The sequence below is a fragment of the Streptomyces sp. UC4497 genome (assembly GCF_054871485.1).
The window spans coordinates 173,015-288,049 of the sequence record NZ_JBTYHB010000006.1; the positions used below are offsets into that span (position 1 = coordinate 173,015).

Here is a 115,035-nt window from a genome sequence, read left to right on the forward strand (position 1 = left end):
GACGCTCGCGCCGTCCCTGAGCAGGGTCATCACCGAGTTGAGGAGGTTGCCCGAGTCGTACTCGCCGAGCTGCTTGTCGAAGACCTCCCAGCGGTCGATGAAGAGGACGATGTGCGGCGGGCGTTCGGCCTCCGGCAGGGCGCGGCGGAGCTCCGGGAGGTCGGCACTGCCGCGTGCGGCGAGCATCTCCTGGCGGCGGGTCAGCTCCTTGGTGAGGCGGGCCAGCAGCCGGGCGACGCGGTCGGGCTGGGTGCGCTGGGTGATGGCGCCGCAGTGCGGCAGGCCCTCGATGGGCAGCAGCGCGCCGTTGCCGCAGTCGATGCCGTACATGTGCAGCTTGTCGGCGGAGTGGGCGAGCGCCATGGCGCCGGCGATGGTGCGCAGCGTCTGCGACCTGCCCTGGCGGGGCGAGCCGACGATGTGCAGGTGGCCGAGGGTCGCCGGGTCGATCACCAGGGGCTGCCGGGCCTGTTGCGCGGGCAGGTCCACGACGCCGTAGGCAACCGGCTGGAGGTCGTATCCCGTGGGCGCGGGGGCCGGGAGGTCGCGGGTGACGAGGGCCTCGGGCAGCGGCGGGAGCCAGGGGCTGTGCTGCCGGGGGATGCCCATCTCCCGGTCGGCCTCGCGGATCGCCGTGACGAGGCCGGTGAGGTCGGTCTCGACCTCGGCGGGCGCGGCGGCGGCGCGGGGGCGCGCCGGGAGCGGCTCGCCGAGGTGTTCCCAGCCGACCGCTACCGCCCAGGGGGCGGGCAGGGTGCTCGCGGTGGCGCCGGGGCGACGGCCTCCGACGCGTCCGGACTGGAACGGGACAAGGGAGTTCTGGCCGAGGCGGACGTACGCGCGGCCCGGGTTGCTCTGCGAAATCCCGGCCGCTTCACCGGAGTTGATGACGTCCTGGCTCTCGCCGGAGTCCGTCACGCGCAGGGCGATGCGCAGGTTGGTGTTGGCGCGGATCTCGGAGGAGACGACGCCGCTCGGGCGCTGTGTCGCGAGGATCAGGTGGATGCCCAGCGAACGGCCCCGCTGGGCGATGTTGACCAGGCCCTTCACGAAGTCGGGCAGGTCGCGGACCATCGAGGCGAACTCGTCGATGACGATGAGGAGTCGGGGCATCGGATCGCGGCCCGACCCGGGCTCGCGCTCCAAGAGGTCGACGTAGTCCTCGATGTCCTTGGCGCCCGCCGCGGCGAGGATGTGCTCGCGGCGGGTGAGTTCGGCGGTCAGGGACACCAGGGCGCGCTCCACGAGGTGCGCGTCGAGGTCGGTGACCATGCCGACGGTGTGCGGCAGGTCGACGCAGTCCTTGAACGCGGAGCCTCCCTTGTAGTCGACCAGTACGAAGGTCATCGCGTCGGGGCGGTTGGCCACGGCGAGGGAGGCGACGATGGTCTGGAGGAGTTCGGACTTGCCGGAACCCGTGGTGCCCGCGACGAGGCCGTGCGGGCCGTCGCGCTTCAGGTCCAGGTGGAACGGGCCGTCGAGGGAGACGCCGACCGCCGCGCGGGTCGAGCGGCCCCCGGCGAGCCAGCGCCCCCGGATGCCGGAGGCCTGCGGCGGGTCGAGGGCAAGGACGTCGAGCAGCCGCGCGGAGGCGGGCAGCACGGCGGCCTCCTCGTCGCCGCCGCCCGGGTCGCGCAGCGGGCCCATCGCACGGGCCAGCGAGCGGCAGTAGTCGGCGGAGACCAGGTCGGGCCGGACGCCGGTGACGGTGCCGCGGCCGGAGCGGCCCACCCGGATGGTGCCGCCGGGCTCCTCGGCGACGACGGCGAGGCACTCCTCGGGCAGCAGCCGCTCCTCGGCGTCGAGGCAGACCGCGCGGACGCCGACGGCCGGGCCCTCGCGCAGGATCTGCGTCACGCCGGGCAGCGAGCGCAGCCTGCGGGCGCCGTCCAGGACGACGAGCACGTCGGGTCCCGCGGGCTTGCCGCGCCGTTCGGCCGCGGTCGCGGTGGCGCGTTCGGCGATCAGCGCGGTGAGTTCGGCGACGCGCAGGGCGCAGCTCTCGGTGCCGTAGCCGATGCTGGCCGGGGTGTCGCCCGACTTCTTGCGGACGTGCGGCAGCCAGCGCAGCCAGGACCAGCCGTCGCGGCCCTGTTCGCCGGTGGTCAGCAGGTGGATCTGGAGATCGCGCGGGCTGTGCAGGACGGCGGCCTGGGCGATGGCCCAGCGGGCCACGGAGCGCGCGCCGGGACCCTGGCCCGCGATGCCGAGGACGTGGTGCTCGCGCAGCGGCACCGTCACGGGGACGTCGTAGGCGGTCCACGGGTCCTGGCGGCGGTGCTCGTCCTTCGTCGGGTCGTGGAGCACCACGTCGGAGTCCATGTCGGCGGTGCCGACGCGCAGTTCGAGGAAGTCGGCGTCGGTGGCGCGGCGCTCCCAGAGGCGGCGCCGGGGGCCCACGGCGGTGAGGACGACCTCGGCCGGGTCGGGGAAGCCGCGGCGCCGGGCGGTGCGTTCGGCGGTCAGGGCCTCGTTCGCGTCGCCCTCGATGCGCGCCTTCTTCTCCTCGAACTCGGCGACGCTCTCGGAGTGCGACTGCTTGCCGGTGCGGCGGCTCATCACATAGTTGCCGACGATCACGACCGGGGACAGCAGCCCGAACAGCAGCATCGACATGCGGTTGAAGGCCAGCGCGCCCACGACCGCCATCACGATCGGGGCCGCGGCCGTGATCCACGGGAGCGGCCGGGCGGCGAGCGGGGCGGGCGGCGACGGGAGGGTGAAGCGGGTGGCGCGCTCGGCGGGGTGCAGCCGCGGCGGCCGGTTGTAGTCCCAGCCGGTGCCGTCCTCGGAGGGCTGCACGGCGGCGTCCGGCTTCTGCGGGAGCGCGAGCTCCAACAGGGTGCCGCCGACGAGGAGTTGGGCGCCGACCGGCCAGGCCACCGCCTCGGTGACCTCCACGCGGTCCAGCTGGAGGGTGCCGTCGCCCGGCACGGAGGCGTCGGGCGCGATCCGGCAGCGTCCGCCGGGGCCGACCGTGAGCACGGCGGAGGGGCGGTCGGGGACGGCGCGCAGCACCTGGGCGGAGCCGTCGCGGCCGAGGCCGATCCGGTACTCGCCCATGTCGATCCGGTGCACGGCGCCCGCTCCGGGACCGCCGACCGCACGGACCTCCACCAGGCCGTCCGGTTCGGTGGCCGCGGTGCCGGCCGGGCGGCCGAGGCCCACGATGGAGGCGTGCTGCAACGGCGCGTCCCGCAGCCGCAGGTCCCCGGGGAGCAGCCGATCGTCGGCGTACAGGCCGAGGCCCTCCGGGGGCCGGTGGACGCCTCCCGCCCCGGCCAGCGCCTCCGCGACAGCGCTCATGGGCGTGTCGGGGTCGGCGTCGAGGTGGACGTCGAACGCGTCACCACCCGCCTCGACCACGGTCAACATCAACGACACGAAAACGTCCTCCAGCCAGGGTGAATGAGGGCCTGGGCAGCCGCGGTCGACGGCTCCCGTACCACTGACGTGACTACGGGGCCGGTCTGCGGATGGTTCACGGACATCGCAGGTGAACCATCCGCCGACAGGACCCGTAGTGGCCATCGGGTGCACGGCGCAGCGACCGTGCCGATCCCGTTTTGTGACAAGGAGTCAGTGGATGATCTGGTACGTCCTGGCCGCGGTGCTGGGTCTTGCGCTGATCGCGGCGGTGACGATGCTGATCGTCACGGAGTTGCGGGGCAGACCGCCGAAGCCCGTTAAGGCCTCGGCCGCCGTCACGAGCCGCGCCGCCCTCGACGTGGTCGACGCGGGCCTGCGCCGGCTGACGGGCGAATGCCTGCGCTCCGGCCGGTCGCTGCCCGATCTGTACGCCGTCGTGTACTCGGAGCGGCGGCTCGGGCTGCTGCTCGCCGGCGCCCAGCAGGACGCGCCCGCGCCGTGGACGGCCGAGGAGGACGGCGAGCGCTGGACGATCTCGCCCGACGATCTGCACCGGCCGGGCCCCGACGGCGAGCCGGCCCTGCCGTACGCGCTGACGGTGACGGTGGGCCTCGACGGCCCCGACCGGGTGCTCGTCGACCTCTCCCGCGCGGCGGGCCCCATCTCGGTGACGGGCCCGGACGACGAGATGCACCGCATGGTGCGGGCCCTCGTCCTGGAGGCGCTCGCCGGTCCCGTGGGGGCGCTCGCCCAGGTCACGCTGGTGGGCTCGCTGGCCGACGGCCGGCTCCTCACCGGCGACGAGACGCGCAGCTCGCGGCTGCACAGCGCGGCCAGCCTGGAGGAGGCCTTCGCCAGTGCGGCGTCGGCGAACGCCGGTGTGCCGGCTGCCGGGTCGGCCGACGTCACGCAGGTGTTCCGGCTGATCGAGGGCAGCAGCCGGATCGCCGTGCAGGGCGAGGTGCCCCACCTGTTCGTCGTGGACGCCACTCAACTCCCGCGCCGGGAGGAGGTGTTCTCCGGCCTGCGCCGCGGGGACGCCCTCCTCGTGCTGGGCGAGGCGCCCACGGGGTGGCGCTGGCGCATCGGCGCGGACGGTTCGCTCGACACCGGTCCGCTCGGCCTGAAGATCACCGGCCATGCGGGACGGCTGGCCGTCTGAGTGTCACGCCGCCTCGCTGTCCACCGCGCCGTGCGCGTACAGCCCGCGCCTGTTCAGCGCCTCGCGCATGGCGCGCGCGGCGTAGTACGTGCGGGACTTGACGGTGCCGGGTGGCACGCCGAGCACCTTGGCCGTCTGGTTGACGGTGCGTCCGAGGTAGTGGACGTGCAGCAGGACCTCGCGCTGGGACGGCCGCAGGTCGCCCAGCGCCTCGACGAGGACCTGGGTGGTGAGGATGTGGTCCACGTTGTCGGACACCGGCAGGTGGGCGAGTTCGGGATCGCCGGTCTCCGGCGGTCTTGCCTGGCGGGCCCGGTGGCCGTCGATGACGAGGTTGCGCAGCGCGGTGAACAGCCAGGGCCGCGCCGAGTCCGCGGTCGGATCGAGTTCCGCGGCATGCCGCCAGGCGCGTATGGCGACTTCCTGAAGGATGTCCTCGGCGCGGTGCCAGTCGCCCTCCAGTCGCCGCGCGGCGAATTGCAGGAGCGCGGTTCCGTGGAATTCGTAGAGCGCTCTGAGGAACTCGTCGGGCTGGAGGTCCGCGGCATGGGGGCCGGGTATCCGGTCTTCGGGCGAAGCGCTGGCCGACAAGGGCCTTTCCTCTCCGGATCGTCTGTGGGGGAAGACGGGTTCCGCCGGGTGCGGGGAAATCCGACAGGCATCGCGCGGGCCGCCGTGCGCCCGTGTGGCGCGCGGCGGCCCGCGGCGGCGGTGACGTTCGGCGCGACGGCGCCGGTCAGCCCGGTTCGTGAGAGGAGAGCGTGCTCACCTCACGGGACGTCAACTCGCGGTCGTAGACATGCACGTCGGCGATGTCACCGCTCCAGTAGTCGGTGGCCTTTCCGCCGAACTTGCCGCGGCCGATCATCACGCTGCCCGTGGGCTTGACGCCGCTGGAAGCAACCCTGGTTCCAGCGAGCTTGCCGTCCACATAGATCCGCATCCGGTGGTCCTTCTGACTGTACGTGCCGGTCAGGTGGTACCAGCGGTCGGGCTTGGGCTCCTCCGACGACTCCGCGACGGTACGGGCGCCGGGGAAACTGAAGGCGAAGTTCTGGTCCTGGCCGGAGTACTGGAGGAAGAACGCGCTGTTCTTTTCGCCTTCCTGGGACAGCGCCGTGTGCATGCCCTTCAGGTTCTGCTCGGTGAGGCGAACGCGCGCGGCGACCGAGTAGTCCTTGCCCGCGGTGTCGAGGCGGGTGTTGGTGTCGGCGTATCCGCTGGTGCCGTTCAGCTGAAGGGCGCCGCCCTCGGGGCCTTCGGTCCACGCCACACCGTCGCCGAACACGGCGTCGTGCTCACCGACCTTCGCGGTGCCGGACCGGTGCAGCGGCCACCATCCGAGGCCGTCCAGCGATTCGGCGTCGCCGCTCGGACTGGACGACGCGGCCGGCTTCGCCTCTGCCTTCTCGCTTCCGGAGCCCTGGCCGCGCACCAGTTGGACGCCGACGAAGACCAACGCGGCGGTCAATACGGCGATCGTGCTGATAAGCGCCCATCTGCGCGTCATGAATTTCCTCAGAGGTGCGGCATAAACGTGTCACTGGTTGGCTACGCACCCCAGCCGAAAACGGTTCAGCATGCACGTAGTTCACACGCGGCAGTCACTTGATCCACACGCACCTCACAGGCGGCCCGCCCACGGTCCAGACGCTGGCACCGCGTGGCACACCGTGGCGCCACGTGATGCCACATGGCGCCACCCTGAGCCAAAGGACTTGCGCGTGGCGCCATAGTGGTGCCACTATGACGTCATGGACCTCACGCCCTACGTCGACACCCTGCACCGCGAGCTCGCGGTGGCCGCCGAAGCCGGTGGGGACGAAGCACGCGAGCTGGCCGAGCGGCTCACCGCTCCACTGGAGTCGGCGACCCGGCTCACGATGCTCAACGTGCTCTCCGCCGCCATGGACGAGATCACCCGCGACCTGGCGCCCGGTTCGGTCGACGTACGGCTGCGGGGGCTCGACCCCGAGTTCGTGGTGACACCGCAACCGCGCGACACCCCGGCAGCACCCGCCGAGCCCCTTCAGGCCCCCGCCGCACCGCCCGTGCCCGAGACCGACGAGGGCGGCACCGCCCGCGTCAACCTGCGCCTGCCCGCCCACCTCAAGGCCCGCGCCGAGGAGGCCGCGAGCCGCGAGGGCCTCTCGGTCAACGCGTGGCTGGTGCGCGCGGTGTCCGCCGCCGTCGACGGCGGCGCCGGGCCCCGTACGACAGAGAAGAGCCGCACCGTCGGACAGAGCTTCACGGGATGGGTGCGCTAGCCGCCCCCGCCCCACCCGCACCACAGCCAAGAACGGCACACCACGTCCCATCAGCGGGGACGCCCCAACGAGCCAGGAGGACGGGACAGCCATGCCTGCTTACGAGACCCCCGAGGCCATTTCGGTCAACGCCCACGTGGGCGCCGGTTCCATCCAGTTCACCGCGAGCGAGCGCCCCGACACCGTCGTCGAGGTGAAGCCCTCGAACCCGAAGCGGGGCAAGGACGTACGGGCCGCCGAGCAGACGGAGGTCACGTACGCGGGCGGCGTCCTCACCGTCAGGACGACGGAGCGCCGGATGATCGGCCCCAGCGGCGCCGTGCACGTGACGGTCGAGCTGCCCACCGGTTCGTCCGTCGAACTGACCGGCTCCTGGACCCAGGTGCTCGGCGAGGGCCGGCTCGGCAAGGTCCGGGTGAAGACCTCGGGCGGCGACGTCCGCCTCGACACCACCGGGCCGCTGCATCTGAAGGCGGCGCACGGTTCGGTCCGTGTGGACCGGGTCGAGGGCATGGCCGAGATCACCACCAGCTCCGGCAGCATGCGGGTCGGCCTCGTCGACGGCCACGCCGTCCTGAAGAACTCGCACGGCACCACCATCATCGACGCCGTGACCGGCGAGCTGCGGGTGAGTGGCGCCCACGGCGACGTCGAGATCGGGCGCGCCGAGGCCTCGGTCGCCGCCACCACCGCCCACGGCGCCCTGCGGGTGGCCGATGTCGCCCGCGGCACCGTGCAGTTGGAGACCAGCTACGGCGCCATCGAGGTCGGCATCCGCGAGGGCACCGCCGCCTGGCTCGACGCCAACGCCGACAACGGACAGGTCCGCAACACCCTCACCGCCTCCGAGGCGCCCGCGGAGTCCGAGGACTCCGTCAAGGTCCGCGCCCGCACCAAGTGGGGCAACATCGACATCCGCCGCGCCAAGCACTGAGCGACGCACGGACACAACTCCCTTACGCGCCACGGCACTTCAGCGGCACCAACGCCTTCACCGGCGGCACCTTCGCCGACACCCATCACCCCGCACCCTCACACCGGAGGGCCCCATGCCTTCATCTGTCATGTCCACATCCACCCACAACGAGACCGGACGGGTCCCGCTCGCCGTCTCCACCGTCGGACTGCGCAAGTCCTACGGCGACAAGACCGTGCTCGACGGCATCGACCTGAGCATCCCCGCCGGTTCGGTCTTCGCCCTGCTCGGGCCGAACGGGGCCGGGAAGACGACGACCGTGCGGATCCTGTCCACGCTCGTCGACGCGGACGGCGGGCAGGCGCAGGTCGCCGGGCACGACGTCGCCGGATCGCCGGACGGCGTCCGCGCCGCGATCGGTGTCACCGGACAGTTCGCCGCGCTCGACAACATGCTCACCGCCGAGGAGAACCTGCTCCTCATGGCCGACCTGCTGCGGCTCGGCAAGCGCGAGGGCAGGAAACGGGCGAAGGAGCTGCTCGAGCGGTTCGACATCGCCGATGTCGCAGGCAACCGCGCCGCCACCTTCTCCGGCGGCATGCGGCGCCGCCTCGACCTCGCCATGACCCTCGTCGGCGACCCGCAGGTGATCTTCCTCGACGAGCCGACGACCGGGCTCGACCCGCGCAGCCGCCGCACCATGTGGGACACCGTGCGCAACCTGGTCGCCGGCGGTGTCACCGTCTTCCTGACCACGCAATACCTGGAAGAGGCCGACCAGTTGGCCGACCGGATCGCCGTGCTCGACGGTGGCCGGATCGTCGCCGAGGGCACCGCCGACGAGCTCAAGGCGCAGATCCCCGGCAGCCACGTACGGCTGCGGTTCAACGACTGGGCGGAGTACGAGCGGGCGGCCGAGGCCTTCCCCGGTTCGGCCCGTGACGACCAGGAGCTCGCGCTGCGGATCGCGGGCGACGGCGACCTCGCCGCGCTGCGCGCCCTGTTCGACCGGCTGGACGCCACCGGCGTGCAGGCCGCCGACTTCTCCGTGCACACCCCCGACCTCGACGACGTGTTCCTCGCCCTGACCGGCGACGGCACCGACGCCAACCCGCTCCACGTCAAGGAGACCCTGCGATGAGCACCCTCACGTACGCCGTGCACGACTCGATGACGATGACGCGGCGCAACATCAAGCACGCCCTGCGCTATCCCATGGTCTCGCTCGGCGCGTCCATGATGCCGATCCTGATGCTGGTGCTCTTCGTGTTCGCCTTCGGGGACTCGATGTCGGGCGGCGCGGGGCGGGACGCGTATCTGGAGTACCTGACGCCCGGGATCGTGGTCATGGGGGTCGCCTCCGGGGCCATGTCGACCTCGATCGCGGTCTGCCAGGACATGACCGAGGGCATCATCAACCGCTTCCGCACCATGAACATCACGCGCTCGTCGTTCATGACGGGCCATGTCATCGGCAGCGTCCTCACGACGACCGTGAGCCTGGTGCTGGTCGTGGCCGTGGCCATCGCACTCGGCTTCCGGCCCGACGCGACCCCGGTCGAGTGGCTGGCCGCCGCGGGGCTGCTCGTCGCGATCACGTTCGCGATCACCTGGCTCGCGGCGGCGCTCGGCCTCAAGTCCAAGACGGTCGAGTCGGCGAGCAACAAGCCGCTGCTCATCCAGTTCCTGCCGTTCCTCGGCTCCGCGTTCGTGCCGGCCGAGTCGATGGCGCCGGGCCTGCGCTGGTTCGCCGAGAACCAGCCGTTCACGCCGATGATCGAGACGCTGCGCGGGCTGCTCACCGGTTCCGCGATCGGGAACGACGGGTGGATCTCGCTCGCCTGGTGCGCCGCGATCACCGTCGTCGGCTACGTCTGGTCGCGCAAGCTGTACAACGTCAACACCGAACGCTGATCGGACAGTTCACCGTGGGGGCTCCGCGACGGAGCCCCCACTGTTACGTCCCCACACTGTTTACGTCCCCGAGTCACCGCGCGCGAACGCCACCGTCAAGTCCCGTACCAGCGCGTTGCGTTCGTACTCGTCGAGCTCCACGAGGCCGCGCCCCGTAAGCCGTTCGAGCGTGTCCTCCACCGAGTCGACGACGCTGGTCAGCGCGCCCGCCCGCTGCCGCGCGTCGAGCGCCGCGATCCGGCGGCGGTGCATGGCGTCGGCGACCTCCGGCGCGTACTCGATGCGCGTCGGGCGCACCGCGAGCACCTCGACGCCGATCGCCGCGCACTCCTCGGACAGCACCTGGGCCAGTTCGGCGCCGACGGCCTCGGGGTCGCGCAGCGTCGGGGCGGACTCGTGGAAGGCCTCGGGCGGCAGCCGCGAGAAGACCCGGGCGAGCGCCACCTCGATCTGTCCGCGCAGATACGCGTCGTGGTCCTGCACGGCGAACAGGGCCCGCGCGGTGTCCCGCACCCGCCACACCACCAGGGTCTCGACGCGCAGCGCCATCCCGTCCGCGTCGACCGCGGGCAGTGGCTCACTGCGCCAGTGCCGCAGCCGTACGTCGATCCGGCGGCGCAGCACGAACGGGTTGACCCAGCGAAGGCCGGTGCGCCGCACGGTGCCGCGGTAGCGGCCGAAGAGGCTCAGCCCCAGCGCGTCGCCCGACCGGCACCGGGTCAGGCCGCCGAAGGCCAGTACGGCGAGCACCGCGCAGCCCGCGACGTACGCGCCCCGCGCTGCCCGGACGGCGTCGTCACCCCGCGCCGGGGCGCCCGGCCCGAGGAAGTCCGTGACCGTGTCCGGGATCCAGCCGAGCAGCCGGCACCCGTACATCGCGCCCGCGAGCGCCAGCACCCCGGCCGCCGCGCCCAGCCAGCCGGGCAACGACCACCCCGCCCGCTCGACGACCTCGTCCCGCTGCCCCATCGGCCCTCCCGAATCCCGTGAACACGACCTCGCCCCATTCACGTTATGCGGCAATAGGCAGAAAATGCCGGAATTCAGGGAGGGTGTGGAGTCACTCCAGCCGCGGCTCCCCGTACGTCGCCGCGGTCGCGGCCTCAGTCTCCGTAGAGCTCCTCGATCTCGCGCTCGTACGCGGCGAGGACGTCCGTCCGCTTGATCTTCAAAGAAGGCGTGAGGAGCCCGTTCTCCTCGCTGAACTCGCCCTCCACCAGCGTGAACCTACGGATCGACTCGGCGCGCGAGACGGCCTCGTTGGCGTAGTCGACGGCCTTCTGGACGTCCGCGACGATCCGGGGGTCGCGGATCACCTCGGACATCGGGGTGTCGGCGGGCATCTTGCGCACGCTCAGCCAGTGCGCGACGGACTCCGGCTCCAGGGTGATCACGGCGCCGATGTAGGAGCGGTTGTCGCCGACGACGATGCACTGGCCGATGGGCGAGCGGCTGCGCAGCCGGTCCTCCAGGACGGCGGGCGAGACGTTCTTGCCGCCGCTGGTGACGAGGATGTCCTTCTTGCGCCCGGTGATCCTCAGATAGCCGTCGTCGTCCAGCTCTCCTAGGTCGCCGGTCGCGAACCACCCGTCCCCGTCCAGGACTTGATCGGTCGCGGCCCGGTTGTTCCAGTAGGCGCCGAAGACGATGCCGCCCTTGATGAGCACCTCGCCGTCGTCCGCGATCCGGATGGTGCTGCCGGGCACGGGCAGGCCCACGGTGCCGGGGCGGGGCCGCAGCGGCGGGGTGATCGTGGCGGCGGCCGTGGTCTCGGTGAGACCGTAGCCCTCGTAGATCATGACCCCGGCGGCGTAGAAGAACAGGTTCAGATTGCGGTCCAGTGGCGAGCCGCCGCTGATCGCGTACCGGAGCCGGCCGCCGAGTTCCTTGCGCACGCGCCGGTAGACGAGCAGGTCGTAGAGGCCGTGGGCGATCCGGAGGCCGGGACCCGGCCCCTTCGCCCCGTTCAGGAACCGCTCCAGATACGCCTCGGCGTAGCGCACCGCGATCCGGTCGGCGCGGTCGAAGGACGAGCCGCGCCCGAGCTTCTCTGCCGTCGCGCGCCCGGTGTCGTGGATCTTCTCGAAGAGGTACGGCACGCCGACCACGAACGTCGGCCGGAACGAACGGAGTTCGGGCCGCAGCTCGTCGGGCTTGATGCTCGGGCAGTGCCCGAGCTCGATCCGGGCGAGCATGCACGCCACCTGGATCGTCCGGCCGAGGATGTGCGCGAGCGGCAGGAACAGCAGCGTCGACGCGGACTGCCCGGTGATCGCCTTGAAGATCGGGTGCAGCAGCTCGACGGTGTTCGCGGCCTCCGCGTACAGATTGCCGTGCGTGAGGACGCAGCCCTTGGGCCTGCCGGTGGTGCCGGAGGTGTAGCAGACGGTCGCGATGGTGTCGGGGGTGAGCGCGGCGCGACGCTTGACGACCTCCTCGTCGGCCACGGCGGCACCCAGGGCGGCGAGTTCGAGCACGGCGCCCGCATCGAGTTGCCGGATGCCGGGGCGGTCGGCCTCGGGTATGTCGGCGACGGCCTCGCCGGCCGCGACGGCGTTCTCCGGCGTCTCGACGATCAGCATCGTCGCGCCGGAGTCCCGCACGATCCACTCGATCTGCCCGGGCGAGGACGTCGCGTAGATCGGCACGGTCTGCCCGCCGGCGGCCCAGATCGCGAAGTCCAGCACCTGCCACTCGTAGCGGGTGCGCGACATCAGGGCGACGCGGCCGCCCGGTTCGAGCCCCGCCGCGATCAACCCCTTGGCGGTGGCGGTGACTTCACGGGCGAACGCGGCTGCGGTGACCGGCCGCCACTCCCCCGCCTCCTTGCGCCGTACGACGACGGCGTTCGGCTCGTCCTCGGCGTTCCGATACGGGATGTCGGCGGGCGTGGACCCGTCCTTCGGCGGCTCGGCGAGCGCCGCGACGCGCGCCTCGCGCACGGCCCCGTTCTCGCCCCTGACCAGTTCGACCTTGACGCGATCGGCCAGGTCGCGACGGGCGCCTGCCCGCTTCAGATCCTTACGTACGCCCATGACGGCTCCCGTGTGCGCGGCTGCCCGACTCGTACTTACTGGAGAGTCAACTTACCCATGCGTAAGAAAAATTCAATGGTCACGCACGAATCCGCGGCCACCGTCGACAATCCACCGACTTCGCCGACTTCGGGGACTACGGCGCCCAGACCTCGCCGTCCAGCACATCCCGCATCCCCACCCACACCATGTTCATCAGGCGCAGCGTGATGCCCTCCGGGGACTGGCCGGGGTGGCGCTCCATCCAGTCGGTGAGCGAGTCGGCGGCGCCCACGAGGGCGTGCGCGACGAAGTCGGCGTCCTCGTCGCCCAGTTGGGAGCCCCTGCCGCTGTCCGAGATGCCGTCCCTGATGAGCCCGGCCACCTCGGCCATGATCGCGCGCCGCGCGTCGGCGACGGCCGCGGCGATCGCCTCGCTCAGCTCGGAGGCCTGCCGGTGCAGCACGACCCAGCTGTCGCGGTGCTCGGCGACGAACGCGAAGAACGCCGAGAGCCCGGCGTGCAGCCGCAGTTCGGGCGCGGCTCCCGCACCCCGCGCGGCCTCCTGGAACGCGGCGACGAGCCGCTCGGCCTCACGCCGCAGACACGCGAGAAACAGCCCCTCCTTGGAATCCAGGTACAGATACACCATCGGCTTGGAGATCCCGGCGAGTTCGGCGATCTCGTCCACGGACGCCGCGTGGTAGCCACGCTTGGCGAAGACCCGCACGCCCACGTCGATGATCTGCTGCTCGCGCATCTGGCGCGGCATGCGCTTCCTGCGCGCCGCCGTACGCCCTTGAGCCGCTCCCGATGTGCCCGTCACTCTTGTCAGCCTATCTACGTCGCCGTAACCTTACCAATCAGTAAACTTACTAAGCGGTAAGGTCGCCGTAAGCAAGAAGGAGAGTGGGCCCATGAGCGGTGCCGAGGAGATCGCGGCGCTCGACTTCGCGAGCGTCACGCCCGAGGAGTTCGCGCGGATCGTGAAGGGGCTTTCCGCGAAGGAGATCAACCAGATCGCGCAGGACGAGGAGCTGCGCACCCGCGTCCTCAAGGAGGTCTTCGGGCGCATGGAGCGGCAGTTCAAGCCGGACGTCGCCGGGTCCCTCGAAGCCCTGATCCGCTGGAAGGTGACCGGCCAGGACGAAGTCCCGGAAGCGGTCTACGAAACCAGGATCTCGGGTGGCACCTGCACGGTCACCGAGGGCCGCTCGGACGCCGAGCCGCGCGTCACGCTGATCATGGGCGACGCCGACTTCCTCAAGCTGGTCTCGGGCAACTCCTCGCCCGTCACGATGTTCATGATGCGCAAGGTCAAGATCGCGGGCGACGTCGCACTCGCCTCCGGCCTGACCCGCTACTTCGACATCCCCAAGGCGTGAGGGAAAGGAGTCCGGACCGTCATGGCTTTCTCCCTTGAACTGGGCGAGGAACAGCGCGACCTGCGGGACTGGGTGCACGGCTTCGCCGCCGATGTCGTCCGCCCCGCGGCCGCCGAATGGGACGAGCGCGAGGAGACGCCCTGGCCGGTGATCCAGGAGGCGGCCAAGATCGGCCTCTACGGCTTCGAGTCCCTCGCCGAGATGTTCGGCGACCCGAGCGGCATTTCGTTGCAGATCGCCAACGAGGAGCTGTTCTGGGGCGACGCCGGCATCGGCATGGCCCTCTTCGGCACCTCGCTCGCGGTGGCCGGGATCTTCTCCTCCGGCACGCCCGACCAGCTCGCCGAGTGGGTGCCGCAGTGCTACGGCGACGAGGACGACCCGAAGGTCGCGGCGTTCTGCGTCTCGGAGCCGCAGGCGGGTTCGGACGTCGCGGCGATGCGCACGCGGGCCCGCTACGACGAGGCGAAGGACGAGTGGGTCCTGTCCGGCCAGAAGGCGTGGATCACCAACGGCGGCATCGCGAACGTGCACGTCGTCGTCGCCTCCGTCGACCCGGAGCTCGGCTCGCGCGGCCAGGCGGCGTTCATCGTGCCGCCGGGCACGCCGGGCCTCGAAGGCGCCAAGAAGATAAAGAAGTTGGGCCTGCGGGCCTCCCACACGGCCGACGTCTTCCTCGACGACGTCCGCGTCCCGGGCCACTGCCTGCTCGGCGGTCGCGACCGGCTGGACGCGCGGCTCGCGCGGGCCCGCGAGGGGACGTCGCGCTCCCGCGGCCAGGCCGCGATGTCCACCTTCGAGGTCAGCCGGCCGACGGTGGGCGCGCAGGCGCTCGGTATCGCGCGCGCCGCGTACGAGTACGCGCTCGACTACGCGGGCGAGCGCGAGGCGTTCGGCCGCCCCATCATCGAGAACCAGGCGATCGCGTTCGCCCTCGCCGATCTGCGCACGGAGATCGAGGCCTGCCGCCTCCTCATCTGGCAGGCGTCCTGGATGGCCCGCAACGACAAGGTCTTCGACGCGGGCCAGGGCTCCATGTCCAAGCTCCGCGCGGGTGAACTGGCCGTCGCGGCAAGCGAGAAGGCGATCCAGGTCCTCGGCGGGGCCGGCTACAGCCGGGAACACCCGGTGGAGCGGATGTACCGGGACGCGAAGATCTACACGATCTTCGAGGGCACGAGCGAGATCCAGCGCCTGGTGATCGCGCGAGCGATATCCGGGCGCCAGATCCGGTAGGCCACATCAGCCTCTATTGGCGGACGCCGAGCCGCACCGCCTCCCGGATCGCGTCGCGCAGCTTCCGCACGTCCGCGTCCTCGGTCGCCGGCACCAACTGCCCTACGTGATCGGAGAGTTCCGGCAGCGTGGGCGAGCCAGGGAACCGCCGGCCCTCGGCGCCGCCCAGCTGGTCGGCGAAGTAGCCGGCCACCGCGGCGACGCGCAGGCGGGGCGTGGTGTCGGACGACCACAGCTCACCGTCGAGGTCGGACACGGTCACCCGGCCGGAGGCCTCTCGCGGGGCCCGGGTCGCCGGGGCGAGCCAGCGCACGGTCGCCTCGGCGACCTCGCCCTCGGCGCCGTCGCGGAGCCTGACCGCGTAGAGGGCCGTCACCGTGTGACCGGGCCCGACCTCGCCGCCGTCGACGCTGTCCTCACGGAAGTCGTCGTCGGCGACGCGCCGGTTCTCGTAACCGAGGAGACGGTGCTCGGCGACCGTGTCCGCGTCGAACTCCACCTGCGCCTTCGCGTCCCGCGCCCTCAACTGTACGTGGGCCGGAAGCTGTTGGGTGAAGACCTTGCGGGCGTCCGCGGCGCTGGAGACGTACGTGGTGTGGCCGTCTCCCTTGTCGGCGAGGCGTTCCATCAGCGCGTCGCCGTAGTCGCTGCCCACACCCACGCCGAAGAGCGTGACGCCGTGCTCGCGGCGGGCGTCCGCGATGCGTTCGAGGATCGTGTCGGCCGAGGTGGCGCCGGTGTTGGCGAGGGCGTCGGAGAGCAGGACGACGCGGTTCGTGGCGCCGGCCCGCACCCCCTCGACGGCCGTGGCGTAGCCCGTCTCCACGCCCGCCTCCAGGTTCGTGGAGTCGGTGGGTTCGAGGGTGTCGACGGCGTCGCGGACCCGGTCGCGGGTCTCGCCGTCCCGTGGCCCCAGGCGGGTCATCGGGAGGACCGTCCGCGCCTCGTCGCTGAAGGTGACCAGCGCGATGGAGTCGTCCGCGCGCAACTGTCCGGTGAGCGTCGTCAGTGATTCCCGTACGAGGTCCAGACGGCCCGGTTCCGCCATGGAGCCGGAGATGTCGACGACGAACGTCAGGGCCGCCGGCGGGCGTTCGCCGTCGGCCGGGGGCGGCGCCGTAGCGAGGCCCACCCGCATCAGCCGCCAACCGTCCCCGCCGGTGCGGGCGCCGTCCACGGTCACCGAGAAGCCGTTGCCCTCGGGCCGCGGGTAGTCCTGACGGAAGCTGTTGACGAACTCCTCGGGCCGCACGGTCCCCGGCTCCGGCAGCCGTCCCTCGCCCAGGCTGCGGCGCGCGTACCCGTACGAGGCGGTGTCCACGTCCAGGGCGAACGTGGAGCGCCGGTCCTCCCCGGCCGTCCCTTCGGCCGTCCCTTCGGGCGCCACGACATCGGGGCCCGACGGCGCCGCCGGTTCGTCGGCCGAGCCGCGGCTCGACTTGTGGCCCGATTCGTCGGCCGAACCGCCAGAGCCCCCGCACCCCGTGAGCAGCAGCCCGCCGACGAGCAGCGCGGCACCGAGCCGCATCGCACCGGGCCGCACCCCATGAGGCCGCATCGCACCAGGCGGCTGATTTCCCTGCGTCAGTGTCATGTGACCTGTGACGCGCGAGGCGGCCGAGAGGAGCGCTCGAAAGTGTTGCGGCCCGGTCCCGAACCGGTCACGCGTACGGGAGCCGGTCGTTCCGCTACGGCGTACGTCTCACGACACCACGTCCTTGCGCGCGAACCCCCGGAACGCCAGCGCGAACAGCACCACCGCGTACGCCACCGAAACCGACGCCCCCTGGATCATCCCGCCCCATTCGGGCTGCGCCTGGATCGCGTCCGCCCAGGCGAACTGCCAGTGCGCGGGCAGGAAGTCGCGCCAGTCACCGAGCGCGGTGACCGCGTCCAGGACGTTGCCGACGATGGTCAGGAAGACCGCGCCGCCGACCGCGCCCAGCGGGTTGTCCGTCTTGGTCGACAGCCAGAACGCGAGCCCCGCCGTGACCAGTTGGGACACGAAGATGAACGCGACCACGGCCAGCAGGCGCTGCACCGCCGTGCCCGCCGGCAGCGCGCCGCCGGTCGGGATGTCCAGCGGTCCCCAGCCGTACGCCACCGCGCCGACGCCGAGCGCGACCAGCGGGAGCAGCAGCATCGCGGCGAGGCTGAGCCCGAACGCGACGGCCAGCTTGGACCACAGCAGGCGGGCCCGCGGCACCGGAGCGGCCAGCAGATAGCGCAGGCTCGACCAGCTCGCCTCGGACGCGACGGTGTCGCCGAAGAACAGCGCCACCGGGATGACCAGCAGGAACCCGGCGGACACGAACAGGCTCACCGCCGCGAAGTTCGCCGCGGACGCGGTGGCCGTGTCCATCAGGTTCACGCGCTGGCCGCCGTCGCCTCCGCCGCCGCCCGGCTCCCCGCCGATCGCGAACGCGGCGACGAGCACGAACGGGAGCAGCGCCATGACCGCGCCCATCACCAGCGTGCGCCGCCGCTTCACCTGGCGGACGAGCTCCACGCGCAGCGGGAGCGTGCGGCCCGGCCGGTAGCCGTGGGCGAGTTCGGGCACGTCGCGCGCCCCGGTCTCGACTCCGGTCGTCGTCATGCCGATGCCCCTCCGATCAGGGTCAGGAACGCGTCCTCGAGGCGGCGGTGCGGGCCGAGGGAGCGCACCGGTACGTCGAGCCGGACCAGCTCCGCGACCAGCCGGGCGGCCGGGTCGGATCCGGCGACCGGGTCCGGGTCGAGGTCGGGGTCCGGGACGAGGCGGACCAGCAGGCCGTCGTCGACCCGCACCACCGATTCCACGCCCGCGAGGCCGCCCACCTTTTCCACGAGCGCGTCGGAGACCTCGCCCGCGACGCCGACGAGCAGCGTGTCGCCGGAGCCGACGATGTCCGCGACGGGGCCCGCCTGGACGAGCCGGCCGCGGTCCATCACCACGAGGTGCGTGCAGGTCTGCTCGACCTCGGCGAGGAGGTGGCTGGAGACGATGACCGTGCGCCCTGCGCGGGCGTAGCGGATCATCACCTCGCGCATCTCGCGGATCTGCGGCGGGTCGAGCCCGTTCGTCGGCTCGTCGAGGATGAGCAGGTCCGGGAGGCCGAGCATGGCCTGGGCGATCGCGAGGCGCTGACGCATGCCCTGCGAGTACGTGCGCACCGCGCGGGCGAGGGCGTCGCCGAGGCCGGCGATCTCCAGGGCCTCGTCGAGGTGCGCGTCCGCGGCCGGGCGGCCGGTCGCCTTCCAGTACAGCTCCAGGTTCTCCCGGCCGGACAGGTGCGGCAGGAAGCCCGCCCCCTCGACGAAGGCACCGACGCGGGACAGGACCGGGGAGCCGGGCCTGATCGCGTGGCCGAAGACCCGGATCTCGCCCTCGTCGGGCCGGATGAGGCCCATGAGCATGCGCAGGGTCGTGGTCTTGCCCGCGCCGTTCGGCCCGAGGAGGCCGAGGACCTGGCCCTGTTCGACGCGGAAGGACAGGTCCCGCACCGCGTACCGGTCCGTGGAGCCCGCGTACTTCTTGCTGAGGTCCGTGATCTGGAGCGGGACCTCGGCGAGCGCCGGGTCGGGCGCGGGCGCCGACGTGCGCCGCCGGGCCGTGAACAGGATTCCGGCCGCGAGCACGAGCGCCCCGGCCGGCAGCCACCACACCCATGCGGGCAGCGGGGTGGGCGCCGTCTTCACGTCGGGGGCCGTGGGCACGCTCAGGCTGTCGCGCACGGAGACCTGGTACGTCGCGGGCTCGTTCGGCGACGCGAAGCCGAGGTCGGTCGCGGAGAGCACGAGCCGCAGCTTGTGGCCCTTCTGCACCTCGTGGTCGATGGCCGGAAGCGTGATCCTCACGTCCTTGCCCGCGCCGTCCGCTCCGGTCACCTTGACCGGCGTCACCAGCTGCGAGGGCAGCACCTGACGCGTCCCGTCGGGCCCGGAGTCGTACACCTTGGCGAACAGCACGGCCGTGCCGGTGGAGGACTTCACGTGGGCGGTGACCGTCGGGGAGCCGGTGACGCGCAGCGACTTCTTCAGCGGCGCCGAGTCGAAGCGCGAGAACTGGCCGGGGTACTCGAGGGAGAAGCCGGTGCCGAGCGACGTCGACAGGTTCGACACCTTGCCGAGGCCCGGCACGGAGGAGATCGACGGCGGTCCGCCGCCCGGCGGGTTCTGGAAGGTCTCGTTGGCCGCCTTCAGCGGCACCGACGTGCGCCGCTCGCCGCGCAGGCCCGGGTACAGATCGCCGCTCGCGCCGCGCAGCGTGGCCGCGCCGTCCGTGGAGTCGACGCCGCCGGTGCGGGTGACGCGGAACGCGGGGCCCGTGTCGACGTTCTCGTCCTTCAGGTAGCGGTCGAACCAGGACGTCACGCGCTCGTGCAGCCGGTCGACCTCCATGTCGCCGCCGTCGTGCCCGCCGTTCAGCCAGTCGACCTGGACCGGCGCGCCGTTCGCCTTGACGTGGCGCGCTATCTCGTCGGCCTGACCGAGGGGGAAGAGGGAGTCCGTCTGGCCCTGGGCGATGAACGTGGGGACCTTGATGCGGTCACCGACGGCGACGGGGCTGCGCTCCTCCAGGAGCTTGCGGGCCGCGGCGTCCGGCTTCCCGGCGACGGCGACGCGCTTGTACATGTCGCACAGCTTTTCCTCGAAGCGGCCGCAGGCCAGCCCGGCCTCACTGGTGCGCTTGCCGAGCGGCGCGGAACCGGAGGTGAAGAAGGCGCCCGCCCACAGCTTCTTGAAGACACCGTCGGGGAACAGCGCGTCCGCGAGGTTCCAGTACGTGATCTGCGGGGCGATCGCGTCGACCCGCTTGTCGTGGCCCGCCGCGAGCAGCGAGACCGCGCCGCCGTACGAGGCTCCGGTGACGCCGACGCGCGGGTCGCCCGGCTTGTCGAGCTCCACCTCGGGGCGCTTGGCCAGCCAGTCGATCAGGCGTGAGACGTCGGCCACCTCGTGCTTCGGGTCGTTCAGGCCGATCTTGCCGCCGGACCGGCCGAAGCCGCGGGACGACCAGGTCATGACCGCGTACCCGTGGGCGGCGAGCTTCTCCGCCTCCGCGCGGACGTCGGCCTTGCTGCCGCCGAAGCCGTGCGTGAGCAGCACCGCGGGCCGCTTGTGGGACGGATCACCCGCGGTGAAGTACGACGTGTCGATGCGCACCCCGCCGCCCATCGACATCATCCGGTCCTGCCGGTGCACGGCGGATGCCCCGCCGGAGCCCGAGTCGGCGGCCGCCGAGAGTCCCGTCCACGTACCCGCTCCCGCGAGCACGACAAGGGCCGCCGCGACGGCGATCCACCGTCGCGGCCACCCGCGTATCCGCTCGCGCCACACGCGCCGTCGAAAAACCATGGGTCAACGGTAGGCGCCACCACCGACAACCACCGCATCCGGTGGACTGAGGCAACCACCCTCCCCCAGACGTACGAGGCCCCTCCGGGGTACCGCGGGCGTGGTACGTGGCCGCGACGCCGAGAACCACGAATTCGACCGGTCGACCGGTCCCACGCCACGGGGCTCCGCCCCGGACCCCGCGCCTCAAACGCCGGCGGGGCTGGAATGCCGCAGTCGCCGACGAGGCTGGGGGTTGTCCCGGCATTCGAGGCTGGGGGTGTCCCGACATTCTGCGAGCGCTCGCAGAGTTCGTCAAGAGGTCGCGCAGCGGCGGGAGTTGGTGGGAATTTTCGCTTCCGGAAATCCTTGCGCAATCCATTGACCGGCCTGCGAGCGCATGCAAACGTCCTCCCTCGACAGCGCCCACCGCCGAGCCGCTCGTGGAGGCCCCCTATGGGCAGTGCCGCCCCCTCCCGTCGCACCACCCTGTCCGCCCTGCTCGCCTCCGGCCTCGGTGCCGCGCTCACCGCCTGCGGCGGACCCTCGCGGTCCGTCGGCGCCGGCGGCAGCGTGACGCTGCGGTACTTCTTCTGGGGCGACAGCGGCAGGGCCGACCTGATCAACAAGTGCATCGCGGTGTTCGAGCGAGAACATCCCAAGATCAAGGTGAAGTCGAGCTTCGCCGCCTTCGACTCGTTCTGGCCGAAGCTCAGCACCGCCGCCGCGGGCGGCAACCCGCCCGACGTGATGCACGTCGACTACGCCTGGATCCGCACCCTCGGCGAGCACGGCGTACTCGCCGACCTGAACGAACTCTCCGGCTCCGGCAAGGAGATCGACACCTCGACCGTGGTCGAATCCGTGCGCACGGCGGGCCTGGTGGACGACCGCCGCGTCGGCCTGCCGCTCTCCCACAACAGCGTCGCGCTGCACTACGACGCCGAGGTCTGGGCCAAGGCGGGGGCCCGCCCGCCGACGAAGCGGATGGACTGGGACACCTTCATGGAGCAGTCCCTGAAGGTGTCCAAGTACGGCAGATACAAGCAGTTCGGCATGGACAACCCCGGCCAGAACTATCTGGGCGTCGAGATCTGGATGCGTCAGCAGGGCCTCCAGATGTGGACGGAGAACGGCGAACTCGGCTTCTCCCCCGACGACATGCGCCGCTACTTCACCAAGGTCAACGAGTGGCGCAAGGAGGGCGCGCTCGGCGGGCCCGACGTCGTCCTGGAGTCGCTGCCCGGCTATCCCATCACCACCCGCCGCGTCGCCTCCAACCTGGAGTGGGACAACCAGGTCGGCGGCCGCAGCGACATGCGCGGCAGCAAGCTCAGCCTCGGCCAGGTGCCGAGCGACACCAGCAAATCCGGCATCTACTCCAAGCCGGGCATGTTCATGGGGGCCGCCGCGAAGAGCCCGTACCTCAGCGAGGCCGCGCAGTTCATCAACTTCATGATCAACGACCGGCGCGTGGGCAAGATCCTCGGCACCAACATCGGCATGCCGCCCACGACGAGCCAGGAGGGCGCCGCCGATCTCAGCGACCCGAAGGTGCGCCAGGTCCAGACGTACGAGAAGCAGGTCGAGAAGACGCTCTCGCCGACCCCGCCGCCCCCGGCCGACGGCGGCGCCTCGCTCAACGTCTATCTGATGCGCGTCGCCGAGAAGCTCTTCTACGACCGCATCTCCGTGGACCAGGCCGTTGACCTCTACTTCGACCAGTCCAAGGTCACCCTCGCCTGACGCACGGCCGCCTTCGCCTCCCCTCCCCGCAAACGTACGGAGCCCTCATGGCCTCTACGACGACGACCGACGCCGCGATACCCCGCGCACGCCGCGGCGACTCCCCCTCGACCAGCCCCGCCAAGCGCCGCCGCCGGGGCACGAACGACCGCTCCGCGTACGTCTTCCTCACCCCGTGGATGATCGGCGCGGCCCTGCTGACGCTCGGCCCGATGCTGTTCTCGCTCTACATGTCGTTCACGGACTACAACCTGTTCGACTCGCCGCGCTGGATCGGCCTCGACAACTACAAGCGCATCCTGTTCGACGACCCCGAGGTCCGGGACACCGTCGGCGTGACGCTGCTCTACGTAGTCGTCGCGACGCCGTTGAAACTGGCCGCCGCGCTCGGCGTCGCCCTGCTCCTCCACACCCGGCGCAAGGGCCGCAACTTCTACCGGGCCGCCTTCTACATGCCGTCCCTGATCGGGGCGAGCGTCGGCGCGGCCATCGTGTGGCGGCTGTTGTTCTCCACCGGCAGTGTCGTCGACCAGTTCCTCGGCACCTTCGGGATCCACACGGGCGGCTGGATCTCCAACCCCGACTGGTCACTGATGTCGCTGGTCGCGCTGTCGGTCTGGCAGTTCGGCGCACCGATGGTCATCTTCCTGGCGGCGCTGCAGCAGATTCCGACCGAGCTGTTCGAGGCGGCGGAGATCGACGGGGCGGGCCCCTGGCGCCGCTTCCTCTCGGTGACGGTCCCCATGCTGTCCCCGGTGATCTTCTTCAACCTGGTCCTCGAGATGGTGCACGCCTTCCAGATGTTCAACTCGGCGTTCGTGCTCTCCAACGGCACCGGCGGGCCCGCGGGCTCCACCCACGTCTACTCGATGTACCTGTACGAACTCGGCTTCAACGACTTCCGGATGGGCTACGCGGCGGCCCTGACCTGGGTGCTGCTCCTGGTCGTCGGCGTGATCACCGCGGTGCTCTTCAAGACTTCGGGCCGCTGGGTCCACTACGCGGGCGAGGAGAAGTGACGATGGCTACGACGACGCCGAATGCGGCCCTTCGGACACTGCGGACCCGCTCCCTGACCTGGCACGCGGGCGCGATCGCCCTGCTCCTGGTACTCCTCTATCCGGTGGTCTGGGTGTTCACGGCCTCCGTGAAGCCCGCCGACGAGATCATCTCCAGCTTCAACATTCTCCCGTCCGAGGTCAGTTGGAGCGGCTTCGGCACGGCCCTCGAAGGCATCGCCGAGGTCCCGGCGTGGCGCTTCTTCGCCAACTCCCTCGTCCTGGCCGTGGGTTCGGTGATCGGCAACGTACTGTCGTGCTCGATCGCGGCCTACGCCTTCGCGCGGCTGCGGTTCCGGGGACGCGGGGCGATGTTCGCGGTGATGATCGGCACGATCCTGCTGCCGACGCACCTGCTGCTCATTCCGCAGTACACGATGTTCCAGAAGGTCGGCCTGGTCGACACCTACGTCCCGCTGCTGCTCGGCAAGTTCCTCGCCACGGACGCGTTCTTCGTGTTCCTGATGGTGCAGTTCGTCCGCAACCTGCCGCGCAGCCTCGACGAGGCGGCGCTGATCGACGGCTGTGGCCACTTCCGCATCTTCGGCCACATCGTCCTTCCGCTGCTCAGGCCCGCACTGATCACCACGGCGATCTTCACCTTCATCTGGTCCTGGAACGACTTCTTCGCACCGCTCGTCTACCTCCAGTCGCCGGAGAAGTACCCGCTGCCGGTGGCGCTCCGCCTGTTCGTCGACTCGACGAGCAGCCAGGACTACGGGGCGATGCTCGGCATGTCGGTCCTCTCGCTCCTCCCGGTGATCGCCTTCTTCATCGCGTTCCAGCGGCTGCTGATCGAGGGCGCGGCGACGTCCGGAATGAAGGGATGAACGGCATGAGCGGCACTGTGGCGCGGCGCGACACCCCGTACGGCGAGCGGTTCACGCTCTTCGCTGAGGTGCTGTGGATCGGGCTGCTGGTGGCGGCGGGTTCCCTGCTGGTGGTCACGTGGCCGGCGGCGATGGCGGCGGGCTGCGCGGCGGTACGTCGCTGTGTGCCGGACGGCCCGTCGCCGGGGACGGCCCGCCGGTTCGCGGCGGACTGGCGGGCAGCGCTGCCGGGCGGCTGCGTGGTGGGGGCGGTGGGCCTCGCGGCCCTCGCCTTCCTCGGCGCGGACCTCCGCCTGGCCACGGCGGCTGGCGACCTGCCACTCTTCTGGCTGCTGGCACTGGCGATCGCCGGGTCGGCGGGCGCGGTGGTCGTGTACCAGGTCCGGATGGCATCCACCTGGTCCTCGACGGGCCACTGGACGCGCCCCGCGCGGGATCCACGGGGGTCGGCGATGCTCGGCGGGGCAGTACTGGTCTCGGCGGTCTGCGTCTGGCAGTTGACGATCCTGGCACCACTGGTAACGGGCGTACTGGCACTGGCGGCAGTGGCAGTGGACCGGCACCCCAGGGGCGCGGGGAACTGCGCAAACCACAGCGCGACAGCACCCGCCCACGAAACCGGACCACCCGTGGCGCACACGCGAAAACAACCACGTGAGGGGGACACGCCATGCGTAACAGCGACCGGCAAAGCGGCGCAGCCATAGGCGCTGAGGACGTCGCGGAGGCGGCCGGCGTCTCCCCCTCCACCGTCAGCCGCTGCTTCGCCTCCCCGCACCAGGTCCGGCCGGACACCCGCGCCCGGGTCCTCGCGGCAGCGGAACGCCTCGGCTACCGCCCCAGCCGCATCGCCCGCTCCCTCGCCGAAGGGCGAACCCGCACGCTCGGCCTCATCGTGCCCGACATCGCCAATCCGTTCTTCGCGGTGATCGTGAAGGCCGTGCAGGCCCGCGCCCGCCGCAAGGACTACGCCGTGTTCCTCGCGGACACCGACGAACACCCGGACGACGAGTACGAGTTGGCGTGCGCGTTGGCCCGTCAGGTGGACGGGCTGCTGCTCGTCGCCCCGAGGATGGACGGCGCCCGGCTCGGCGAGGTCGTCCGGCAGGTGCCGAGCGTCGCCGTGAATCGGAGCGTGTCCGGCGTGTCGTCCGTGGTCGCGCCCAGCGAGGACGGCCTGCGCCAGGCGGTGGCACATCTGCACGCGCTCGGCCACCGCCACCTCGCCCTGATCCTGGGGGCCCGCAACTCCTGGTCAAGCGAGCAGCGCGGCCACGCCGTCCGTTACGCGGCCGAGCAACTGGAGCTGAAGGTAACCGAGTTCGGCCCGCACGAGCCCAAGTTCCACACGGGCGCGCAGGTCGCCGACCTGGCCCTGGCGGCGGGCGCCACCGCCATCGTTGCGCACAACGACCTGATGGCGCTCGGCGTGCTCTCCCGCCTCGCCGACCGCGGGGTCCGCGTCCCGGACGACGTGAGCGTCGTCGGCGCCGACGACACCATCCTCGCCACCACGGCCACCCCCGCCCTCACCTCGGTCCGCATCCCGCTCGACGCACTCGGCGAACGCGCCGTCGACCTGATGCTGCGCCGCCTCGACGACCCGGGCCGCGTACCCGAACAGCTCACCTTGGACAGCGAGTTGATAGTCCGCCGCTCCACAGGCCCAGCCCCGCGAAAGGAATCCTGACCTCCATGAAGCGCGCCGCGATCATCGGTACCGGCCACCGCGCCCAGATGTACACCAAAGCCCTGGGCGCCCGCCCCCACTACGACGTAGCCCTCCTCGCGGACCCGAGCCCGACCCGTATCGCCCACCACAACCGGGTGCTCGCGGAGCTCGGCGCACCGGAGGCGGCGGCCTGCGACCCGAGCGACTTCGCGCAGGCCCTGCGCACGCACCGGATCGACGAGGTCCTCGTCACCACGGTCGACGCGACCCACCACACGTACATCAACACGGCACTCGAAGCGGGCTGCCGGGTGGTGACGGAGAAGCCGATGACGACGGACGCGGAGAAGTGCCGCTCGATCCTCGAAACGGTGGAGCGCACCGGCGGCGAGCTCTCCGTCGGCTTCAACTACCGCTACAACCCGGCCCACGAGAAGGTCTGGCAGCTCCTCCACGACGGCGCGATCGGCGAGATCCGCTCCGTCCACTTCGAATGGCTCCTCGACGTGCGCCACGGCGCCGACTACTTCCGCCGCTGGCACCGCGAGAAGCAGCACAGCGGCGGCCTCCTCGTCCACAAGTCGGGCCACCACTTCGACCTGGTCAACTGGTGGCTGGGCGCGGCCCCTTCACGCGTCTACGCGGAGGGCGGCCTCGTCTTCTACGGCCGCGACAACGGCGAGCGGACCGGCCTGCGCCGCGACTACGTCCGCGCCCACGGCTCGTCCGAGGCCACCGACGACCCGTACGCCATCCACCTCGCCGACGACCCGCACCTCAAGTCCCTTTACGTGGATGCGGAGGCGTCGGGCGACTCCGACTACGTCCGCGACCGGAACGTCTTCGGCGACGCCATCGACGTCGAGGACGACCTGTCGGTCCTGGTCCGCTACGACTCCGGGGCCACGATGACGTACCACTTGACGGCGTACTCCCCCTGGGAGGGCTACCGGGTGATGTTCAACGGCACGGCCGGACGCCTGGAGCTGGAGGTCGAGGAGAACACGTGGCAGCCGCCGAAGGTCGCCGCGGGTGGGGAGGGGGCGTCGCACGGCGGAGTGGTCATGGACCGCCCCGGCCGCACGTCGATCCTGCTGCGCCCGCTGTGGGAGGCACCGCGGGAGATCCCGTACGAGTGGTCGGCGGGCTCGCACGGGGGTGGGGACCTCCGCATGCTGAAGGAGTTGTTCGGGCCCCTGGGCGACGGCTCCGACGAGGGCGCGGCCCCGGCCGCGGGCAAGGGCGCCACGGCCCGCGACGGGGCGCTTGCCCTGGCGGTGGGCGTGGCCGGCAACTCGTCGTTGGCCACCGGCCTTCCCGTCGAGACCAGTCAGTTGTGGTGACGGCCCCAGGGCTCGGATCGAATCAATCAGTCGGAACCGACACCAACCACCGCGTCTCCTGCCTCGGCCTCAAGTAGAAGGCCCAGTACAGCGTCGCCACCGCCATGATGCCGCCCGTCCACAGCAGGTACTCGACCTCCTGCTCGACGAGGATGTAGAGCATCAGCGCGATCAGCACCACGGGGACCCCCGGCCACAGCGGCATCCGCCAGGCCGGCTGGTCCTTGTGGGCGGCGCGGCGGGCGAACAGGGCGGCCACCGCGACCAGCAGGTACATGCCGGTGACGGAGACGCCCGTCACGCCGTACAGGGTGTCGAGGTTGACGAAGCAGAGGGCCGCGCCGGGGACGCCGACGGCCAGGGTCGCGACCCACGGCGAGCCGAAGCGGCCGAGCCGGGACAGCGCGTTGTTGACCGGTCCCGGCCAGGCCTTGTCGCGGGCCGAGGCAAACAGGACGCGGGAGTTCTGGATGACCATGACGATGCCCGCGTTGATGATGGCGAGCGCGACGCAGAGCGAGACGAACGTGCCGACCGCCGAGTTCGACCAGGCCACGACCATGGTGCTGATGTCGCCCGAGGTGAGCGCCGAGAGGTCCTTCGCACCCATCGTGATCGCGACGACCGGGACGAGGATGACGACGGAGGAGATGGCGAGCGTGGCGAGGACCGTACGGGCCACAGACTTGCGCGGGTTCTCCAGTTCCTCGGAGAGGTAGACGGCCGTCGAGAAGCCCTGGGTGACGAAGAGGGCGATGGCGAGGCCGGAGACGACGAGCATGCCGGTCACCGCGTCCGTGTGGCCGTTCCCGCCCGCGACCTGCATCGATCCGAGCGAGTCGATGCCCCGCTCGGAGTGCGCGAAGCCGAGCACTGCGACGAGGGCCGCCGCGATGACCTCCAGGACGAGGAAGATGCCGGTGATCCACGCGTTGGCGCGCAGGTCGAGCAGGCCCGCGAGGGTGGACAGCAGCATCACGCCCGCGCCCGTCATCGCCGGGTCGAGGTGGATCAGCGGCTCCAGGTAGTCGGCCGTGCCCATCGCGATCACCGGCGGCACGATGAACACGACCAGCAGGGACAGGACGAAGACCAGCCAGCCCGCCAGGCGCCCGGCCAGCGTCGACACCATGGCGTACTCGCCGCCCGCGCTGGGGATGAGGGTGCCCAGCTCCGAGTAGAGGAAGGCGACGCCGATACAGATCAGCGAGCCGACGGCGATCGTGAGCGCGGTGGCGGTACCGAGGCTGCCGAACAGGTCGGGGACGACGACGAAGAGCGAGGAGGCCGGCGTCACGCAGGACAGCGTGAGCAGGGTGCCTCCGACGACGCCGATGGAACGCTTGAGCTTCTGCTCCTGGGGGGCCGCCTCTGGCGGGGACGGGGTGGCGGCTGGGCGAAGCGTGTCGGTCATGGAGCGGTTCCGATCGACTCGTGCGACAGGGCGGCGCCATGCAACCTCGCCGATATCCGAACGTCAACGCCTGTTTCCCTACGGAATCCGCACCACCGCTTCCGCCAACTGCACGCGATTCTTCAGGCGTTGGCAAAGTCGGCCGGGAGAGAAGAGAAAGACCCCGTAAATGACCTTGGTTACGAAGGTCATTCACGGGGCCCACTTACGCTGCCCGGTTCATCCCCTACGTACGGGAACCGCAGCCGGAGCGCTGAAGTTCACCGCGAACTGTCCGTACTCCGGACGGCGCGGGGACGGTGCACGGCCCTCAGTGGTTGCTGGGGAAGCCCAGGTCGACGCCGGCGGGGGCGTCCGCCGGGTCCGGCCAGCGGGTCGTGACGACCTTGCCGCGGGTGTAGAAGTGCGTGCCGTCGTTGCCGTAGATGTGGTGGTCGCCGAAGAGCGAGTCCTTCCAGCCACCGAAGGAGTGGTAGCCCACCGGCACCGGGATCGGCACGTTGACGCCGACCATGCCGGCCTCGATCTCCAGCTGGAAGCGGCGGGCGGCGCCACCGTCACGCGTGAAGATCGCGGTGCCGTTGCCGAACGGGGACGCGTTCATGAGGGCCACGCCCTCCTCGTACGTCTCCGTGCGCAGCACGCACAGCACCGGGCCGAAGATCTCGTCCTGGTACGCCTTGGCGCTCGTCGGGACGTTGTCGAGGAGCGACAGGCCCACCCAGTGGCCGTTCTCGAAGCCGGGGACCGTGTAGTCGCTGCCGTCGAGGACGACCTCGCAGCCCTCGGCCGCCGCGCCCTTCACGTAGGAGGCGACCTTGTCGCGGTGGGCGGCCGTGATGAGCGGGCCCATCTCGGAGGTCGGGTCGTTGCCGGGGCCGATCTTGATCTTCTCGGCGCGCTCCTTGATCTTCGCGACGAGCTCGTCGCCGATCGAGCCGACGGCGACGACGGCCGAGATCGCCATGCAGCGCTCGCCGGCCGAGCCGTACGCGGCGGAGACGGCGGCGTCGGCGGCCGCGTCCAGGTCGGCGTCGGGCAGCACCAGCATGTGGTTCTTGGCGCCGCCGAGGGCCTGCACACGCTTGCCGTTGGCGGAGGCCGTGGCGTGGATGTGGCGGGCGATCGGGGTCGAGCCGACGAAGGAGACGGCGGCGACGTCCGGGTGCTCCAGGAGGCGGTCGACGGCGACCTTGTCACCGTGCAGCACGTTGAAGACGCCGTCGGGCAGACCGGCCTCGGTGAGCAGCTCGGCGATCTTGATCGAGGCCGAGGGGTCCTTCTCGGACGGCTTCAGGACGAACGTGTTGCCGGTCGCGATGGCGATCGGGAACATCCACATCGGCACCATGGCCGGGAAGTTGAACGGCGTGATGCCCGCGACGACGCCGAGCGGCTGGCGGATCGAGGACACGTCCACGTTGCTGGCGACCTGCGTGGACAGCTCGCCCTTGAGCTGCACGTTGATGCCGCAGGCCAGGTCGACGATCTCCAGGCCGCGGGCGACCTCGCCGAGCGCGTCGGAGTGCACCTTGCCGTGCTCGGCGGTGATCAGCTCCGCGATCGCGTCACGGTTGGCGTCGAGCAGCGCGCGGAACCGGAAGAGGATCTCGGTGCGCTTGGCGAGCGAGGACCGGCCCCACGACTTGTACGCCTCCTTGGCGGTGGCGACGGCCGTGTCCACCTCCTCGACGCTCGCGAAGTCGACGTGCGTGGTGACGGCGCCGGTCGCCGGGTCGGTCACCGGGCCGTGATTGCCCGACGCGCCCTCGACGGTCTTGCCGCCGATCCAGTGGTGGACCAACTTCGTGTCAGACATACGGGCAACTCCTGTGACGGCTACGTACTTCTCAGAGGTGGCGGCGTCGACCGGCGGCGCGCCGGTCGTACTCCTCGCGGGCCTTGACCGCGGCGCTGCGCTCCGCCGTCTCGGCCACAGGAACATCCCACCACGCCTGCGCGGGAGGCGGGCCCGACACTGTGTCTGCCGTTTCGGTCTCCACGTAGACACATGTGGGGCGGGTCGCGGCACGCGCGGCGGCGAGCGCTTCGCGCAGGTCACGCACGGTCTTGGCGCGATGCACCGTCATCCCGAGGCTGGCCGCGTTGGCGGCGAGGTCGACGGGCAGCGGCGCGCCCGCGTACGCCCCCTGCTCCCCCGCGAACCGGTACTGCGTGGCGAAGCCCTCGGCCCCCACGGACGCGGAGAGACCGCCGATCGAGGCGTATCCGTGGTTCTGCAGAATGACCACCTTGACGGGAATGTCCTCCTGCACGGCGGTCACGATCTCCGTCGGCAGCATCAGATACGTGCCGTCGCCGACGAGCGCCCACACCGGCCGGCCGGGCGCGGCGAGCGCGACACCGAGCGAGGCGGGGATCTCGTATCCCATGCAGGAGTACCCGTACTCGACGTGGTACTGGTCGCGGGAGCGGGCCCGCCACAGCTTGTGCAGATCACCGGGAAGCGACCCGGCCGCATTGATGAGAATGTCGTCCCCGGTCGCCAACTCGTCGAGCGCGCCCAGGACTTGGGCCTGGGTCGGGCGTACGAGTTCGTCCTCGGCGGCGAAGCAGGCGTCGACGCGGTGCTCCCAGCGCTCCTTGTCCTCGGTGTACTCGGCGACGTACGCGGGCTCGGCCCGGTACGCCCCGCCGAGCGCCTCACGCAGCGCGGCGAGCCCGGCGCGGGCGTCGGCGACGAGCGGCTGGGCGGACAGCTTGTGGGCGTCGAAGGCCGCGACGTTCAGGTTCAGGAAGCGGACCTCGGGGTTCGCGAAGAGGGTGGCGGAGGCCGTCGTGAAGTCCGTGTACCGGGTGCCGACGCCGATCACCAGGTCGGCGGTGCGGGCGAGTTCGTTGGCGGTGGCGGTCCCGGTGTGCCCGATGCCGCCGACGTCGGCGGGGTGGTCGTGCAGCAGCGAGCCCTTGCCGGCCTGGGTGGAGGCGACGGGAATCCCGGTGGCGTCGACGAATTCCTTGAGGGCCTCCTCGGCGCCACTGTGGTGCACCCCACCACCGGCGACGACGAGCGGCCGCCGAGCCCGCTTCAACTCCCTTACAGCAGCTGCAAGTTCCTCGCTGTCCGCCGCAGGTCGACGCACGGCCCACACCCGCTCCCGGAAGAACTCCTCCGGCCAGTCGTACGCCTCCGCCTGCACGTCCTGCGGCAGCGCGAGCGTGACGGCGCCGGTCTCGACGGGATCGGTGAGCACACGCATGGCCTGCAAGGCGGCCGGAATCAGCTGCTCGGGCCGCTCGACCCGGTCGAAGTACTTCGACACGGGCCGCAGACAGTCATTGACCGACACATCACCCGCGTACGGGACTTCGAGTTGCTGAAGCACGGGATCGGCGGGCCGGGCCGCGAACACGTCACCGGGCAGCAGCAGTACGGGCAGGTGGTTGATGGTGGCGAGGGCGGCGCCGGTGACGAGGTTGGTGGCGCCGGGCCCGATGGAGGTGGTGACGGCGTGCGTGGACAGCCGGTCGCACTGCCTGGCGTAGCCGACGGCGGCGTGCACCATCGCCTGCTCGTTGCGGCCCTGGTGGAAGGGCATGACGGGGGGTGTGGGGGGTGTCCCCCCACTGGGCGCAGTGCCGTACTGGAGGAGCGCCTGCCCGAGCCCCGCCACGTTGCCGTGGCCGAAGATGCCCCAGGTGGCGCCGATCAGCCGCTGCCGGGCGCCGTCGCGCTCCGTGTACTGGTTCGTGAGGAAGCGGACGAGCGCCTGGGCGACGGTGAGGCGGACGGTGCTGGTCTTCATCGGTATCCCTCCGTCACGTGATCGGGATGGAAGCAGATCCGCCACTCCCGCTCGTCCCCGGGCCCCGCCATGACGTTCAGGTAGTACATGGCGTGCCCCGGCTGGGCGATCGAGGGCCCGTGCCACCCGTCGGGCACGAGCACGGTGTCGCCGGAGCGGACCTCGGCGAGGAGATCGGTGCCGCCGGGCCTGGACGGGGACACACGCTGATACCCGTATCCCTCGGGCCCGTCCTCAGCCCGGTCGATCTCGAAGTAGTAGATCTCCTCGAGCAGCGTCTCCTCGCCCGGCCGGTGCTCGTCGTGCTTGTGCGGCGGGTACGAGGACCAGTTCCCGCCGGGGGTGATCACCTCGACGGCGATGAGCTGGTCGCAGTCGAAGGCGTCGGCGGCGGCGAAGTTGCGCACCTGGCGTGCGCTTCGGCCACCGCCCCTGTCCTCGACGGAAACCTCCGGCGCGGGGCCGTAGCGGACGGGGAGTCGTCGACCGCATTTCGCTCCTGCCAGGGCGAACCGGCCTCCCGCACCGGAGGAGATCTCCACGCTGGTGTCGCGCGGTACGTAGGCGAAGTCACTCACTCCACTGAATACGCTGCCCCTGCCCACCAGTTCAATGTTCACCCCATCCGCACGAACTGAACATCCGCCGGAAAGCGGCAGCACGATCCACTCGCTCTCCCCGGTGTCGAAGGCGTGCGTCTGCCCGGCCCGGAGTTCGAGGATCCGCAGCCCGGCCCGGGCCCAGCCGACCTTGTCGGGGTCGACGGACAGGGCGTAGGACCCGTCGGCGGCGCTACCGCGTGGAAGGTGCGTCATGCCTCTACTCTCCTCCTAGGTGTCCGCGCGCGTGGTGTGCAGCAGGCCCACGGCCGTGTCGACGGCGGCCGCGACATCCCCGTCGGCCGGGTAGAGCAGCGAGCGCCCCACCACGAGCCCCTGAACCGTGGGCAGTTGCAGCGCGGCACGCCACTTCTCGTACGTGGCGTCCTGGTCGCCGTCCTTGATGTCGCCGCCGAGCAGCACGGCGGGCAGGGCGGAGGTCTCCATGACCCGGGCCATGTCGTCGGGGTCGTCGGTGACCGGGAGCTTCAGCCAGGTGTACGCGGAGGTGCCGCCGAGCCCCGAGGCGACGGCGATCGACGTGATGACGCTCTCGGCGCTCAAGTCGTTTCGCAGCAGCCCGGTTTCGGGATCGCGACGACTCAGGAACGGCTCGACGAACACGGGCAGCCGACGCGCGGCCATGGCATCGACGGCACGAGCGGCTGCCTCCAACGTCCGCACGGACCCGGACCCCGGATCCGCATAATCGACCCGCAGCAACAACTTCCCGGCATCGAAGCCCAACCGCTCCAGATCCTCGGCGCGATACCCGGTGAACCGGTCGTCCAGCTCGAAGGAGGCCCCGGCGAGCCCGCCCCGGTTCATGGACCCGATGACGACCTTGCCGTCCAACACCCCCAACAACAACAGATCTTCGACCACATCGGCGGAGGCCAGCACCCCGTCCACGCCCGGCCGGGCCAGGGCGACGCACAGCCGGCGCAGCAGATCGGCCCGGTCGGCCATGGCGAACGCCCGCTCCCCGACGCCGAGCGCGCCCCGGGCCGGATGGTCGGCGGCCACGATCATCAGCCGCCGCCCCGCGCCGAGCAGCGCCCGCCGCCTGCGCCGGCCGGCGGCCTCGGCGACAGCTCCGGGGTCCTCGGCCCGCACGCGGGCAAGCCACCGGAGGTCAACGCCCTCTGCCTCACTCAAGCCCGGCTCCATCCCCTTCGCCGCGACGCCCTGCACTCTCCGTCGCCCCGCCAGATCTAGCCCCACCCGAGCCCCCTGTCAACACTTTGTCCTGACATTCGGACTACGCCTTGACACCCCTCTCCGAACGGTTCAAGGCTTGATTCCATGACGACCACGCCCGCGCGCATCCGCATCGGTTCGGCCCCCGACTCCTGGGGCGTCTGGTTCCCCGACGACCCGCAGCAGGTCCCGTACCAGCGCTTTCTCGACGAGGTGGCCGAGGCCGGGTACGAGTGGATCGAGCTGGGCCCGTACGGCTATCTGCCGTCGGACCCGCGCGTACTCGCCGAGGAGACGGGCCGCCGCGGCCTGAAGGTGTCGGCGGGCACGGTGTTCACGGGCCTGCACCACGGCCCCGCGGTCTGGGAGAAGACCTGGGACCACGTGTCGTCCATCGCCGAACTCACCCGGGCGATGGGCGCCCAGCACCTCGTGGTCATCCCGTCCTTCTGGCGCGACGACAAGACGGGCGAGGTACTGGAGGACTCCACCCTCACCGCCGACCAGTGGCACAACCTGGCCACACAGACCGAGCGCCTGGCCCGCGAAATCGGCGACCGCTACGGCCTGAAACTGGTCTTCCACCCGCACGCCGACACCCACATCGACACAGAAGAGAACGTGACCCGCCTCCTCGACGCCACCGACCCGGACCTCGTGTCGCTGTGCCTGGACACGGGCCACTACGCGTACTGCGGCGGCGACAGCGTCAAGCTCATCGAGACGTACGGGGAGCGGATCGGCTATCTGCACCTGAAGCAGGTGGACCCGGCGGTCCTCGCCACGGTCCACGAACAGGGCACACCCTTCGGCCCGGCCGTGGCACAGGGCGTCATGACCGAACCCCCGCGCGGGGTACCGGAGTTGGAGCCGGTACTGGCCGCCGCGAGCAAACTCGACATCGACCTGTTCGCGATCGTCGAGCAGGACATGTACCCGTGCGAGCCGGACCGCCCGCTCCCGATCGCCGACCGCACGCGCCGCTACCTGCGCTCCTGCGGGGTCTGACGCCTCCCTTATCCACTTGCGCGCCGGAGCATGCGCCCACGGCACGCCCCCTTTGCATCATTCGCGTCACAAACGCCCCCATGGCGTCACACATGTCAGGCCTACGCGGGTTCTGCGTCACAGGGGTCCCACAGGCCCTCCCTTCACCCCGGTTCACCTCGTTCTCCGGGCACAGGCTGAGTTGATCACGCCGGCACCCCCGAGCCGCCGTGAGCACCGCCAGGGAGGAGCCACCGATGAGCGACCGCAGGCTCTGGTCGTACAAGGACATCGCCGCGCACATCCGCGTGCAGCCCGACACCGTCCGCTCGTACCGCAAGCACGGTCTGCTGCCCCCGCCCGACCACGTCGAGGCGGGCAAGCCCTACTGGTACGCCGACACGGTCCGCGCCTGGGTGGCCTCCCGCCCGAGCAACCGGGGCCGCAAGGACTGAACCGAGGGTGCCGGGCCGCCCGGCCCGGCACCCACACTGCGACACACGCGACCCCGCCATAAACTTCGGACAAATCACCCAAGGTGACCGTAAGTTACCGGCAAGCCGGAGGGATCGCAGTGACGCAGCCCCAGCCGCCCTACGGGGCACCCCAGGCCCGGATTCCCCAGCAGCCGCCCCCGCCGGGCCCGCAGATCCGCCCCGGCCTCTGGAAGCGCTGCCTGTGGGGCGGCCTCGCACTATGGGTGCTGACGGCGATCGTCACGTACGCGACCCAGAACACCACCCTGCTCCCCACCCTCATCCTGCTGGGCAGCTTCCTCACCCCGGCGGTCTTCGTGCTGTGGGCGTACGAGCGACACGGCCGCGACCTGGGCGTGAGCCTGATCCTGGGCTGCTTCCTGGTGGGCGGCATCCTGGGCGTGCTCGGCGCGTCGGTCATGGAGTACTACCTCGTACACCCCTCGGTGTGGATGTTCGTGGCCGTCGGCCTGATCGAGGAGGCGGCCAAGCTGCTCGCCCTCGTCTACGTACTGCACCGCCATCCGCGCATCAGCGGGCTGCGCGCGGGCCTGGTCCTGGGTGCCACGGTCGGCTTCGGCTTCGCGGCCTTCGAGAGCGCGGGCTACGCGTTCAACGCGGCGATCACCATGAAGGGCATCGACCTGCGCGCCCTCCTGGAAACAGAGGTCCTCCGCGGCCTGCTCGCCCCCTTCGGCCACGGCCTGTGGACAGCAATCTCAGCAGCGGTCCTCCTCTCCTTCCGCAAGCCGAACGGCCGCTACCGCTTCGCGACCCCCGTGATCCTCACCTACCTGGGCGTCTCGCTCCTGCACGCCCTCTGGGACTCCATGCACGGCATCGCGATCTGGCTGGTGGCCCGCCTCACCACCACGAACCTCGACCGCACCCTCTTCGCCGAGGGCTACATCCCCAAGCCGACCGACACGCAGCAGCACCTCTTCACGCTCTTCTCGGTCGGCGGACTGGCCATCATCACGCTCCTGGCACTCACCTGGGTGCGCTCACTCGCCCGCCGGGACCCTTCTTGGAAGAATACCCCCTAGGGGTATAGAGTCGATCGCATCAGGAGATACCCCTCACCACCAAGGAGTACGTCATGAGCGCCCACACCGAGCTCCCCCAGGCCGACACCGGTTCCTGCTGCGGCGGCGCCTGCCAAACCGACGCCGCGGCCACCGAGGGCGCCTTCACCACCGTGTACGAGGTCAAGGGCATGACGTGCGGCCACTGCGAGGGCGCGGTGTCCAGCGAGATCTCGGAGCTCGCCGACGTCACCTCGGTCCAGGCGAGCGCCGCCACCGGCCAGGTCACGGTCGTCTCCACCGCCCCGCTCGACGAGGAAGCGGTCCGCGCAGCGGTGGACGAGGCGGGCTACGAACTCGCCTGATCCGCACGGCCGGGGCCGGAACCCTCACGCGGCGCGGGAGGAATCAACAGCAGTCGAGCCGAACCGGCAGCCGCCGGCGCGAGGGAGGGGACGCGTCGGGGTGCCCCCGCAGGACTCCGCAGAAGCACCACTCGTGGAGTCGCAGTTCCCGGGGGCACCCACCCCGGTGGCCGAGGAGGTACCCCGGCGCGGCCCCGCACCCACGATCAAAAACGGGGCGCCCCGGCCGACCACCCGACACGGGTGCGCAGATTCACGCAGAGACCTGCCGAGATCTCTGGACCTCCACACAATCCACACGGCACAATTGCAGCACTCCCCCACAGAGGCCGATATCCACATATCGGACCTCTTGCGCACGCACGGGACATATGCAAGAGACGCAGATCACATTGGTCCGGACGTAACCCTTTGCAGCTCTCGTGAGTCTAAGGAGGCGATGCAGGAACGTCTTGGGGGACGTTTCCGCACCGGCGGGACCCGTCTTGGGGGACGGTCCCGACAGCGTTGGCCGGGGCACGTGCGCCGGGAAGCTTGAGCGGCCCGCCCGGCGGTACGTGTTCCGGCGGCCGACGCACCAAAGACCCCCAGGCCGGATCCCGTGGGGGGAATCCGACCCGGGTAAAGGAAAGCGCCCCGACTGTCGGCCCGTGGGGGGACCGACAGCGGGGCGCTTTCTGCTTGCCGCGATTAACCAGGTGGTGCGGGTGACCGGCACCTACCCAACGTTTCGGTTGGAGTGGTCACGGTTGCGGGGCTCTGCCCCGGACCCCGCTGCTCAATCGCCGCAGGGGCTTAATGGGCCGAACCGCCGCTACGGGAAGATCGACTAGCGCTGCTCGACCGGGATGAAGTCGCGCTCGACGACGCCCGTGTAGATCTGGCGCGGGCGGCCGATGCGCGACCCCGGCTCCTTGATCATCTCGTGCCACTGGGCGATCCAGCCCGGAAGGCGACCGAGGGCGAAGAGGACCGTGAACATCTCGGTCGGGAAGCCCATGGCCCGGTAGATCAGGCCGGTGTAGAAGTCGACGTTCGGGTAGAGCTTGCGCTCGACGAAGTACTCGTCGGCCAGCGCGTGCTCCTCCAGCTTCAGCGCGATGTCGAGCAGCTCGTCGGACTTGCCGAGCGCCGAGAGGACATCGTGCGCCGCCGCCTTGATGATCTTCGCCCGCGGGTCGAAGTTCTTGTAGACGCGGTGCCCGAAGCCCATGAGCTTCACGCCGTCTTCCTTGTTCTTCACCTTGCGGATGAACTCGTCGACGTCGCCGCCGGCGGCCTGGATGCCCTCGAGCATCTCCAGGACCGACTGGTTGGCGCCACCGTGCAGCGGACCCCACAGCGCGGAGATACCGGCGGAGATCGACGCGAACATGTTGGCCTGCGACGAGCCCACCAGGCGCACCGTGGACGTCGAGCAGTTCTGCTCGTGGTCCGCGTGCAGGATGAGCAGCTTGTCCAGCGCGGAGACGACGACCGGGTCCGGCACGTACTCCTGGGCCGGCACGGAGAACGTCATGCGCAGGAAGTTCTCGACGTAGCCGAGGTCGTTGCGCGGGTAGACGAACGGGTGGCCGATCGACTTCTTGTAGGCGTACGCCGCGATCGTCGGCAGCTTCGCCAGCAGGCGGATCGTCGAGAGGTGACGCTGCTGCTCGTCGAAGGGGTTGTGGCTGTCCTGGTAGAAGGTGGACAGCGCGGAGACCACGGAGGACAGCATGGCCATCGGGTGGGCGTCCCGCGGGAAGCCGTCGAAGAACCGCTTCACGTCCTCGTGCAGGAGCGTGTGCCCGGTGATCTCGTTCTTGAAGGTGGAGAGCTCGTCGACCGTCGGGAGCTCGCCGTTGATCAGCAGGTAGGCGACCTCGGTGAACGTCGAGTTCTCGGCCAGCTGCTCGATCGGGTAGCCGCGGTAACGCAGGATGCCCTGCTCACCGTCGAGATAGGTGATCGCGGATTTATAGGCGGCTGTGTTGCCATATCCGCTGTCGAGGGTCACCAGGCCCGTCTGGGCCCGCAGCTTCCCGATGTCGAAGCCCTGGTCGCCCACGGTGCTGTCGATCACCGGGTAGGTGTACTCGTCGTCGCCGTACTGGAGTACTACAGCCTTCTCGTTCTGCTCGCTCACGTCATCCCTCACCGACGTAGTGCCTCTTCTTCGAGGTGCCCTGACTGTCTCTACCTTCCCCCACTTGGCCCAGCAGAGTGCACTCGGGGTCGCCCATTGGGCTCACTGACGGCACTCAGTGCCGTCAACTTGCTCATCCTGCCCCCTTCGCCCTGGTTCCGGAAGTGCTTGTGACCTTCGTGACTCACTTGATCGATCAAATCTTTTGAGCAACGGCACCTGCCAGCCGGAAATTCAGGGCGGTACACCGCCTACCGGCCGAAATCGTACGCACCGCCTGGCCGATCGCTCTGCGCGAACCGACCAGAACGACGAGCTTCTTGGCGCGGGTGACCGCCGTATAGAGCAGGTTGCGCTGGAGCATCATCCAGGCCCCCGTCGTGACGGGGATCACCACGCACGGATACTCGCTGCCCTGGGAGCGGTGGATGGTCACAGCGTAGGCATGCGCCAGCTCGTCCAGCTCGTCGAAGTCATAGGGGACCTCCTCGTCCTCATCGGTGCGGACGGTGAGTTTCTGTTCCTCGACATCGAGGGAGGTGACGACGCCGACCGTGCCGTTGAAGACGCCGTTCGCCCCCTTCTCGTAGTTGTTGCGGATCTGGGTGACCTTGTCCCCCACCCGGAACACGCGCCCACCGAACCGCTTCTCGGGAAGCTCGGGCCGCCCCGGCGTGATCGCCTGCTGGAGCAGCCCGTTGAGATTCCCGGCGCCGGCGGGGCCGCGGTGCATGGGCGCGAGCACCTGGACGTCGCGCCGCGGGTCGAGGCCGAACTTGGCGGGGATCCGGCGGGCGGCGACGTCGACGGTGAGCCGCCCGGCCTCCTCGGTGTCGTCCTCCACGAACAGGAAGAAGTCCTTGAGCCCCGAAGTGACAGGATGCTGCCCGGAGTTGATCCGGTGCGCATTGGTGACGACGCCGGACTCCTGAGCCTGCCGGAAGATCCGCGTTAGCCGCACAGCGGGCACAGGACTTTTCTCCGCCAGCATGTCGCGCAGCACCTCACCGGCCCCCACACTCGGCAACTGATCCACATCCCCCACAAAAAGAAGATGCGCCCCGGGCGGCACGGCTTTCACGAGCTTGTTGGCGAGCAGCAGATCCAACATGGACGCCTCGTCCACCACCACAAGGTCGGCGTCCAGCGGCCGCTCCTTGTCGTACGCGGCGTCCCCGCCCGGCTTCAATTCGAGCAGCCGGTGAACAGTGGACGCCTCGGCCCCGGTCAGCTCGGCGAGCCGCTTGGCAGCGCGCCCCGTGGGCGCGGCGAGCACGACCTTGGCGCGCTTGGCCCGGGCCAGCTCCACGATCGACCGTACGGTGAAGGACTTTCCGCAGCCGGGGCCGCCGGTGAGCACGGCCACCTTCTTGCTGAGCGCGAGCTTGACCGCCTCCTCCTGCTCGGGAGCGAGCTGTGCCCCCGTGCGGTCGGCGAGCCACGCGAGCGCCTTGTCCCACGCGACGTCCTGGAAGGCGGGCATACGGTCGTCCTCCGTGCGCAGCAGTCTGAGCAGCTGGGCGGAGAGCGAGAGTTCGGCCCGGTGGAAGGGGACCAGGTAGATCGCGGTGACCGGCTCCCCGTCCTCGCCCGGCACCGTCTCGCGTACCACGCCGGGCTCGCCGGAATCCTCGTCGGGCAGGGCCAGTTCGGCGAGACACTCGATGACGAGGCCGGTGTCGACCTGGAGCAGCTTCACGGCGTCGGCGATGAGCCGCTGCTCGGGCAGGAAGCAGTGCCCCTGGTCGGTGGATTGCGAAAGGGCGTACTGGAGACCGGCCTTGACCCGCTCCGGGCTGTCGTGCGGAATGCCGACGGACTGGGCGATGCGGTCGGCCGTGAGGAATCCGATGCCCCAGACGTCGGAGGCGAGGCGGTACGGCTGGTTCTTCACGACGGAGATCGAGGCGTCGCCGAACTTCTTGTAGATGCGCACGGCGATGGAGGTGGAGACACCGACGCTCTGCAGGAAGACCATCACTTCCTTGATGGCCTTCTGTTCCTCCCACGCGTCGGCAATCTTCTTCGTCCGCTTGGGGCCGAGCCCCGGCACCTCGATCAGCCGCTTCGGCTCCTGCTCGATGATGTCGAGGGTGTCGAGCCCGAAGTGCTGCGTGATGCGGTCGGCGAAGACGGGTCCGATGCCCTTGACCAGGCCGGATCCGAGATAGCGGCGGATGCCCTGGATGGTGGCGGGCAACAGCGTCGTGTAGTTCTCGACCGTGAACTGCTTGCCGTACTGCGGGTGGGAGCCCCAACGGCCCTCCATCCGCAGCGACTCGCCCACCTGCGCCCCGAGCAGCGAGCCGACGACGGTCAGCAGGTCCCCGGCGCCCCTGCCGGTGTCGACCCGGCCGACCGTGTACCCGGTCTCCTCGTTGGCGTACGTGATCCGCTCGAGGACTCCCTCGAGCCGCGCCATCGGCCGCGCTCCGGCAGCCGCCTGCTGCATCGCCATGATCCGACGGTAGCGGGAGGGTGTGACAACGCGGGAGGGGTCACCCGGCCCCGGACCCACCCGCGGAGCGAGTGATCTGGATCACTTCAGGGCCGCGATGACTTCCGGGCCGTGGCCACGTCTTATCGACGACATCCTCGGCACCCCGCAGACAGGAGCGCGCCATGCCCGCCACCAAGGGACCCGCCGGCTACTTCCCCGCCATCGAGAAGAAGTACGGCGAGCCGGTCGCCCACTGGCAGGACCTCATCCGCTCCTCGCCGCTCACCAAGCACATGGAGCTGGTGAACTGGCTCAAGGCGGAGCACGGTCTGGGCCACGGGCACGCCAACGCCCTCGTGGCCCACACGCTGGCCGAGGGCCGCGGGGCGTAGGCCCCGACCCTCACACCCCGCCCATCGGCTCCGGATCCACGCGCATCGGCGTGCCCCACACGCGGACGACCTCGTAGTCCGTGAACTCGTGGACCAGGCGGTACGCCATCGCCGCGTCCGGGCGGCGGCGCTGGGCCGCCAGGTAGAGGTCCGCCTCGCGGCGGTCGTGGCGGGGGGTGCCGCAGAGCTGCCACACCTGCCCGTTCCACATCTCCGGGATCCAGCGCTGCTGGGGCTGGGGGCGGTCCTCGCGGGTGCCGTAGCGGGAGAGCACGGGGCCCTCCTCGGCGGAGCGCGCCGCCGGGCCGGGGGCGCCCGAGATCTGGGAGCGGCGGGCCTTGCGGCGGCGGGTCTCGCAGAACAGGCACAGGTCGGGGGCGGACTCCTCGACCGGGCCGTAGGGGTGCTCCTTGCAGCGGGTCGTGGGCTTCTCGCCGGACACGGCGTCGTCGAGCTGGTCGAGGGCGCGGGTCAGGTCGCCGCGGACCTCGTGCAGCACGTCGTCCGGGGTGTCGCCGGTGAGCTTCTCGCCGTGCTCGCCGAGCACGCGGAGGGCGCGGCCTAGTGCGGTGAGCTGCGCGTGGTTCACGTCCGTTGCTCCGTCTCCGTCATCCATGACTCATTGCTTCGCAATGAGTTCCACCTTCGCACGCGCCACCGACAATCCCGTCCGGCGACGGCGTTGCGCCCCGGGGCTCCGCCCCAGACCCCCGCGCCTCAAACGCCGGCGGGGCTTGATAGCCCCATCACGATCCCGTCACGACCACTCCCACCCCCTTGCCCCCACCTCATGTAATCGATTCCAATCCCTCATGCAGATCGATGTAATCGATTCCACGTAGCCACAAGGAGGTGGCCGGCGATGGCGAGTATCAAGGATGTGGCGGCCGCGGCCGGCGTTTCCGTCGCCACGGTTTCCCGGGTTCTGAACAGTCACCCGTCCGTCAGCCCGGACGCCCGCGCCCGCGTACTCGCCGCCGTGGAGTCGCTCGGCTACCGGCCCAACGCGGTGGCCCGTTCGCTGCGCACCGCGCAGACCCGCACGCTCGGCCTCGTCATCAGCGACGTGCTGAACCCGTACTTCGGCGAACTGGCCCGCTCCGTCGAGGACGAGGCCCGCGGGCTCGGCTACAGCGTGATCATCGGCAACGCCGACGAACGGCCGGAGCTCCAGGACCACCACGTACGCACCCTGCTCGACCGGCGCATCGACGGCCTGCTCGTCTCCCCCACCGACGGCGCCTCACCGCTGATGCTCGACGCGGCCCGCGCGGGCACGCCCATGGTCTTCGTCGACCGCTGGATCCCCGGCGTCGACGTGCCCGTGGTGCGCTCCGACGGACGCGCCGCCGTCCGGGACCTCGTCGCCCACCTGCACCGGCTCGGCCACCGCCGCCTCGCGATCATCGCGGGCCCGGCCGCCACCACGACCGGCAGCGAGCGCGTCGACGCGTTCCGGGAGGCCCTCGCCTCGTACGAGATCGAGCTGCCGGACGCCTACATCGGGCAGGGCGACTTCCAGGCGGACAGCGGGCGCCGGGTGACCGAGGCGTTCCTCGATCTGCCCGAGCCGCCCCAGGTCGTCTTCGCGGCGGACAACCTCATGGCGCTCGGCGCGCTCGACGCCATCCGCGCGCGCGGGATGCGCGTACCCGACGACATCGCGGTCGCCGCGTTCGACGACATCCCGTGGTTCGTGCACACCGATCCGCCCATCACGGCGATCGCCCAGCCCACCAAGGACCTCGGCCGGGCCGCCGTGCGCGCCCTGGTCGACCGCATCGAGGGGCGGGTGCCCGAGTCGGTCATCCTCCCCGCCCACCTCGTCGTACGACGCTCCTGCGGCGAGATCGGCGAAACCCCCCACCCGCCCCAAGCCCCCCACACGCCCACCTCAATGGAGAGGAGCAACGGATGAGCAGCTCCGAAGAGTTGCTGCGTATCGAAGGGATACGGAAGACCTTCCCCGGCGTGGTCGCGCTCGACAGCGTCGACTTCGACCTGCGCCGCGGGGAGGTGCACGTACTGCTCGGTGAGAACGGGGCCGGAAAGAGCACGCTGATCAAGATGCTCTCCGGTGCCTACACGCCCGACGAGGGCCGTATCACCGTCGGTGGCGAGCAGGTCCGCATCCATGGTGCGCAGGACGCCGAACGGCTCGGCATCGCGACGATCTATCAGGAGTTCAATCTCGTTCCTGATCTGACCGTCGCCGAGAACATCTTCCTGGGGCGCCAGCCGCGCCGCTTCGGTCTCATCGACCGGAAGAGGATGGAGGCGGACGCCGAGGAGCTCCTCGCGCGCGTGGGCGTGAATGTGTCGCCACGCGCGCGGGTGCGCGAACTGGGCATCGCCCGGCTCCAGATGGTGGAGATCGCGAAGGCGCTCAGCCTGAACGCGCGCGTGCTCATCATGGACGAGCCGACCGCCGTGCTCACCTCCGAAGAGGTCGAGAAGCTCTTCGCGATCGTCCGGCAGCTGCGCGAGGACGGCGTCGGCGTCGTCTTCATCACCCACCACCTGGAGGAGATCGCCGCGCTCGGCGACCGGGTGACCGTGATCCGGGACGGGCGGAGCGTCGGGCAGGTCCCGGCGTCCACGCCCGAGGACGAGCTCGTCCGCCTCATGGTGGGCCGCTCCATCGACCAGCAGTACCCGCGCGAACGCCCGGACACCGGGAGCGCGTTGCTGAAGGTCGAGGGCCTGACCCGGGACGGCGTCTTCCACGACGTCGGCTTCGAGGTGCGGGCCGGCGAGGTCGTCGGCATCGCGGGGCTCGTGGGCGCGGGACGCACCGAGGTCGTACGGGCCGTCTTCGGCGCCGACCCGTACGACTCCGGCTCCGTCGAGGTCGCGGGCAGCGCGCTCCCCCGGCACGACGTCATCGCCGCGATGGCCGCCGGGGTCGGGCTCGTCCCCGAGGACCGCAAGGGGCAGGGGCTCGTCCTCGACCAGTCGGTGGAGGAGAACCTGGGGCTCGTGACGATGCGCTCCGCGACCCGCGCCGGTTTCGTCGACCGGCAGGGGCAGCACACGGCCGCCGAGCGGATCGCGAAGCAACTGGGCGTCCGGATGGCGGGCCTCCACCAGCACGTGCGCACGCTGTCCGGCGGCAACCAGCAGAAGGTCGTCATCGGCAAGTGGCTGCTCGCGGACATCAAGGTGCTGATCCTCGACGAGCCGACGCGCGGCATCGACGTCGGCGCGAAGGTCGAGATCTACCAGCTCATCAACGAGCTGACCGCCGCAGGGCACGCCGTGCTCATGATCTCCAGCGATCTTCCCGAAGTGCTCGGCATGAGCGACCGGGTCCTTGTGATGGCGCAGGGACGCATCGCCGGTGAACTCGCCGCCGAGGACGCCACGCAGGACTCCGTGATGGCCCTCGCCGTCAGCAACCAGAACACCGACAACCAGCAGCACAACGCCTTCGAAGAGGAGGGCTCCCGTGACCACTGAGACACTGAACAAGCCACAGGCCAAGAACAACGGGAGCCTGCTGCGGCTGCTCCTCGACAACGGCGCGCTGACCGCGCTCGTCGTCCTGGTCATCGCCATGTCGCTGATGTCCGGCGACTTCCTGACCACGCAGAACCTGCTGAACGTCGGCGTGCAGGCGGCCGTCACCGCGATCCTCGCGTTCGGTGTCACCTTCGTCATCGTCTCGGCGGGCATCGACCTGTCGGTCGGCTCCGTGGCCGCGCTGTCGGCGACCGTCCTCGCGTGGGCGGCGACGAGCGAGGGCGTGCCGGTGGTGATAGCCGTGCTGCTCGCCGTCGTCACGGGTGTCGCCTGCGGTTTCGTCAACGGCCTGCTCATCTCGTACGGCAAGCTCCCGCCGTTCATCGCGACGCTGGCGATGCTGTCGGTCGGGCGCGGTCTGTCCCTGGTGATCTCGCAGGGTTCGCCGATCCCGTTCCCCGACTCGGTCTCCAAGCTCGGTGACACGCTCGGCGGCTGGCTGCCCGTGCCGGTCATCGTGATGATCGTGATGGGGCTCATCACGGCGGTCGTCCTCGCCCGTACGTTCATCGGCCGGTCCATGTACGCGATCGGCGGCAACGAGGAGGCGGCGCGCCTCTCCGGTCTGCGCGTGAAGCGGCAGAAGCTCGTCATCTACGGCCTGTCCGGCCTGTTCGCGGCCGTCGCCGGCATCGTGCTCGCCTCCCGTCTCGCCTCCGCGCAGCCGCAGGCAGCGAACGGCTACGAACTGGACGCCATCGCCGCCGTCGTCATCGGCGGCGCCTCGCTGGCCGGTGGTACGGGCAAGGCGTCGGGCACGTTCATCGGCGCGCTGATCCTCGCCGTGCTCCGCAACGGCCTCAACCTCCTTTCGGTGTCCGCCTTCTGGCAGCAGGTCGTCATCGGTGTCGTGATCGCCCTCGCGGTGCTCCTCGACACGGCGCGCCGCAAGGCCGGTGCGCAGCCGGCCTCCGCGGGTGTGGGCACCGGTGGGCCCCGGCAGCGGATGCAGTACGTGCTCGCGGCCGTGGTCGCGATCGCGATCGTCGGCGGCCTCGCGGTGTGGAACAACACCGGTTCCTCCGGCGGCAAGAAGGACCTCAAGCTCGGCATGGCGGTGTCAACGCTCAACAACCCGTTCTTCACGGAGATGCGGGCGGGCGCGCAGGCCGAGGCGAAGAAGCAGGGCGTCGAGCTGACTGTCACGGATGCGCAGAACGACGCCTCGCAGCAGGCCAACCAGCTGCAGAACTTCACGAGCGAGGGGCTCAGCGCCGTCATCGTGAACCCGGTCGACTCCGACGCCGTCGGACCGTCCGTGCGCACCGCCAACAAGGCCGACATCCCCGTCGTCGCCGCCGACCGCGGCGTCAACAAGGCGAAGGCCGCGACCCTCGTCGCCTCCGACAACGTCGCGGGCGGCAAGCAGGCCGCGAAGATCATGGCCGACAAGCTGGGCGGCAAGGGGAAGATCGCGGTCCTCCAGGGCCAGGCCGGTACCTCGGCCAGCCGTGAGCGCGGCGCGGGCTTCGCCGCCGGGCTGAAGAACTACCCGGGCATCAAGGTCGTCGCCAAGCAGCCCGCGGACTTCGACCGCACCAAGGGCCTGGACGTCATGACGAACATGCTCCAGTCGCACCCCGACGTCGACGGCGTCTTCGCCGAGAACGACGAGATGGCGCTCGGCGCGATCAAGGCGCTCGGTTCGAAGGCCGGCAAGTCCGTCCCCGTCATCGGCTTCGACGGCACGCCCGACGGCTTCAAGGCGGTCAAGGCGGGCACGCTGTACGCCTCCGTGGCCCAGCAGCCGCGCGAGCTCGGAAAGATGGCCGTGCAGAACGCGATCGCCGCGGCGAAGGACAAGAAGATCTCCTCGGCGGTGAAGGTGCCGGTGAAGGTCGTCACGGCGAAGAACGTCGCCGACTTCAAGTGATCAGCTCCGTAAGGCGGCTCTCGTACCCTTTGGCGTGACGTACGAAGAAAGGCACAACATGAACACGTACGACCTCCTCGTCGTGGGGTCGGCCAACGCCGACCTGGTGGTGGGCGTCGACCGGCGGCCGGGCGCGGGCGAGACCGTTCTCGGCTCGGACCTGACGACCCACCCCGGCGGCAAGGGCGCCAACCAGGCGGTCGCCGCCGCCAAGTTGGGCGCTCGTACGGCGCTGCTCGCGCGGGTCGGCGACGACGGGCACGGCAGGCTGCTGCGCGACTCGATGGAGGCGGCGGGCGTGGACACGTCCGGCGTGCTGGTCGGCGGGGCGCCCACCGGGGTCGCGCTGATCACCGTGGACCCGTCCGGCGACAACTCGATCGTGGTGTCGCCGGGCGCGAACGGGCGGCTCACGCCCGAGGACGTACGGTCGGCGGGCGAGCTGTTCGCGGGGGCGCGGGTCGTCTCGATGATGCTGGAGATCCCGCTGGAGACGGTCGCGGAGGTGGTCCGCAACCTGGCGGACGGCGCCCGCCTCGTCCTCAACCCCTCGCCGCCCGCCCCGCTCCCCGACGAGGTGCTCGCGGCCTGCGACCCGCTGATCGTCAACGAGCACGAGGCGAAGGTCATCGCCGGTGAGGACCTCGGCGACGACCCCGAGGACTGGGCGCGGCAGCTGCTGTCGCTCGGCCCGCGCTCGGTCGTCGTCACCCTCGGCTCCGAGGGTGCGCTCGTCGCGGACGCGGCCGGTTCGGAGCGGGTCGCGGCGGTGAAGGTGAAGGCCGTCGACACGACCGGCGCCGGTGACGCGTTCACGGCGGCGCTCGCATGGCGCCTCGGCACCGGCGAGTCCCTCGCCGACGCCGCCGCCTACGCGGCGAAGGTCGGCGCGGCGGCCGTCACGAAGGAGGGCGCACAGGCCTCGTACCCGACGTCCGAGGAGGTCGCGTCACTGTGAAGAAGGCGGGAATACTCAACCGCCATCTGGCGGGCGCCATCGCGGAGTTGGGGCACGGCGACGGGGTGCTGATCTGCGACGCGGGCATGCCGATCCCGGCGGGTCCGCGCGTCGTCGACCTCGCGTTCCGTGCCGGTGTGCCGTCCTTCGCGGAGGTCCTCGACGGGCTGCTCGACGAGCTGGTGGTGGAGGCGGCCACGGCGGCCCGCGAGGTGCGGGAGGCGAACCCGGACACCGCCGAGCTCCTCCAGGACCGCCTGGAGCCCCTCGGTTTCGTCACGCACGAGGAGCTGAAGGCACTGTCGGCGCACGCGCGTCTCGTCGTACGCACGGGAGAGGCGCGTCCGTACGCGAACGTGCTGCTGCGCTGCGGAGTCTTCTTCTGAGCTAGGCCTGCACCACCCCGAAAACCCTGCGAGGGGCCCGGTCCGCGGACCGGGCCCCTCGGGCTCTCCCCCTCCTGCGCCGGAACCCCGATCCCCCCAGATCGCCCCCCTGGGTGTTCCGACACCCAGTACGACACTCGGGCCGTGCAGAGGGTTGTACGTGGTTGCGGAGAAAACTTTTACAGGGCGTGCGCCGCGAATTACACGGCGTGTGCCGTGAACCGCTGAGCCGTCTCCGCCAGCACCTCGCGCCCGTCGCGGGCCCACAGACCGTCGTTGAACAGCTCGACCTCGATGGGCCCCGCGTACCCCTGCGCCTCGACGAGACCACGCCAGTACCGCATGTCGATGGAGCCGTCGCCGATCTGCCCGCGCCCGTTGAGGACACCCTCGGGCAACGGCGTGGTCCAGTCGGCGAGTTGGAACGTCGCGATACGTCCCTGCTCCCCGGCCCGCGCGATCTGCGCGGGCGCCTGGTCGTCCCACCAGATGTGGTACGTGTCCACGCAGACGCCGACCTGCTCCGCCGGGAAGCGTTCGGCGATGTCCAGGGCCTGCGTCAGCGTCGAGACGACACAGCGGTCGGACGCGTACATCGGGTGCAGCGGCTCGATCGCGAGCCGAACGCCACGCTCGGCGGCGTACGGGGCGAGCTCGACGAGCGCGTCCGCGATACGTTCCCGGGCGCCCGGCAGGTCGTACGAACCGGCCGGGAGGCCGCCCGAGACGAGCACCAGGACGTTCGTGCCGAGGGTGACGGCCTCGTCGACGGCGCGCTTGTTGTCCTCGATCGCGGCCTTGCGCTCAGTCTCGTCGATGCCGGTGAGGAAGCCGCCCCGGCAGTGCGTGGTGACGTTGAGCCCGGCGTCGCGCAGCAGCTTCGCGGCGGCCTCGACGCCGTACTCCTGGACGGGCGCACGCCACGTACCGAGATTCTGGACGCCCAACTCCCGGCATGCGTCGACCAGTTCGGGAAGCCCGAGCTGCTTGACGGTCATCTGGTTGATGGAGAAGCGGGGGTCCGCGGTGAACTTCTCGGCGCTCATGAGGTCACTCCGTACAGGGCGAGCAGGTTCTTCATCCGGGCCTCGGCGAACTCCGGCTTCGGGAACAGGCCCAGCTGGTCGGCGAGTGCGTAGGCGCGCGCGAAGTGCGGCAGCGAACGGGCGGACTGGAGGCCGCCGACCATCGTGAAGTGGTCCTGGTGGCCGGAGAGCCAGGCGAGGAAGACGACGCCGGTCTTGTAGAAGCGGGTCGGCGCCTGGAACAGGTGGCGCGACAACTCGACGGTCGGGTCGAGGAGTTCACGGAATCCCTGGACGTCGCCCGTGTCGAGGGTGCGCACCGCCTTCGCGGCGAGCGGGCCCAGCGGGTCGAAGATGCCGAGCAGCGCGTGCGAGAAGCCGCGGTCGTCGCCGGCGATCAGTTCCGGGTAGTTGAAGTCGTCGCCGGTGTAGCAGCGCACGCCGTTCGGGAGGCGGCGGCGGATGTCGACCTCGCGCTGGGCTTCGAGCAGCGAGACCTTGATGCCGTCGACCTTGTCGGAGTGCGCCTTGATGATCTCGACGAAGGTGTCGGTGGCGGCGTCCAGGTCGGGCGAGCCCCAGTAGCCCTCGAGCGCCGGGTCGAACATCGGGCCGAGCCAGTGCAGGATGACGGGTTCGGTGGCCTGGCGGAGCAGGTGGCCGTACAGGTCGACGTAGTCCTGCGGGCTGTTCGCGGCGGCGGCGAGCGCGCGGGAGGCCATCAAGATGACCTGGGCGCCCGCCTCCTCGGCGACCGCGAGCTGCTCCTCGTACGCGGCGCGCACGTCCTTGAGGGAAGCGCCGGGCGCGACCTGGTCGGTGCCGACGCCGACCGCGATGCGCCCGCCGACCGACTTGGCCTCGGCCGACGAGCGGCGGATCAGCTCGGCGGCGCCCGCCCAGTCCAGGCCCATGCCGCGCTGCGCGGTGTCCATGGCCTCCGCGACGCCGAGGCCGTGCGACCACAGGTGGCGGCGGAAGGCGAGGGTGGCGTCCCAGTCGACGGCGGCCGGGGAGTCCGGGGTGGTGTCGGCGAGCGGGTCGGCGACGACGTGCGCGGCCGAGTAGACGACGCGGGACGCGAGCGGGGCGCCCGTGTCGAAGGTGAGGGGTTCGGCGCGCGGCTCGTAGGCCTTCAACTCACCGGCAGCGTTGGGGAGATGGATGGTCACAGCGAGATCTCCGGAACGTCGAGGCGGCGGCCCTCGGCGGACGACTTCAGGCCCAGCTCGGCCATCTGCACGCCGCGCGCACCGGCGAGCAGGTCCCAGTGGTAGTCGGCGCCGGCGTAGACGTGCTGGAGGAACAGCTCCCACTGCACCTTGAAGCCGTTGTCGAACTCGGTGTTGTCCGGCACTTCCTGCCACTGGTCGCGGAAGGAGTAGGTGGCGGGGAGGTCCGGGTTCCAGACGGGCTTCGGGGTCGAACTGCGGTGCTGGACTCGGCAGTTGCGAAGACCGGCGACAGCCGACCCTTCCGTACCGTCCACCTGGAACTCGACCAGCTCGTCACGATTGACGCGCACGTCCCACGAGGAGTTGATCTGCGCGACGATGCCGCCCTCGATCTGGAAGATGCCGTACGCGGAGTCGTCGGCGGTGGCGTCGTAGGGCTTGCCGTTCTCGTCCCAGCGGGTGGGGATGTGGGTCTGGGCCAGCGCGTTCACGGAGGTCACGCGGCCGAACAGCTCGTGCAGCACGTACTCCCAGTGCGGGAACATGTCGACGACGATGCCGCCGCCGTCCTCCGAGCGGTAGTTCCAGGACGGCCGCTGGGCCTCCTGCCAGTCACCTTCGAAGACCCAGTACCCGAACTCGCCGCGCACGGAGAGGATCCGGCCGAAGAAGCCACCGTCGATGAGCCGCTTCAGCTTGAGCAGACCCGGCAGGAACAGCTTGTCCTGCACGACACCGGACTTGATGCCCGCCTCGCGCGCCAGGCGGGCCAGCTCGATGGCGCCCTCAAGTCCTGTGGCGGTCGGCTTCTCGGTGTAGATGTGCTTGCCGGCAGCGATCGCCTTCTTGAGCACCTCCTCGCGCCCCGAGGTCATCGCGGCGTCGAAGAAGATGTCGACACTGTCGTCCGCGAGGACGGCGTCGATGTCGGTGGAGATATTGGCCGGGTCGAGGTCGTGCTTCTCGGCGAGCGCCTTCAGGGCGTGCTCGCGGCGGCCCACGAGAACCGGCTCGGGCCACAGCACCGTGCCGTCGCCGAGGTCGAGTCCGCCCTGCTCGCGGAGGGCGAGGATGGAGCGGACGAGGTGCTGGCGGTAGCCCATGCGCCCCGTCACACCGTTCATGGCGATGCGCACCGTCTTGCGTGTCACGTGAGTTCCTTCCTCCGGCCGACCGGCCATTCGTGCCCCGCGTATTGCTGCATACGCGAGGTGGCGCCTGCAGAATCTTTCGTAGCAAGCGCTTTCTACCTAAGAAGAAGCTAGCCTCTGGACTGCCGCTCGGACAAGAGCGGATACGAGACCGGGGTCTCGGGAGCTTCGCCGCGGACCCGGGACCCTTCACGGAGGAAGACTCGATGACCGTGACCCTGTCGGATGTGGCCGCCCGCGCGCAGGTGTCCCCCGCCACCGTCTCGCGCGTCCTGAACGGGAACTACCCCGTCGCCGCGAGCACGCGCGAGCGGGTGCTCAAGGCCGTGGACGACCTGGACTACGTGCTCAACGGGCCGGCGAGCGCCCTCGCCGCCGCCACCTCCGACCTGGTCGGGGTCCTGGTCAACGACATCGCGGACCCGTTCTTCGGGATCATGGCGTCCGCGGTGCAGTCGGAGATCGTCGGGCCCGGTGGCCGGGCGGGCGGCGAGCGGCTCGCGGTGGTCTGCAACACGGGCGGCGAGCCGGAGCGCGAGCTGACCTACCTCACCCTGTTGCAGCGCCAGCGCGCGGCGGCGGTCGTGCTCACGGGTGGGGCGATCGAGAACGAGGCCCATGTCGCGGCCGTGGCGGCCAAGTTGCGGCGGCTCGCGGAGGCCGGGACGCGGGTCGTGCTCTGCGGCCGCCCGCCGGTGCCGGACACGGATGCGGTGGCGCTCACCTTCGACAACCGTTCCGGGGCTAGGGAGTTGACGGATCACCTGCTGGCCCTCGGGCACCGACGGATCGGCTACGTCGCGGGCCCCGAGGAGCGCACGACGACGCGTCACCGCCTGGAGGGCCACCGCGAGGCGCTGGCCGCGGCCGGGGTGATCGAGTCGGACGGCCTTGTGGCGCACGGCTCGTACGACCGTACGTCGGGCTACGAGGCAACGGCCGAACTGCTTCGCAGGGAGCCGGAGTTGACGGCAGTGGTGGCGGCGAACGACAGCGTGGCGCTCGGCGCGTGCGCGGCCCTGCGGGAGGCGGACCTGCGCATCCCGGAGGACGTCTCGGTGGTCGGCTTCGACGACCTCCCCTTCAGCATCGACGCGGCCCCGCCACTGACGACGTTCCACCTCCCACTGGCCGAGGCGGCGGCGCGGGCGGGCCGGATCGCGATGGGCCGGGAGGCGGCGCCCAAGGGGCGGATCGTGGAGGTGCGGGGGGAGTTGGTGGTGCGGGGGTCGACGGGGAAGCCGCGGGCGTAGCGCCTATCGGGCGGCGGCACGGGGATCGCGTCCCGCCAGCCGGCACCCGACGCAGTCCGCATGGCCTTCGCGGGCGGCCATGTCCCGTACGCCGACGGGGTGTTGGCCTGCCGGTCGCGGCCCCGGCGGCTTCCCCCAGCCCGTGAGGTGCAGGGCCCAGGCGAGGAGTGCGGCCAGGGCCAGCACCGCGGGGCCGAGCCAGAGGCCCGGTCGCCAGCCGATGATTCCCAGGCCCGCGGTCGCGGCCCCGACCGCGGCGAGCGCGCAGCCGGCCCAGCCGGCGAGGGTGTGCCCTTCGTCCGTCACCACCATGTGCCGTACCCCCAGTCCGTGATCACCATCATTTATTGAGCGATGACTCAAGAGCAACGAGCCGCGAGGACCCTAACACTGTTCTTGAGCGACCACTCAAGATATTCGGGAGCCCGGGATACAGTGACGCCATGACTGGCGGCACGACTGGCGGAACAACCGAGGGACAGACCCGCCCCCGCGGGCGACCGCGCACGTTCGACCGGGACGCGGCGCTGGCGGTGGCCGTGCGGCTGTTCTGGGAGCGGGGCTACGAGGCGACCTCGGTGGGCGAGCTGACCGGGGCGATGGGCATCCGCCCGGCCAGCCTGTACGCGGCGTTCGGCGACAAGAAGTCGCTGTTCAGGGAGGCCGTCGAGGTCTACGGGCGATCGCCGGTCGGCGCCTTCGTCGGCGTGGCGCTTGCCGAGGAGCCGACGGCGTACGGGGCGTTCGCCCGCATCCTGCGCGAGGCGGCCCGCACGTACGCGGACCCCTCGCACCCGGCGGGCTGCCTGGCCATCAGCGCCGCGACGAACGTGACAGAGCAGGACGCGGAGATCGCGGCGTTCCTGCGCGACGTCCGCAACGCGGGGGTCACTTCATTCGAGGCCCGCCTGCGCCAGGCCCGCTCAGCGGGAGAACTCCCCCCGGAAACCGACACGACGGCACTCGCCTCGTACTTCGCCGCCGTGGTCCAGGGCCTGTCCCAACGCGCCCGGGACGGCGCGAACGCGGACGAGCTCACACAGGTCGCCGAGTTCGCCTTGGCGGCGTGGCCGGGCGACCGACCCTGACGTCCGTCGTGCGGCGGACATCCACGTACAGCGAACGCCCCTCCCGGAGGACGGGCTAGAGATCTTCCGCGGCACCCGACACCCCCACCTGAAGCGCATCCAAAGCGTGGGTCAGGTTCGTCAGCTGGTCGGGGGTCATCGCGCCGAAGACCCGCCGCAGCACCCGCTCCCCCGCCGCCGTGCCCGCGGTGAGGGCCTCGGTGCCCTGGGGGGTGAGGCGGACCAGTTTGGAGCGGGCGTCGGTGGGGGCCGGGGTTCGTTCGATCAGGCCCTCGCGTTCCAGTGCCTCGACGGACTGGGTGACCGAGCGGGGGGCCTGGCCTAGTTCGCGGGCCAGGGCCGACTGGCCGAGGGCGCCGTGGCGTTCGAGGACCTGGAGGACCTTCGTGCGGGCCAGGGAGAGGCCGCCGGCCGTCATCGCGTCGTCGACCACTTTGCGCAGGTGGTGCCCGAGTGTCAGGTATCGCAGACCGATTTCCACGGGATCCGGTTCGCGACCGTTCACGGGCATGGCATCCGTCCTTCGGGGTTCGGGGTTCGGCCGGGGGCTTCCCGGCTCGACTCTTGAGGTACCTCAAGAAGTGTTAGGTTGGTGAGGTACCTCAAGATTAAGCGAGAGGGAGTCCCCATGGATGTGCGGCCCGTCGTCGTCATGACTGGTGCCACCAACGGCATGGGGCGGCTTGCCGCTCTCGATCTGGCCCGGCGCGGTGTCCGCCTCGGCGTCGTCGCCCGGAGCCGGGCGAAGGCCGATGCGTTGCGGGAGGAGGTCGAGCGGGTCGCGCCGGGGGCCCCGGTCGATGTCTTTCTCGCTGATCTGTCCCTGCTCGGCGACGTGCGCCGGGTCGGTGAGGAGATCGCCGCGCGATATGCGCGGATCGACGTGCTGATCAACAACGCGGGGCTGCACGCCTTTTCCCAGCGGGTCACCTCCGAGGGGTACGCCGAGATGACCGCCGTGAACTACCTCGCGCCCTGGTTGCTCACCGACATCCTGTGCGACAGGCTCATCGCGTCGGCGCCCGCCCGGATCGTCACCGTCGCCTCCCGGGCCTCGCTCCGGGCCGGCCCGCTCGACCTGGTCGATCCGGTCAAGGACCTCATCGACACCGCGCCCTTCACGCGTCGCGGGTCGGGCCCGTTGTACGGTCGGTCCAAGCTGATGGACATCATGTTCACCCAGGAACTCGGGCGCAGGCTTGAAGGCGCGGGGGTCTCCGTCACCTGTTGCTGCCCCGGCTTCAACGCCACCGGCCTGGGACGTGAACTCCCCCTGTCCGGCGTGCTGGAGAAGGTTCTCAACCGGTTGAGCATCGGTGATCCTCAGCACGGGGCCGACATCATCGTGAGGCTCGCAACCGACCCCAGCCCCGGGTTCGCCGACAGCGTCGGTGGCTATTTCGCCGCCAGGACCGCCGAGCCGTTGCAGTGTCCTGAGAGCGGGCGTGCTGAGGGTGCACAGCGTGCCCTGTGGGAGGCCACGGCCGCGCTCGTGCGGGATTTTCGCGGGCCGCGGCCGTGAGCACACAGGACGGGGCTACACGTGCGGCCTGCGTCCGCGCTCCTGCTCCGGGAACGACTGGTCCTCCCCCGGCAGCGTCGGCTTCGGGAGCGTGGCCACCTCCTGCTTCGCCCGCTCCCACTGCTGCGCCGTGTCGGCCGGGAGCTTCGGCGGGCGCGGCTTGGCGTGCGAGAAGCGGAACGCCGAGGTCAGGTCGCCGAAGGTGTCGCGGCGCCAGTCGGTGATGTTGGGTTCCGCGACGCCCGTGAACTTCTCCAGGAACTGGAGCGCCGACGTGTGGTCGAAGGACTCCGAGGCCACCCAGCCGCCCACCGTCCAGGGCGAGACGATGATCGCCGGGACGCGGAAGCCGCCGCCGATGGGGAGACCCTGGATGAATTCGCCCGCGGTGCCCGCCGGAGGCGTCGGCGGGGTCACGTGGTCGAACAGGCCGTCGTTCTCGTCGTAGTTGAGGATGAAAGCGGTCTTCGCCCACACCTTCGGGTTCGACGCTATCGCCTCTATTTTGCGGGCCACGAAGTCGGCTCCCGCCGCCGGCAGATAGTCCGGGTGCTCGGACTCGTACGACGTCGGCATGATCCAGCTGACCGCCGGGAGGCGGTCGTTGCGGGCGTCGTCCTCGAAGGTGCCCTCGGGCTGGGGGCGCATGCCGCGTTCGTAGAGGTCGCTGCCCGGCGCCGCGTTCTTGAACGAAGCGAACTGCTCCAGCATGTTGCAGCCGTAGTCGTCGTCCTGCTGGTACACCTTCCAGCTGACGCCCGCCGCCTGGAGGCGCTCCGCGTATGTCGTCCAACGGTAGGGCTGCGGAGCCGTGTTGTTGAGGACAGGCCCGCCCTTCGTGCCGGACGGGTCGATCGAACCCGTCATCCAGTAGAGGCGGTTGGGCCACGTCGGGCCGAAGACGGAGCAGAAGTAGTTGTCGCAGATGGTGAAGGTCTCCGCGAGGGCGAATTGGAAGGGGATGTCCTTGCGCGTGTAATAGCCCATCACGTACGGGCCGTTGACGCCGTCGGCCTTGCGGTGGGCCGGGAGCCACTGGTCCATCTTCCCGTTGTTCCACGCCTCGTGCTGGACCGACCAGGCGTGGCTCGTGGACGGGATGGCCTGGGCGCTGGAGGTGTGCGTGTCCAGGTGGAACGGGAGCAGGTAGCCCTTCGGGTTCTCCGCGTCGGGCTGATAGAAGACCGAGCGGCCGGTGCTCAGCTTCTGCGCCTCGGGGTCGTTGAAGCCGCGTACGCCCTTGAGCGTGCCGAAGTAGTGGTCGAACGAGCGGTTCTCCTGCATGAGCATCACGACGTGCTCGATGTCCCGGAGCGAGCCCTTGCGTGGCGGGCCCGCCGCCACCGCCTTCTGGACGCTGGGCGGCAGGAGCGAGAGCGCGGCGGCGCCACCGACCGCGCCGGCCGCGGAGCCGAGGAGTCTACGTCGGGTGAGTTCGGCCATGAGTGTCCCCTGGTGTGAGATGCCGGAAGGTCCGGGCATGCCAACGGCCCGCGTGCGACGGGCCGTTGGATCACTGTGCGGCGCGCCGGATGTGGCGCGGAGGAGGCCCACGATGAACTCGGGAACAACGTGCGGAGAGCGCTTTCCCAACCCATGGGACGCCCTTGAACCGCCATACCTGCCGTATGCATGCACTTGACCGGACGGTCGCTTTCACGGCCACTTCCACGGCCGCTTCCACGACCGCTCCGGCGTCCGCCGCGTGGACGCGTCCGCACTCCCGGCGTACTGTGGGCACCACCCCGAACCTCTGACTGAGTCAACAATCTGACCCGCGAGGTGGCCCATGACCGTGCAGGACATCCGGTCCTTCAACCGCTTCTACACGAACGTGATCGGCGCGCTCGACTACAGCCGCCACCTGTACGCCCCGTACACCCTCACCGAGTCCCGCGTGCTGTACGAGCTGGCGCACACGGAGAAGGTCGACGCGGCCGACCTGCGCGTCCGACTGAGCCTGGACGCCGGGTACTTGAGCCGCATCCTGGGCAAGTTCGAGCGGGACGGGCTCGTCGAGCGCGGCTCGTCGGAGAAGGACTCGCGGCGGCGCCGCATCACCCTCACCGGGCGCGGCCGCACCACCGCCGAACTGCTCGACGAGCGCTCGCGGGAAACCGTCGGGGCGCTCCTCGACTCCGTCCCCGCCACCGACCGCGACCGCCTGTCCGAGGCGCTGCGCACCGTCCGCGAGATCCTCGGCGACGGCCGCGCCGCCCCGCACCCCGAGAACGTACTGCTGCGCGAGCCCGGCCCCGGCGACCTGGGGTGGATCGTCGCACGCAACGGGGCGCTGTACGCAGCCGAATTCGGCTGGAACGCGGACTACGAGGGCCTGGTCGCGCGCATCGTCGCCGACTTCGCAGAGGACCACGACCCGCACCTGGAGCGGGTGTGGATCGCCGAGCTGGACGGCCGTCCGGTGGGCTGCGTGATGTGCGTACGCGACGAGGCTCCGGGCACCGCGCGGCTCCGGCTGCTGCTGGTCGAGCCGGAGGCGCGGGGGCTCGGCATCGGGGACCGGCTGGTGCGGGCCTGCGTCGACTTCGCGCGGGGTGTCGGGTACCGGGAGATGACGCTGTGGACGAACGACGTGCTGAAGTCGGCGCGTTCGATCTACCAGCGGCACGGGTTCGTACTCGTCGGCGAGAAGCCGCACCGCTCGTTCGGCGCGGATCTGATCGGCCAGGACTGGAAAATGACCCTCCATAGGACGGCGGACTGACGGGTAGGGTCCGCCCCATGAAGCTGGCGTTCTCCACCCTCGGTGTCCCCGGTCTCCCTCTCGACGACGTGCTCGCGCTCGCCACCGAGCACGGCTATCACGGCGTCGAACTGCGTGCCCATCCCGAAGAGCCGGTGCATCCCGGGATCGACCGGGAGCAACGGGCCGATGCCGTCTCCCGGTTCAAGAGCGCCGGGGTCGAGGTCCTCGGCGTGGCCGGGTACGCGCGTGTGGCGGCGCCGGGCGAGGACGGGCCGGTGCTCGACGACGTGCGGGCGCTGGTGGACCTCGCGCGTGACCTGGGCGCACGGTACGTACGCGTCTTCCCTGGCGGGGGCGACGAGCAGGGCCCCGAGGAGGCGGATGCCACGGCCGCCCGGCGGCTGGGCGTCGCTGCCGAGTATGCGGCGGACCGGGGTGTGCGGGTGTTGCTGGAGACGCACGACTCGCATCGGACCGGGGCGGCCGCGTCCCGCATCCTCGGGACCGTCGGCCACCGGAACGTGGGGGCGTTGTGGGACGTGATGCACACGTGGCTCGGGGGCGAGCAGCCGGTGGTTTCGTACGCGGCGCTGTCCCCGTACCTGGGGTACGTACAGGTGAAGGACATCGCCGGGCCCGATGACACGACGCCGCTGCCGCTGGGGGGTGGGGTGCTTCCGTTGGCCGAGTGTGTGGAGGTGCTGAGTCGGGAGGGGTGGGACGGGTGGTTGTGCTGGGAGTACGAGGCGCGGTGGTACGAGGCGGCGGCCCCGCTGCCTGAGTTGCTCGGGGCGGGCCGGGAGCACCTGGGGCGCCTGCTGAACGAGTCGGCGTAGCCCTGTTGCGCCCACCGTTGCCTACGCCTCGGGGCTCCGCCCCGGACCCCGCTGCTCAAACGCCGCAGGGGCTTAATTTGGCCCACCCGGCGCGGCGGCATGACCGGGCACGCCCGGCACAGGGGCTTGAAGGTGCGCGCCCGCGCAGGGGCATGACTTTGCGTACCCGGCACCGGGGCTTTGACTGTGCCTGTCCGCCACAAGGGCTTAGAAGTGACCACCCTGCGCAGGGGATTGAGAGTCACCGCCCGACACAGCGGCTTGCTTTGACGCGCCCTGAGGAACAGGAGGCAAATCGCCCGAGGCGGTGGGCAAATCAAGCCCGCCTTTCGAACGAGAGCCCGCGGGGTCCGGGGCGGAGCCCCGTGGCGTAGGCAGCGGTGACCGGGGCGCGGACCTTGGCGTCGGCAGCGGTGACCGGCCCCCCGCGCGGGACGTAAGTGCCACCCCGCCCACCAGCAACGCCGCCGCGCACCACTGGAGCGCGCTCACCGGCTCGCCGAGGAAGATCGTCGCCGACGACATGCCGAAGACCGGGACCAGCAGGGCGTACGGCGCCACCCTCGACGCGTCGTAGCGGCGCAGCAGACCGCTCCAGGCGGTGAAGCCGAAGAGGGTCGTCACCAGCGCCACGTAGAGGATCGCCCCCGCGCCGGGGAGGTCGAGGGAGGACAGGGCCTCGGCGTCGCGGTCCGGGCCCTCGAACACCACCGACAGCGCGAGCAGCGGCAGCACCGGGACCGCGCTCGACCAGACCATGAACGCGAACGGGGCCTCGGGCGACGCCTTGCGGGTCAGGACGTTCGACACGCCCCAGAAGACCGCCGCGACCAGGACGAGCGCGAACGCGCCGAGCGGGCCCGAGCCACCCTCGTCGACCGCCGCCACCACGATGCCCGCGAGCGCCACCGCCATGCCCAATACCCTCACGCGGCCCGGGCGTTCACGCAGGAACACGAAGGCGATGACCGCCGTGAAGACCGCCTGGATCTGGAGGACCAGGGAGGACAGGCCGGCCGGCATCCCCGCGTTCATGCCCACGAAGAGCAGTCCGAACTTGCCGACGCCGAGCGCGAGCCCCACCCCCACGATCCAGCGCCACGCCACCCTCGGCCGCCCCACGAAGAAGATCGCGGGCAGCGCCGCGAGCAGGAAGCGCAGGGCGCAGAACAGGAGCGGCGGGAAGTGGTCGAGGCCGATGTCGATGACGACGAAGTTGACGCCCCACAGGGCGGCGACGAGTACGGCGAGGCCGGTGTGCGCGGGTTTCATGCGTCGAGGATCACCGGCCAGGACCATTTAGCACCAGCGAATGTTGCTGCATGGTTGGATGAAGCGTTGCTAATCGGAATCGGAAGGACCAGGGGGCCTGGGGATGTTGGATCTGCAGCGGCTGCGTGCTCTGCACGCCGTCTCCGTGCACGGCACCGTCGGCGCCGCCGCGACCGCGCTCGGCTACACGCCGTCCGCCGTCTCGCAGCAGATCGCCAAGCTGGAGCGCGAGACCCGCACGGCGCTGCTCGAACGGGAGGGGCGGGGCGTCCGGCTCACCGATGAGGCGCTGCAACTCGCGGAGACCGCACGTGAGTTGATGGCCATCATGGAGCGCGCCGAGACCGGTCTCGAGGAGCGGCGCGGGGTGCCGGCGGGGCGGCTGACGATCGCCGCGTTCGCCTCGGCCGCGCGCGGGCTGCTGCCCGGCGCGCTCGCCGATTTGGCCTCCCGGCATCCCGCGCTCGACACCCGGCTCTCCGAGGTCGATCCTCATCTGTCCGTGGACCTCGTGGCGAAGGGCGCCGTCGACGTCGTCGTCGCGCACGACTGGGACATCGCTCCGCTGCCGGCCCCCGCCGGGGTCGAACAGGCCGTGATCGGGGACGACTTGTGCGATCTGGTCGTGCCCGCCGGGCATCCGCTGGCCGGCCGGGACGCGGTGCGCCGCGAGGAGCTCGGGGGCGAGCGGTGGGTGTCGCAGCCGCCGGGCCGGGTGTGCCACGACTGGCTGCTGCGGACGATGCGCTCCGCGGGCTTCGAGCCGCTCATCGCCCATCAGGCCGAGGAGAATCCGACGCTGGCCGCTCTCGTGGCGGCGGGCCTCGGCATCGCGGTGCTCCCCCGGCTCGGGCGCGGGACACTGCCCGACGGAGTGGCCACGGTGCGACTCGAACCGGTGCCACGGCGGCGGCTGTACGCGCTGTGGCGCGACGGCACATCGCGCCGCCCCGCGGTCCGGGCGGTCGTCGAGGCGCTGCGCACCCAAGGGGACATCTGCCTGGTGCGGGCGACCGATCAGACCTAGGGCCCTTCTGACGGACCAGACTTGGCGCCCTTCTGGCGGACCAGACTTGGCGCCCTTCTGGCAAAACAGGCCCAGGGCCCGGACAAGCCCTGGCCACGGCCCAGTCACGGCCGCCTCGTTCACCACCTGCGCACCTATTTCACTGAATCCTCGAATTCCGGGAACCCGCGCCATCATGCTTCCGTCACAAAGACACGCTGCCGGAGAGTCACCGCAGTGCGGTGTCGGCCTCGCTGCTGGCTGCGAACGCTGACAAACCCTCTCCGCCGCCTGCGGCCGGCAGCGTCGCCGTCACCGGTACGCCCCCTCCATAGTGCCGGTGACGGCCCCCTCCTCGATGAGGCCGTCCGCCAACTCCCGCGCCTGCGCGGGCTCTTGACTGGCAGAAATTTTCCGGATACTCGTTGCGCGCGGAAGTTATTTTCAGGGTCCGCGCCTCCTCCGGAAGGAGCGATCGTGCCACTGTCCAGACGTACCGTGCTCGCCGCCGCCACCATCGGCGCCACCGCGGTCGGCCTCAGCGCCCCCACCGCACGGGCCGCGGGCGCCCCCGCGTCCGACCAGGCCCTCAAGAAGCTCATCTCCAAGATGTCCCTGGAGGAGAAGGTCGGCCAGCTCTTCGTCATGCGGGTGTACGGCCACTCGGCCACCGCCCCCGACCAGGCCGACATCGACGCCAACCTCAAGGAGCTCGGCGTCCGCACCGCCGCCGAGCTCATCGACAAGTACAAGCTCGGCGGCATCATCTACTTCGCGTGGGCGCACAACGTGCGCGACCCGCACCAGATAGCCGACCTGAGCAACGGGATCCAGAAGGCCGGTCTCCAACAGCCGTCCCGGATACCGCTGTTGATCTCCACCGACCAGGAGCACGGCATCGTCGCCCGGGTCGGCAAGCCCGCCACCCTGTTCCCCGGCGCGATGGCGTTCGGTGCGGGCGGCTCCCGGGGGGACGCGCGCAAGGCGGGCCAGATCGCAGGGGCCGAGCTGCGCGCCATCGGCATCCGGCAGGACTACGCGCCCGACGCCGACGTCAACGTCAACCCGGCCAACCCCGTCATCGGCGTACGCTCCTTCGGCGCGGACCCGAAAGCCGTGGCCGGGCTCGTGGCGGCGCAGGTCAAGGGCTACCAGTCCTCGCACATCGCCTCGACGGCCAAGCACTTCCCCGGACACGGCGACACCGCGACGGACAGCCACACCGGGATCCCGTACATCAGCCACACCCGCGAGCAGTGGGAGGAGCTGGACGCGCCGCCGTTCAAGGCGGCGATCGCGGCCGGCATCGACTCGATCATGACGGCCCACATCGTCGTCCCCGCGCTCGACCCGAGCGAGGACCCGGCGACGCTCTCCCGCCCCATCCTCACCGGCATCCTGCGCGAGCAACTCGGTTACGACGGCGTCGTGGTGACCGACTCGCTCGGCATGGAGGGCGTACGGACGAAGTACGGCGACGAGCGTGTTCCGGTGCTCGCGCTGAAGGCGGGCGTCGACCAGCTGCTCAACCCGCCCGACCTGTCGGTCTCGTGGAACGCGGTGCTGGAGGCCGTACGGGGCGGTGAGCTGACCGAGGCGCGGCTCGACGAGTCGATCCTGCGCGTGCTGCGACTGAAGTCGAAGCTGGGGCTCCTCAAGGATCCGTACGTCAAGCATTCCGACGTCGACCGCACCGTCGGCACCCCCGCGCACCTCGCGACGGCCGACCGGATCGCCGAGCGCACGACGACGCTCCTGGTCAACAAGGAGGGGCTGCTGCCGCTGTCCCGCCGCACGCACAAGAACGTGCTCGTGCTCGGTGCCAACCCGGCCTCCCCCTCGCTCAGCGACGGCCCGCCGACCACCGTGATCGGCGCGGCGCTCACCGAACTCGGCTTCACGGCCACGGTGCTCGCGACCGGCACGGCGCCCACCCAGGCGGTGATCGCGCAGGCCGTGGCGGCGGCCGAGGGCAAGGACGCGGTGGTCATCGGCACGTACAACGTCGCCAAGGGCAGCGCGCAGCAGTCGCTGGTGAACGCGGTGGCCGCGACCGGGGTGCCGGTCGTCACGCTGTCGATGCGCAACCCGTACGACGTCGCCCAGCTGTCCGCCGCCGACGCGCACGTGGCGGCGTACTCGTGGATCGATGTGGAACTGCGGGCGGCGGTACGGGTGTTGGCCGGGAAGGCGGAGCCGCGCGGGAAGCTGCCGGTGCCCGTGCAGAAGGCCGACGATCCGGCGCAGGTCCTCTACCCGATCGGCTACGGGCTGTCGTACTGATCCGTCCGTAGGGGGCGTACGCCGTGATCGGCACATCCAGCCCCCAACTGACGCAAAGCCCCCCGCACACCTGGCGTGCGCCCGCTGCCACGGGCCACGCTGGACGGGTGTACCGGGGGGAATGCCATGTTCGCGCGGTTGGTCGGGGTGGTGTGCGCGGTGTCGCTGCTCGCGCTCGCGCTCGCCGGATGCCAGGGCTCCCCGGGCTCTGGTGACGATCCCTCCCCGCGTACGTCCTCCGGGTACGGGGCGGTGTTCCTCGCGGCCGGCGAGTGCAGTTCGCGCGGGCGCGCGTCGTTCAACGAGGTGCCGTGCCGCAGCGAGCGGGCCGTGGCCCGGGTCCTCGACCGGCACGACGGGGAGCCGAAGGCCAGGTCCGCGTGCCCGGACCGCACCGACTTCGTGCTGCACATCAGCGAGAACCGGCCCGCGGCCGACGAGAACGGCGACGGGTCCGTGGGCCGCGGCTACGCCTGCATGCGCAACCTCGATGCCCCGCACCCCGGCGACCCGGGCGGCGGTGGCGGCCCCCGCACGATCGTCGGCGACTGCCTCACGGCGGCGGGCAGGGGCCAGGTCCGGGAGACGGCCTGCGCCGGCACGGGCTCACGCGCCCCGCAGTACCGGGTGACCGAGGCGGTGCTGTCCCGCTCGGCCTGCCCGCCGTCGACCACGCTCTACGTGACGCTGGGCGGAAGCAGGCCGGTGGGGTGCGCGGTCACGGTGTGAGGGGCCGCCCCGGCCTGCCGCCCGGCACCGCCTCGCACGGGCCGTGGCCCCGGTTCAGCACAGGATCCAGCCGGTGCGTACCGACTTCGTGCCCACGGAGCCCTTCACCCGGACACAGCGGTGTCCGGCGTGCACGGTGACCGGGCCCGCGTGCCGGGTGTAGCGGCCCTTGTCGGCGACGGCCCGGTTGCCGCGGGCCTGGACGCTCACGGTCATGGTGCGGCGGGCGCCGGTGCGCTTGGCGTAGGTGACGGCGCAGACGTAGCCGTTGTTCTTGTAGAGGACCGTGCGGCCGGTCTCGAAGCGCAGGGTGCGGACGTGGTGTCCGCCGCACAGCGAGGCGGCCTGGGCTCCGGTGACCGTGGGCCCGCCGAGGACCAGCAGGGCCGCGGCGACCAGGACGGACAGTGCCGGCGCGAGCACCCGGCATGGCCCGCGCGGCGTGCGTATGTCGCCCTCACCGAGCCCTTGTCCGCGCACCGCAGCCCCTCCCGTCACATCCGCACCAGCGTACTGTTGAACTGACGCGACAGACGGGCGGGGCGGTTGCGTGCCGACGCCGCCGACGACCGTGTGATCTCCGGCATCACGTCGAAGAGCTGACCTCGCCCGCCTCCACCGGCTCCCCCAGGAACGTCTGCCACAGCGCGGCGTACTTCCCGCCCAGTTGAAGCAGCTCGTCGTGCGTGCCGTCCTCCGCGACGCGGCCGTGGTCCATCACGACCACCCGGTCCGCGCGGGCCGCCGTCGTCAGGCGGTGGGCGACGACCAGGGTGGTGCGCTTGCCGGAGATGCGGTCCGTGGCCTGGTTGACCTGGGCCTCGGTGGCGAGGTCGAGGGCGGCGGTCGCCTCGTCGAGCAGGAGGATGTCCGGGTCGACGAGTTCGGCGCGGGCCAGGGCGATCAACTGCCGTTGCCCCGCGGAGAGGTTGCGGCCGCGCTCGGCGACCTCGTGGAGGTAGCCGCCGTCGAGCGTCGCGATCATCTCGTGCGCGCCGACCGCCCGCGCCGCCGCCTCCACCTCCGCGTCGCTCGCGTCGGGCCGCCCGTACGCGATGGCGTCGCGGACCGTGCCGGGGAAGAGGTAGGCCTCCTGCGGGACGACGCCGAGGCGGTGCCGGTACGCCGTGATGTCCAGCTCGCGCAGGTCGATGCCATCGGCGGTGACCCGTCCTGCCGTCGGGTCGTAGAACCGGGCGACGAGCTTGACGAGGGTCGACTTGCCCGCGCCGGTCTCGCCGACGAACGCGACGGTCTGCCCGGCGGGGATGCGCAGGTCCACGCCGCTCAGCGCCACCTCCGGCTCGTCGGCCGACCCGTACGCGAAGTCGACGTCCTCGAAGGCGATCTCGCCGCGCAGCGACGGCACCTCGCGGGGGCGCTCGGCGTTCTTCGTCGACGTCGGCTCGCGCAGCAGTTCCTGGATGCGGCCGAGCGAGACGGTGGCCTGCTGGTAGCCGTCGAAGACCTGCGACAGCTGCTGCACGGGCGCGAAGAACAGGTCGATGTAGAGGAGATAGGCGACCAGCGCGCCGGTCGTGAGGGTGCCCGCGTCGATCCGGTGCGCGCCCACCGCGAGGACGGCCGCCGTCGCCACGGCCGACAGGAGCTGTACGAACGGGAAGTACACGGAGATCAGCCACTGGCCGCGGATGCGCGCCTTGCGGTAACTGGCGCTGCCCGCCGCGAACTTCTCGCGGCCGTCCCTCTCGCGCCGGAAGGCCTGCACGATCCGCAGCCCGGCCACCGTCTCCTGAAGGTCGGCGTTCACGACGGAGATCCGCTCGCGCGCCAGCTCGTACGCCTTGACGCTGGAGCGCCGGAAGAAGAACGTCCCGATGATCAGCGGCGGCAGCGTCGCGAAGACGACGAGCGCGAGCTGTACGTCGATCACGAGGAGCGCGACCATGATGCCGAAGAACGTGACGAGGGAGACGAACGCGGTGACGAGCCCGGTCTGCAGGAACGTCGACAGGGCGTCCACGTCGGTGGTCATCCGGGTCATGATCCGACCCGTCAACTCCCGCTCGTAGAAGTCGAGTCCGAGCCGCTGGAGCTGGGAGAAGATCTTCAGGCGGAGCGAGTACAGGACCCGCTCGCCGGTCCGTCCCGTCATCCGCGTCTCGCCGAACTGCGCGGTCCACTGCACGAGCACCGCGGCGAGGCCCAACGCGGCCGCTGTCCACACCGCGCCGATCGCGAGCTGCGAGACGCCCTCGTCGATGCCGTGCCGGATGAGGATCGGCAGCAGCAGGCCCATGCCCGCGTCGACGGCGACGAGCGCGAGGCTGATCAGCAGCGGCGTCCGGAAGCCGCGCAGCAGACGGCGCAGACCGTACGACTCCTCGGCGGTGACGGCCCGCGCCTCGTCGACGTCGGGGGTGTCGGTGGCCGGCGGCAGCGCGTCGACCTGCGCGAGGAGTTCCGGTGTCGCGGGCGTCCCGGCGAGCGCGGCGTCCCGCGGTTCGCGGTCGCCCGTCCACAGCCTGGGGGTGACGCCGCGTTCGGCGTCGAACTCGGCGTCCAGCTCCTCGCGTACGGAGGTGTCCTCTGTTTCATGAACCGTCGGCGGGACGTGTCCCGGCGACACCCCGCCCAGCTCGTCGGGATCGGTGAGCAGGCGCCGGTACAGCGGCGATCCGGCCTCCAGCTCCTCGTGCGTGCCGATCGCGGCGAGCCGCCCGCCGTCGAGGACGGCGATCCGGTCGGCGAGGCCGAGGGTGGAGCGGCGGTGCGCGATGAGCAGCGTGGTGCGGCCCGCCATCACGTGGGCAAGGGCCTCGTGGATCTCGTGCTCGACGCGGGCGTCCACGGCGGACGTCGCGTCGTCGAGGACGAGGAGGCGGGGGTCGGTGAGGATGGCGCGGGCGAGCGCGACGCGCTGGCGCTGGCCGCCGGAGAGGGTGAGGCCGTGCTCGCCGACCTTGGTGTCGTAGCCCGCGGGCAGCGCGCTGATGAACTCGTGGGCCTGCGCGGCGCGCGCGGCCGTCTCGATCTGTTCCTGCGTCGCGTCCGGGGTGCCGTACGCGATGTTGGCGCCGACGGAGTCGGAGAACAGGAACGAGTCCTCCGGGACGAGCCCGATCGCGGAGCGCAGCGACGCCGTCGTCAGCTCGCGCACGTCGTGGCCGCCGACGAGGACGGCGCCGTGCGTGATGTCGTAGAAGCGCGGGAGCAGGAGGGAGACGGTGGACTTGCCGGAGCCGGAGGAGCCGACGACGGCGAGGGTCTCACCGGCCCTGATCTCCAGGGAGAGGCCGTCGAGGACGGCGTGTTCGGCGTCCGAGTACGTGAAGGACACGTCGTCGAACTCGACGGTCGCGGGGGCGTCCGCGGGCAGTTCCTTCGTACCGTCGACGAGGCTCGGCTCGGTGTCGATCAGTTCGAGGACGCGCTCGACACCGGCGCGGGCCTGCTGCCCGACGGTGAGGACGACCGCGAGCATCCGGACGGGCCCGACGAGCTGCGCGAGGTACGAGGAGAACGCGACGAACGTGCCGAGCGTGACCTGCCCGTGCACCGCGAGCCAGCCGCCGAGGGCCAGCATGGCGACCTGCCCGAGGGCGGGCACGGCCTGGAGCGCCGGCGTGTACTTCGAGTTCAGCCGGACGGTACGAAGCCGCCCCGCGAAGAGCCTGCGGCCGACCGTCTTGAGCTTCCCGGTCTCCTGGTCCTCCTGCCCGAACCCCTTCACGACGCGGACGCCGCTGACGGACCCGTCGACGACCCCGGCCACGGCGGCGGCCTGCGCCTGCGCGTACCAGGTGGCGGGGTGCAGCCGGGAGCGGCTGCGCTTGGCGATGAACCAGATGGCGGGGGCGACGGCGAGCGCGACCAGGGTCAGCGGCGGCGACAGCCACGCCATGATCACCAGAGAGATGACGAACAGCAGAACGTTCCCGATGGTCATCGGGAGCATGAAGAGCAGGCTCTGGATCAGCTGGAGGTCACTGGTGGCGCGGCCCACGACCTGCCCGGTCGACAGCTCGTCCTGGCGCCGGCCGTCGAGCCGGGTGATCGACCCGTACATCTCGGTGCGCAGATCGTGCTGGACGTCGAGGGCGAGCCGGCCGCCGTAGTAGCGGCGGACGAACGCGAGGACGTAGACGACGACGGCCGCGCCTATGAGGGCGCCCGCCCACACAGCCATGGACCGGGAGTGGTTCCCGATCACGTCGTCGATGATCACCTTCGTGATCAGCGGGACGAGCGCCATGACGCCCATGCCGCCGAGCGAGGCCCCGAGCGCGAGAACGACGTCCTTGGGATGCCGCCATGCGTATCCCGCCAGTCGTTTCGCCCAGCCCCGTTTCTCCGCCACTCCGTGCCGCCTAACGCTCGCTTGACCACTCGCCCTGAGCTGCCGAAGGGCCAACGCGAGCGGGATCGGATTTCATCCCGCTGTAACAATCCGTACGCGTCAGGGCGCGTCAGTGCGCGGATACGGTCAGTGAGTAGAACCGGGTGATCTGTTTCGCGCTCTGGTTGTCGTCGCTCGCGAGGAGCAGGCGGAGGGCGCCGTGCGGGCCGCGGCCCGTGGATCCCGTGACCGTCATCGCCTCGATGTTGTCGAGCAGCGGGTTGGGCTGGGGCTGGTGGGCGGGGGCGCCGAGCGACGGGCAGTTCGCCAGGTCGGCGAGGAGCGTCTTGTGGGCGAGGCGGACGCCGGGTTCGGAGCCGGTGAGCGTGTCGCGGCCGGAAACGTCGGTGGCGCCGCGGAGTTCGGCGGCGTAGAGCCGGATCGTGTTGCCGACGCCGCTGGTGAAGCCGCGTTCCAGGACGAGGAGGCGGCCGCCGGGGGCGGCGGTGACCTCGGAGATGCCGAGGTTCGCGTCGGTGCGGTAGCCGTACTGGGCGGCGGGCGCGAAGGAGCCCGTGGGCGTGCGCTGCCAGGTCTGGAGCCGGTTGACGCCGTCGCCGGTGAGCGGGGACTCCATGGAGGCGAGGAGGGTACGGCCGCCGGGCAGCAGGGTCAGGCCCTCGAAGGAGGCGTTGGCCGTGGCCCGGTCCTTGAGCCGGGCGGGGACCGGGAGGCGGTCGAGGATGCGGGCGCCCGTCCGGTCGTAGCGGCGGATCGAGGGCTCGGTCTCGGACGTGACGAGGTACGTGCCGTCGCGGTCGACGACCAGGCCTTCGGAGTCGAGCGCGGCCCCCTTCTCGTCGGCGAGCGGCGCCACGGAGCGGGGCGCGAGCGTGCGCCGGTCCAGCGTGAACAGGGACGAGCGGTCGGACAGCGCGGCGAGGCGCCCGCCCCGGTCGGAGGCGAGCGCGGAGATGTTGCCGACGAAGGTGCCGTCGTACGTCGTCTTGTCGAGGGCGTCGGAGTAGCCGGTGACGGACACGGACGGGAAGCAGTTCCCCGCCGCCCCGGCGGCGTGCGCCGGTCCGGAGACGGTCAGGCAGGCGGCCGACACGGCGACGAGGGCGAGCACGGAACGTACTGATCTGCGCGACATGGGGTCACCGTAGGACGCGGCCGGCGACGCCGGGGCGGACTTTTCCTGAACGATGCGGTGCGCCGATCCTGAACGATGCGGTGCGCGAACCGATGTCCGGTCCGCATCCACAGGTGACACCCAGCTTCACCACAGCCCGCCCCCACCGGGGCCGTGCACCGTGCAGTGGTGACCTCCTTGACCGAATCGCATTCCCACGCACCCGCACCCCCACCGCCGGTGGAACCGCCGGGCGTGCGCCGCACGCCGCGCTGGTCGCTGCCGGCGCTGCTCGCGATCCTCGTGCTCGCCGGGGTGCTGTACTCCTGGAACCTGTCGTCGGGCAGCCTCAACAGCTTCTACAGCGCCGCGATCTACAGCGGCACGCAGAGCTGGAAGGCCTGGTTCTTCGGCTCCATCGACGCGGGCAACTTCCTGACGGTGGACAAGCCGCCGTTCTCGTTGATGGTGATGAGCCTGTCCTGCCGGATCCTCGGCTTCGGCACCTGGCAGATGATGCTGCCGCAGGTCGCCGCAGGGCTCGGCTCGATCTGGATCCTGCACTCGTCCGTGAAGCGGGTGTGGGGCCACGCGGCGGCGATCATCGCCGCCCTCGTCCTCGCCCTGACCCCGATCACGGTCGCCATCAACCGGGACAACAACCCGGACACCCTCCTGGTGCTCCTGATGGTGGGCGGCGCGGCCCTCGCGCTGCGGGCCACACGTGACGGCAGGCTGCTCCCGCTGCTGGCCTCCGCGGCGTGCTTCGGTCTGGCCTTCAACACCAAGATGCTCCAGGGCTACATCGCGCTGCCCGTGGTGTTCGCCGTGTACGTGTACGCGTCCGACCTCGGCTGGGCGAAGAAGGTCCGCAACCTGGTGCTCGCCGCCGTGGTGCTCGCCGTCTCCAGCCTCTGGTGGGCCACGGCCGTCTCCCTCGTCCCGGCCGACAGCCGCCCCTACATCGGCGGCTCGACGGACGGCTCCGCCTGGGACCTGATCATGGGCTACAACGGCTTCGGCCGGATCCTCGGCGGCGAGGGCAACGGCGGGGGTGGTGGCGGAGGCGGCGGCTTCTCCGGGGCCGCGGGCCTCGGCCGGCTCTTCAACGACACGCTCGGCGGGCAGATCTCGTGGCTGATCCCGTTCGCGGCGATCGCGCTCGTCGGCGGTCTGGTGCTGTGCGGCCGCGCCAGGCGCACCGACATCACCCGCGCCGCGCTCGTGCTGTGGGGCGGCTGGCTGCTCCTGCACTACGTCACCTTCGCCACGGCCGAAGGCACCATGCACCCGTACTACACGACCGCCGTCGCCCCCGGCATCGCGGCGCTGTGCGGCGGTGGCGGCGTGATGCTGCTGCGCGCATTCCGTACGGACAAGCGGTGGGCGTGGGTGCTGCCGGTCGCGCTCGCCGTGACCGGGATCTGGTCGGCGGTGCTGCTGCGCCGCGCCTCCGGCTGGAACAGCTGGCTGTGGCCGGTGATCGCCGTCGTCATGGCGCTCGCGATCGCGGGTCTGCTCGTCTTCCGTACGTCCACGGGCCGAAAGCTGCGGCTGCTCGCCGTGGCGGTGGCGGCCGCGGTGGTCGCGTCGGTGGCGGGTCCGGCGGCGTACGCCTCCGCGACGACGTTCTCCTCCTCCGGCGGGGGCGGCGGCATGGGCGGCTCGAACCCGACGGCCGGGCCCTCCACGGGTGGCGGCATGGGCGGCCCCGGTGGCGGTGGCGGTGGCCGTGGCGGCTTCCCCGGCGGCGGCGAGATGCCGGGCGGCGGCCAGCGGCAGGGCGGCTCCCAGCAGGGTGGCGGTTCGCAGCAGGGCGGTGAGATGCCCGGTGGCGGCGAGATGCCAGGCGGCGGCGAGATGCCCGGCGGCGGTCAGGCGCCCGAGGGCGGCATGCCGGGTGGCGGCGAGATGCCGGGCGGCTCCGGTAAGCAGGAGTCCGGCCAACGCGGCGGAGCCACACGCGGCGGCATGGGCGGAGGTGGCATGGGCGGCAACGTCTCCAGCGACCTGATCAAGTACCTGGAGAAGCACCAGGACGGCGCCAAGTGGCTGCTCGCGGTGTCCAATTCGCAGTCCGCCGCGCAGGTCATCCTGAGCACGAAGAAGCCCGTCATCTCGATGTACGGCTTCACCGGCTCCGACAAGGGCATGACCGTCGCCAAGCTCAAGAAGCTGGTCGAGAGCGGCCAGTTGCACTACATCCAGGTCGGCGAGAGCGGCATGGGCGGCCCGATGGGCGGCAGCAACGACGTCAGCTCCGCGGTCACGAAGTGGGTGAAGAAGCACGGCACGGCGGTGAAGGAGAGCGAGTACAGCAAGAGCTCCAAGAGCTCGAAGTCGAGCAGCTCGAACTCGCAGTCGCTGTACCGCCTGGACGCGTCCGACGTGGACTGACCCCGTAACTCCCTCCACCCCAACGGCCCCTGACACCCAGTCAGGGGCCGTTGTCGTCACACGATCGACGCCTCGCATTCACCCAATCCATACGTGTTCATGTCACGCTCCGTTCCAACAAATCAACCCGCGTAGAACGGACGGACACCCCACATGCCCGGAATCCACATACGCACCTTCGCCCTCACCACCGCGGCCGTACTGGCCGCCGTCGCCCTCCCCACAGCGACGGCGACGGCGACAGCGCCCCCGACCACCGCGGCCACCACCACGGTCACCACCGCGTACGACGACGCGTACTACCAGGACGCCGAAGGCAAGACCGGCACCGAGCTCAAGAGCGCGCTGCACACGATCATCAGCGACCAGACGAAGCTCTCCTACGACGCGGTCTGGGACGCCCTGAAGACCACCGACCAGGACCCGGCCAACAGCTCCAACGTGATCCTGCTCTACAGCGGCACCTCACGCGCGAAGTCGGCCAACGGCGGCGACAGCGGCGACTGGAACCGCGAGCACGTCTGGGCCAAGTCGCACGGCGACTTCGGCACGGCGACGGGCCCCGGCACGGACCTGCACCACCTGCGCCCCGAGGACGTCACGGTCAACTCGATCCGCGGGAACAAGGACTTCGACGAGGGCGGCAGCGCGGTCGACGGCGCCCCCGGCAACCTCACGGACGCCGACTCGTTCGAGCCGCGCGACGCCGTCAAGGGCGACGTCGCACGGATGATCCTCTACATGGCGGTCCGCTACGAAGGCGACGACTCCTTCGCCGACCTCGAACCCAACGACTCCGTGGACAACGGCAGCGCGCCGAACATCGGCAAGCTGTCGGTCCTGAAGAAGTGGAGCGACGAGGACCCGCCGGACGCCTTCGAGCAGAACCGCAACGAGGTCATCTACGACACCTACCAGCACAACCGCAACCCGTTCATCGACCACCCGGAGTGGGTCGGGTCGATCTGGTAGGCGCCGTCCGGTAGGCGCTGTCCGGTAGGCGCGGCCCGCCTCAGCCCAGGTGCGTGGGCGCGAACATCCTGAGCAGTGCCGGGAGCACCACGACGCGCGGTCCGGGCGCGGCGAAGGCCTTCGCCAGGTCGTCGCGGAGTGTCTCCGGGGTGGTCCGCACCCCGGGGACGCCGAAGGACTCGGCGAGCGCCACGAAGTCGGGGCGGGCCAGCTCGGTCGCCGTGGCCTCGCCGAAGGCGTCCGTCATGTACTCGCGGAGGATGCCGTAGCCGCCGTCGTCGACGATGAGCCAGGTGACGTTCAGGTCGTACTGCTTGGCCGTGGCCAGTTCGGCGATGGAGTACATGGCCCCGCCGTCGCCGGAGACCGCGAGGACGGGCGTCGTCGGGTCGGCGGCGGCCGCGCCGATGGCCGCGGGGAACCCGTAGCCGAGGCCGCCCGCGCCCTGCGCCGAGTGCAGGGCGCCCGGCCACGCGGACCACGCCCAGTACGCGAGGATCGTCATGTCCCAGAAGGACGGGGACGACGCCGGCAGCGCCTCGCGCACCGACGCCAACACCTCTTGTTCCAGGGTGAGTTCCTGCGCGTCGATACGTTCCCGTACGGCCTTCAGGACCGCCGCGACGCGCGCGGGCGCCGTGTCGTCCGGGCGCTCGGCGACCGTCTCGGCCAGCGCCTGGAGCGCGAGCCGTGCGTCGGCGTGGATGCCGAGGGCGGGGTGGTTGGACTCCAGCTTGCCGGCGTCGGCCTCGATCTGGATGACGCGGCCGCGCGGCTTGAACGTGTGGTAGTTCGAGGAGAGTTCACCGAGTCCCGAGCCGACCACCAGCAGGACGTCCGCGTCCTCCAGGAAGTCCGTCGTGTGCCGGTCCTCCATCCAGGACTGGAGCGACAGCGGGTGCTCCCAGGGGAAGGCGCCCTTGCCGCCGAAGGTGGAGACGACGGGGGCGTTGACGCGTTCGGCGAGCGCGAGGAGCTTGCCGGTCGCGTCGGCGCGCACGACGCCGCCGCCCGCGATGATCGCCGGGCGCTCGGCCTTGGCGAGCAAGTCGGCGGCCACGGCGGTGAGTTCGGGCCGCGGCACCAGATCGTGCGGGGTCGCGTCCACCGCCGTGACGACCGGAAGGGTCGTCTCGGCGAGGAGCACGTCCTGCGGGATCTCCACCCACACCGGGCCGTGCGGGGCGCTCAGCGCCGACTCCCAGGCCGCGGCGATCGCCGACGGGATCTGGGACTGCGTACGGACGGTGTGGACGGACTTGACCACGTCCCGGAACGAGGCCTGCTGGTCGCGGAGTTCGTGCAGGTAGCCGTGGCGGCCGCCGCCGAGCCCCGCGACCGGGATCTGACTGCCGATCGCGAGCACGGGCGCCGAAGCGGCCGCCGCCTCCTGGAGCGCGGCGAGCGACATCAGCGAGCCGGGGCCCGTGGAGAGGAGCAGCGGGGCCACCTCTCCCGTGACCCGGCCGTACGCGTCCGCCGCGAACCCGGCGTTGTTCTCGACGCGCAGCCCCACGTACCGCAGTGACGACCGGCGCAGCGCGTCGAACATGCCGAGCGCGTGCTGCCCCGGGAGACCGAAGACGGTGGCCGCGCCGAGTCCGTGCAGGGTCTCGACGACGAGGTCGCCGCCGTTGCGCCCGGCGGGCGGGTTGAGCGCCGCGGCGATCTGCTCGGGGGTGGGCGTCAGTTCCAGGTCGTGGTCGTGCGTCACTGGTGGTCCGTCTCCTTCGGCGCGTATGTCTTACGCGCGTGCGTCGGCGATCTGGCGGGACATGATCGTCGTCAGCTCGTACGCGGTGTGCGAGGCGGCGACGGACGTGATCTCCGCGTGGTCGTACGCGGGCGCCACCTCGACGACGTCCGCTGACACCAGGTTGCACGAAGAAAGGCCGCGGAGGATCTCCAGGAGCTCGCGGGAGGTCATGCCGCCCGCCTCCGGGGTGCCGGTGCCGGGCGCGTGGGCCGGGTCGAGGCAGTCGATGTCGATGGATATGTACAGCGGGCGGTCGCCGATGCGCTGGCGCAGCTGGTCGGCGACCTCGTCGGCGCCGCGGCGGTAGACGTCGGCCGAGGTGACGATGCCGAAGCCGAGCTTCTCGTCCTCCGTGAGGTCGGAGCGGCCGTACAGCGGGCCGCGCGTGCCGACGTGGGAGAGGGCGGAGGTGTCGAGGATGCCCTCCTCGACGGCGCGGCGGAACGGGGTGCCGTGCGTGTACTCGGCGCCGAAGTACGTGTCCCAGGTGTCGAGGTGCGCGTCGAAGTGCAGCAGGGCGACCGGGCCGTGCTTCTTGGCGACGCTTCGCAGCAGCGGCAGCGCGATGGTGTGGTCGCCGCCGAGCGTCATCATGCGGGCGCCGGAACCGAGCAGGTCGTCGGCGGCGGCCTCGATGGTGTCGACGGCCTCGTTGATGTTGAACGGGTTGGCGGCGATGTCACCGGCGTCCGCGACCTGCGCGAGCGAGAACGGGGACGCGTCCTGCGCCGGGTTGTAGGGCCGCAGGAGACGCGACGCCTCGCGGATCGCGTTGCCGCCGAAGCGGGCGCCGGGCCGGTAGGAGACACCGGTGTCGAAGGGGACGCCGACGACCGCCACGTCGGCGGCGTCCACCTCGTCGAGCCGGGGCAGGCGGGCGAACGTCGCCGGACCCGCGTAGCGCGGGACCCGGGAGGAGTCGACCGGTCCGACGGCGCCCGTGGGGCCGTTGGGAACGCGGGGCGTCTCGTTGCTGTTCATTGCGCGCATGCCTTCTTTCCTGCGAGTGCGTACGGGGTTCGTACGGGATTACTGCGTGACGGCGGCGGGAGCCGGCTCGGGCTCCTCGGCGCCGCGCCCGGCGAGCCGCTCGCGCCAGTTGGCGAGGACGGCGGCGTCGGTGGGCCGGGTGGCCAGCGACACGACGACGTAGACGACGAGTGACGCGGTGAGGCCGTAGTACACGGGCTGGTTGGCGAGGATGCCGTAGCGCCACATCGCGCCGATGACGGTGAGACCGCCGACGGCGACGGAGGCGAGGGCGGCAGGACCCGTGCCGCGCTTCCAGACCAGCCCGCCGATGATGGGCACGAGCAGCCCGCCGACGAGCAGGTTGTAGGCGACGGTCAGCGCCTCGACGACGTTGTTGAGGAGGATCGAGATGACGATCGCGACGACGCCGAGGCCGAGGATGAACATCCGGTTGCCCTTGACCTCGTCGTGGTCGCTCTCCCCCGCGTCCTCGGCCTTGATGCCGCGCAGCCGCTTCCAGATGTCGTTGTTGGCGACGGTGGCGCAGGCGATGAGCGCTCCGGACGACGTCGACATGACGGCCGCGAGGGCGGCGGCGAGGACGAGCCCGCGGACACCGACGGGCAGCTCGTCCTTGACGATCTGCGCGAACGCCTCGTCGGCCTGGCCGAGCCCCTTCGGGTAAAGGACCTTCGCAGCCGTGCCGATGACGGCACCGCCGATCGCGTAGACCAGGCAGTAGATGCCGGAGGCGGTACCGCCCCAGCGGGCCACCTTGTCGTTGCGGGCGGTGAAGACGCGCTGCCAGATGTCCTGCCCGATGAGGAGGCCGAACGTATAGATCAGCACGTACGTGAAGATCGTCTCGCCGCCGATGCCCAGCGGGTCGAAGTACGAGGTGGGCAGCTGGGCCTTCATCTCACTGAAGCCACCCGCCTTGACGATGGCGACCGGCAGCAGGATCAGCAGCACGCCGATGGTCTTCACGACGAACTGGACCATGTCGGTGATGGTGATCGACCACATGCCGCCGAGCGTCGAGTAGGCGACGACGATGGTGCCGCCGACGATGATCGCCAGGGTGCGCGGCACGTCGAAGAGGACGTCGAAGATCGTCGCGTACGCGATGGTGGACGTGACCACGAGCATCAGCGTGTACGCCCACATCACGATGCCGGAGATCATCCCGGTGCGGCCGCCGCCGTAGCGCAGGTCGAGCATCTCGGAGACCGTGTAGACCTTCAGGCGGGCGATGCGCGCCGAGAAGAAGAGCGACAGGGCGAGGATGCCGAGGCCGATGGTGAACACCAGCCACGCGCCCGACAGGCCGTACTGGTAGCCGAGGCCGACGCCGCCGATGGTGGAGGCGCCACCGAGCACGACGGCCGCCATGGTCCCGGAGTACATGGCGGGGCCGAGGCGCCGGCCCGCGACCAGGAAGTCGCTCTTGGACTTGGCGCGGCGCATGCCCCACCAGCCCATCGCCAGCATCCCGGCCAGGTAGACGACGATCACTACATAGTCGACGGCCATGGGGGCGTCCTCCTTCGTCCACCTCGGTGGCGTGTCGTGCAGGGGAGTTGTCCGGCTGCGGAGCCCCTGTTGGGCCCCTGGGGGTGTCGGGGACATCCGCCCGTACCCGCACCCACCGGTCGGAAGAAATCTAGGTGGCCGAAAAGCAGCACTGAAGTGTACGTTTCATCCACTGATACGGATCGGAGCAGAGGAATCATCCACAGGTGACCGTGACCGCGCCGCCCACGCCGGGCATTCCGCTCGCCGCGGTGCTCTCCCGCGCCGACCTGGGACTTCGCCAGATCGCGGGGCCCGACGCGGCGGACGTCCTCGTGCACGCGGCGCACACGTCGGAGCTGACGGACCCGGAGCCGTACCTGCTGGGCGGCGAGCTGCTCCTGACGGCGGGCGTGCACGCGCCCGCCGCGCCCGCCGGCGGCTACTTCGAGGAGTACGTGGAGCGGGTCGCACGGTCCGGGGCGGTGGCGCTCGGCTTCGGTGTGACGCCGGTCTTCGACACGGTGCCGCCCGAGCTGGTCGCGGCCTGCGAGCGCCTCGGAATCCCGCTCCTGGAAGTCCCTCCGCGGACCACGTTCAGCGGGGTCGCGCGGGCCGTGTGGGAGCTGATGGCGCAGGCGAGGAACGCGGAGCTGCGCCGGGTCACGGAGGCCCAGCAGGCGTTGGCCTCGGCGGCGGCGCGGCCGGATCCGCTCCCCTCCGTCCTGCGTCAACTCGCCCAGCGCACCGGCGGGTTCGCGGTGGCCGTCACCCCGGAGGGCGACGAGCCGCACCACGCGGGGACGCGTCCCCCGCGCGCCGTGAGCGAGGCGCTCGCCGAACTGACGGCGGTCGTCCGCCCGCACGCCACGCACCTCTTCCCCACCCCGTCCTCGGCCGCGGACACGGTGGGCGGCACGCATCTGTCGGCGTACGCGCTGAGCACGGGCGGCGCGCTCGGCCTCGCGACGCAGGTCCGCTCGCCGGGCGACCACACGATCGCGGGAGCGGCGGTCGTCCTGCTCTCCCTCCTCACCGGCGAACACCGCTCGACCGGCGACACGCGCCGCGCGGCGAGCCTGGTCGACCTCCTGCTCGGCGCGGACCGCGCGGAGGCGGCGACGGAACTGCTGGGCGCGGACACCACCTGGCGGGTGGTCCACGCCCGCCCGCTCACGCCCCGCCCTGCCCCTGACCTGGCGACCCCGCTGACCTCCACCGCCGCGGACGACTCGCTCACCCGCGCCCTGATCCCGTCCGACCAGGACGTCACGGCGCACACGGGCCACGTGCTCGGCGTCAGCGCCCCGGCCCTCGCCCGCGACCTGCCGCTCGCCGACACCCAGGCGGCCAACGCCCTCACCCGCGCACGGGCGACCCGCAGCCCGCTGGCCCACCACCGCCCGGACGACACCCCCGCGCCGACCCTGGCCGCACTGTCCGGCAAGCCGGCGCTCCTGGAGACCCTGCGCACCTGGCTCTCCCTGCACGGCAGTTGGGAAGGCACGGCCCTCGCCCTGACCGTCCACCGCAACACGGTCCGCCAGCGCATCGCCCGCTGCGCGACACTCCTGGAAGCGGACGTCGACGACCCGGACACCCGCATGGAACTCTGGTTCGCTCTCCGGCACATGGGGTGACGCCGCGGGTCCACTCCCCGGAACCGATCACCGCCGCGCCGCGACCCCCGGCACAATGGGCGTATGCCGATACCCGGACTGCCCAGCGATACGCCGACCCGCGCCGCCCTCATCGACCACCTCGTCCGCACCCGCATCGCGGGCGACGTGGCGACGCCCCGCGAGAACAACCTCTCCCACTACCGCAAGCTCGCGAACGGCGACCGCCACTACTGGCTGGGGCTCGAGCTCGGCGACCGCTGGACCGACGAGCAGGACGTGCTCGCCGTCATGGCCGAACGCTGCGGAGTCGTCCCGGACGCCGGGCACCTCTCCGGCCAGGACACCATCGACCCGGAACTGACGGTCGACGCCCTGGACCGCATGGCGGCGCGCCTGCGCAAGGCGGCGGAGGACCACCAGCGCGTCCTGCTCGCCACGGGCCACCCCGGCGGCCTCCTCGACGTCCACCGGGCAACGGCGACGGCGCTGCGCGCGGCGGGCTGCGAGATCATGACGATCCCCGAGGGCCTGGCCACGGACGAGGGCATGGTCTTCCAGTTCGCGGACGTGGCGATGCTGGAGCGCGGTGCGACGCTGTGGCACACGCACTCCCCCGACCCCATGGCCGCGATCCTCGACGGCCTCGCCCGTGAGGGCCGCCCGCAGCCGGATCTCGTCGTCGCCGACCACGGCTGGGCGGGGTGCGCGGCGCAGCGGGGCCTCGACTCCATCGGTTACGCGGACTGCAACGACCCGGCGCTCTTCGTGGGCGAGGCCGAGGGCACGATGCAGGTGACGGTCCCCTTGGACGACCACGTCACGAGCCCGCGGCACTATGACCCGATGACGGCGTATCTGCTGGATGCGGCGGAGCTCATTTAATCGCTGCGCCGGTTCGGCCAATCAATCCCCTGCGGCGGGTGGGCAAATTTAGCCCCGCTCTGGGACGAGACTCGCGGGGTCCGGGGCAGAGCCCCGAGGCCTCGGCCACGGCGCCGTCTACTCAACTCCCGCAGGGGGCGAACTACCACGGATTGAGCCCCTCCGTGCGGCGCGCCGCAAACCCCGGGGTCGGGTCCAAAAACACTCGCCGCACCGCAGGAAACCTCTCCCGAATCCTCCGCGAAGCGTCCTCGCAGGCCCACTCGATCTGAGCCGCAGTGGACGCATCCCGGAAGTCCACCTTCGCCGCGACCAACGCCTCCCGCGGCCCCTGCACCAGCGTGGTCAGCTCAAGGACGGCCTCGACGTGCTCGACCCCGAGCACGATCTGCCGGATCTCGTCCCGGAAGGGCTTCGGCAACGGCCGCCCCACCAGAAGCTCCGCGTTGGACCTCCCGAGCACCCACGCCACCCACAACAGCAGCACGCCGATGCACAGGGACGCCGCCCCGTCCCACGCCGCCGACCCGCTGAGCTGCGAGCCGAGCAGCCCGCCGGCCGCGAGCAACAGGCCTGCCAGCGCCGCACTGTCCTCCAGTACGACCGCCTTCACCGCCGTGTCGGGCGTGTGCCGCAGATACGTACCGAAGGGCACCCGCACCCGGGCCGCCTCGCCCCGCGCCTGCTTGACCGCGGTGCGCAGCGAGAACCCTTCCAGGACGAACGCCACGGCCAGCACCACGTACGACACGACCGGATCGCCCAGCTCCTCACCCGCGACGAGCGTGTGGATCCCGTCGTACAGGGAGAAGACCGCGCCACCCACGAACGTGGCGACGGCCGCGAGCAGCGCCCATACGTACCGCTCGCCGCCGTAGCCGAGCGGATGCTCCTCGTCGGCGGGCTTGTCGCTGCGCTTCAGGGAAGTGAGCAGCAGCAGTTCCGTGACGGTGTCGGCGAAGGAGTGCGCGGCCTCGGAGAGCATCGCGCTGGAGCCGCTGATGACACCGGCGACGGCCTTCGCGAGGGCGATGCCCAGGTTGGCCACGGCGGCGACGACCACCGTGAAGACGCTCTCCCCGCCCGCTTCTTCCGCACGCTCATCCATGTACGGGACGTTATGTCCGATCAGGAGGGAACGCGAACCACGCCCCGCCCGGTCACCCGGGTCAGCGCGGAACGCGCACGACGCCCTCCTGGATGACGGTGATCGCGAGCCGCCCGTCCTGCGTGTAGATCCGGGCCTGCCCGAGCCCGCGCCCGCCGGACGTGGACGGCGACTCCTGGTCGTACAACAGCCATTCGTCGGCCCGGAACGGCCGGTGGAACCACATCGCGTGGTCCAGGGACGCGCCCACGACATCGCCGACGGCCCAGCCGCCCCGCCCGTGGGCGAGCAGCACGGAGTCGAGGAGCGTCATGTCGGAGACGTACGTCGCGAGGCACACGTGCAGCAGCGGGTCGTCCGCGAGCTTGTCGCGCGCACGGAACCAGACCTGGGACCGCGGGGGCTGCGGGTCGCCGACGAAGGCGAACGGCGGCGCGTCCACGTACCGCAGGTCGACGGCCTCACGGGCCTCGAGCAGGCGCTGGACGACGTCGGGCTCCAGCACGCCGTCGACGTAGCGCGGGAGCATCTCCTCCGCGGTCGGCAGCGACTCGGGGTCGGGCGCGGGCGGCATGTCCGCCTGGTGCTCCAGACCCTCCTCGTACGTCTGGAAGGACGCGGAGAGGTGGAAGATCGGCTGCCCGTGCTGGACGGCGACGACGCGGCGCGTGGTGAAGGAGCGGCCGTCGCGGATCCGGTCGACGGTGTAGACGATGGGCGCGCCCGGGTCCCCCGCGACGAGGAAGTACGCGTGCAGGGAGTGGGCGTGCCGGTCGGCCGGGACAGTGCGGCCGGCCGCGACCAGCGCCTGGGCCGCCACCTGCCCGCCGAAGACGCGCGGGACGACGGAGGACCGGGACTGGCCGCGGAAGATGTCCTCCTCGATCTGCTCGAGGTCGAGCAGATCGAGGAGGGATTCGAGTGCCTTGTGCATGGAGTCAGTTGTACCGAGCAGAGATTCCTGCCGGGTTACAGCCCCATGTTCTTGGCGATGATCGACTTCATGATCTCGCTGGTGCCGCCGTAGATGCGGTTCACGCGGTTGTCCGCGTACAGGCGGGCGATCGGGTACTCGTTCATGAACCCGTAGCCGCCGTGCAGCTGGAGGCAGCGGTCGATGACGCGGTGCGCGACCTCGGTGCAGAACAGCTTCGCGGAGGCGGCCTCGGCGGCGCTCAGCTCACCGGCGTCGAGGGCCTCGAGGGCGCGGTCGGCGACGGCCTCGGCCGCGTCCACCTCGGCCTGGCAGGCGGCCAGCTCGAACTTGGTGTTCTGGAACGACGCGACGGTCTTGCCGAAGACGGTGCGGTCCTGGACGTACGCCTTGGCGAACTGCACCGCGGCCTTGGCCTGCGCGTACGCACCGTAGGCGATGCCCCAGCGCTCGGAGGGGAGGTTCTTGCCGAGGTAGTAGAAGCCCTTGTTCTCCTCGCCGAGGAGGTCCTCGACGGGGACCTTCACGTCGACGAACGCCAGCTCGGCGGTGTCGGACGTCTTCAGGCCGAGCTTGTCGAGCTTGCGGCCGATCGAGTAGCCCTCGGACTTCGTGTCGACGGCGAACAGCGAGATGCCGTGGCGGCGGTCCTCGGCGGTCGGCGCGGCGGTGCGGGCGCAGACGATGACGCGGTCGGCGTGCACGCCGCCGGTGATGAACGTCTTCGAGCCGTTGAGCACGTAGTGCGTGCCGTCGTCGGAGAGCTTGGCCGTGGTCTTCATGCCGGCCAGGTCGGAGCCGGTGCCCGGCTCGGTCATGGCGAGGGCCCACATCTCCTCGCCGGTGACGAACTTCTCCAGGTAGCGCTTCTTCTGCTCGTCGGTGGCGAGCAGCTTGATGTACGGCAGGGCGAGCAGCACGTGCACACCGGAGCCACCGAAGGAGACGCCCGCGCGGGCGGTCTCCTCGTACTGGATGGCCTCGAACTTGTGGGTGTCCAGGCCGGCGCCGCCGAACTCCTCCGGCACGTTGATGCCGAAGAGGCCCAGGTCGGCCATCTTCGAGTAGAGCTCGCGCGGCACGATGCCCTGCTGGAACCACTCGTCGTAGTGGGGGACGACCTCGGCCTCGATGAAGGCGCGCAGGGTCTCCCGGAACGCCTCGTGGTCCTCATCAAAAACGGTACGGCGCACGGAGAACTCTCCCTCTACGACGAGTGTGCGGACGACGACCAAGCTACTAAGCGCTTGCTCAGGGACAGGTTACCCACGAGTCGCAAGGAGCGTCCAGAGATGCAGGTCACTCCGGGGCCGCCACCGACCTCACTCTGCGGCAGCCGCCGCGAACGCGCCACGCGCCAGCTTGTGCAGCATCCGCGCGGTCGCTGCCCGGCCGGGCAGCGAGCCCGGACGGCTCAGGTGCGGGGTCGAGTTCAGCAGCCCGAAGACCGCGTGCACGGCCACGCGCGCGTGCGCCTCCACCAGCTCGGGATAGACCTTCCGCACCGCCTCCACCCACAGCTCCACGTACTGGCGCTGCAGCTGCCGCACCAGCTTGCGGTCGCTGTCGCGCAGCCGGTCGAGCTCCCGGTCGTGCAGCGTGATCAGGTCGCGGTCGTCGAGCGCGAAGTCGATGTGCCCCTCGATGAGCGAGTCGAGCAGCGCCTCGGGCCCGTGCTCCGCCTCGGCGACCCGCCGCTTGCCGCCGGTCAGCAGCTGCCCGCTGATCCCGACGAGCAGCTCGGCGAGCATCGCGTCCTTGCCGGCGAAGTGCCGGTACAGGCCGGGGCCGCTGATGCCGACCGCCGCCCCTATCTCGTCCACGCCCACGCCGTGGAAACCGCGCTCGGCGAAGAGCCGCGCGGCCTCCCTGAGGATCTGCTCGCGGCGGGTGGGGGCGTCGGTTCTGGTGGCCATGAAGCAATTCTAGACAGGGACGTTAGCGAGCGTTAACCTGACGGGAGTGGGTTAACGCTCATTAACTTCCGCACCATTCCTCGTACGAGCAAGGGGGCTCGAGGCGATGCAGGAGGCACCGGAGCTGACCGGCGCGGCGGAGCCCGCGTCGGAGGCCTGGCCGGCCAATGAGGCGGCACACCGGGCGCTCGGCGAAGAGCTGCGCGCCAAGCTCGCCGCGGCCCGGCTCGGCGGCGGCGAGAAGGCGCGGGCGCGGCACACCGCGCGCGGCAAGCTGCTGCCGCGCGACCGGGTGGACGCGCTGCTCGACCCCGGCTCCCCGTTCCTGGAGCTGGCGCCGCTCGCGGCGGACGGGATGTACGAGGGGCAGGCGCCGGCCGCGGGTGTGATCGCCGGGATCGGCCGGGTCAGTGGCCGCGAGTGCGTGATCGTCGCCAATGACGCGACGGTCAAGGGCGGCACGTACTACCCGATGACGGTGAAGAAGCACCTGCGCGCGCAGGAGGTGGCCCTGGAGAACCGGCTGCCGTGCGTCTACCTGGTGGACTCCGGCGGCGCGTTCCTGCCGATGCAGGACGACGTGTTCCCGGACCGCGAGCACTTCGGGCGGATCTTCTACAACCAGGCGCGCATGTCGGGCGCGGGCATCCCGCAGATCGCGGCGGTGCTCGGTTCGTGCACGGCGGGCGGGGCGTATGTCCCGGCGATGAGCGACGAGGCCGTGATCGTCCGCAATCAGGGCACGATCTTCCTGGGCGGCCCTCCCCTGGTGAAGGCGGCGACGGGCGAGGTGGTGACGGCCGAGGAGCTGGGCGGCGGCGAGGTCCACTCTCGGGTGTCGGGCGTGACGGACCACTTGGCGGAGGACGACGCGCACGCGCTGCGGATCGTCCGCACGATCGTCTCCACGCTGCCGGAGCGCGGCCCGCTGCCGTGGGCGGTGAAGGCGGCGATCGAGCCGAAGGTGGACCCGGCGGGGCTCTACGGAGCGGTGCCGGTCGACTCCCGCACTCCGTACGACGTACGAGAGGTCATCGCGCGCGTCGTGGACGGCTCGCGGTTCGCCGAGTTCAAGGCCGAGTACGGGCAGACGCTGGTCACCGGGTTCGCGCACATCCACGGCCACCCGGTCGGCATCGTCGCCAACAACGGGATCCTGTTCTCCGAATCCGCCCAGAAGGGCGCCCACTTCATCGAGCTGTGCGACCAGCGCGGCATCCCGCTGCTCTTCCTCCAGAACATCTCGGGCTTCATGGTGGGCAAGGACTACGAGGCGGGCGGCATCGCCAAGCACGGCGCCAAGATGGTCACGGCGGTGGCCTGCACGCGCGTGCCGAAGCTGACCGTGGTGATCGGCGGCTCGTACGGGGCGGGCAACTACTCGATGTGCGGCCGGGCGTACTCGCCCCGCTTCCTGTGGATGTGGCCCGGAGCGAAGATCTCCGTGATGGGCGGCGAGCAGGCCGCTTCGGTCCTCGCGACCGTCAAGCGCGACCAGTTGGAGGCGCGCGGCGAGGAGTGGGCGGCCGAGGACGAGGACGCTTTCAAGGCGCCGATCCGCGCCCAGTACGAGTCGCAGGGGAACGCCTACTACGCGACGGCCCGGCTCTGGGACGACGGCGTGATCGACCCGATGGAGACCCGCCAGGTCCTCGGCCTGGCCCTGACCGCGTGTGCCAACGCGCCGCTGCCGGAGAAGTCCGCCGGCTTCGGCGTCTTCCGGATGTGAGGGGCGGAGCGAGACGTGTTCGAGACGGTACTTGTGGCCAACCGCGGCGAGATCGCGGTGCGCGTCATCCGTACGCTGCGGGCGCTCGGCATCCGCTCGGTGGCGGTGTTCAGCGACGCCGACGCGGACGCGCGGCATGTGCGCGAGGCGGACGAGGCGGTACGGATCGGTCCGCCGGCGGCCACCGAGAGCTACTTGGTGGCGGAGCGGATCATCGAGGCCGCGGCGGCGACCGGGGCGCAGGCGGTGCATCCGGGCTACGGATTCCTCGCGGAGAACGCGGCGTTCGCGCGGGCCTGCGAAGAGGCGGGCCTGACCTTCATCGGCCCGCCCGCCGAGGCGATCGCCCTGATGGGCGACAAGATTCGCGCCAAGGAGACGGTGAGCGCGGCCGGGGTCCCGGTGGTGCCCGGCGGCCGCGACCCGGAACTGGCGGAGGCGGCAAGGAAATTGGGCGCGCCCGTCCTCCTGAAGCCGAGCGCGGGAGGCGGCGGCAAGGGCATGCGCCTGGTCCGCGACCTGACCACCCTGGAGGAGGAGATCGCGTCCGCCCGGCGCGAGGCACGCGCCTCCTTCGGTGACGACACGCTCCTCGTGGAGCGCTGGATCGACCGGCCGCGCCACATCGAGATCCAGGTCCTCGCGGACGGCCACGGGAACGTGGTGCACCTCGGCGAGCGCGAGTGCTCCCTCCAGCGCCGCCACCAGAAGATCGTCGAGGAGGCGCCGTCCGTGCTCCTCGACGAGGCCACGCGCGCGGCGATGGGCGCCGCGGCCGTGGAGGCGGCGCGCTCCTGCGGCTACCGGGGCGCGGGCACGGTGGAGTTCATCGTGCCGGGCGAGGACCCGGCGGCGTACTGCTTCATGGAGATGAACACGCGCCTCCAGGTCGAGCACCCGGTGACCGAACTCGTCACGGGCGTCGACCTGGTGGAGTGGCAGGTACGGGTCGCGTCCGGCGAGCGACTCCCCTTCACTCAGGACGACATCACGCTCACGGGCCACGCGGTGGAGGCGAGGCTCTGCGCGGAAGACCCGTCCCGCGGCTTCCTCCCCTCCGGCGGCACGGTCATCGCGCTGCACGAGCCCGAGGGCGAAGGCGTGCGGGTCGACTCCGGCCTCACCGAGGGCACCGAGGTCTCCAGCCTCTACGACCCAATGCTGGCGAAGATCATCGCGTACGGCCCGGACCGGGACACGGCGCTGCGCAGGCTGCGGGCCGCGCTTGGCCGCACGGTGACGCTCGGCGTGCCGACGAACGCCGGATATCTGCGGCGCCTGCTCGCCCACCCGGACGTCGTGGCGGGCGAGTTGGACACGGGCCTGGTGGAGCGTGCGACGGACGAGCTGGTCGACGCGGAGGTCCCGGCGGGGGTCTACGCGGCGGCGGGCGCGCTGCGCCAGGAGCGGCTGGCCCCGGCCGCGGCCGAGGGCTGGACGGACCCGTTCGACCGGCCCACCGGCTGGCGGCTCGGCGGTGAACCGGCGTGGACCGTGCATCCCTTGAGGGTCGCGGGCCACGACCCGGTCGAAGTCCGGGTACGCGGCACGGAGGTCCTGGTCGACGGCGTCCCGACCACGCCCGCCCGCCTCACCGCGACCGCGGGCGACTGGCTGGCGCGCGACGGCGACGCCTGGCACGTGCGGGACCACGACCCGGTGGCGGCGAACCTGACGGGGTCGGGCGCCGGCGGCGCGGGCTCCCTGACGGCGCCGATGCCCGGCACGGTGACCGTGGTGAAGGTGGCGACGGGCGACCAAGTGACGGCGGGACAGAGCCTGTTGGTGGTGGAGGCGATGAAGATGGAACACGTGATCACGTCCCCGCACGCGGGCACGGTGACGGAGCTGGACGTGTCGCCCGGGACGACGGTGGCGATGGACCAGGTGCTGGCCGTCGTCGCCCCGGCGGACGAGGCGACCGAAGAGGGGGCCGCGCGATGACGCCGGCCGCGCTCCCCATGGTCGTCCCCGCCCAGGGTCTCCCGGCCCGCGTCAGGATCCACGAGGTGGGCGCGCGCGACGGGTTGCAGAACGAGAAGCGGGCGGTTCCCACCGAAGTGAAGGCGGAGTTCATCCACCGCCTGGCCCGGTCCGGCCTCACGACCATCGAGGCCACGAGCTTCGTGCACCCCAAGTGGGTGCCCCAACTCGCGGACGCGGAGGACCTGTTCCCGCTCGTCCAGGACATCGAAGGCGTCCACCTCCCCGTCCTCGTGCCGAACGCGCGCGGCCTGGAGCGGGCGCTCGCGCTCGGCGCGACGCGCATCGCCGTCTTCGCCAGCGCGACCGAGTCCTTCGCCAAGGCCAATCTGAACCGCACGGTGGCGGAGTCCCTCGCCGCGTTCGAGCCGGTCGTGGCCGGGGCCAAGGAGCACCGGGCGCACGTCCGCGGCTACCTCTCCATGTGCTTCGGCGACCCGTGGGAGGGCCCGGTCCCTGTGCCCCAGGTGGTCTCCGTCGCGAAGGCCCTCATGGACATGGGCTGCGACGAGCTGAGCCTCGGCGACACGATCGGCGTGGCCACCCCGGGACACGTACAGACACTCCTGTCGGAGCTGAACGAGGAGGGCGTGCCGACGAACGTGATCGGCGTGCACTTCCACGACACGTACGGCCAGGCGCTCTCCAACACCCTGGCGGCGCTGCGGCACGGCGTGACGACGGTGGACGCGTCCGCGGGCGGCCTCGGCGGCTGCCCGTACGCGAAGAGCGCCACCGGCAATCTCGCCACCGAGGACCTCGTCTGGATGCTGCGCGGCCTCGGCATCGAGACCGGGGTCGACCTCGACCGTCTCACCGACACCAGCAGGTGGATGGCCGAGCACCTGGGCCGACCCAGCCCGTCCCGCACCGTTCGCGCCCTGACCACCCCCCAGGAGTAGCAGCCATGGACCACCACCTCTCCCCCGAGCACGAGGAACTCCGGCGCACCGTGGAGGAGTTCGCGCACGAGGTCGTCGCCCCGAAGATCGGCGACCTCTACGAGCGGCACGAGTTCCCTTACGAGATCGTCCGCGAGATGGGCCGCATGGGGCTCTTCGGCCTCCCCTTCCCGGAGGAGTACGGCGGCATGGGCGGCGACTATCTGGCGCTCGGCATCGCGCTTGAGGAGCTGGCGCGCGTCGACTCCTCGGTGGCGATCACGCTGGAGGCCGGCGTCTCGCTCGGCGCGATGCCGCTGCACCTCTTCGGTACGGAGGAGCAGAAGCGGGAGTGGCTGCCGAAGCTGTGCGCGGGCGAGGTCCTGGGCGCGTTCGGCCTCACGGAACCCGAGGCGGGTTCGGACGCGGCCGGTACGCGCACGACGGCCGTACGGGACGACGAGACCGGCGACTGGATCATCAACGGCACGAAGTGCTTCATCACCAACTCCGGTACGGACATCACGGGCCTGGTGACGGTGACGGCGGTGACGGACCGCGCGGCGGACGGCCGCCCGGTGATCTCCTCGATCATCGTGCCGTCCGGGACGTCCGGCTTCACGGTCGCGGCGCCGTACTCGAAGGTGGGGTGGAACGCGTCGGACACGCGTGAGCTGCACTTCGACGACGTCCGGGTGCCGGCGGCGAATCTGCTGGGCGCGGAGGGCCGGGGCTTCGCCCAGTTCCTGCGGATCCTCGACGAGGGGCGCGTCGCGATCTCCGCGCTGGCCACGGGTCTCGCGCAGGGGTGCGTCGACGAGTCGGTGAAGTACGCCAAGGAGCGCCGCGCCTTCGGGCACCACATCGGCAGCTACCAGGCAATCCAGTTCAAGATCGCCGACATGGAGATGAAGGCGCACACGGCGCGGCTGGCCTGGCGGGACGCGGCGTCGCGGCTCGTCTGCGGGGAGCCGTTCAAGAAGGAGGCGGCGCTGGCGAAGCTGTACTCGTCGACGGTCGCGGTGGACAACGCGCGGGAGGCGACGCAGATCCACGGTGGATACGGGTTCATGAACGAGTACCCGGTCGCCCGGATGTGGCGCGACTCCAAGATCCTGGAAATCGGCGAGGGCACGAGCGAGGTCCAGCGGATGCTGATTGCGCGGGAGCTGGGCCTGACGTCATAGGGCGCCGGCGCCGGTCGGGCAAATCAAGCCTCGGCGCCGGTTGGGCAATTTAAGCCCCTGCGGCGATTGAGCAGCGGGGTATGGGGCAGAGCCCCAATCTTTCGAACGGCATCCGGGCCTGGGCCACGGGGCTCCGCCCCGGACCCCGCGCCTCAAACGCCGGCGGGGCTTGATTTGCCCACCGGCGCCGGGGCGAGGGGCCGCCCCCACCCCCTGGACAACCGGGGAACTTAGGTTAACCTACCCTGAGTTTACGTACTCGCCCGGTCGCCGCTCCGGCACGTCCGAAAGTTGCCCGTCATGCCCAACGCCCTGTCCCGCCCCACCCGCCGCGGCATCCTCGCCGCGACCGGCGCCATCGGCCTCGGAGCCGCGCTCGCCGCCTGCGGCGACGGCGGCTCCAAAGACGGCGGTTCGAGCTCGGCCGGCTCCGCCAAGAAGTCCGGCCCCTGGTCGTACAAGGACGACCGCGGCAAGACCGTGAAGCTGGACAAGGTCCCGACGAACATCGTCGCCTTCACCGGCATGGGCGCCGCCCTCTACGACTACGGCATCCAGGTCAAGGGCGTCTTCGGCCCGACCACCACGAAGGGCGGCAAGCCCGACGTCCAGGCCGGCGACATGCCCGTCGACAAGGTCACGGTCATCGGCAACGAGTGGGGCCAGTTCAACATCGAGAAGTACGCGGGCATCGCGCCCCAGGTGCTGATCACCACGATCTTCGACGGCGCGGGCACCCTCTGGTACGTCCCCGAGGAGTCCGCCAAGAAGATCGCCAAGCTCGCCCCGAGCGTCGGCATCTCCGTCTACGACCGCCAGCTCACGACGCCGCTCGAGCACGTCTACAAGCTGGCCGAGTCGCTCGGCGCCGACCTGAAGGCCGACAAGGTCGTCAAGGCCAAGAAGCGCTTCGAGGACGCCGCCGCCCGGCTGCGCAAGGCGGCGAAGGCCAACCCCGACATCAAGGTGCTGGCGGGTAGCGCGAGCCCCGACATCTTCTACGTCTCGGGCACGAACCTCTCCGTCGACCTTGAGTACTTCAAGGCGCTCGGCGTGAACTTCGTGGAGCCCTCGGAGGCCGCGAAGAAGGCGTCCGGCGGCTGGTTCGAGAACCTGAGCTGGGAGAACGTCAACAAGCACAAGGCCGACATCATCATGATGGACGACCGCGCCCAGGCGATTCAGCCCGCCGACATCGACGAGCCGACCTGGAAGAAGCTGCCGGCGGTCAAGGCGGGCCAGGTCATCTCCCGCTCCCCCGAGCCGATCCTGTCCTACGACAAGTGCGCCCCGCTCCTGGAAGACCTCGCGAAGGCCATCGAGACGGCGAAGAAGGTGTCCTGATCCCATGACGGCGACGACCGAAGCCCCCGCTGTAGCCCCTTTCCGATTCTTCGATCTGCAAGTGGTCCGCACCCGGCGGCTCGGTCCGTCGCTGCTCAGGGTCACTTTCACGGGCCCTGACCTCCCCGACTTCCACGGCGGCGGCCGGGACCAGTCCCTCTCCCTCTTCCTGCCGCACCCCGGCCAGGACGCCCCCGTGATGCCGCCGGTCAACGCCGGTGAGGACGGCCGCGCCTGGCACGCGGCGTACCGGGCGATCCCGGACGACGAGCGCGCGATCATGCGCTCGTACACACTGAGCGGCCAGCGCCGCTTCCCCGCGGAGGAAGTCGACATCGACTTCGTGCTGCACGACGACGACCCGTCGACCTCGGGCCCCGCCTGCCGCTGGGCCCGCGCCGCGACCCCCGGCGACCGGGCCGTCGTGCTCGGCCCGGCGATCGCGGACAACGCCGCCGTGCGCTGCCAGCCCCAGGACGACTTCGACCACATCCTCATGTGGGGCGACGAGACGGCGCTTCCCGCGGCGCTCGGCGTGCTGGCCTGGCTGCCCGAACACGTCTCGGCGCACGTGTACTTGGAGGTTCCGCACCGCGAGGACATCCAGCCGATCATCACGCTCGCGGATGTCTCCGTCACCTGGCTCGTCCGCGACGAGGGCGCGCCCTCCGTGGTCGACACCGTGCGCGCGGCCCAACTCCCCGACGCCGTAAGCCCGTACGCGTGGCTGGCCGGCGAGTCCGGGACGATGAAGGAGCTGCGGCGGCACCTGGTGCGCGAGCGCGGCTACGACAAGCGGGCGGTGACCTTTGTCGGTTACTGGCGGCGCGGCATGAGCGAGGACGCGTTGCGCGCTGCATGACGCCTCGGGGCCCCACCCCTGGGAACAGCGCACATTCCAGCCATAACAGCCATTCCAGCCACATGACAGGGGGCGGGGTCGCGAACCAAAGTTAGGTTAGGCTAACCTAATCCAAGGGTTCGCGACCTCGCCCTTTTTCCTGCCCCACCCGGGAACCACCCCACCCCACCCGGAGGAACCGTTCATGCGCTCGCACCTGCTCAATGACACCACCGCGGAGTTGTACCGCAGCTCCGTGACCGAAGGAGTCGAGCGGGTGGCGGCCAAACTCGCCACCACCACAAGGCCGTTCACCGGCGTCACCCCGGACGCCCTCTCCCCCACCGTCGACGCCGTCGACCTGGACGAGCCGCTCCAGGACACCATCGCCGCCCTGGACGAGCTGGAGGACGTGTACCTCCGCGACGCCGTCTACTTCCACCACCCCCGCTACCTCGCCCACCTCAACTGCCCGGTCGTCATCCCGGCGGTGCTCGGCGAGGCGATCCTCTCCGCGGTCAACTCCTCGCTCGACACCTGGGACCAGTCCGCGGGCGGCACGCTCATCGAGCGCAAGCTCATCGACTGGACCACCGGACGGATCGGCCTCGGCCCCGCTGCCGACGGCGTGTTCACCTCCGGCGGCTCGCAGTCCAACCTCCAGGCGCTGCTGCTGGCCAGGGAGGAGGCCAAGTCGCAGGACCTGTCCAAACTCCGCGTCTTCGCCTCCGAGGTCAGCCACTTCAGCGTCAAGAAGTCCGCGACGCTGCTCGGCCTCGACCCGCAGTCGGTCGTCTCCATCCCGGTCGACCGCGAGAAGCGCCTGCAGACCGTGGCCCTCGCCGCCGAGTTGCAGCGCTGCCGCGAGGAGGGCCTCGTCCCCATGGCCGTCGTGGCGACCGCGGGGACGACCGACTTCGGCTCCATCGACCCGCTGCCGGAGATCGCCGAGCTGTGCGCCCAGTACGACACGTGGATGCACGTCGACGCCGCGTACGGCTGCGGACTGCTCGTGTCGAACAAGAACCGTGAGCGGCTCACCGGCATCGAGCGCGCCGACTCGGTCACCGTCGACTACCACAAGTCCTTCTTCCAGCCCGTGAGTTCGAGCGCGATCCTGGTCCGCGACGCGGCCACGCTGCGGCACGCCACGTACCACGCGGAGTACCTCAACCCGCGCCGCACGGTCGCCGAGCGGATCCCCAACCAGGTCGACAAGTCCCTGCAGACCACGCGCCGCTTCGACGCGCTCAAGCTGTGGCTGACGCTGCGCGTGATGGGCGCGAAGGGCATCGGCGGCCTCTTCGACGAGGTGTGCGACCTGGCGTACGAGGGCTGGCAGCTGCTCGCCTCCGACCCGCGCTTCGACGTGGTCGTGGAGCCGAGCCTGTCCACGCTCGTCTACCGCTACATCCCGGCCGATGCCACCGACCCCGCGGAGATCGACCGCGCCAACCTCCACGCCCGCAAGGCCCTGTTCGCCTCCGGCGACGCCGTCGTCGCGGGCACCAAGGTGGGCGACCGCCAGTACTTGAAGTTCACCCTGCTCAACCCCGAGACGACCCTCGACGACATCTCGGTCGTCCTCGACCTCATCGCCGGCCACGCCGAGCAGTACCTGGGAGACACCCTTGACCGCGCATCCTGACACGTACGACTTCATCGGGATCGGCCTCGGCCCCTTCAACCTGGGTCTGGCCGCGCTCACGGAGCCGATCGACGAGCTGACCGGGCTGTTCATCGAGTCCAAGCCGGACTTCGAGTGGCACTCGGGGATGTTCCTCGAAGGCGCCCACCTCCAGACCCCGTTCATGTCGGACCTGGTGACGCTCGCCGACCCGACGTCCGAGTACTCCTTCCTCAACTACCTGAAGGAATCGGGCCGGTTGTACTCGTTCTACATTCGCGAGAACTTCTATCCGCTGCGCGTCGAGTACAACAACTACTGCCGCTGGGCCGCCGCCAAGCTGTCCTCGATCCGGTTCTCGACGAGCGTCACCGAGGTGCGCTACGACGACGCGGCCGAGGTCTACCTCGTGGACACCGACAAGGGCGAGACGTTCCGCGCCCGCCACCTGGTCCTGGGCACCGGCACCCCGCCGTACGTCCCCGAGGCGTGCCAGGGGCTCGGTGGCGACGGGGTCGTCCACAACTCCCGCTACCTCCAGCACAAGCAGCAGCTCCAGCAGAAGAAGTCGATCACCCTGGTCGGCAGCGGGCAGTCCGCGGCCGAGATCTACCAGGACCTGCTCAGCGAGATCGACGCGCACGGCTACCGGCTCAACTGGGTGACGCGCTCCCCGCGGTTCTTCCCGCTCGAGTACACCAAGCTGACGCTGGAGATGACGTCCCCGGACTACATCGACTACTTCCACAAGCTGCCGGAGGAGACCCGCTACTCGCTGGAGCAGCGGCAGAAGGGCCTGTTCAAGGGCATCGACGGCGAGCTGATCGACGCCATCTTCGACCTGCTGTACCAGAAGGGTCTCGACGGCCCCGTGCCGACGCGCCTGCTCACCAACTCGGCGCTGCGCACGGCGAGTTACGAGGACGGCACGTACACGCTCGGTCTGCACCAGGAGGAGCAGGACAAGGCGTTCGAGCTGGAGACCGAGGGCCTGATCCTCGCCACCGGCTACAAGTACACGACGCCCGCCTTCCTGGAGCCGGTCCGCGACCGCATCCGCTGGGACGGCCAGGGCCGCTACGACGTCGCCCGCAACTACGCGATCGACACCACCGGGCGCGGCATCTTCGTGCAGAACGCGTCCGTGCACACGCACTCGATCACCAGCCCCGACCTGGGGATGGGCGCGTACCGCAACAGTTACATCATCGGCGAGCTGCTCGGCTCCGAGTACTACCCCGTCGAGAAGACCATCGCGTTCCAGGAGTTCGCAGCATGAGCACCACAAGCACCACCAACGGGACCCTCGGGAAACTCTCCCTGCGTCCCGTCGACCCGCAGGCCGACGCCGAGCTGCTGCACCGCTGGGTCACCGACCCCAAGGCCGCCTTCTGGCTGATGCAGGAGGCCAAGCTCCAGGACGTCGAGCGCGAGTACATGTCGATCGCGGCGCACGAGCACCACGACGCCTTCCTCGGCCTGCACGACGGCGAGCCGGCGTTCCTGATGGAGCGCTACGACCCGCGGTACGTCGAGCTCGTCGGCCTGTACGAGCCCGAGCCCGGCGACATCGGCATGCACTTCCTCACCGCGCCCTCGGACGTCCGCATCCCGGGCTTCACGCGCGCCGTGATCACGACGGTGATGGAGCACCTCTTCGCCGACGCGTCGGTGAAGCGCGTCGTCGTCGAGCCCGACGTGGGCAACAAGGCGGTGCACGCCCTGAACGAGGCCGTCGGCTTCGTCCCCGAGCGTGAGATCGACAAGCCGGAGAAGAAGGCGCTGCTGAGCTTCTGCACACGCGAGCAGTTCGAAGCGGCCACGGGAAGGACCACCGGAGCATGACCATCGCCGACGCCGCCACCCACCTCTCCCCCGAGCGCTGGGCCGAGGCCAACCGTCTCCTCATCCGCAAGGCACTCGCCGAGTTCAGCCACGAGCGGCTCCTCAAGCCCGAGATATCGGGGGCCGCCGCCGCTGACCGGTACTCCGTCCTCAGCGACGACGGCCTGACCCGCTACGAGTTCACCGCCCGCCGACTGCGCCTCGACCACTGGCAGGTGTCCGCCGACTCGATCACCCGGCACCGCGACGGCACCGAACTCCCGCTGAACGCCCTGCAGTTCTTCATCGAGCTGAAGGACAGCCTGGGCCTGAGCGACTCGACCCTCCCGGTCTACCTGGAGGAGATCTCCTCCACGCTCTCCGGCACCTGCTTCAAACTGACGAAGCCGTACCTGTCCTCCGCCGAACTCGCCGCCTCCGGCGACTTCCAGGCGATCGAGACGGGCATGACCGAGGGCCACCCCTGCTTCGTCGCCAACAACGGCCGCCTCGGCTTCGGCATCCACGAGTACCTCTCGTACGCCCCCGAGACCGCGAGCCCCGTCCGGCTGATCTGGCTGGCGGCGAGCCGCGAGCGCGCGGCCTTCACGGCGGGCATCGGCCTCGACTACGAGTCGTTCCTGCGGGCCGAGTTGGGCGAGGCCACCCTGGAACGCTTCGACGGCATCCTGCGCGACCAGGGCCTCGACCCGGCCGACTACCTCCTCATCCCCGCCCACCCGTGGCAGTGGTGGAACAAGCTCTCCGTCACGTTCGCCGCCGAGGTCGCGCAGCGGAACCTGGTGTGCCTGGGCGAGGGCGACGACGAGTACCTCGCGCAGCAGTCGATCCGCACGTTCTTCAACAAGAGCGCCCCCGAGAAGCACTACGTGAAGACGGCCCTCTCGGTCATCAACATGGGCTTCATGCGCGGCCTTTCGGCGGCGTACATGGAGGCGACGCCGGCGATCAACGACTGGCTGGCGAACCTCATCGAGAACGACGAGGTGCTCAAGGACACCGGCCTGACGATCATCCGCGAGCGCGCGGCCGTCGGCTACCGGCACCTGGAGTACGAGGCCGCCACCGACCGCTACTCGCCGTACCGCAAGATGCTGGCGGCGCTGTGGCGCGAGTCGCCGGTGACCTCGCTGGCCGAGGGCGAGCGCCTGGCGACGATGGCGTCCCTCCTGCACGTGGACCGCGAGGGCAAGTCCTTCGCGGGCGCCCTGATCGAGCGCTCCGGCCTCACGCCCCGCGAGTGGCTGAAGCCCTACCTGAAGTCGTACCTGACCCCGCTCCTGCACAGCTTCTACGCCTACGACCTGGTGTTCATGCCGCACGGCGAGAACGTCATCCTGGTCCTGGACGAGCAGGGCGTCGTCAAGCGGTCGATCTTCAAGGACATCGCCGAGGAGATCGCGGTGATGGACACGGAGGCCGTCCTGCCGCCCGCCGTGGAGCGGATCAAGGCCGAGGTCCCGGACGACATGAAGCTCCTGTCGATCTTCACGGACGTCTTCGACTGCTTCTTCCGCTTCCTCTCGGCGAACCTCGTCGAGGACGGCGTCGTGGACGAGGAGACGTTCTGGTCGGCGGTCGCGGACTGCGTGCGCGACTACCAGGCGACGATGCCCCAACTGGCCGAGAAGTTCGATCAGTTCGACATGTTCGCGCCCAACTTCTCGCTCTCCGCCCTCAACCGTCTCCAGCTGCGCAACAACGAGCAGATGGTCGACCTGGCGGACCCGTCGGGCGCCCTTCAGTTGGTGGGCGACCTGGACAACCCCATCGCGTAAGGGAGTTGGCCGGACTTACGGACCAGGGGCTCGGGAGACGGTCCTCCCGAGCCCCGTTCCCGTACGAGAATGTCGGCATGGCGGAAATCATCCAGCGCGACGGCACGTGGACGTATCTCGGGGACACGCTGCGGCTCGTGCCGGGGCGCGACAAGGCCGTGAGCCCGCTCCGCAAGGCTCTGGGCGAAGTGACCGTGCCGCTGACGGCGCTCGCGGGCGTCTCCTTCGAACAGGGCAAGAAGTCCGGACGCCTCCGGCTGCGCCTGCGCGACGGCGCCGACCCCCTCCTCCAGGCGACGGGCGGCAAGCTGACCGAGGGCATGGACCCGTACCAGCTCACCGTCGAGTCGGACCGCTACGGCGTCGCCGAGTACTTCGTCGACGAGGTGCGCAACGCGCTGCTCCTGGACGAGGTCCCCACGTCCGCCTCCGACACGTACCTCCTGCCGGGGCCCGCCGTACCGCTGTCCGTCTCCGCCGGGGACGGCACGGCGAGCTTCGACGGGGAGCGCGTGCGCCTGGAGTGGAACTGGAAGACGGAGGAGGCGAAGTCCTCCGCGGGCACGCGGGTGCTCGCGCTCGGCGACATCACGGCGGTCGAGTGGCAGCCGGCGATCGGCCTGGAGAACGGCTGCCTCCGCTTCACGGTCCGCTCCTCCCCCACGAAGGCGCCACCGAAGTACGACCCCAACTCCATCGAACTGTGGGGCTTCAAGAAGGACCCCCTGATGGCCCTCGTGGCAGCGGCGGTCCAGGCCCGCCTCCCCCACCCGGGCCCTGCGGGCGAACCAGCCACTCCCCCCGCCCTGGAACAGGCCCCGCCCACGGCCCCGCCGGAGGACGAACACGACGCCCTCCTCCGCCGCCTCCGCGAACTGGGCGACCTCCACAACTCCGGAATCCTGACGGAAGACGAGTTCGCACTGGCGAAGGCGGCGGTCCTGAAACGCCTGTCAGGCCCCTCCGGCGATTAGCGCCTCACCTTCCGCGCCACCACGAACCGGTCGACCTCCGCCCCCGTCTCGGCGAGCCCCCGCACGGTCAGCTTCGCGGTGTGCCCCACCGGCGCGGGCTCCACATCGACCCGCAGGAACGAGTAGTTGGTGTACCGCACCCGCGACCAGTCGACGGTCACCGCCTTCTTGCCGCCCCCGTCCTGCGTCACGTACGAGGCGAACGGGTCGACCTTCTTCTCGTTCCCCTCATACGTGTCCTCGACCGGGAACTCGTAGAGCCCCTTCCCCGCCGCGCCCGCCGTGACGTACACGACCCCGTCGGTCTCCGGGTACGCCGTGCCCCCGATCGGCAGCTCCTTGGTGACCTTGTCGCCCTTCAACACATCCGTGCGCTCGTAGACGTGGTTGTGCCCGTTGATCACGAGGTCGACCGTGTACTTCTCGAACAACGGCACCCACTCCTTGCGCACACCCCCCTCCGAGGCATGCGCGGTGGCGGTGCAGTAGGCGCAGTGGTGGAAGAACACCACGACGAAGTCGACCCCCGACCCGGCGGCCCGGAACTTCTTCAACTGCCGCTCGAACCAGGCGGTTTGAGTACCCCCACTGATCCCCAGATTCGCGGGAATCTCGTACGAGATGTCATTCGCGTCGAGCGAGATCACGGCCGTGTTGCCGTGCACGAAGGAGTACACGCCCGGCAGCTCCTTCGGGTCGGGCCCATTGGCCGGCGGCGCGAACCGGGCCTCCTGGCTCCCGTACCCGTTCGGCGAGTACCACGCCTCCATGTCGTGATTGCCGTACGACACCATCCACGGCACGGACTTGGCGACCGTCTCGGTCTGCGCGAGGAACTGGTCCCAGGTCCGCGCGTCGAACGTGTCCGTCGTCTTGCCCTGCCCGGAGGGATCCGCGTACGCGATGTCACCGGCGTGCAGGTGGAAGGCGGGGCCCTGCGCGAGGATCAGGCTGTCGTTGGCGAGCGCGTGGTAGCTGACGCCCTGGTCGCCGAAGGCGGTGAACGTGAAGCGCTCCGAACGGGCGGGCGCGGTCGTGAACGTACCGATCGTCCCCGCGAACTTCGGCGACGCCGGGTCGAAGCCCCGGTGCCCGACCCCGTAGTAGTACGTCTTGCCGGGCTTGAGGCGGGTCAACCTGGCGTGCACGTAGTACTGGGTGTGGTCGGCACTCGTCCCGACGCCCGCCGGGGTGTGGAGCGCCTTCAGCTCCGCCGGTATCTTCCGCGACAGCTCACCGGCGCTCGCCCCGACCCGGATGAACGGGTCCTTCACCGCGACCGGCACCTGCCAGGACACGGTCATCTCGGTGCGCGCGTCGTCGCCGTACGAGAGGTGCCGGCCGAAGGGCGCGACGAGCGCCCCGTCGACGGCCTCGGCGGCCGGGGCGCCCGCGGTCGTGGCCGCCTTCGCCGGCGAGGCGCTCGCGGGCCCGGGCACGAAGACCCCGCCCGCCACCGCGCCCAGGGTGACGGCCCCGCCGCGGATCATCGTGCGCCGCGAGAACCGGCTGCGCAGATACTCGTGCTGCTCGGCGAGGGACCGGTCGGCAAGCTCGGCGGGTACGCCCATACGTGGAATGTCCATGCGGGAAAGATGCTTGAGGCATCTATCCACCAGGGATACACCGCATGAACGCGACGCCAAATGAGCCCCGCCGAAAACAAGCCCCTCCGGCGATTGAGGAGCGGGGCCCGGGGCAGCGCCCCGCAACCTCAACCACGGCCACCCGAGCGAATCCCCTGCCCGATTTCGGGCAGGATTCTTGCAAAACCACCCCCCAGCCCCGAGGATCGCTTCGTGCACGAGGAACTTGTCGACCACCTGACGCGCAGCAGCGCCCTGAGCCGGGGCGAGGCGTTGCGGGTGATCCAGGACGTGCTCGCCTACTTCGACGAGTCGACGGAGGACTACGTCCGCCGCCGGCACCGCGAACTCCAGGGCCAGGGCCTGGTGAACGCGGAGATCTTCGAACAGATCACGGCGGACCTGCGGTACCGGGCGGTGGCGCCGCCGGAGCTCTCGCTCCGGCAGTTGCGCCGCATCGTCTACGGCTGACCGCGGACCCACTACCCGAGGGGATCAGAACCACACATGTGCGGAATCGTCGGTTACATCGGCAAGCGTGACGTAGCGCCGCTCCTTCTCGAAGGACTGCAGCGCCTGGAGTACCGCGGATACGACTCCGCGGGCGTCGTCATCACCAGCCCCAAGGCCACCGGCCTGAAGATGGTCAAGGCCAAGGGCCGGGTGCGCGACCTGGAGGCGAAGGTCCCGGCCCGCTTCAAGGGCACCACCGGCATCGCCCACACCCGCTGGGCCACGCACGGCGCCCCCTCCGACCACAACGCGCACCCGCACATGTCGGCCGACGACAAGGTCGCCGTCGTCCACAACGGCATCATCGACAACGCCTCGGACCTGCGCGCCAAGCTGGTCGCCGAGGGCGTCGAGTTCCTCTCCGAGACGGACACCGAGGTCCTCACCCACCTCATCGCCCGCTCCCAGCTGCCCGAGCTCGAGGACAAGGTCCGCGAGGCGCTGCACCTGATCGAGGGCACGTACGGCATCGCGGTCCTGCACGCCGACTTCCCGGACCGCATCGTGGTCGCGCGCAACGGCTCGCCGGTCGTCCTCGGCATCGGCGACAAGGAGATGTTCGTCGCCTCGGACATCGCCGCGCTGATCACCCACACCCGCCAGATCGTCACGCTCGACGACGGCGAGATGGCCACGCTCAAGGCCGACGACTTCCGTACGTACACGACGGCCGGCACCCGCACCGCCAACGAGCCGACCACCGTGGACCTCGAGGCCGCCTCCTTCGACATGGGCGACCACGACACGTACATGCACAAGGAGATCTCCGAGCAGGCCGACGCCGTGGACCGCGTGCTGCGCGGCCGCATCGACGACCGCTTCTCCACGGTGCACCTCGGCGGCCTCAACCTGGACGCCCGCGAGGCCCGCACGGTCCGCCGCGTGAAGATCCTCGGCTGCGGCACCTCGTACCACGCGGGTCTGATCGGCGCGCAGATGATCGAGGAGCTGGCCCGCATCCCCGCAGACGCCGAGCCGGCCTCCGAGTTCCGCTACCGCAACGCGGTCGTGGACCCCGACACCCTCTACATCGCGGTCTCCCAGTCCGGCGAGACGTACGACGTCCTCGCGGCGGTCCAGGAGCTGAAGCGCAAGGGCGCCCGCGTCTTCGGCGTCGTGAACGTCGTCGGCTCGGCGATCGCCCGTGAGTCGGACGCGGGCGTGTACGTCCACGCGGGCCCCGAGGTCTGCGTCGTCTCGACGAAGTGCTTCACGAACACCACGGTCGCCTTCGCCCTGCTCGCCCTGCACCTCGGCCGCATCCGCGACCTCTCGGTCGCCGACGGCAAGCGCATCATCGAGGGCCTGCGCAAGCTCCCGGCCCAGATCACCGAGATCCTCGAGCAGGAGGCGGAGATCAAGAAGATCGCCGAGGAGTACGCGGACGCCCGCTCGATGATGTTCATCGGCCGCGTCCGGGGCTACCCGGTGGCCCGCGAGGCGTCCCTGAAGCTCAAGGAGGTCTCGTACATCCACGCCGAGGCCTACCCGGCCTCCGAGCTGAAGCACGGCCCGCTGGCCCTCATCGAGCCCGCGCTCCCCACGGTCGCGATCGTCCCCGACGACGACCTGCTGGAGAAGAACCGCGCCGCGATGGAGGAGATCAAGGCCCGCTCCGGCCGCATCCTGGCGGTCGCCCACCAGGAGCAGGAGAAGGCCGACCGCACGATCGTCGTCCCGAAGAACGAGGACGAGCTGGACCCGATCCTGATGGGCATCCCGCTCCAACTCCTCGCCTACCACACGGCCTTGGCCCTCGGCCGCGACATCGACAAGCCCCGCAACCTGGCGAAGTCCGTCACGGTCGAGTAGGTCCCTCTCGCCGCACAAACGGGTCCCGTACGCGCCACCAAGCGCACGGGACCCGTTTCCGTGAGGGCCGGAGCCGCCCATTGCCCCGGCCCTTGGCTGTCACCCGGCGGCCGTCACCCCCCGGCCAACAGCACGCCAACGCACCGTATTTACCCTTCACAAGGGCACAAAGCACCTCTACGCGGGAGTAGATTTATCCAACGGCGCAAATTCAACTACCGGTCCAACTCCCGCTTCCCGAAAGGGACTCAGGGGATCACAATGACGGGCCGCTGCGCGCGCCGCGCAAGCCGTCCCGCGACCGAGCCGAAGATCCGCCCGACGAGCCCGTGGGTCGAGCCCACGACGATGGCGTCGGCCGAGTACTCGTGCCCGACCTCCTCCAGCTCGTGGCAGATGTCGCCACCGCGCTCGACGAGGATCCAGGGCACCTCGGACAGATACTCCGCACAGGCGAGCTCGAGCCCGAGGACCTCCGTCCGGTGATCCGGCACGTCCACGAACACCGGCGGTTCACAGCCCGCCCACACCGTGGTGGGCAGCCGATTGGCCACATGGACGATGACCAGCCCGGAGCCCGAACGGTGGGCCATGCCGATCGCGTACGCGAGTGCCCGCTCACTCGATGTGGAGCCGTCGAAGCCGACGACGACACCGTGCTTGAACGCGGGGTCACAGGCTTGACGTGTCTCTTCCGCCGCTCGGGGCGTCGCCGTGGGATCGGCGACCTGCCGCTTGCGGTCCGCGGGTTCAGGGATTTCGTGACCGGCCATGAGTGTCTCGGCGTGTACCTCGTGGGCCTCTAAAGAGGGGACGACAACTGATCGGCGGAGCTGTGTCCGGGAATCATCTTCCCAACCCCATACCCCCAAGGGTACGGCGACACTCCTCCTCTGCCCAGACTCTGATTTCCGGGCCCAGAGCCGCACCTTCGTTCATCGATGGCCCGCTCCGCCGCGTTCAGGGGAGCATGCACGAGGGGCGACCGTATGGCAATGGTTGCTGCCCCGTACAGGCGGATTGCGCACTCAACTGGGCGCCTGACCTCCCCCGACGAAGTGACCCGGGCCGGTCGTCGGCGTTGAACTCGCGTACCGAAAGACACAGGGGAGCGCTCAGTGCCCGGACCGACCATCGCCCAGCGAACCAGCGCCGCGACCCACCCCGACGCGCCCCTGCCCGCGCGCTGGGCCGCGTTCAGCTGCGTCCTGGTGCCGCCGCTCGTACTCGTCTGGTACGGCTCCTCCGCCGCGGGTACCGCCGGCGCCGTCCTGGGGCTCGCAGTGATCACCGCGGCGTGCCGTTTGCTCCTTCGACAGACGGAGCGCGGGGCTGCACAGTTGCACAGTGAACAATGCCGGGCGCATCGTGGTCGACGCGAGTGGAACGGCTCCGACACACAGGACGGCGGGCGTCGGGCCGAGCGGGATACGCCTGTTGGCTGACCGTTTTCAACGCGGCTCTCCGATAATTTTCAGCCAACTTGGGCCACCGGGCCTCCCCTTGCGTTTCGCCTCCCCCAACCCCCTTTCCACCAGGGCGGAAACGGCGCCGAAAACCCCTCCCGCCCTACGGGGACCGGCCACGGAGTTGAGGCCCACTTCCCAGCAACGCCCCTGAGTGCGACGCTTCGTGATCGAATGCTTCACGCCAAGTTGCCATGTCGACAATCTGTCAGGTTCTTAACTGGTCACGACGGCACCATGGGACGCAGTAGATTCGATCATGACTGTCTGATCTGAAGGCGGCGGGGGACTTCGTGCATCACCGAGGGGAAACGTGCAGGAGCGAACGACCCGTCAAAATATTGAGGGAGCCGGGATCACCGAGGGGGGCTTAGCAGCATGAGCCACGACGCCACCACCGCGCCGGAGGCGGCGGCTCGCAAGCTGTCGGGGCGCCGTCGACGAGAGATCGTCGCGGTGCTGCTGTTCAGCGGCGGACCCATCTTCGAGAGTTCCATTCCACTCTCCGTGTTCGGTATCGACCGACAGGACGCGGGAGTGCCGCGCTATCGATTGCTCGTGTGCTCCGGCGAAGAGGGACCCCTGAGGACCACAGGGGGACTCGAACTCACCGCGCCGCACGGACTCGAGGCGATATCGCGAGCGGGCACGGTGGTCGTGCCCGCCTGGCGGTCCATCACTTCTCCGCCACCGGAGGAGGCGTTGGACGCCCTGCGCCGCGCCCACGAGGAGGGCGCACGCATCGTCGGCCTGTGCACGGGAGCCTTCGTGCTCGCCGCCGCGGGCCTGCTGGACGGCCGTCCGGCGACCACGCACTGGATGTACGCGCCGACGCTCGCGAAGCGCTATCCGTCGGTCCATGTGGACCCGCGCGAGCTCTTCGTGGACGACGGCGACGTACTGACGAGCGCCGGCACCGCGGCCGGTATAGATCTGTGTCTGCACATCGTGCGCACGGACCACGGCAACGAGGCGGCCGGAGCGCTCGCCCGCCGCCTGGTGGTCCCACCGCGCCGCAGCGGCGGCCAGGAGCGCTACCTCGATCGGTCTTTACCCGAGGAGATCGGCGCGGATCCGCTGGCCGAGGTCGTCGCCTGGGCCCTGGAGCACCTCCACGAGCAGTTCGACGTGGAGACGCTCGCCGCGCGCGCCTATATGAGCCGCCGCACCTTCGACCGCCGCTTCCGGTCGCTGACGGGGTCCGCCCCGCTCCAGTGGCTGATCACGCAGCGGGTGCTCCAGGCCCAGCGCCTGCTGGAGACCTCCGACTACTCGGTCGACGAGGTGGCGGGCCGCTGCGGCTTCCGCTCCCCCGTCGCGCTGCGCGGGCACTTCCGGCGCCAGCTGGGCTCGTCCCCGGCCGCGTACCGGGCGGCGTACCGGGCGCGCAGGCCGCAGCCGGGCGAGGGCCAGGGGAAGCCGGAGAAGCCGGACAGGACGGTCGAGCTCGCGGGTGTGCCGGGCGCCGAGGGGACTCCGGTCCCCGCGCAGTCCCGGCGCACGGCGGCAGCGAGCGCGCTCGGCCCGCACGCGGCCTCGATGCCGACGGGCCACTCGGGACTGCCAGGACCGCGCACAGCTTTGTAGCCCCGCACGACAGCACCGAGCACAGGAGCTGATGCCCGTCGTCTGCCAGTGGGAAGGTCGGACCCGTAGGGTTGGGCGCATGAACGATCGCATGGTGTGGATCGACTGCGAGATGACCGGACTCTCGCTGGCGAACGACGCGCTCATCGAGGTGGCCGCACTGGTCACCGACTCGGAGCTGAACGTACTCGGCGACGGTGTGGACATCGTGATCCGCCCGCCGGACGAGGCCCTGGAGACGATGCCCGAGGTGGTGCGCAACATGCACACCGCCTCGGGTCTCCTCGACGAGCTGGCGGGCGGCACGACGCTCGCGGACGCCGAGGAACAGGTCCTGGCGTACGTACGTGAGCACGTCAAGGACGCGGGCAAGGCCCCGCTGTGCGGGAACTCGGTCGGTACCGACCGCGGATTCCTGCTGCGTGACATGCCGACGCTGGAGGACTACCTCCACTACCGGATCGTCGATGTGTCCTCGGTCAAGGAGCTCGCCAGGCGCTGGTACCCGAGGGCGTACTTCAACAGTCCGGACAAGAACGGCAACCACCGGGCGCTCGCCGACATCCGCGAGTCCATCGCCGAGCTGCGCTACTACCGCGAGGCGGTCTTCGTCCCGCAGCCCGGGCCGGACTCGGACACCGCGAAGTCGATCGCGGCGAAGTACGTCCTGCCTGCGGAATAACCCCTCGTAAGCCCCTGTGTACGGGGTCCGGGCCCGCTCGGGAAAAGGTGTGCGCGAGCACCCCTTCGGACCCTGTACACTTTTTCTCGGCCGGTCGGAAGAAAGACAAACGACCGGACATGGTGGGTGTAGCTCAGTTGGTAGAGCACCTGGTTGTGGTCCAGGTGGCCGCGGGTTCAAGTCCCGTCACTCACCCTGAAGGATCCGAAGGCCCCGGTTCGAGAGAACCGGGGCCTTCGGCGTTCCCGGGGGATCCGGACGGATCCGGACCCCCCGGGGTCACATCTACGACGAGGCGCGGACCATCAGCTCCGTCGGAAGCACCAGGTGCCGCTGCGTGCCCCGGCGGACGGACGAGCGCTTCCCCTCCGCGGCCAGGGCGATCTCGTCGAGCAGCAGCTCCGTCATCGCCCGGCCCATGTCCAGGGTGGGCTGGCGCACGCTGGTGAGGCCCGGCTCCATGTGGCGGGCGATCACCGAGTCGTCGAAGCCGACCAGGGAGACGTCCTCGGGGATGCGGCGGCCCGCCTCGCGCAGCACCTGGCGGGCGCCCGAGGCCATCAGGTCGGAGCAGGCGAAGACCGCGTCGAGGCCGGTGCCGCGCTCCAGGAGCTCCTCCATGCAGCGGCGGCCACCCTCCTCCGTGAAGTCTCCGTAGGCCACCAGCTTCTCGTCGTAGCTGATGCCGCTCGCGGCCAGCTCGTCCTGGTAGCCGGCGAGGCGGCGCTGGGCCCCGTACACGTCGAGCGGGCCCGCGATGATCGCGACGGAGCGGCGGCCCTTGGAGACCAGGTGCTCGACGGCGGAGCGGGCGCCCGCGTAGTTGTCGGTGTCGACCGAGGGCAGCGGCTCGTCCGCGGAGCGGGGGCCGCTGATCACGGTCGGGATGTCCATCTGGATGAGGCGGTCCGCGAGCGGGTCGTCGGAGTGCACCGAGACCAGGAGGACCCCGTCGACGCGGTGGGCGGCGAGGTAGGTCGCCAGCCGGTCCTGTTCGCGCTCGCCGCGGGCGAAGGTGAGCAGGAGCTGGAGGTTGGTCTCGGCGAGGGCGAGGCCGACGCCGCCGACCATGCCGGAGAAGTACGGCTCGGAGAAGAACCGGGACTCCGCCTCAGGAACCACCACGGCGATCGAGTCCGAGCGGTTGGCCGCGAGGGCCCGGGCCGCCGTGTTCGGTACGTAGCCGAGCTCGGCGACCGCTTCCTCGACCGCGGCGCGGGTGCGGTCGCTGACCCGCGGCGATCCGTTGATGACACGGGAGACCGTGCCCCGGCCGACGCCCGCTCGGGCCGCGACCTCCTCGAGGGTCGGGCGCCTGCCGTGCGTGCCGTGAGCCACCATGACTCGTACCTCCCCAGATCTTGAGCGGAATCTAACAGCCCGATAACCGCACGAACTTGTCGCCGCTGAGTGTCTTGACACCCCGGGTTCGAGCGACGACCCTTCAACTCATCACGGATGGGAGCGCTCCCACCCTACTGGACGCATACAGAAGCCGCACGTTCCCCGCCCGAGCCGCACGTGAACAACCGGGCCCAGTACAACAGTTGGCAGTGGCAGTTGGCCGGGGGGTCTGCACGTCTCAGCATCAAGAGCACTTGAGCACTTGGAGGACGCAATGCGCACTGCCCGTACGTCCCGACGCGCGATGACCTTCGCGGTCGTCGCCGCCCTGGCCACTGGACTGCTTGCCGGTTGTGCGAGCGATGACGGAGACGGCTCCGGGGGCGCCGGAGGCTCCGGTGACAAGGAGGGCGCGACCACGCTGACGGTCGGCACCTTCGGCACCTTCGGTTACAAGCAGGCCGGGCTCTACGACGAGTACATGAAGCTGCACAAGGACATCACCATCAAGGAGAACGTCACCACCAGGACCGACGTCTACTGGCCCAAGACCCTCACCCGTCTCCAGGCCGGCTCCGGCACCGACGACATCCAGGCCATCGAGATCGGCAACATCACCGAGGCCGTGCAGACGCAGGCGGCCAAGTTCGTCGACCTCGGCAAGGAGGTCGACAAGTCGCAGTGGCTGGACTGGAAGAACAAGCAGGCCACCACCAAGGACGGCAAGCTGATCGGCCTCGGCACGGACGTCGGCCCGATGGCGATCTGCTACCGCAAGGACCTCTTCAAGAAGGCCGGCCTGCCCACCGACCGCACCAAGCTCGCCGAGATGTGGAAGGGCGACTGGTCGAAGTACGTCGACGTCGGCAAGGACTACATGAAGAAGGCGCCGAGCGGCACCAAGTTCGTGGACTCCGCCTCGTCGGTCTACAACGCGGCGCTGGGCGGCGCGAAGGACCGCTACTACGACAAGAGCGGCAATGTCATCTGGGACAAGTCCAAGGGTGTCAAGGACTCCTGGGACGCCTCGATGGAGGTGGCGACCTCCGACATGTCGGCGAAGCTGAAGCAGTTCGACAAGCCGTGGGACCAGGGTTTCGCCAACGCCAAGTTCGCCACCGTCGCCTGCCCGGCGTGGATGGTCGGCTACATCCAGGAGAAGTCCGGTGACGCCGGCGAGGGCAAGTGGGACATCGCTGCCGCGCCGACCGCGGCCAACTGGGGCGGCTCGTTCATCGGTGTGCCGACGGCGAGCAAGCACCAGAAGGAGGCCATCGCCCTCGCGAAGTGGCTGACCGCCCCCGAGCAGCAGGCGAAGGTCTTCGCCAAGCAGGCCAGCTTCCCGTCGACCCCGTCGGCATACGCGACGCTGAAGCCGAAGGCCGAGACCCTGGCGTACTTCTCGGACGCGCCGCTGACGCAGATCTTCTCCGACTCGGCGAAGACCATCCCGGTGCAGATCTTCGGCATCAAGGACCAGCCGATCAACACGGCGATCACCGACACGGGCATCCTCCAGGTCGAGCAGAAGGGCAAGTCGCCCGCGCAGGGCTGGGACGCTGCCACCAGCGAGGTCAAGGACGTGCTCGGCCAGTGACCAGCTCCAACGAGGCTCTCGCGCAGACCGCGTCGAGCGCCGACGCCGCGTCCGACTCCCCCGAGGAGTCGGGCGCGGCCCGGGGCGCTCAGGGTCGCGGTACGCCGCCGTCGGACACCTCCTCCTGGCGCAGCCGGCTGTACCGCTGGGACATGAAGGCGTCGCCGTACGCGTTCATCGCCCCCTTCTTCATCATCTTCGGTGCCTTCTCGCTGGTGCCGCTGCTCTACACGGCCTGGTACTCGCTGCACAACGTGCAGCTGTCGTCCCTCGACAGCCAGACCTGGGCGGGCCTGAAGAACTACACGAACCTGTTCGACTCGGAATTCTTCTGGAACGCCCTGGGGAACACGTTCACCATCGGCGTGATCTCCACCGTGCCGCAGCTGATGGTGGCGATCTGGCTCGCCCACATGCTCAACTACCGGCTGCGCGGCTCCATCGTGTGGCGCGTGGTCATGCTCACCCCGTACGCCACCTCGGTGGCGGCGGCGACGCTCGTGTTCGTCCTGCTGTTCTCGCCGGACAACGGAATGATCAACTGGGCGCTCGACCTGGTCGGCATCGACCCGGTCAACTGGCGTGAGTCCGACTGGGGTTCACAGCTCGCGGTCTCCTCCATCGTGATCTGGCGGTGGACCGGGTACAACGCGCTGATCTACCTCGCCGCGATGCAGGCCATCCCGGCCGACCTGTACGAGTCGGCGGCGCTGGACGGCGCGAACCGCTGGCAGCAGTTCCGGCACGTGACCGTTCCGATGCTGCGGCCGACGATCCTGTTCACCGTCGTCGTCTCCACCATCGGCGCGACCCAACTGTTCGGCGAGCCGCTGCTGTTCGGCGGGGTCAGCGGCACCAAGGGCGGGTCCCAGCACCAGTACCAGACGCTCGGCCTGTACATGTACGACCAGGGCTGGATCAACGGCAACCTCGGCAAGGCGGCCGCCATCGCCTGGTCGATGTTCCTGATCCTTTTGGTCATCGCCGCGATCAACCTGTTGATCTCCCGACGGCTGAGGAAGGCCCAATGACCACCATCAGTGATGTGACGCCCGGCCAGGTGGCCAAGGAGGGCGCCGGGCCGCCGACCCGCCGGCGGATCATGGGCGCGGGCAAGCAGCTGCACGCGGGGCCCGTCACCTATGTCTCGCTGGCCCTGTTCGCCGTGATCTCCCTGGCGCCGCTGCTGTGGACGGTGATCGCGGCGTCCCGTACGAACGCCCGGCTCTCCCAGACGCCGCCGCCGTTCTGGTTCGGCGGCAATCTGTTCAAGAACCTGGACACCGCCTGGAACCAGGCCGGCATGGGCTCCGCGATGTTCAACACGATCCTCGTGGCGAGCTGCATCACCGTCGGCACCGTGCTGTTCTCCACGCTCGCGGGCTTCGCCTTCGCCAAGCTGAAGTTCCGCTTCTCCTCGACGCTGCTCCTGATGACCATCGGCACGATGATGATTCCGCCGCAACTGGCCGTCGTACCGCTGTACTTGTGGATGTCCGACCTGGGCTGGGCCAACCAGCTGCAGACCGTCATCCTGCCGACGCTGGTGTCCGCCTTCGGCACGTTCTTCATGCGGCAGTACCTGGTGCAGGCGCTGCCGACCGAGCTCATCGAGGCGGCGCGGGTCGACGGGGCGAGCAGTCTGCGGGTGGTCTGGCACGTGGTGTTCCCCGCGGCGCGGCCCGCGATGGCCGTGCTCGGGCTGCTGACGTTCGTCATGGCCTGGAACGACTTCCTGTGGCCGATCATCGCGCTCAACCAGGAGAACCCCACGGTGCAGGTCGCGCTGAACGCGCTCGGGACCGGGTACATCCCCGACGACTCGGTGATCATGGCGGGGGCGTTGCTGGGGACGTTGCCGTTGCTCATCGCGTTTTTGCTGTTCGGGAAGCAGATTGTGGGCGGGATCATGCAGGGGGCCGTCAAGGGGTGAGCACGGGGTGGGCGGGGTGTTCGTGTTGCGCCCCGCCGCTCCTACGCCTCGGGGCTCCGCCCCGGACCCCGCGCCTCAAACGCCGGCGGGGCTGGATCTGCTCAATCGCCGCAGGGGCTTGATCTGCTCACCTGCCGCCTATTCACTCACCATGGGAGCGCTCCTATGACCACCACTGACAACACCGGCACCGCCCTCACCACCGAACCCGTCGCCACCCGGTTTCCGGCCGGGTTTCTTTGGGGGGCGGCCACCGCCTCGTATCAGATCGAGGGGGCCGTGCGGGAGGACGGGCGGACGCCGTCGATCTGGGACACGTTCAGTCATACGCCGGGGAAGGTGCTGAACGGTGACACCGGGGACGTCGCCGTGGACCACTACCACCGGTGGCGCGACGACGTGCGGCTGATGGCCGACCTGGGGCTCACCGCGTACCGCTTCTCCGTGGCGTGGCCGCGGGTGCAGCCCACCGGGCGCGGGCCCGCCGTGCAGCGTGGGCTCGACTTCTACCGGGGGCTCGTGGACGAGCTGCTCGCCAACGGGATCAAGCCCGTGGTGACGCTCTACCACTGGGACCTGCCGCAGGAGTTGGAGAACGCGGGCGGCTGGCCCGAGCGGGACACCGCCTACCGGTTCGCCGAGTACGCGGGGCTCGTCGGCGAGGCGCTCGGCGACCGCGTCGAGAGCTGGGTGACGCTCAACGAGCCCTGGTGCAGCGCCTTCTTGGGCTACGGCTCCGGGGTGCACGCCCCCGGCCGGACGGACCCGGCGGCCGCCCTGCGCGCGGCGCATCACCTCAACCTCGGCCACGGGCTCGCCAGTTCGGCCCTGCGCGGGGTGCTGCCGGCCCGCGCCAAGGTCGGCATCAGCCTGAACCCGAGCGTGGTCAGGGCGCTCACCGAGAGCCCCGAGGACCTGGACGCCCGGCGCCGGATCGACGCGCTGGCGAACCGGGTCTTCACCGGGCCGCTGCTCAAGGGCGCCTACCCGCGCGACCTCTTCACCGACACCGCGGCCGTCACGGACTGGTCGTTCGTGCGGGACGGGGACACCGCGGCGATCCACCAGCCGCTCGACTTCATCGGCCTGAACTACTACACGCCGGCCGTCGTCTCCGGCCCACGCCCCGACCAGGACGGCCCCCGCCTCGACGGGCACGGCTCCAGCGAGCACTCCCCGTGGCCGGCCGCCGACGACGTCCTCTTCCACCACGCGCCCGGTGAACTCACCGCCATGAACTGGCCCGTGGACCCGACCGGCCTCACCGACCTGCTCCTCGACCACACCGCGCTCGCGCCGGGCATCCCGCTCTACGTGACCGAGAACGGGGCCGCGTACGAGGACGTGGTGGACGCCGACGGCCGGGTGCACGACCCGGACCGCATCCGCTATCTGCACGGCCACCTCGCCGCCGTCCACGAGGCCATCGAGCAGGGCGCCGACGTTCGCGGCTACTTCCTCTGGTCGCTGCTCGACAACTTCGAGTGGGCCTACGGATACGGCAAGCGGTTCGGCGCCGTGTACGTCGACTACGAGACGCAAGCGCGCATCCCGAAGTCCAGCGCCACCTGGTACTCCCAGGTCGCGCGCCGCGGGGGGCTGCCCGCTTAGGGTCCTTCTGACGGATCAGGCTGGATCCGGGCGGCCGCAAGCCGATCGGTGCAGGCGAGCGGGGTCTGGTGCGTGCAGCTGCAAGGCGGAGGAGGGCGACAACGCGGAGCGTTGGCAACCGACGACAACGCCGCAGATGCGCGTGCCAGGGCCCGCGACTCCAGCAGGATCCGTCAGAGGGGCCCTAAATCTTGATCCCGGCGGGCAGAGGGGCCGGTGCGCGTCGCGTGGCAGCGGCGGGCACCGGCCCTTAACTTTCGCATATGCACGATATCCACCAATACGAGCGGTCCTGAAGCGCCATGGGCGTACTCAAGGACCATCCGGAACTCGTCCTGTTCGTGAGCCTCGCGCTCGGCTACCTCGTGGGGAAGCTGCGCGTGGGGCCGCTGACGTTGGGCGGCATCTGCGGCACGCTGATCGTCTCGCTGCTGCTCGGGGCCTGGACCAAGGCCCATGTCTCCGACGACGTGAAGACCGTGTTCTTCGCGCTGTTCATCTTCGCGCTCGGCTACATGGCCGGGCCGCAGTTCTTCCGCAACCTCAACAAGAAGAGCCTGCGCTTCTTCGTGCTGTGCGGCATCGAGCTGGTCTGTGTCATCGGCATCGCGCTCGGCCTGGCGAGCTGGTTCGACCTGGACGTCGGCACGGCCTCCGGCATCCTGGCCGGCGCGGCCACCGAGTCCGCGGTGGTCGGCACCGCGACCGAGTCCATCGGCAAGCTGTCCGACCTGACACAGGCGCAGATCACCGAGTACCAGGGCAACGTGGCCACCGCGTACACGGTCTGCTACCTCTTCGGCCTGATCACGATCGTGCTCTACACGAGCCAGATCATGCCGATGATGATGCGCATCAACCTGCGCGACGCCGCGCGTGACCTGTGGGAGCGCACGCGCAGCAAGGGCAGCCTGGAGGCGGACGAGCGCCCCGCTCTGCCGGGCATGGTGGGCCGCACGTATCTGGTGACGACCGCCGACGGACGTACGGTCGGGGACCTCCAGTCCTCGCTCGCCGACCGGGTCACCGTCGAGTCGGTCAAGCGCGGCAGCAAGGTCCTCGACGTCACACCGGCCCTGGAGCTCACCCTCTCCGACCTGGTGCTCCTGGTCGGCCGCCGGGCGAACGTGATCGACGCGGGCCGGGTCATCGGCCCGGAGACACCGGGCGTGCCGGGCCTCGACTCGCCGCTGGCCTCGCGCGAGGTGTCCATCACCGACAAGGCGCTGGACGGCAAGTCCGTCGACGAGCTGCAGAAGGCCAACCCCGAGTTCTACAAGGACGGCGTCTACGTCACCGACATCACCCGCGGCGACCAGGACATGCCCGCCAACGGGGACACGGTGCTGCACCGCGGCGACGTGGTGACCCTGGTGGGCGCCCGCTCGGGCCTGAACAAGCTGGTCGCCAGGATCGGCTCGGTCGTCAAGAACGACGCCACCGACTTCATCTACCTGGGGCTCGGCATCGCGGCCGGTTCGCTGCTCGGGCAGGTCGTGGTGAAGTTCGGCGACATCCCGATGTCGCTCGGCACCGGCGGCGGCTGTCTGATCTCGGGGCTGCTCTTCGGCTGGTTCCGCTCGCGCTCGCAGACCTTCGGCGCGTTCCCGCCGCAGGCCGCATCGACGATCAAGGACATGGGCCTCGCGGTCTTCATCGCCTGCACGGGCCTCGTCTCCGGGCCGCAGGCCTGGCCGCTGATCAAGGAGTACGGGGCGCTGCTGCCGTTCGCCGGGATCGCGATGGTGCTGATCCCCGCGACGATCTCACTGGTCGTCGGCCGCAAGCTCCTCAAGATCGAGAAACCGCTCCTGATCGGAGCCATCGCCGGACAGCAGTGCTCGACCCCCGCGATCACCGCCGTCACCCAGGTGGCGCAGTCGTCCGTACCAATGCTCGGCTACACGATCACCTACGCCCTCTCCAACTTCCTGCTCCCGCTGACGGGCCCCGTGCTCGTCGGCATCCTCGGCAACTGAGAGGACGGTTCACGACGTGATCGACTTCCTCAACCGGAACATCTTCCAGCCCTATCCGGAACTCCTGATCTTCCTCACGGTCGCCTTCGGCTTCCTGCTCGGGAAGATCCGCTACAAGGCCATCGCGCTCGGCGCCGTCACCGGCTGTCTCATCGCGGGCCTGATCCTCGGCGCCTGGACCGAGGTCGAGATCAACGGCACGGTGAAGAGCCTGTTCTTCGTCATGTTCCTGTTCGCCCTCGGCTACAAGGTCGGCCCGCAGTTCTTCCGCGGCCTCAAGACGGACGGCCTGCCGCAGGTCCTCAACGCCGTCGTGGTCTGCGTCTCCGGCCTGCTGATCTGCTGGGTCTTCGCGGCGATGCTCGGCTACGGTCCCGGGCTCTCGGCCGGACTGCTCGGCGGCGCGCTCACCCAGTCCGCCGT

General features: G+C 70.5%; 93 protein-coding genes and 1 tRNA gene (2 of these 94 only partly in view). 57 read left to right on the top strand and 37 right to left on the bottom strand.

Going from position 1 to position 115,035, the window contains the following annotated elements; genetic code table 11:
* Nucleotides 1–3,375: the 5' portion of an FtsK/SpoIIIE domain-containing protein gene (locus tag ACYSUO_RS11215; protein WP_461776022.1), read on the bottom strand. Its footprint begins 1,017 nt before the window's first position; only the first 3,375 of its 4,392 coding nucleotides appear in the window; its start codon is at nt 3,373–3,375; its stop codon lies beyond the left edge, outside the window.
* Between the two features lie 211 nt (nt 3,376–3,586).
* Here ACYSUO_RS11215 and ACYSUO_RS11220 point away from each other — a divergent pair, with 211 nt between their 5' ends.
* Nucleotides 3,587–4,531, top strand: a complete 945-nt coding sequence (locus ACYSUO_RS11220) for a hypothetical protein (RefSeq protein ID WP_461775911.1) — start codon at nt 3,587–3,589, stop codon at nt 4,529–4,531.
* Nucleotides 4,532–4,534: 3 nt separating this feature from the next.
* Here ACYSUO_RS11220 and ACYSUO_RS11225 read toward each other — a convergent pair whose 3' ends face one another.
* Both ACYSUO_RS11225 and ACYSUO_RS11230 read right to left on the bottom strand, forming a co-directional pair.
* Nucleotides 4,535–5,122, bottom strand: a complete 588-nt coding sequence (locus ACYSUO_RS11225) for a sigma-70 family RNA polymerase sigma factor (RefSeq protein ID WP_327663280.1) — start codon at nt 5,120–5,122, stop codon at nt 4,535–4,537.
* 145 nt (nt 5,123–5,267) lie between these two features.
* Nucleotides 5,268–6,041, bottom strand: a complete 774-nt coding sequence (locus ACYSUO_RS11230) for a LamG domain-containing protein (protein WP_461775912.1) — start codon at nt 6,039–6,041, stop codon at nt 5,268–5,270.
* A gap of 244 nt (nt 6,042–6,285) precedes the next feature.
* Here ACYSUO_RS11230 and ACYSUO_RS11235 point away from each other — a divergent pair, with 244 nt between their 5' ends.
* From ACYSUO_RS11235 to ACYSUO_RS11250, 4 genes are all read left to right on the top strand, one after another.
* Nucleotides 6,286–6,798, top strand: a complete 513-nt coding sequence (locus tag ACYSUO_RS11235; protein WP_461775913.1) for a toxin-antitoxin system HicB family antitoxin — start codon at nt 6,286–6,288, stop codon at nt 6,796–6,798.
* 91 nt (nt 6,799–6,889) lie between these two features.
* On the top strand, nt 6,890–7,732 hold the full coding sequence (locus tag ACYSUO_RS11240; protein ID WP_461775914.1) for a DUF4097 family beta strand repeat-containing protein: 843 nt from the start codon (nt 6,890–6,892) through the stop codon (nt 7,730–7,732).
* A gap of 130 nt (nt 7,733–7,862) precedes the next feature.
* The gene (locus ACYSUO_RS11245) at nt 7,863–8,855 is read left to right on the top strand and encodes an ATP-binding cassette domain-containing protein (RefSeq protein ID WP_461776023.1); all 993 of its coding nucleotides are present in this window, start codon (nt 7,863–7,865) and stop codon (nt 8,853–8,855) included.
* A complete protein-coding gene (locus tag ACYSUO_RS11250) occupies nt 8,852–9,628 on the top strand; it encodes an ABC transporter permease (protein ID WP_461775915.1) in 777 nt (258 codons plus the stop codon). Before ACYSUO_RS11245 ends, ACYSUO_RS11250 begins: the two co-directional genes overlap by 4 nt.
* Nucleotides 9,629–9,688: 60 nt before the next feature.
* Here ACYSUO_RS11250 and ACYSUO_RS11255 read toward each other — a convergent pair whose 3' ends face one another.
* The 3 genes from ACYSUO_RS11255 to ACYSUO_RS11265 form a co-directional block, all read right to left on the bottom strand.
* Nucleotides 9,689–10,597, bottom strand: a complete 909-nt coding sequence (locus ACYSUO_RS11255) for an SPFH domain-containing protein (protein WP_461775916.1) — start codon at nt 10,595–10,597, stop codon at nt 9,689–9,691.
* 134 nt (nt 10,598–10,731) lie between these two features.
* Nucleotides 10,732–12,663 (bottom strand): AMP-dependent synthetase/ligase, encoded by a 1,932-nt coding sequence (locus ACYSUO_RS11260; RefSeq protein ID WP_461775917.1) that lies wholly within the window; start codon nt 12,661–12,663, stop codon nt 10,732–10,734.
* Between the two features lie 136 nt (nt 12,664–12,799).
* Nucleotides 12,800–13,414, bottom strand: a complete 615-nt coding sequence (locus ACYSUO_RS11265; protein ID WP_461776024.1) for a TetR/AcrR family transcriptional regulator — start codon at nt 13,412–13,414, stop codon at nt 12,800–12,802.
* 145 nt (nt 13,415–13,559) lie between these two features.
* Here ACYSUO_RS11265 and ACYSUO_RS11270 point away from each other — a divergent pair, with 145 nt between their 5' ends.
* Both ACYSUO_RS11270 and ACYSUO_RS11275 read left to right on the top strand, forming a co-directional pair.
* Nucleotides 13,560–14,027, top strand: coding sequence for an SCP2 sterol-binding domain-containing protein (locus tag ACYSUO_RS11270; RefSeq protein WP_461775918.1), 468 nt, complete (start codon nt 13,560–13,562; stop codon nt 14,025–14,027).
* 21 nt (nt 14,028–14,048) lie between these two features.
* Nucleotides 14,049–15,263 carry an acyl-CoA dehydrogenase family protein gene (locus tag ACYSUO_RS11275; RefSeq protein ID WP_266719443.1) on the top strand — a complete coding sequence of 405 codons (1,215 nt, stop codon included), beginning with the start codon at nt 14,049–14,051 and terminating at the stop codon, nt 15,261–15,263.
* Between the two features lie 13 nt (nt 15,264–15,276).
* On the opposite strand, the gene ACYSUO_RS11280 is transcribed toward ACYSUO_RS11275, so the two are convergent.
* The 3 genes from ACYSUO_RS11280 to ACYSUO_RS11290 all read right to left on the bottom strand — a co-directional run bounded on the left by ACYSUO_RS11280 (nt 15,277) and on the right by ACYSUO_RS11290 (nt 20,600).
* Complete coding sequence (locus tag ACYSUO_RS11280) at nt 15,277–16,821, bottom strand: vWA domain-containing protein (RefSeq protein ID WP_461776025.1); 1,545 nt, start codon at nt 16,819–16,821, stop codon at nt 15,277–15,279.
* A 144-nt stretch (nt 16,822–16,965) separates the two neighbouring features.
* Nucleotides 16,966–17,859, bottom strand: a complete 894-nt coding sequence (locus ACYSUO_RS11285; RefSeq protein WP_461775919.1) for an ABC transporter permease — start codon at nt 17,857–17,859, stop codon at nt 16,966–16,968.
* Nucleotides 17,856–20,600, bottom strand: coding sequence for an alpha/beta fold hydrolase (locus ACYSUO_RS11290; protein ID WP_461775920.1), 2,745 nt, complete (start codon nt 20,598–20,600; stop codon nt 17,856–17,858). The genes ACYSUO_RS11285 and ACYSUO_RS11290 overlap by 4 nt, the downstream gene beginning before the upstream one ends.
* Nucleotides 20,601–21,035: 435 nt before the next feature.
* On the opposite strand from ACYSUO_RS11290, the gene ACYSUO_RS11295 reads away from it, so the two are divergent.
* From ACYSUO_RS11295 to ACYSUO_RS11320, 6 genes are read left to right on the top strand one after another with little or no spacing between them, the layout of a single operon-like run.
* The gene (locus ACYSUO_RS11295; protein ID WP_461775921.1) at nt 21,036–22,325 is read left to right on the top strand and encodes an ABC transporter substrate-binding protein; all 1,290 of its coding nucleotides are present in this window, start codon (nt 21,036–21,038) and stop codon (nt 22,323–22,325) included.
* Nucleotides 22,326–22,372: 47 nt separating this feature from the next.
* Entirely contained in the window at nt 22,373–23,344 is a 972-nt protein-coding gene (locus ACYSUO_RS11300; protein ID WP_461775922.1) for a carbohydrate ABC transporter permease, read from the top strand.
* 2 nt (nt 23,345–23,346) lie between these two features.
* The gene (locus tag ACYSUO_RS11305) at nt 23,347–24,213 is read left to right on the top strand and encodes a carbohydrate ABC transporter permease (protein WP_461775923.1); all 867 of its coding nucleotides are present in this window, start codon (nt 23,347–23,349) and stop codon (nt 24,211–24,213) included.
* 5 nt (nt 24,214–24,218) lie between these two features.
* Nucleotides 24,219–24,920 carry a hypothetical protein gene (locus ACYSUO_RS11310; protein WP_461775924.1) on the top strand — a complete coding sequence of 234 codons (702 nt, stop codon included), beginning with the start codon at nt 24,219–24,221 and terminating at the stop codon, nt 24,918–24,920.
* On the top strand, nt 24,884–25,903 hold the full coding sequence (locus ACYSUO_RS11315) for a LacI family DNA-binding transcriptional regulator (RefSeq protein WP_461775925.1): 1,020 nt from the start codon (nt 24,884–24,886) through the stop codon (nt 25,901–25,903). Before ACYSUO_RS11310 ends, ACYSUO_RS11315 begins: the two co-directional genes overlap by 37 nt.
* Before the next feature lie 5 nt (nt 25,904–25,908).
* Nucleotides 25,909–27,228: a Gfo/Idh/MocA family oxidoreductase gene (locus ACYSUO_RS11320; RefSeq protein ID WP_461775926.1), complete on the top strand. Its 1,320-nt coding sequence runs from the start codon at nt 25,909–25,911 to the stop codon at nt 27,226–27,228.
* Nucleotides 27,229–27,250: 22 nt separating this feature from the next.
* Here the strand turns inward: ACYSUO_RS11320 and ACYSUO_RS11325 are convergent, their stop codons facing one another.
* The 5 genes from ACYSUO_RS11325 to ACYSUO_RS11345 all read right to left on the bottom strand — a co-directional run bounded on the left by ACYSUO_RS11325 (nt 27,251) and on the right by ACYSUO_RS11345 (nt 34,166).
* Nucleotides 27,251–28,642, bottom strand: coding sequence for an APC family permease (locus ACYSUO_RS11325; RefSeq protein ID WP_461775927.1), 1,392 nt, complete (start codon nt 28,640–28,642; stop codon nt 27,251–27,253).
* A gap of 310 nt (nt 28,643–28,952) precedes the next feature.
* A complete protein-coding gene (locus ACYSUO_RS11330) occupies nt 28,953–30,461 on the bottom strand; it encodes a CoA-acylating methylmalonate-semialdehyde dehydrogenase (protein WP_461775928.1) in 1,509 nt (502 codons plus the stop codon).
* A 31-nt stretch (nt 30,462–30,492) separates the two neighbouring features.
* Nucleotides 30,493–32,409, bottom strand: a complete 1,917-nt coding sequence (iolD, locus tag ACYSUO_RS11335; RefSeq protein WP_461775929.1) for a 3D-(3,5/4)-trihydroxycyclohexane-1,2-dione acylhydrolase (decyclizing) — start codon at nt 32,407–32,409, stop codon at nt 30,493–30,495.
* Nucleotides 32,406–33,224 (bottom strand): 5-deoxy-glucuronate isomerase, encoded by an 819-nt coding sequence (gene iolB, locus ACYSUO_RS11340; protein WP_461775930.1) that lies wholly within the window; start codon nt 33,222–33,224, stop codon nt 32,406–32,408. Before iolB ends, iolD begins: the two co-directional genes overlap by 4 nt.
* Before the next feature lie 15 nt (nt 33,225–33,239).
* Nucleotides 33,240–34,166, bottom strand: a complete 927-nt coding sequence (locus ACYSUO_RS11345) for a Cgl0159 family (beta/alpha)8-fold protein (RefSeq protein ID WP_461775931.1) — start codon at nt 34,164–34,166, stop codon at nt 33,240–33,242.
* 147 nt (nt 34,167–34,313) lie between these two features.
* Between ACYSUO_RS11345 and ACYSUO_RS11350 the strand changes: the two genes are divergently transcribed.
* The 4 genes from ACYSUO_RS11350 to ACYSUO_RS11365 all read left to right on the top strand — a co-directional run bounded on the left by ACYSUO_RS11350 (nt 34,314) and on the right by ACYSUO_RS11365 (nt 37,061).
* The gene (locus tag ACYSUO_RS11350; RefSeq protein ID WP_461775932.1) at nt 34,314–35,216 is read left to right on the top strand and encodes a sugar phosphate isomerase/epimerase family protein; all 903 of its coding nucleotides are present in this window, start codon (nt 34,314–34,316) and stop codon (nt 35,214–35,216) included.
* Between the two features lie 236 nt (nt 35,217–35,452).
* Entirely contained in the window at nt 35,453–35,650 is a 198-nt protein-coding gene (locus ACYSUO_RS11355) for a helix-turn-helix transcriptional regulator (protein ID WP_461775933.1), read from the top strand.
* 119 nt (nt 35,651–35,769) lie between these two features.
* A complete protein-coding gene (locus ACYSUO_RS11360) occupies nt 35,770–36,717 on the top strand; it encodes a PrsW family intramembrane metalloprotease (protein ID WP_461775934.1) in 948 nt (315 codons plus the stop codon).
* Nucleotides 36,718–36,770: 53 nt separating this feature from the next.
* Nucleotides 36,771–37,061: a heavy-metal-associated domain-containing protein gene (locus ACYSUO_RS11365; protein ID WP_461775935.1), complete on the top strand. Its 291-nt coding sequence runs from the start codon at nt 36,771–36,773 to the stop codon at nt 37,059–37,061.
* Between the two features lie 829 nt (nt 37,062–37,890).
* Here ACYSUO_RS11365 and ACYSUO_RS11370 read toward each other — a convergent pair.
* Entirely contained in the window at nt 37,891–39,201 is a 1,311-nt protein-coding gene (locus ACYSUO_RS11370) for a citrate synthase (RefSeq protein ID WP_426903520.1), read from the bottom strand.
* Nucleotides 39,202–39,385: 184 nt separating this feature from the next.
* The gene (recD2, locus tag ACYSUO_RS11375) at nt 39,386–41,647 is read right to left on the bottom strand and encodes an SF1B family DNA helicase RecD2 (RefSeq protein ID WP_461775936.1); all 2,262 of its coding nucleotides are present in this window, start codon (nt 41,645–41,647) and stop codon (nt 39,386–39,388) included.
* A 164-nt stretch (nt 41,648–41,811) separates the two neighbouring features.
* On the opposite strand from recD2, the gene ACYSUO_RS11380 reads away from it, so the two are divergent.
* Entirely contained in the window at nt 41,812–42,021 is a 210-nt protein-coding gene (locus ACYSUO_RS11380) for a DUF4287 domain-containing protein (protein WP_461775937.1), read from the top strand.
* Between the two features lie 10 nt (nt 42,022–42,031).
* Here ACYSUO_RS11380 and ACYSUO_RS11385 read toward each other — a convergent pair whose 3' ends face one another.
* On the bottom strand, nt 42,032–42,610 hold the full coding sequence (locus tag ACYSUO_RS11385) for a hypothetical protein (RefSeq protein ID WP_461775938.1): 579 nt from the start codon (nt 42,608–42,610) through the stop codon (nt 42,032–42,034).
* 273 nt (nt 42,611–42,883) lie between these two features.
* Between ACYSUO_RS11385 and ACYSUO_RS11390 the strand changes: the two genes are divergently transcribed.
* Genes ACYSUO_RS11390 through rbsD form a run of 5 tightly spaced genes read left to right on the top strand, consistent with a single transcriptional unit; the run spans nt 42,884 to nt 48,760 of the window.
* Nucleotides 42,884–43,939 carry a LacI family DNA-binding transcriptional regulator gene (locus ACYSUO_RS11390; RefSeq protein ID WP_461775939.1) on the top strand — a complete coding sequence of 352 codons (1,056 nt, stop codon included), beginning with the start codon at nt 42,884–42,886 and terminating at the stop codon, nt 43,937–43,939.
* Nucleotides 43,936–45,480: a sugar ABC transporter ATP-binding protein gene (locus ACYSUO_RS11395; RefSeq protein ID WP_461775940.1), complete on the top strand. Its 1,545-nt coding sequence runs from the start codon at nt 43,936–43,938 to the stop codon at nt 45,478–45,480. Before ACYSUO_RS11390 ends, ACYSUO_RS11395 begins: the two co-directional genes overlap by 4 nt.
* Nucleotides 45,470–47,416: an ABC transporter permease/substrate-binding protein gene (locus ACYSUO_RS11400; protein ID WP_461775941.1), complete on the top strand. Its 1,947-nt coding sequence runs from the start codon at nt 45,470–45,472 to the stop codon at nt 47,414–47,416. Before ACYSUO_RS11395 ends, ACYSUO_RS11400 begins: the two co-directional genes overlap by 11 nt.
* Before the next feature lie 58 nt (nt 47,417–47,474).
* The gene (gene rbsK / locus ACYSUO_RS11405) at nt 47,475–48,374 is read left to right on the top strand and encodes a ribokinase (RefSeq protein WP_461775942.1); all 900 of its coding nucleotides are present in this window, start codon (nt 47,475–47,477) and stop codon (nt 48,372–48,374) included.
* Nucleotides 48,371–48,760, top strand: a complete 390-nt coding sequence (gene rbsD / locus ACYSUO_RS11410) for a D-ribose pyranase (RefSeq protein WP_266719393.1) — start codon at nt 48,371–48,373, stop codon at nt 48,758–48,760. The genes rbsK and rbsD overlap by 4 nt, the downstream gene beginning before the upstream one ends.
* A gap of 200 nt (nt 48,761–48,960) precedes the next feature.
* On the opposite strand, the gene ACYSUO_RS11415 is transcribed toward rbsD, so the two are convergent.
* From ACYSUO_RS11415 to ACYSUO_RS11425, 3 genes are read right to left on the bottom strand one after another with little or no spacing between them, the layout of a single operon-like run.
* Nucleotides 48,961–49,806, bottom strand: a complete 846-nt coding sequence (locus tag ACYSUO_RS11415; protein WP_461775943.1) for a sugar phosphate isomerase/epimerase family protein — start codon at nt 49,804–49,806, stop codon at nt 48,961–48,963.
* On the bottom strand, nt 49,803–50,957 hold the full coding sequence (locus ACYSUO_RS11420; protein WP_461775944.1) for a dihydrodipicolinate synthase family protein: 1,155 nt from the start codon (nt 50,955–50,957) through the stop codon (nt 49,803–49,805). The genes ACYSUO_RS11415 and ACYSUO_RS11420 overlap by 4 nt, the downstream gene beginning before the upstream one ends.
* Nucleotides 50,954–52,111 carry a Gfo/Idh/MocA family protein gene (locus ACYSUO_RS11425; protein WP_461775945.1) on the bottom strand — a complete coding sequence of 386 codons (1,158 nt, stop codon included), beginning with the start codon at nt 52,109–52,111 and terminating at the stop codon, nt 50,954–50,956. Before ACYSUO_RS11425 ends, ACYSUO_RS11420 begins: the two co-directional genes overlap by 4 nt.
* Before the next feature lie 206 nt (nt 52,112–52,317).
* Between ACYSUO_RS11425 and ACYSUO_RS11430 the strand changes: the two genes are divergently transcribed.
* Nucleotides 52,318–53,364 (top strand): LacI family DNA-binding transcriptional regulator, encoded by a 1,047-nt coding sequence (locus ACYSUO_RS11430; protein WP_461775946.1) that lies wholly within the window; start codon nt 52,318–52,320, stop codon nt 53,362–53,364.
* 3 nt (nt 53,365–53,367) lie between these two features.
* Here the strand turns inward: ACYSUO_RS11430 and ACYSUO_RS11435 are convergent, their stop codons facing one another.
* The gene (locus ACYSUO_RS11435) at nt 53,368–53,676 is read right to left on the bottom strand and encodes an HGxxPAAW family protein (protein WP_461775947.1); all 309 of its coding nucleotides are present in this window, start codon (nt 53,674–53,676) and stop codon (nt 53,368–53,370) included.
* A 131-nt stretch (nt 53,677–53,807) separates the two neighbouring features.
* Here ACYSUO_RS11435 and ACYSUO_RS11440 point away from each other — a divergent pair, with 131 nt between their 5' ends.
* Entirely contained in the window at nt 53,808–54,452 is a 645-nt protein-coding gene (locus ACYSUO_RS11440; protein WP_461775948.1) for a TetR/AcrR family transcriptional regulator, read from the top strand.
* Nucleotides 54,453–54,507: 55 nt separating this feature from the next.
* Here ACYSUO_RS11440 and ACYSUO_RS11445 read toward each other — a convergent pair whose 3' ends face one another.
* Entirely contained in the window at nt 54,508–54,963 is a 456-nt protein-coding gene (locus ACYSUO_RS11445) for a MarR family winged helix-turn-helix transcriptional regulator (protein ID WP_461775949.1), read from the bottom strand.
* Nucleotides 54,964–55,086: 123 nt separating this feature from the next.
* Between ACYSUO_RS11445 and ACYSUO_RS11450 the strand changes: the two genes are divergently transcribed.
* On the top strand, nt 55,087–55,974 hold the full coding sequence (locus tag ACYSUO_RS11450) for an SDR family NAD(P)-dependent oxidoreductase (RefSeq protein ID WP_461775950.1): 888 nt from the start codon (nt 55,087–55,089) through the stop codon (nt 55,972–55,974).
* 15 nt (nt 55,975–55,989) lie between these two features.
* Here ACYSUO_RS11450 and ACYSUO_RS11455 read toward each other — a convergent pair whose 3' ends face one another.
* Nucleotides 55,990–57,417, bottom strand: a complete 1,428-nt coding sequence (locus ACYSUO_RS11455) for an alkaline phosphatase family protein (protein ID WP_461775951.1) — start codon at nt 57,415–57,417, stop codon at nt 55,990–55,992.
* A 346-nt stretch (nt 57,418–57,763) separates the two neighbouring features.
* Here ACYSUO_RS11455 and ACYSUO_RS11460 point away from each other — a divergent pair, with 346 nt between their 5' ends.
* Both ACYSUO_RS11460 and ACYSUO_RS11465 read left to right on the top strand, forming a co-directional pair.
* Nucleotides 57,764–58,699 (top strand): bifunctional helix-turn-helix transcriptional regulator/GNAT family N-acetyltransferase, encoded by a 936-nt coding sequence (locus ACYSUO_RS11460; protein ID WP_461775952.1) that lies wholly within the window; start codon nt 57,764–57,766, stop codon nt 58,697–58,699.
* Between the two features lie 17 nt (nt 58,700–58,716).
* The gene (locus ACYSUO_RS11465; protein WP_461775953.1) at nt 58,717–59,517 is read left to right on the top strand and encodes a sugar phosphate isomerase/epimerase family protein; all 801 of its coding nucleotides are present in this window, start codon (nt 58,717–58,719) and stop codon (nt 59,515–59,517) included.
* 207 nt (nt 59,518–59,724) lie between these two features.
* Here the strand turns inward: ACYSUO_RS11465 and ACYSUO_RS11470 are convergent, their stop codons facing one another.
* Entirely contained in the window at nt 59,725–60,789 is a 1,065-nt protein-coding gene (locus tag ACYSUO_RS11470) for an EamA family transporter (protein ID WP_461775954.1), read from the bottom strand.
* A gap of 103 nt (nt 60,790–60,892) precedes the next feature.
* Between ACYSUO_RS11470 and ACYSUO_RS11475 the strand changes: the two genes are divergently transcribed.
* The 3 genes from ACYSUO_RS11475 (at nt 60,893) to ACYSUO_RS11485 (ending at nt 64,807) form a co-directional block, all read left to right on the top strand.
* Nucleotides 60,893–61,816, top strand: a complete 924-nt coding sequence (locus ACYSUO_RS11475; protein ID WP_461775955.1) for a LysR family transcriptional regulator — start codon at nt 60,893–60,895, stop codon at nt 61,814–61,816.
* A 453-nt stretch (nt 61,817–62,269) separates the two neighbouring features.
* On the top strand, nt 62,270–64,078 hold the full coding sequence (locus ACYSUO_RS11480) for a glycoside hydrolase family 3 protein (protein WP_461776026.1): 1,809 nt from the start codon (nt 62,270–62,272) through the stop codon (nt 64,076–64,078).
* Between the two features lie 126 nt (nt 64,079–64,204).
* Entirely contained in the window at nt 64,205–64,807 is a 603-nt protein-coding gene (locus ACYSUO_RS11485; protein ID WP_461775956.1) for a hypothetical protein, read from the top strand.
* Nucleotides 64,808–64,861: 54 nt separating this feature from the next.
* Here the strand turns inward: ACYSUO_RS11485 and ACYSUO_RS11490 are convergent, their stop codons facing one another.
* The 3 genes from ACYSUO_RS11490 to ACYSUO_RS11500 all read right to left on the bottom strand — a co-directional run bounded on the left by ACYSUO_RS11490 (nt 64,862) and on the right by ACYSUO_RS11500 (nt 70,263).
* Complete coding sequence (locus ACYSUO_RS11490) at nt 64,862–65,287, bottom strand: hypothetical protein (protein ID WP_461775957.1); 426 nt, start codon at nt 65,285–65,287, stop codon at nt 64,862–64,864.
* A 106-nt stretch (nt 65,288–65,393) separates the two neighbouring features.
* Nucleotides 65,394–69,128 carry an ABC transporter ATP-binding protein gene (locus ACYSUO_RS11495; RefSeq protein WP_461775958.1) on the bottom strand — a complete coding sequence of 1,245 codons (3,735 nt, stop codon included), beginning with the start codon at nt 69,126–69,128 and terminating at the stop codon, nt 65,394–65,396.
* Between the two features lie 109 nt (nt 69,129–69,237).
* A complete protein-coding gene (locus ACYSUO_RS11500; protein WP_461775959.1) occupies nt 69,238–70,263 on the bottom strand; it encodes an esterase-like activity of phytase family protein in 1,026 nt (341 codons plus the stop codon).
* Nucleotides 70,264–70,431: 168 nt separating this feature from the next.
* Between ACYSUO_RS11500 and ACYSUO_RS11505 the strand changes: the two genes are divergently transcribed.
* Together ACYSUO_RS11505 and ACYSUO_RS11510 are read left to right on the top strand one after the other, a co-directional pair.
* Nucleotides 70,432–72,639 carry an ArnT family glycosyltransferase gene (locus ACYSUO_RS11505; protein WP_461775960.1) on the top strand — a complete coding sequence of 736 codons (2,208 nt, stop codon included), beginning with the start codon at nt 70,432–70,434 and terminating at the stop codon, nt 72,637–72,639.
* A 153-nt stretch (nt 72,640–72,792) separates the two neighbouring features.
* Entirely contained in the window at nt 72,793–73,611 is an 819-nt protein-coding gene (locus ACYSUO_RS11510) for an endonuclease I family protein (RefSeq protein WP_461775961.1), read from the top strand.
* Nucleotides 73,612–73,651: 40 nt separating this feature from the next.
* Here the strand turns inward: ACYSUO_RS11510 and ACYSUO_RS11515 are convergent, their stop codons facing one another.
* Genes ACYSUO_RS11515 through ACYSUO_RS11525 form a run of 3 tightly spaced genes read right to left on the bottom strand, consistent with a single transcriptional unit; the run spans nt 73,652 to nt 77,872 of the window.
* On the bottom strand, nt 73,652–75,325 hold the full coding sequence (locus tag ACYSUO_RS11515; protein ID WP_461775962.1) for a thiamine pyrophosphate-binding protein: 1,674 nt from the start codon (nt 75,323–75,325) through the stop codon (nt 73,652–73,654).
* A 30-nt stretch (nt 75,326–75,355) separates the two neighbouring features.
* The gene (speB, locus tag ACYSUO_RS11520) at nt 75,356–76,348 is read right to left on the bottom strand and encodes an agmatinase (RefSeq protein WP_422407456.1); all 993 of its coding nucleotides are present in this window, start codon (nt 76,346–76,348) and stop codon (nt 75,356–75,358) included.
* 48 nt (nt 76,349–76,396) lie between these two features.
* Nucleotides 76,397–77,872, bottom strand: a complete 1,476-nt coding sequence (locus ACYSUO_RS11525) for a sodium:solute symporter family protein (protein WP_461775963.1) — start codon at nt 77,870–77,872, stop codon at nt 76,397–76,399.
* A gap of 206 nt (nt 77,873–78,078) precedes the next feature.
* Between ACYSUO_RS11525 and ACYSUO_RS11530 the strand changes: the two genes are divergently transcribed.
* A complete protein-coding gene (locus ACYSUO_RS11530) occupies nt 78,079–79,491 on the top strand; it encodes a PucR family transcriptional regulator (protein ID WP_461775964.1) in 1,413 nt (470 codons plus the stop codon).
* Between the two features lie 63 nt (nt 79,492–79,554).
* On the top strand, nt 79,555–80,355 hold the full coding sequence (locus tag ACYSUO_RS11535; RefSeq protein WP_461775965.1) for a phosphatase: 801 nt from the start codon (nt 79,555–79,557) through the stop codon (nt 80,353–80,355).
* A 142-nt stretch (nt 80,356–80,497) separates the two neighbouring features.
* Here ACYSUO_RS11535 and ACYSUO_RS11540 read toward each other — a convergent pair whose 3' ends face one another.
* The 4 genes from ACYSUO_RS11540 to ACYSUO_RS11555 form a co-directional block, all read right to left on the bottom strand.
* Entirely contained in the window at nt 80,498–81,463 is a 966-nt protein-coding gene (locus ACYSUO_RS11540) for a cation diffusion facilitator family transporter (RefSeq protein WP_461775966.1), read from the bottom strand.
* 61 nt (nt 81,464–81,524) lie between these two features.
* Complete coding sequence (locus ACYSUO_RS11545; protein ID WP_461775967.1) at nt 81,525–82,397, bottom strand: acyl-CoA thioesterase; 873 nt, start codon at nt 82,395–82,397, stop codon at nt 81,525–81,527.
* A gap of 35 nt (nt 82,398–82,432) precedes the next feature.
* The gene (locus ACYSUO_RS11550) at nt 82,433–83,590 is read right to left on the bottom strand and encodes an acyl-CoA dehydrogenase family protein (RefSeq protein WP_266719348.1); all 1,158 of its coding nucleotides are present in this window, start codon (nt 83,588–83,590) and stop codon (nt 82,433–82,435) included.
* Between the two features lie 129 nt (nt 83,591–83,719).
* Nucleotides 83,720–84,313, bottom strand: a complete 594-nt coding sequence (locus tag ACYSUO_RS11555; protein ID WP_461775968.1) for an SACE_7040 family transcriptional regulator — start codon at nt 84,311–84,313, stop codon at nt 83,720–83,722.
* A 106-nt stretch (nt 84,314–84,419) separates the two neighbouring features.
* Here ACYSUO_RS11555 and ACYSUO_RS11560 point away from each other — a divergent pair, with 106 nt between their 5' ends.
* From ACYSUO_RS11560 to ACYSUO_RS11610, 11 genes are all read left to right on the top strand, one after another.
* A complete protein-coding gene (locus ACYSUO_RS11560; RefSeq protein WP_461775969.1) occupies nt 84,420–86,042 on the top strand; it encodes a carboxyl transferase domain-containing protein in 1,623 nt (540 codons plus the stop codon).
* 15 nt (nt 86,043–86,057) lie between these two features.
* Complete coding sequence (locus ACYSUO_RS11565; RefSeq protein ID WP_461775970.1) at nt 86,058–87,986, top strand: acetyl/propionyl/methylcrotonyl-CoA carboxylase subunit alpha; 1,929 nt, start codon at nt 86,058–86,060, stop codon at nt 87,984–87,986.
* Nucleotides 87,983–88,927: a hydroxymethylglutaryl-CoA lyase gene (locus ACYSUO_RS11570; RefSeq protein ID WP_461775971.1), complete on the top strand. Its 945-nt coding sequence runs from the start codon at nt 87,983–87,985 to the stop codon at nt 88,925–88,927. Before ACYSUO_RS11565 ends, ACYSUO_RS11570 begins: the two co-directional genes overlap by 4 nt.
* A gap of 5 nt (nt 88,928–88,932) precedes the next feature.
* Nucleotides 88,933–90,093 carry an acyl-CoA dehydrogenase family protein gene (locus ACYSUO_RS11575; protein ID WP_461775972.1) on the top strand — a complete coding sequence of 387 codons (1,161 nt, stop codon included), beginning with the start codon at nt 88,933–88,935 and terminating at the stop codon, nt 90,091–90,093.
* A gap of 300 nt (nt 90,094–90,393) precedes the next feature.
* On the top strand, nt 90,394–91,437 hold the full coding sequence (locus tag ACYSUO_RS11580; RefSeq protein ID WP_461775973.1) for an ABC transporter substrate-binding protein: 1,044 nt from the start codon (nt 90,394–90,396) through the stop codon (nt 91,435–91,437).
* A 4-nt stretch (nt 91,438–91,441) separates the two neighbouring features.
* On the top strand, nt 91,442–92,299 hold the full coding sequence (locus tag ACYSUO_RS11585) for a siderophore-interacting protein (protein ID WP_461775974.1): 858 nt from the start codon (nt 91,442–91,444) through the stop codon (nt 92,297–92,299).
* 184 nt (nt 92,300–92,483) lie between these two features.
* The gene (desA, locus tag ACYSUO_RS11590; RefSeq protein WP_461775975.1) at nt 92,484–93,926 is read left to right on the top strand and encodes a lysine decarboxylase DesA; all 1,443 of its coding nucleotides are present in this window, start codon (nt 92,484–92,486) and stop codon (nt 93,924–93,926) included.
* The gene (locus ACYSUO_RS11595) at nt 93,910–95,184 is read left to right on the top strand and encodes a lysine N(6)-hydroxylase/L-ornithine N(5)-oxygenase family protein (RefSeq protein ID WP_461775976.1); all 1,275 of its coding nucleotides are present in this window, start codon (nt 93,910–93,912) and stop codon (nt 95,182–95,184) included. Before desA ends, ACYSUO_RS11595 begins: the two co-directional genes overlap by 17 nt.
* Nucleotides 95,181–95,750: a GNAT family N-acetyltransferase gene (locus tag ACYSUO_RS11600; RefSeq protein ID WP_461775977.1), complete on the top strand. Its 570-nt coding sequence runs from the start codon at nt 95,181–95,183 to the stop codon at nt 95,748–95,750. The genes ACYSUO_RS11595 and ACYSUO_RS11600 overlap by 4 nt, the downstream gene beginning before the upstream one ends.
* The gene (locus ACYSUO_RS11605) at nt 95,747–97,528 is read left to right on the top strand and encodes an IucA/IucC family protein (protein WP_461775978.1); all 1,782 of its coding nucleotides are present in this window, start codon (nt 95,747–95,749) and stop codon (nt 97,526–97,528) included. Before ACYSUO_RS11600 ends, ACYSUO_RS11605 begins: the two co-directional genes overlap by 4 nt.
* A gap of 77 nt (nt 97,529–97,605) precedes the next feature.
* Nucleotides 97,606–98,502: a DUF4429 domain-containing protein gene (locus tag ACYSUO_RS11610; protein ID WP_461775979.1), complete on the top strand. Its 897-nt coding sequence runs from the start codon at nt 97,606–97,608 to the stop codon at nt 98,500–98,502.
* On the opposite strand, the gene ACYSUO_RS11615 is transcribed toward ACYSUO_RS11610, so the two are convergent.
* The gene (locus tag ACYSUO_RS11615; protein ID WP_461775980.1) at nt 98,499–100,088 is read right to left on the bottom strand and encodes a purple acid phosphatase family protein; all 1,590 of its coding nucleotides are present in this window, start codon (nt 100,086–100,088) and stop codon (nt 98,499–98,501) included. The two genes, ACYSUO_RS11610 and ACYSUO_RS11615, sit on opposite strands and share 4 nt — an antisense overlap.
* Before the next feature lie 213 nt (nt 100,089–100,301).
* Here ACYSUO_RS11615 and ACYSUO_RS11620 point away from each other — a divergent pair, with 213 nt between their 5' ends.
* Together ACYSUO_RS11620 and glmS are read left to right on the top strand one after the other, a co-directional pair.
* Nucleotides 100,302–100,559: a hypothetical protein gene (locus ACYSUO_RS11620; RefSeq protein ID WP_266719308.1), complete on the top strand. Its 258-nt coding sequence runs from the start codon at nt 100,302–100,304 to the stop codon at nt 100,557–100,559.
* A 36-nt stretch (nt 100,560–100,595) separates the two neighbouring features.
* Nucleotides 100,596–102,413, top strand: a complete 1,818-nt coding sequence (glmS, locus tag ACYSUO_RS11625) for a glutamine--fructose-6-phosphate transaminase (isomerizing) (RefSeq protein WP_461775981.1) — start codon at nt 100,596–100,598, stop codon at nt 102,411–102,413.
* Nucleotides 102,414–102,661: 248 nt separating this feature from the next.
* Here the strand turns inward: glmS and ACYSUO_RS11630 are convergent, their stop codons facing one another.
* Nucleotides 102,662–103,186, bottom strand: coding sequence for a universal stress protein (locus ACYSUO_RS11630; RefSeq protein WP_266719304.1), 525 nt, complete (start codon nt 103,184–103,186; stop codon nt 102,662–102,664).
* Nucleotides 103,187–104,257: 1,071 nt separating this feature from the next.
* Here ACYSUO_RS11630 and ACYSUO_RS11635 point away from each other — a divergent pair.
* The 3 genes from ACYSUO_RS11635 (at nt 104,258) to ACYSUO_RS11645 (ending at nt 106,343) form a co-directional block, all read left to right on the top strand.
* Nucleotides 104,258–105,466: a GlxA family transcriptional regulator gene (locus ACYSUO_RS11635; RefSeq protein ID WP_461775982.1), complete on the top strand. Its 1,209-nt coding sequence runs from the start codon at nt 104,258–104,260 to the stop codon at nt 105,464–105,466.
* Between the two features lie 79 nt (nt 105,467–105,545).
* Nucleotides 105,546–106,148 carry an oligoribonuclease gene (orn, locus tag ACYSUO_RS11640; protein ID WP_266719301.1) on the top strand — a complete coding sequence of 201 codons (603 nt, stop codon included), beginning with the start codon at nt 105,546–105,548 and terminating at the stop codon, nt 106,146–106,148.
* A 122-nt stretch (nt 106,149–106,270) separates the two neighbouring features.
* A tRNA-His gene (locus ACYSUO_RS11645) sits at nt 106,271–106,343 on the top strand.
* Nucleotides 106,344–106,433: 90 nt separating this feature from the next.
* Here the strand turns inward: ACYSUO_RS11645 and ACYSUO_RS11650 are convergent.
* Nucleotides 106,434–107,489, bottom strand: coding sequence for a LacI family DNA-binding transcriptional regulator (locus tag ACYSUO_RS11650; RefSeq protein WP_461775983.1), 1,056 nt, complete (start codon nt 107,487–107,489; stop codon nt 106,434–106,436).
* Nucleotides 107,490–107,766: 277 nt separating this feature from the next.
* Between ACYSUO_RS11650 and ACYSUO_RS11655 the strand changes: the two genes are divergently transcribed.
* The 6 genes from ACYSUO_RS11655 to aspT (ACYSUO_RS11680) form a co-directional block, all read left to right on the top strand.
* A complete protein-coding gene (locus ACYSUO_RS11655; RefSeq protein ID WP_461775984.1) occupies nt 107,767–109,089 on the top strand; it encodes an ABC transporter substrate-binding protein in 1,323 nt (440 codons plus the stop codon).
* Nucleotides 109,086–110,120 (top strand): carbohydrate ABC transporter permease, encoded by a 1,035-nt coding sequence (locus tag ACYSUO_RS11660; RefSeq protein ID WP_461775985.1) that lies wholly within the window; start codon nt 109,086–109,088, stop codon nt 110,118–110,120. The genes ACYSUO_RS11655 and ACYSUO_RS11660 overlap by 4 nt, the downstream gene beginning before the upstream one ends.
* 71 nt (nt 110,121–110,191) lie before the next feature.
* Nucleotides 110,192–111,022, top strand: coding sequence for a carbohydrate ABC transporter permease (locus ACYSUO_RS11665; RefSeq protein WP_461776027.1), 831 nt, complete (start codon nt 110,192–110,194; stop codon nt 111,020–111,022).
* Between the two features lie 165 nt (nt 111,023–111,187).
* Nucleotides 111,188–112,633, top strand: coding sequence for a GH1 family beta-glucosidase (locus tag ACYSUO_RS11670; RefSeq protein ID WP_461775986.1), 1,446 nt, complete (start codon nt 111,188–111,190; stop codon nt 112,631–112,633).
* A gap of 302 nt (nt 112,634–112,935) precedes the next feature.
* On the top strand, nt 112,936–114,612 hold the full coding sequence (gene aspT, locus ACYSUO_RS11675) for an aspartate-alanine antiporter (RefSeq protein ID WP_461775987.1): 1,677 nt from the start codon (nt 112,936–112,938) through the stop codon (nt 114,610–114,612).
* Between the two features lie 16 nt (nt 114,613–114,628).
* Nucleotides 114,629–115,035: the 5' portion of an aspartate-alanine antiporter gene (aspT, locus tag ACYSUO_RS11680; RefSeq protein ID WP_461775988.1), read on the top strand. Its footprint extends 1,297 nt past the window's final position; only the first 407 of its 1,704 coding nucleotides appear in the window; its start codon is at nt 114,629–114,631; the stop codon falls past the right edge of the window.

Excerpts from the sequence above, each read along its gene's own strand:
- ACYSUO_RS11220 (WP_461775911.1), top strand. The coding sequence starts at position 3,587 with ATGATCTGGTACGTCCTGGCCGCGGTGCTGGGTCTTGCGCTGATCGCG.
- ACYSUO_RS11230 (WP_461775912.1), bottom strand. The coding sequence starts at position 6,041 with ATGACGCGCAGATGGGCGCTTATCAGCACGATCGCCGTATTGACCGCC.
- ACYSUO_RS11235 (WP_461775913.1), top strand. The coding sequence starts at position 6,286 with ATGGACCTCACGCCCTACGTCGACACCCTGCACCGCGAGCTCGCGGTG.
- ACYSUO_RS11240 (WP_461775914.1), top strand. The coding sequence starts at position 6,890 with ATGCCTGCTTACGAGACCCCCGAGGCCATTTCGGTCAACGCCCACGTG.
- ACYSUO_RS11245 (WP_461776023.1), top strand. The coding sequence starts at position 7,863 with ATGTCCACATCCACCCACAACGAGACCGGACGGGTCCCGCTCGCCGTC.
- ACYSUO_RS11250 (WP_461775915.1), top strand. The coding sequence starts at position 8,852 with ATGAGCACCCTCACGTACGCCGTGCACGACTCGATGACGATGACGCGG.
- ACYSUO_RS11255 (WP_461775916.1), bottom strand. The coding sequence starts at position 10,597 with ATGGGGCAGCGGGACGAGGTCGTCGAGCGGGCGGGGTGGTCGTTGCCC.
- ACYSUO_RS11260 (WP_461775917.1), bottom strand. The coding sequence starts at position 12,663 with ATGGGCGTACGTAAGGATCTGAAGCGGGCAGGCGCCCGTCGCGACCTG.
- ACYSUO_RS11265 (WP_461776024.1), bottom strand. The coding sequence starts at position 13,414 with ATGCCGCGCCAGATGCGCGAGCAGCAGATCATCGACGTGGGCGTGCGG.
- ACYSUO_RS11270 (WP_461775918.1), top strand. The coding sequence starts at position 13,560 with ATGAGCGGTGCCGAGGAGATCGCGGCGCTCGACTTCGCGAGCGTCACG.
- ACYSUO_RS11275 (WP_266719443.1), top strand. The coding sequence starts at position 14,049 with ATGGCTTTCTCCCTTGAACTGGGCGAGGAACAGCGCGACCTGCGGGAC.
- ACYSUO_RS11280 (WP_461776025.1), bottom strand. The coding sequence starts at position 16,821 with ATGCGGCCTCATGGGGTGCGGCCCGGTGCGATGCGGCTCGGTGCCGCG.
- ACYSUO_RS11285 (WP_461775919.1), bottom strand. The coding sequence starts at position 17,859 with ATGACGACGACCGGAGTCGAGACCGGGGCGCGCGACGTGCCCGAACTC.
- ACYSUO_RS11290 (WP_461775920.1), bottom strand. The coding sequence starts at position 20,600 with ATGGTTTTTCGACGGCGCGTGTGGCGCGAGCGGATACGCGGGTGGCCG.
- ACYSUO_RS11295 (WP_461775921.1), top strand. The coding sequence starts at position 21,036 with ATGGGCAGTGCCGCCCCCTCCCGTCGCACCACCCTGTCCGCCCTGCTC.
- ACYSUO_RS11300 (WP_461775922.1), top strand. The coding sequence starts at position 22,373 with ATGGCCTCTACGACGACGACCGACGCCGCGATACCCCGCGCACGCCGC.
- ACYSUO_RS11305 (WP_461775923.1), top strand. The coding sequence starts at position 23,347 with ATGGCTACGACGACGCCGAATGCGGCCCTTCGGACACTGCGGACCCGC.
- ACYSUO_RS11310 (WP_461775924.1), top strand. The coding sequence starts at position 24,219 with ATGAGCGGCACTGTGGCGCGGCGCGACACCCCGTACGGCGAGCGGTTC.
- ACYSUO_RS11315 (WP_461775925.1), top strand. The coding sequence starts at position 24,884 with ATGCGTAACAGCGACCGGCAAAGCGGCGCAGCCATAGGCGCTGAGGAC.
- ACYSUO_RS11320 (WP_461775926.1), top strand. The coding sequence starts at position 25,909 with ATGAAGCGCGCCGCGATCATCGGTACCGGCCACCGCGCCCAGATGTAC.
- ACYSUO_RS11325 (WP_461775927.1), bottom strand. The coding sequence starts at position 28,642 with ATGACCGACACGCTTCGCCCAGCCGCCACCCCGTCCCCGCCAGAGGCG.
- ACYSUO_RS11330 (WP_461775928.1), bottom strand. The coding sequence starts at position 30,461 with ATGTCTGACACGAAGTTGGTCCACCACTGGATCGGCGGCAAGACCGTC.
- iolD (WP_461775929.1), bottom strand. The coding sequence starts at position 32,409 with ATGAAGACCAGCACCGTCCGCCTCACCGTCGCCCAGGCGCTCGTCCGC.
- iolB (WP_461775930.1), bottom strand. The coding sequence starts at position 33,224 with ATGACGCACCTTCCACGCGGTAGCGCCGCCGACGGGTCCTACGCCCTG.
- ACYSUO_RS11350 (WP_461775932.1), top strand. The coding sequence starts at position 34,314 with ATGACGACCACGCCCGCGCGCATCCGCATCGGTTCGGCCCCCGACTCC.
- ACYSUO_RS11355 (WP_461775933.1), top strand. The coding sequence starts at position 35,453 with ATGAGCGACCGCAGGCTCTGGTCGTACAAGGACATCGCCGCGCACATC.
- ACYSUO_RS11365 (WP_461775935.1), top strand. The coding sequence starts at position 36,771 with ATGAGCGCCCACACCGAGCTCCCCCAGGCCGACACCGGTTCCTGCTGC.
- recD2 (WP_461775936.1), bottom strand. The coding sequence starts at position 41,647 with ATGGCGATGCAGCAGGCGGCTGCCGGAGCGCGGCCGATGGCGCGGCTC.
- ACYSUO_RS11380 (WP_461775937.1), top strand. The coding sequence starts at position 41,812 with ATGCCCGCCACCAAGGGACCCGCCGGCTACTTCCCCGCCATCGAGAAG.
- ACYSUO_RS11390 (WP_461775939.1), top strand. The coding sequence starts at position 42,884 with ATGGCGAGTATCAAGGATGTGGCGGCCGCGGCCGGCGTTTCCGTCGCC.
- ACYSUO_RS11395 (WP_461775940.1), top strand. The coding sequence starts at position 43,936 with ATGAGCAGCTCCGAAGAGTTGCTGCGTATCGAAGGGATACGGAAGACC.
- rbsK (WP_461775942.1), top strand. The coding sequence starts at position 47,475 with ATGAACACGTACGACCTCCTCGTCGTGGGGTCGGCCAACGCCGACCTG.
- ACYSUO_RS11415 (WP_461775943.1), bottom strand. The coding sequence starts at position 49,806 with ATGAGCGCCGAGAAGTTCACCGCGGACCCCCGCTTCTCCATCAACCAG.
- ACYSUO_RS11430 (WP_461775946.1), top strand. The coding sequence starts at position 52,318 with ATGACCGTGACCCTGTCGGATGTGGCCGCCCGCGCGCAGGTGTCCCCC.
- ACYSUO_RS11435 (WP_461775947.1), bottom strand. The coding sequence starts at position 53,676 with ATGGTGGTGACGGACGAAGGGCACACCCTCGCCGGCTGGGCCGGCTGC.
- ACYSUO_RS11440 (WP_461775948.1), top strand. The coding sequence starts at position 53,808 with ATGACTGGCGGCACGACTGGCGGAACAACCGAGGGACAGACCCGCCCC.
- ACYSUO_RS11445 (WP_461775949.1), bottom strand. The coding sequence starts at position 54,963 with ATGCCCGTGAACGGTCGCGAACCGGATCCCGTGGAAATCGGTCTGCGA.
- ACYSUO_RS11455 (WP_461775951.1), bottom strand. The coding sequence starts at position 57,417 with ATGGCCGAACTCACCCGACGTAGACTCCTCGGCTCCGCGGCCGGCGCG.
- ACYSUO_RS11460 (WP_461775952.1), top strand. The coding sequence starts at position 57,764 with ATGACCGTGCAGGACATCCGGTCCTTCAACCGCTTCTACACGAACGTG.
- ACYSUO_RS11465 (WP_461775953.1), top strand. The coding sequence starts at position 58,717 with ATGAAGCTGGCGTTCTCCACCCTCGGTGTCCCCGGTCTCCCTCTCGAC.
- ACYSUO_RS11470 (WP_461775954.1), bottom strand. The coding sequence starts at position 60,789 with ATGAAACCCGCGCACACCGGCCTCGCCGTACTCGTCGCCGCCCTGTGG.
- ACYSUO_RS11475 (WP_461775955.1), top strand. The coding sequence starts at position 60,893 with ATGTTGGATCTGCAGCGGCTGCGTGCTCTGCACGCCGTCTCCGTGCAC.
- ACYSUO_RS11485 (WP_461775956.1), top strand. The coding sequence starts at position 64,205 with ATGTTCGCGCGGTTGGTCGGGGTGGTGTGCGCGGTGTCGCTGCTCGCG.
- ACYSUO_RS11500 (WP_461775959.1), bottom strand. The coding sequence starts at position 70,263 with ATGTCGCGCAGATCAGTACGTTCCGTGCTCGCCCTCGTCGCCGTGTCG.
- ACYSUO_RS11510 (WP_461775961.1), top strand. The coding sequence starts at position 72,793 with ATGCCCGGAATCCACATACGCACCTTCGCCCTCACCACCGCGGCCGTA.
- speB (WP_422407456.1), bottom strand. The coding sequence starts at position 76,348 with ATGAACAGCAACGAGACGCCCCGCGTTCCCAACGGCCCCACGGGCGCC.
- ACYSUO_RS11525 (WP_461775963.1), bottom strand. The coding sequence starts at position 77,872 with ATGGCCGTCGACTATGTAGTGATCGTCGTCTACCTGGCCGGGATGCTG.
- ACYSUO_RS11535 (WP_461775965.1), top strand. The coding sequence starts at position 79,555 with ATGCCGATACCCGGACTGCCCAGCGATACGCCGACCCGCGCCGCCCTC.
- ACYSUO_RS11540 (WP_461775966.1), bottom strand. The coding sequence starts at position 81,463 with ATGGATGAGCGTGCGGAAGAAGCGGGCGGGGAGAGCGTCTTCACGGTG.
- ACYSUO_RS11545 (WP_461775967.1), bottom strand. The coding sequence starts at position 82,397 with ATGCACAAGGCACTCGAATCCCTCCTCGATCTGCTCGACCTCGAGCAG.
- ACYSUO_RS11555 (WP_461775968.1), bottom strand. The coding sequence starts at position 84,313 with ATGGCCACCAGAACCGACGCCCCCACCCGCCGCGAGCAGATCCTCAGG.
- ACYSUO_RS11560 (WP_461775969.1), top strand. The coding sequence starts at position 84,420 with ATGCAGGAGGCACCGGAGCTGACCGGCGCGGCGGAGCCCGCGTCGGAG.
- ACYSUO_RS11570 (WP_461775971.1), top strand. The coding sequence starts at position 87,983 with ATGACGCCGGCCGCGCTCCCCATGGTCGTCCCCGCCCAGGGTCTCCCG.
- ACYSUO_RS11575 (WP_461775972.1), top strand. The coding sequence starts at position 88,933 with ATGGACCACCACCTCTCCCCCGAGCACGAGGAACTCCGGCGCACCGTG.
- ACYSUO_RS11580 (WP_461775973.1), top strand. The coding sequence starts at position 90,394 with ATGCCCAACGCCCTGTCCCGCCCCACCCGCCGCGGCATCCTCGCCGCG.
- ACYSUO_RS11585 (WP_461775974.1), top strand. The coding sequence starts at position 91,442 with ATGACGGCGACGACCGAAGCCCCCGCTGTAGCCCCTTTCCGATTCTTC.
- desA (WP_461775975.1), top strand. The coding sequence starts at position 92,484 with ATGCGCTCGCACCTGCTCAATGACACCACCGCGGAGTTGTACCGCAGC.
- ACYSUO_RS11600 (WP_461775977.1), top strand. The coding sequence starts at position 95,181 with ATGAGCACCACAAGCACCACCAACGGGACCCTCGGGAAACTCTCCCTG.
- ACYSUO_RS11605 (WP_461775978.1), top strand. The coding sequence starts at position 95,747 with ATGACCATCGCCGACGCCGCCACCCACCTCTCCCCCGAGCGCTGGGCC.
- ACYSUO_RS11610 (WP_461775979.1), top strand. The coding sequence starts at position 97,606 with ATGGCGGAAATCATCCAGCGCGACGGCACGTGGACGTATCTCGGGGAC.
- ACYSUO_RS11615 (WP_461775980.1), bottom strand. The coding sequence starts at position 100,088 with ATGGACATTCCACGTATGGGCGTACCCGCCGAGCTTGCCGACCGGTCC.
- glmS (WP_461775981.1), top strand. The coding sequence starts at position 100,596 with ATGTGCGGAATCGTCGGTTACATCGGCAAGCGTGACGTAGCGCCGCTC.
- ACYSUO_RS11630 (WP_266719304.1), bottom strand. The coding sequence starts at position 103,186 with ATGGCCGGTCACGAAATCCCTGAACCCGCGGACCGCAAGCGGCAGGTC.
- ACYSUO_RS11635 (WP_461775982.1), top strand. The coding sequence starts at position 104,258 with ATGAGCCACGACGCCACCACCGCGCCGGAGGCGGCGGCTCGCAAGCTG.
- orn (WP_266719301.1), top strand. The coding sequence starts at position 105,546 with ATGAACGATCGCATGGTGTGGATCGACTGCGAGATGACCGGACTCTCG.
- ACYSUO_RS11650 (WP_461775983.1), bottom strand. The coding sequence starts at position 107,489 with ATGGTGGCTCACGGCACGCACGGCAGGCGCCCGACCCTCGAGGAGGTC.
- ACYSUO_RS11655 (WP_461775984.1), top strand. The coding sequence starts at position 107,767 with ATGCGCACTGCCCGTACGTCCCGACGCGCGATGACCTTCGCGGTCGTC.
- ACYSUO_RS11665 (WP_461776027.1), top strand. The coding sequence starts at position 110,192 with ATGGGCGCGGGCAAGCAGCTGCACGCGGGGCCCGTCACCTATGTCTCG.
- ACYSUO_RS11670 (WP_461775986.1), top strand. The coding sequence starts at position 111,188 with ATGACCACCACTGACAACACCGGCACCGCCCTCACCACCGAACCCGTC.
- aspT (WP_461775987.1), top strand. The coding sequence starts at position 112,936 with ATGGGCGTACTCAAGGACCATCCGGAACTCGTCCTGTTCGTGAGCCTC.